Here is a 113,574-nt window from a genome sequence, read left to right on the forward strand (position 1 = left end):
AGAACGAGGCCGGTACGGTGTAGGTGCTGGTCAGCTGGCGGTTGGTTTGCTCGTCGGCGAAGAAGGTGAGCGAGGCACCGGCCTGCTCGAACGCGCCCCAGAAGAAGATTACGAAGAAGCTCAGGATGAGAATCACGTAGATTTTCTCCCGCTCCCGCGAGGTCAGCGAGTTGTCGGCCAGCACGGCCATGGGCATCACAATCATGGCCGAGAAGACTAGCGCGCCCACCCAGTCGTAGTTCATCAGCCAGGCAATGGCGGCGTACACCACCACGAACACGCCGATGAGCATGGGCAGCTTGCTGGCGAAGCTTTTGGCGGCCGGCTGGGCAATGGTTTCGCTGCGCACCGGCGAATCGGTGTTTACCGGCACCTGCGTGGCGTGCTCCACGGTGCGCTCGGGCTTGGCGCCCAGTGGGGCACCCGAGGCGGTTACCACGTACTTCTTTTTGAACAGCTCGAAGGTGAGCGAGCCGATGAGCATGCCGATGCCAGCGGCGAGGAAGCCCCACTTAAAGTCGGCGGGGTTGCCGGTGTCGCCTAGGGTACCGCAGACCAGCGGCGAGAAGAACGCGCCGAGGTTGATGCCCATGTAGAAGATGGTGTAGGCCGCGTCGATGCGCTTGTCGCCGGCCGGGTACAGCGTACCCACCATCGAGGAAATATTCGGTTTGAAGAAGCCGTTGCCGAAAATCAGGCAGCCCAGACCCAGGAAAAACAGCGCCAGCTGTGCGGCGGGCACGCTGGTTTGGCCGGCCTGGTAGAACGAAGCACTGAAAAACAGCGCGAACTGGCCCAAGGCCATAACCAGGCCGCCGACGAGGATAGAGCGGCGGTTGCCCCAGTAGCGGTCGGCCACGTAGCCCCCGAGCAGCGGCGTGAGGTAGACCAGCGAGGTGTAGTTGCCGTAGATAAGCGAGGACGTCTCCTTGTTGAGGAGCAGCGCCTTGATCATGTACAGCGACAACAGGGCGCGCATGCCGTAATAGCTGAAACGCTCCCACATTTCGGTGGCGAAGAGCACGTACAGGCCCTTCGGGTGCCCGGAGCTGGTGGGAGTCGGCGGCGGCGCCTGGGCGGTGGCTACTTGCATGAGTGCGGGGTAAGTGGGGTAAGAGTGAGAGAAAAAGGTAGCAAAAAAGCCCGACAGCGGCCGTGGCGGGGCTGGGGCTTACGGGTAAATCTAAGAAATCTTTCTAATTTCTGGTGTCGTAACTAACCTTACAAGTGTTAGCGCAAACGTTTGCAGTCCTAACGGTTTTTCGCCTACTTTTGCCTTACCAATCCCCTGTCCCCACCCATTTCCAATCCCACAGTCCGTGCTTATGATGGAAACTGCTGCTTCCACCAACGCCATGAACCGCCTCCAGCCGCTGGGCATCCGCCAGGCGAAAGAGGTTTGCCTGAACCTGACGCCCGCCGAACTGGTGGAAGAGGCGCTCAAAAACGGGGAAGGCACCCTGACCGATACCGGCGCGCTGATGGCCGACACCGGCAAGTTCACCGGCCGCTCGCCCAAGGACCGCTTCGTCGTGAAGGACGAAAACACCGCCAACTCGGTGTGGTGGGGCGACATTAATATTGCCTTCAGCCCCGAGAAGTTCGACCAGCTGCACGAGAAGATGGTGGCCTACCTGGCCGACAAGAAAATCTACGTGCGGGAAGCCTACGCCGGGGCCCACCCCGACTACCAGCTGAAGCTGCGCGTGGTGAACGAGCTGGCCTGGCACAACCTGTTCTGCAACAACATGTTCCTGCGCCCCGAAGCCGGCGCGGACACCAGCTGGACGCCGGATTTCTCGATCATCTGCGCCCCCGGTTTCGAAGCTGACCCGGCCGTGGACGGCACCCGACAGGCCAACTTCGCCATCCTGAACTTCTCGAAAAAGATGATTCTGATCGGGGGCACGGGCTACGCCGGCGAGATGAAGAAAGGCATCTTCGGGGTGCTGAACTACCTGCTGCCCCACGAGCACAACACGCTGGCCATGCACTGCTCGGCCAACGTGGGCAAGGACGGCGACACGGCCATCTTCTTCGGCCTCTCGGGCACGGGCAAGACCACGCTGTCGGCTGACCCCAACCGTGGCCTCGTAGGTGATGACGAGCACGGCTGGATGCCGGGCAACGACGGCATCTTCAACTTCGAGGGCGGCTGCTACGCCAAGGTTATTGACCTGAGCCGCGAGAAGGAGCCCGAAATCTGGGACGCCATCAAGTTCGGCAGCATCGTGGAGAATACCCGCTTCATTCCGGGCACCCACACGGTGGACTACGCCAACAAATCGGTGACGGAAAACACCCGCACGGCCTATCCCATCCACTTCATCCCGAACGCGGTGGAGCCCTCGGTGGCCGGCGTACCGAAGAACATCTTCTTCCTCACGGCCGACGCCTTCGGCGTGATTCCGCCGATTTCGCGCCTGGACAAGTCGCACGCCATGTACCACTTCATGTCGGGCTACACCGCCAAGGTGGCCGGCACCGAAATGGGCGTGACCGAGCCGCAGACGACTTTCTCGGCCTGCTTCGGCCAGGTGTTCCTGCCGCTGCACCCCACCAAGTACGCCGAAATGCTGGGCCAGAAAATGGACGAGCACCCGGACGTGAACGTGTGGCTGATCAACACCGGCTGGACCGGCGGCAGCTACGGCGTGGGCTCGCGCATGAAGCTGGGCTACACCCGCGCCATGATTACGGCCGCCCTGGAAGGCAAGCTCAACGACGTGGAATTCCACAAGCACCCGATTTTCGGGGTGGAAGTGCCCGCCTCGGTGCCCGGCGTACCCGCCGACATCCTGGAGCCGCGCAACACCTGGGCCGACAAGGAAGCTTACGACAAAACGGCTAATGAGCTGGCCCACAAATTCGTGGACAACTTCCAGCGCTTCGCCGACTTCGCCAACGAGGAAATCATGGCCGGTGCCCCCAAAGCCGCCGTGGAAGCCTAACACTGCCCAACAACACCCTACAACCACTCATTCACTCACCAAGGAAAACCCCGCTGGCAGCTGCCGGCGGGGCTTTTTGTTTGCGAGAATTTACTGCTCGTGGTGGGTTTCGATGGGGTGGCCCAGTGCCCCCAGTAGCTGCCGTAGCTGGTCGTATACCGATGCATCGGCTTCAATAAGCTGCCCGGATTCGCTCTGCAGGTAATGACACTGCAAGCAGATGTTCAATACCTCCACGATGTGGCCCGCGGAATCGTGAAACCCCAGGGCGTCGCGGAAAACCGGTCGGCAGCCTGCGGCCCAGTTACTGCTTACCGGAGTGGTTAGAATGCTGCGTAGCCGTTCGGTGTGCTCATCGGTTCGAGCGAATTGGGTAACGGGGCTGGCGGTAATGTCGAAACTGCCAGCGGCAGTAGTCAGGGGCACATCCTGCCGCTGGTCAAACTGCGCCAGCTCCTCCATACGCTGTCCTAGCAGACGCTGGCGCATGAAGCGGGCTGTCATCAGCTCTACCTGAGTGGCTTGTCGAAGCTCCGCGGCGGCCTGTTTCAGCCGCTGCAGCTTGGGGCCGCGGTTGAAGGAATAAGTGACAACGTAATCAAACGGGGGCAGGCGCTGCCAGTAGTCGTTGCTGGTCATGATGTCGTGGGGTCGGTCTACTTGCTCAGCGCTTTTCCGTCGGCCGGGCATAAGATACATTCGACGGCCCCCAAACCAACACACAGGAGTGGAGCCCGCGTCACATGCTTGTGCGATTGTCAGCGACGAATCCAGGGCCCACCTTCGCAGCGGCAGTTGGCTGGCACCCGCGCAGGTTGCGCGTCCGGCGCAGTCGGCGGCCCCTTCCGATGCTCCTTGCCGCTCCCCGCACGCCCGTTATCGAAGTCACGCGCCGCATCCGCCTGGCCGCGCCCCTGCCCGCCGTCTTTGCCCTGGCCGCCGACCTGCGCCACGACGCCCGCTGGCGCCGGGAAATTCACCAGACCCGGCTCGACGCGCCCGCGCCCGGCCCCGGCGTGGTAGCTACCGAAGACGCCTTCCTCTCGCCCCGCTGCCCCCACGCCCTGACGCGCCTGGTCTACGTGGCCTATGAGCCCGACCGCTACGTGCGCTGCACCGCCCTGCCCGGCGAGGCGGCCTGGCAGGACGTGGAGCGGCAGTTTCGGGCCCTGGGCCCAAGCCACACCGAGCTGACCTACACGCTGCGCTTCGAGCAAGCCGTGGTGCGGCGGGGGCTGCCCTTCGCGCCGCCCGTATGGTTTCTGCGCTGGTACACTGGCTGGATGATGACGCGCTACCTGCGCACCCTGCGTCAGCTGCTCGAAACCGGCACGGCGGCAACGCCTGCCCGCCCGGAGCTGGTAGCCAGCCACTAAGGAGTACGCAAGTCTGGTTTGCGCCGGAGCCGGCCTTCCCTTGGGGGTAGTCACCACGCGCTACCAAGGTGGCCGGCCATTAGCGTGCGGCTTGGGCGGTAGCGGCTTCCAGGGCCCGCACCCGCTGCTCCAACCGCTGGAGGCCGGCCTGCTGGGCTTGCAGGGTATCGACCTGCGTCTGCAGGGCCTGGTTCTGGGCCGCCAGCTCCCGGAGGGCTTCCAGGAGCACGGGCGTGAGCTGGGCGTAATTGACGGCTTTGTAGCCCGCGGCGTCGGTGCTGACCAGCTCGGGGTAAACCTGCTCCACCTCCTGCGCCAGCAAGCCCACCTGCTCGGCTCCGGCCACGCCGCCGCGCTGCACGCCCAGCGCATTCCAGCGGTAGCGCACCCCGCGCAGGGCCAGCGCCCCGGCCAGAGCCCCGCGCAGCGGCCGCACCTGCTGCTTGAAGCGCGCGTCGGAGGGTGAAACGTTGTTGCCGCGAATGGTGCCGGCCACGTCGAGCGTGTAAGCCGGGGCCGCGGTGCCGATGCCCACGTTGCCGCCGCTGGGGTTGAACAGCAGGCTGCCGGCCGTGTTTTCCACCACGCTGGCCGGCCCGCCCCCGCTGAGCGGGCGCACAATCAGGTTGGAGCCGCGGTGCTCCAGCTTGAGCGACGCCGCCGCCGTGGCCGAAGGCAGCTGCACCTCCAGTTGCGCCACGGGCGTGCCGATGCCCACCCGCACGGCCTCGGAGCCAGTGCCGCCCAGCGCCAGGGTGTTGCTCTGGCCGACCAGGGCCCGGTAGCCAATGGCCTCGGCGTTGGTCAGGTTGCCGGTGGTGGGGCCACTCTGGTACCCGAAGGCCCAGTTGCTGCTGCCGGTGGTGTTGTTGTAGCCGCTGCGGTAGCCGCTGAACTGGTTGAAGTTGCCCGTCGTGTTCGAATACCCGCTCAGCATGCCGTCGAACTGATTGTCGAGGCCGGTCGTGTTCGAGAAGCCGCTCTGGTTCCCGCTACACTGGTTGAAGTTGCCGGTCGTGTTTGAGAAGCCGCTCTGGAGGCCAATAAACCGATTGAAAAAACCGCTGGTGTTGGCGCGGCCGCTCTGGTAGCCGACGAACAGGTTGCCGGCCGTATTCTGGCCGAGGTTCAGGCCCCCGTCGGCGCGCACGCCCACGCCCACCACCCCGGCCGGCAGCTCGGCCCCGGTGCCCACCAAGGCGTTGCCCTGCAGGTTATGGCCCGGGTGGCCACGCCATTGCCCAGGTTGTCGCCGCCGCGGGCCTTGTCGGCCAGGAACAGCCAGCCCGCCGCGCCGCCGTAGTAGTAGAAGCCCGGGCGCGGCGCGGTCTGGAACACGAGCAGGCCCGTGGCCGGCGCGGTAATGGCCACGCGCGCGGCCGAGTCCAGGCGCGGGATGAGCAGGCCCTTGCCCGCCGCCGCCAGCTCCAGCACGGCAGAGGCATCCGGCGCCGTGGTGCCGATGCCCACGCTTTGCCCCTGGCCGACCAGCGGCAGCCCCAGCAACAATGAAACGGCCAGGATCAGTCGGGCGCGGCGGCCGCGTGACGCAGCGGCGGGTAGCAGTGTAGTCATGCCGGCAAAAATCCGGCTCGGGCGCATGCGCCCTCAGCCCCGGCGCGGGGTGCGGGCCAGCAGCTCGCCCTTGCTGTTGATGTGCAGCTTGGCGTACACGCTCTTGATGTGGCGGCGCACGGTGTTGAGCGTGATGCCCAGCTGATCGGCAATGAGCTTGTAGCTCAGCCCCTGCTCGATGGCGCGCACCACCTGCTGCTCCCGGGCCGACAGCACCTGCTCGGGGTCGGGCGTGGGCTGAAAGTACCGGACTACCTCCCGCGCTACGGCCGGGCTCATGCTGCTGCCGCCCTCGGCCACGGCCAGCAGGCCGGCTTTGAGCTCAGGCAGCGGGGTAGTTTTCAGAAAAAAGCCCACGGCGCCGGCGCACAGCGCCTGAAACACCCGGGCCGGGTCGCCGAGCGTGGCCGTGAGCAGCACCACTTCGGCCTGGGGCAGGCGCTGCCTGATCAGGCCCACGCCCTCGATACCCGAGCGCCCGGGCAGGCCAATGTCGCTGAGTACCAGCCGGGGTAGCGTGGCGGCGTGCTCGATTTGTTCCAGAAACTCCTCGACCGAGCCCACCACCAGCGCGCAGCTGAACTCGGGCTGGGCGCAGAGGTAAGTTTCGAGGCCCCGGCGCACGGCGGGCAGGTCTTCGATAATGGCCAGGGGCAGGGGCATGGTGGAGGTAAGCATCAGGGCTGGAAAATTACGAAGCTGAAGCCCCGGTCGGTGAGCGTGCCGCCGGTGTTGTAGGTGCGCACCAGCAGCTTGCCGGGGCCGCTGCCGCTCACGAAGCTGATGAAGCCCGGCCCGTTGTAGAGCGTCAAGGCCACGGCCCGGCTGCCCAGATCGGCCGTGGCCAGCGGGCCGGTAAAGGTCAGCACGTACTCGCCCGGGCCGGCGTGGGCCACGGTTACGTTGGCCGAGGCGCTGGAGAGCGTGCCCACGCCGAACACGTTGCCGTAGCCGGCGGCCACCATATTGGCCGTGCCGGTGGCGGGCGAAGTCACGGCACTGGTAGTCACTGTGGTGGCATTCACGGTAGTGGCATTGGCCGTGGTGGCGGTTAGCGTGGTGGTCGTCACGGCCGGCGCGGTGAGGGGACCCGCCAGCGCGGCCGTGCCGTCGGCGGCCAAGGTGAGGGCGTCTACCAGGCTGGTGCCGTTGGTGGTGCGCAGGGTGAGGCCGATGCGGGTGCTGGCGGAGGCATTGGGCACCCGGGCCTGCAGGTAAGCCATGCCACTGTTGCCACTAAACGGCGTCAGCCACAGGTGCCCGGGCAGGAACAGGCTCTGGGAGCTGCCATTGTTGGGGTCGGGCACGAGGTAACTGTCGCCGGTACCGGCCACGTCCAGCAGGCCACGCGGGGCGGTGGTGCCCACCCCCACCCGGCCGTTGGCCAGCACCGTCAGGTCGGGGCTGCTGGGGTCGCCGTCGCCGCTGAGCTGCACCGAGGAGGCGCCCCGCAGCTCCAGCGCCCCGCCCCGGGTGCCGCCGAAATCCGTGCCGATGTAGTCGATGTTGGCAAGCCCGGCGCCCGGCTTGCGCAGCTCCAGGTGGGGGCCGGCGTTGCTGCCTTCCAGCACCGCCGCCGGCACGGCGCCGGTGGCCACGTGCAGCGGCGCGGCCGGGCTGGCCGTGCCGATGCCTACCGAGCCGCCGCTGCTGATGCTCAGGCCCGCGGTGCCGCCGTTGCCCACGAGCTGAAAAGCGCCCAGGCTCAGGTTGCGGGTGGCCAGGTGGTTGCCCAGGTTGTCGCCCAGCGTGCTGGCCGCCGCGCTGCTCAGGTTGCCGTTGGCGTCGGTGGTGACGATGCCGGCCGTGGTCAGCCCCCGCAGGCGGGTGCTGCCGGCCACGTCGAGCCGGGCGCTGGGCCCCCCGGTGCCGATGCCCACGTTGCCGTCGGCCCGCACCCGCAGCAGCGTCGTGCCCGCCGTCGAGACGCCGGGGCCCTGGCTCACGTCCAGGGCGGTGGTGTTGCTGCCGCTGTCGGCCACTTTCACGGCCAGGCCGTTGCCGCCGTACCCGGCCAGCGTGTTGCCCACGGCGGCGGCGTAGCCCTGGTTGTCGTGCAGCCAGGTCAGCGACTTCTCATTGATGCCCAGCTGATCCGAGCCGATAATGTTCAGGTTGGTGTTGGCCAGCTGCGAGGCGGGCTCGGTGGTGCTAAGCCCGATGCGCCCATTGCTTTGCGCCGATAGCACCGTGGCAAACCCCGTCCCGAACACACTGCTGTACTGCAGCGCCAGGTCCAGGCGCGAGGCAGAGGCGTTGTCGGCCGAGAATGAGCCCAGGCGCCACTCGGCCACGCTGGCAACTTTGGCACCCTGGTACGGGCGCGTGAGGCGCACGATGGTTTCGACGCCCTGACTGGCGGACGAGCCAAAGATGCCCAGGCGCGGCGGGGCATAATCGAGGAATCGGCCGGTGCCAATGCCCACGTTGCCGTCTTTGTCGAGGGCGAGGCCCTGGCTGCCCCCACTCACCAGAAGTTTGCCGGCCAGGTTCAGGTTCCGGGTGGCGGTATGGTCGCCCAGGTTGTCCTTGAACAGCGCAGGGTCCACGCTACCGAGCGACCCGTCGCTGCCCACGGCCAGCACCCGCGGGGCGGCCAGCAGCACGGTCCGCAGGGTATTGCCGGCGTAGGTCAGGTAAGCGCGCGAGCCGTCCGGGCTCAGGGCCAGGCCGCCCCCGGTTATGCCCGGGGCAGCGGCCCGCGCCACGGGCAGGCCGCTGCCGTTTACGTCGTACACAAGCAACGTTCCATCGATAAAGTTTTGCACCGCCAGCACCGCCCCGTTGGCACTGTTGACCAGACCGTAGGAGTAATACGTGCCCGCTGCGACTGGGGTGCCCACGGCTACGGGCAGGCCGCTGCTGATGTCGTAGGAGCTCAGCATGCTGGGCGCGCTACTAAGTAGGTATAGGCGGGTTCCGCTGGGACTCACCGCCAGCTCATCCGAGTAGCCGCTCGTAGTTACCGAGCTGCCGACGGCTACGGGCAGGCCGCTGCTGATGTCGTAGGTTGTCAACTCCTGGCTGCCATCAACAGCGTACAGACGAGTACCGGCCAGGTTCACCGCCAGGTCCTGAATCCACGCGACGGGTAACGCGTTCAGCTGCACCGGGGTGCCCCCCTGGCTGAGGTCAAACGTCACGAGCTCCTGAGTGGAATCCCACACGAAGGCCCGCGTACCGGTGGGGTTCACCGCTATAGTCTGGGGCGAATACCCAACAGGCGCCTCCCCGCCCAGCGCCACCGGCTGCCCCTGGCTGAGGTCGAAGCCCTGGATGAAGCCGTTGGAACTGCCGGGCTCGTACCCCAGCACCCAGACCCGTGTACCGGCCTGGTTCAGCGCCATATCAATGCCGCCCGCCACCGTCAGCACCGGGCTGCCCACTGGCGCGGGCGTGGGGCCGCTCACGTCGAAGACTTGCAGGGAAGCCCGCTTTTGCCCGGCGGGATTGGTCAGGCTGACGCGCGTGAGCACGTAGGCGCGGGTGCCGGCGGGGTTGAGCAGCACCTTTACCGGCTCGCCATCGGTGGCGGCGGCGCTGCCCACCAGGGCGGGCGCCTGGGGGCTGGGCGTGGCCGCGGCCCCGAACAACGGGGGCTGCACTTTCAAGGTGCCGTCGGCCTCCACGCCCAGCAGGCGGCCGTCGCCGGTGCCCGCGGCGGCCCGCACCCGCACGTTGCCGTTCACGTCCAGCTTCTGGGTGGGCGCGGTCGTGCCGATGCCCACGTTCTGGGCCCAGCCGGCGCCCATCGATAGTAATACGAGACTCCAGATCAGGGCCGCCGAACGTAGCAGTGTTTTCATACCCGCAAAGCAAGCTCCCGGCCCCATGCGGCGTAAGTACATCTTGATGTACCCCGGGGTGGCTTAGCCGTGTGCGGGGGAGAGGTGTTTACGGTCTGAATTGCGCATTCTCTGACTCTGCTGCCCAGCCCCTATCCTGCAACCGTCCTAAACCCTTATCCTCATACCCGCCCCCCTCCTATCTTTTAATCTACACCGGCACGCGCACGCGCACGCCCCAGCCGGGCTGGCCGGGCACCGCGCCGTAGCCGGCCGCGCAAGTGCCGCCCACGGCCTCGGCGCGAGCCCGCATGTTGCGCAGGCCGTGGCCGCTGGCCCGGGGCAGCTGCGCGGGCGCGGGCCCGTCGTCAGCTACGGCCAGCTGCAGGGTATCGTCGGCCAGGGTCAGCGCCACGGTGACGTGCCGGGCCTGGCGGGCGTGCTTGGCCACGTTGTGCAGAGCTTCCTTGAAAATCAGGTACACGGCCCGGCGGGCTTCCATCGGCAGGGCGCGGGCGGGCAGGTGGGGGTCGGCGTCGAAGGCAATGGTCAGCTCGCCGCTGCCCAGCAGCTCGTAGGCGTAGTCGCGCATGCGGTCGAGCAGGCTGCGGGCCGAGTCGTTGTGGGCGTCGTAGCCCCACACCACGTCCTGGAGCTGGGCGGCGGCGGCGCGGCTGGCGGCGGCCATTTCCTGCAGCTGGGGCTGCTGCTCCTCGGGGGCGTAGAGGCCGGCGCCCAGTAGGTTGGCCTGCATGGAAATCTGGGTGAGCAGGCCGCCGACCTCGTCGTGCAGGTCGGCGGAAAGGCGCGTACGCAGGGCCAGCTCGCGGCGGAGCTGGCGGCGGCGGTAGGCCCCCAGCCCCAGACCCGCCCCGGCCAGCAGCACCACCGCGCCGAGCGCGGTGGCCAGGGTCTGCTGCTGACGGCGCAGACGCAGCACTTCCCGCTCGCGGGTGAGGGTCTGCACTTGGGCCAGAGCCTGGTCGGTTTCGTACTCGTTGCGCAGGGCCTCGGTCAGCTGGCGGTTGTCGAGGGCCCGTAGGGAGTCCTGCAAGGCCCGTTCGTGGGCCAGGGCGGCGTAAGCGGCCGGGTAGTTGCCCTGGTGCAGCGCCACTTCCCGTCGGATGCCCCAGGCCTGGGCCTGCCAGTTGAAATTGGTACCCGAGGCGGCCGGTACCTGCCGCGCCGTTTGCTCGGCCAACGCCCACTGGCCCTGCTGCCGGTAAAAATCGGCCAACGACACCAGCGCCACCGCCGCCGCGCCGGCCGCCCCGCGCTGACGCTGGGTGGCCACGGCCCGCAGCAGATAGGGCCGGGCGGAGTCGGGCTGCTGCAGGCGCTGGTAGGCCTGCCCCATCAACATCCAGGCCTGGGGGAGGTAGTTGGCCAAGTGGCTGCGCCGGGCCAGCCGCTCCGAGAGTCGCAGGCAGCGCAGGGCCGCCGCGAGACTGTCGCGCCCCATCAGCGCCCGCCCCAGGTATTGCCACGACGAGGCCAGCGCCATCGTATCGCCCTGGGCCGCTTCCAGGGCCTTGCCGGCCCGGAAATAGCGCGCCGCCTCGGCCCAGCGCTGCTGGCGCAGGTACACCAGCCCCAGGTTGCCCAGCGTCGAGGCTTCGATGCCGGTGCTGGCCAGGCCCGGCGTCAGGCGCAAGGCCCGGAAGTAATTGGCCACCGCCGAGTCGAGGCGGTTTTGCTTGTAGTACACCAGACCGCGCGAGTTGTAGACGTTGGCCCGAAGTTTCCGGTCGGCGGTGCCCAGCTGCAGGGCTTCGCGGTAGAGAGCCAGGGCGCGGCCGGGCTGTCCCAGGTCGCCGTAGGCCATGCCGAGGTGGTAGCGCTGCTGGGCCTGCAGCGCGGCCGGGGCGGCGGCCAGCAGCCGGCCGGCCCGCAGCAGCAGCGGCAGGGCCAGCGCGGGCCGGCCCGATTCGCGGTAATAGTCGCCGCGCACGTCCAGGGCCTGGCCGGCCAGCGCGGGCTGCTGGGTGCGGTAGGCGGTTTGCTCGGCCGCCCGCGCGTAGCCCACCACGCCCGCCGAGTCGAACGGCCCCAGGTAGGCGCGGGCAACCCGGAGCAAGGCTTCGGCCGCGGGCGGCTGGTGGGTCGTCACGGCCGCCCGCAGGCTGTCGGGCACGGGCGGCAGCGGCTGGGCCAGGGTGCGGCCCGCCAGTAGTACTACCAACAGCCCGGCCAGCCACCAGCTCCATCTTTGTCCACCACCGGGCGGCCGCCTTGCCATATTCTTCTGAAAATCAGCAGTAGTAAGTAATGCCCACGGCGGGCCTGGTCGGCGCGTAGCGCTGGCCTGCCGACGGCCGCAGGTGGCGCGGCGCACCGGGCAATAGCCAAAGCAGCGCTCCAAGATATGCCCACCGGGAGCCAACCCCCAAACGCAACTTCAAGGTCACCGCGCCCCGCAAAAGCACCACGGGCCGCTTCCGTGCGGAAGCGGCCCGTGGGTTTACGGCTGGCGGAGCCGGGCATTACGGCAGGTCCTCGTGCCGGGTCTGGGTGGAGTAGCGGTGGTCATGGCCCGCTAAAGTAGCCGAGTCGGGGTGGTTGAGGCTGGCCGCGTAGCTGGCGGGGCGGCCGTCGTCGGGGGTGCTGCGGGGGTGGTAGTGCCGCCCGTTACGCACCCCTGCGCCACCGCTGGGGCTGCGTGACTTGCTCAGCCAGGTGGCCAGGGCCAGGCCGGCGCCCACGGCCAGGGCGGTTTTCAGCACCGGGCTCTTGCTGGTCACGGCCTCGGTGTAGTAGCTGGTTTCGCGGGCGTGGCCGTCGTAGTTGCCGCGCTCCTCCAGGCTGCCCATGGCCCGGTCGAGGCCGTTCTGGCTGAGGGGGCGCGGGGCGTAGTCGGCCTTGGTTTGCTTGGCGAAGGACTTCTCCATGAACTTGTCGAGCAGGCCGGGCGTCCAGTGCTCCATGCCAATCATGGCGCGGCCGCCGCCGCCCACCACCACGCTGCGCTCGGGCGTAGCGCAGCTGTGCAGGATGGCGCGAGCCACCGTTTCGGGGGCGTAGGTGGGCGGGGCCTGAATGGCCTCGCGCTCCATGTAGTTTTTGGCGTGGATGGGGTACGGCGTGTCGATGGCGGCGGGCTGAATGAGCGTGACGGACACCGGGGCGCCGTCCATTTCCAGCTCCATGCGCAGCCCGTCGGTGAAGCCCTTCACGGCGTGCTTGCTGGCCGAGTAGGCCGTCTGCAGAATGGCCGTCACGTCGGAGAGGATGCTGCCCACGTTGATGAGCGCGCCGCCCTTGGTTTTGAGGTGCTTCACGGCTTCCAGCGAGCCTTGCACCAGGCCCCAGAAGTTCACTTCAAACAGCTGGCGCATGTCCTCGATGGGCACTTCCTCCACCTTGCCGTAAATGCTCACGCCGGCGTTGTTCACCCAGGTGTCGAAGCCGCCGAAGGCCTGCTGGGCTTTCTGGGCAATGGTGCGGGCGGCGGTGGGCTCGGCCACGTCGGCCACCACGTACACGGCTTGGCCGCCGTCCTGCCGGATTTCGCTGGTGAGCTGGCGCAGGGCTTCTTCGGAGCGGGCGGCCAGCACCAGCCGGGCGCCCTTTTTGGCGGCCATACGGGCCGTAACGAGGCCAATGCCGGAGCTGGCACCGGTGATGACGATAACCTGGTCGTTGAGCTTTTTGAGTTTCAGGGCCATTGGTTGGGAGCTTGGTTGTGGATTTAAGAATGAAGGCTTGTAAGCTTTCTTCTACGGCGGGGCGGCGGCTTCGGTGCGAACTTTTTTTGCCGGACCTTTGTGCAGCCTCCGGCGTGCCACGCGCGTCGTTGGGCTCTTTTTTCCCCTTTCCCGCATGCGTTCTTTGTCCCGTTTGCTCCGCCGCGCCGCCCGCACGGCGGCTTCGCTTACTGCCGCGGCCCTGCTGCTGCTTTCTTCCCTCGATGCGGCGGCCTGGGGCCGCGAAGGGCACCGCACCATTGCCCTGATTGCCCAAAAGCACCTCTCCAACAAGGCCGCGGCCCAGATCAAGGAGCTGCTGGGCGACAAGTCCATTGCCGACGTGGCCTCCTGGGCCGACGAGGTGCGCAACCAGCCCGAGTACAAGGGCACCGGCGCCTGGCACTTCGTCAACCTGCCGCTGGGCTACGGCTTCGGCGAGTTCAACCAGCAGCTCAAGGCCAAAACCGAGGCCAACGCCTACCAGGCTTTCAACGACAACCTCAAGCTGCTCGCCGACAAGACCCAGCCCCGCGAAAAGCGCCTTGACGCGCTCAAATTCGTGGTGCACCTGGTCGGCGACATCCACGAGCCCATGCACGTGAGCCGGGCCGAGGACAAGGGCGGCAACGACATTCAGCTGCAGTTTCAGGGCGAGGGCACCAACCTGCACCGCATGTGGGACAGCGGCCTGATTCACGCCCAGGGCCTCTCCGACGACAAAATGGCCGCCGACTACGACCACCCCGACAAGCAGCTGGCCGCCATCTGGGCCAAGTCGCCGGTGGAGCAGTGGCTGTTTGAGTCGTACCTGGTGAGCACCAAGCAGTACGCCGAGGCGCCCAACGGCACCACGCTCGACGCGGAATACTACAAAAAGCACATCGACGAGGTACGCGTGCGCCTACAGCAGGGCGGCATCCGCCTGGCCGAAGTGCTGAACGAGGCGCTGAAGTAAGCCATCGAACTTGGGACCAACTGCAACGCCCGCGCTGAAGCCTTCAGTCGCGGGCGTTGCGCGTTGTTATTGAGGCGGAGTGATGCGGACATCCGAGCCGTTTACCTCAATTAAGGCCATTTCCTCCGTGTTTTCGGGCGTCAGCCGCACGGGTTTCTGCAGGGCTTCCGACACCCGTTGCAGGTACAGCAGAAGCGCTTCATGGTCTTCGATTGACTGAAAGTCCTTGGGGTCGATGTCGTTTTCGATGTCGCCTTCCCAGAAGAATAGGCAGTTGATGGTAAAGTTGCGCAGCTGAATTCGTGCCGTGCTCCATTCTCTTTCTTCAGGCTTAGCCCACATACGCTCGACCACGGCAAAATCAATCCAGTCCTGGGTTTGGCCGCTGTCGAGGCCACTGAACGTCACAGAGTAATTGGCATTTACCAGTTCTACCCAGCGCCACCAGTCTTCCGCAGTGGTGTTCAGCACGTAGATGTCAAGCAGGGAGCCATCGACATAGTAGATTTCTTCTTTTAGCTGATTCCAATCCATAAGCCCGGTGGCGGTAGGGTGATGCCGCAAGGTAACCGGGCGCCGGCAACCCCTGCTCGTCCTACCTTTGCCCCTGCCATGCCCCACACCTTCTACGCCCCCGACCTCGCCGGCCTCACCTACACCCTGCCCGAAGACGAAAGCAAGCACGCCGTGCGGGTGCTGCGCCTGCAGCCCGGCAGCCCGGTGGAGCTCATCGACGGGCGCGGCGGGGTGTACCAGGCCGAAGTCAGCGACGACAACCCCAAGCGCTGCCAGCTGCGCATCACGCAGGAGCAGCAGGTGGCGCGCCGGCCCTACTTCGTGCACGTGGCCGTGGCGCCCACCAAGAACCTGGACCGCATGGAGTGGCTGGTGGAAAAAGCCACCGAAATCGGCATCGACCGGCTTTCGTTTCTGCGCTGCGCCCGCTCCGAGCGGCGCGAGCTGAAGCTCGACCGGCTGGAGCGCATAGCCGTCAGCGCCCTGAAGCAGTCGGGCCAGGCCTGGCTGCCGCAGCTGGAGGAGCTGACGGATTTCGCCGCTTTCGTGCGCGGGCTGGCGCCCGAAACCACCTTCATTGCCCATTTGGTCGATGACCACCGGATTTCGCTGGCCCAGGTGGCGGCGCAGGGCGCGGGCTGCTGCATCCTCATCGGCCCCGAAGGCGACTTTACCCCCGACGAACTGCAATTGGCGCTGGCGCGGGGCATCCGGCCGGTGGCGCTGGGCCTCACCCGCCTGCGCACCGAAACGGCCGCGCTGGCCGCCTGCCACACGGTGCACGTGGCGCGGGAATTAGTCTAGCCGCCGCGTTGTCCTTAGCTTGGGCGGGCCGTTGCACCGTGGGCCGCCTCGCTCCTTTCCGCCTTTTCCGGCTTTTTCGATGAATCTGCTTTCCCGTTTTCTGCTTTTGCTGGTGCTCCTGCTGCCGCTCACGGCCGCCGGCCCGGCCGCGCCCAGCTTCCAGATTGCCCGCCTGCAGTACGGCGGCGGGGGCGACTGGTACGGCAACAAAACCTCGCTGCCCAACCTGATCCGCTTCTGCAACCAGACGCTCAAGACCAACATCGCGCCCGAGGAAGCCGTGGTGGAGCCCGGCTCGCCCCTGCTGCTGCAGTACCCCTTCGTGCACCTGACCGGCCACGGCAACGTCACCTTCACCGACGCCGAAGCCCGTAACCTGCGGCGCTACCTGCTCGGCGGCGGCTTCCTGCACATCGACGACAACTACGGCCTCGACAAGTACATCCGGCCCGAGATGAAGAAGGTGCTGCCCGAGCTGGACTTCGTGGAGCTGCCCTTCACCCACCCCATCTACCACCAGAAATTCGCCTTTCCCAAGGGCCTGCCCAAAATCCACGAGCACGACGGCAAGCGGCCCCAGGGCTTTGGCCTGATTTACAAGGGCCGGATGGTGTGCTTCTACACCTACGAGTGCGACCTGGGCAACGGCTGGGAAGACCCCGAGGTGTACAAGGACCCGGTGGAAAAGCACGAAGAAGCCCTGCGCATGGGCGCCAACCTGCTGGCCTACGCCCTGACGCAGCAGTAATTGGGTGATGAGGTGACAGGTAACATGTGACAGGAAATCAGCTCGCGAAAGATGCCCAGGAGTATATTGTTCGGTATCGGCGCAGCCACGCTCCTTTTGAAGCTGTTTAGAAAGTTGCCGACAGTTACCAGAACGTCATGCTGAGCGAAGTCGAAGCATCTCTACCGCTTCGCCAGATAGAAAATTCACAATCCGTAGAGATGCTTGGCTACGCCGACCTTCGGTTTGACAAGCGGACAACAGCTAAAGTAGGACGTTCTGGACTTTCTAAACAGCTTCTTTGTGTACCGCCTGTCAGCCGACCAACGACCGGGACGTGCTGGCCTACCAGTTCATTGGACTGGTTGTGTGGACGCCACAGCTGCTGTGGGCGCTGCTGTGCTGGTGGAGCTACCGTTGGCAGAACATTTCCTTTACCACGGCCTCCTGCCTGATCTTTCTGCCCGCCATGCTGCTGGGACCTGCGCTGTTTGGAGCACTCAAGTTTTACTTCATGCTGGCCTGGCCCGCGTACGTGCTGACCTTGATGGTTTTGCTGCTGCGTTTCCTGGAGCAGAATCCCGAGTAGGTTTTTCCGGCCTGAAGAAAAATTAAGCCCGGCTTCAGCCCGGCTTCAGCCCGCCGCGCCAATTTTGGAGCACCCCAACGGAACAACCCGTTGGATCCACACTCCTAAAATCATGGTACGTCCCCTGTTCACGGCTACGCTGCTGCTGCTGCTGGCCGCCCCGCTGGCCGAGGCCCAGCAAACGCCCGCCAAAACCAAAGTCAAAACCAAGCGCACCGCCGCCAGCGCCACGGCCGCGCCGAGCAACTCGCCCGCCGCCCCCGCCGAAGCCACCCTGCCAGCCCCGCCGCCCGGTGGTCCGGCCGGCCCCGCGGGCCCGCGCCCGCCCCACCCCGGCCCGGGCGCCCCCCGCGCCAAGGGCGGCGCCCAGGCCCTGAGCAACTTCAGCGGCACGCTCACCGAGTACACGGCCGGTAACGACGAGCAGGTGTACGACGGCTTCACGCTGAAAACCAGCGCCGGCACCGAAACCGTGCGCTTCCCGCGCCACCTCGGTCGGGAGCTGATGGCCGCCGCCAAGGCCGGTAGCAACGTGAGCCTGACGGGCTTCCGCGACACCGACCCGGAGGGCCGCAGCGCCCTGCACCTGGTGAGCCTGACGGCCGGCGGCCAGACGGTGCAGGCCACCCTGCCGCCGCCCCCGCCGCCCACCACCCCGCGCACGCCCGAAGCGGCCAGCGCCCAGGGCACCATCAGCCGCCTCGACGCCGACCCGCAGGGCCGCACCCGCGCCGTGTTGCTCAATGACGGCACCATCCTGCACCTGCCGCCCGCGGCCGTCGAGCAGCTGGCCGAAAAGCTCAAGGTAGGCGCCCGCGTGGCCGCCACCGGCGACCTGCGCCCCCGCCCGGAGGGCGAAGTGGCCATCCGCCCGGTGCGCGTGCTGCGCACCCAGACCATCACCCTCGACGGCGTGCAGTTCCTGGTGCGCTAAGTTGGGGGTGACAAGTAACACGTGACAGGTGACACGTAACAGGTCTAGATACCGACCCGGTCCCGTATTATCTGTCACGTGCTACCCCCAACCTGTCACGTGTTACCCCAAACCCATGCGTATTCTGATTATTGAGGACGAGGCCCGGCTGGCCAGCTTCGTACGCCAGGGCTTGAGCCAGGCCGGCCACGTGGCCGACGTAGCCGACAACGGCGCCACCGGCCTGGAAATGGCCGCCGCCACGCCCTACGACGCCATCCTGCTTGATCTGATGCTGCCCGGCCAGAACGGCTTTGAGGTGCTGCGCAACCTGCGCGAGTTCGGCCTGCGCGCCCCGGTCATCATCTTGAGCGCCCTGAGCGGCACCGAGCACGTCATCCGGGGCCTCGACGCCGGGGCCGTGGACTACCTGCGCAAGCCCTTCGAGTTCGACGAGCTGCTGGCCCGGCTGCGGGCGGTGCAGCGCACGGCCGGCGCCGCCGCCGAAGCTCCCGTGCTGCGCCTGGCCGATCTGGAGCTGGACCTGGTTCACCGCCGCGTGAGCCGGGCCGGGCAGGTGCTCAGCCTCACCAACCGCGAATTTGCCCTGCTGGAGCTGCTGCGCCAGGCCGGGCGCGTCGTCACCAAAACCCGCATGGCCGAAAAGGTCTGGGACGTGGACTTCGACATGGGCTCCAACGTCATCGAAGTGCACCTCTCGCAGTTGCGCCGCAAAATCGACCGCGCCTTTCCCACCCTCCCGCCCCTGCTCGAAACCGTGGTCGGCCACGGCTACCGGCTCCGCGACCCGGCCCAGGTATGAACGTCTTCCGCAGCCTCCGCGGCCAGCTGCTGCTGGCCTTCGCCCTGGTATTCGGCACGGTGGCCCTGCTGGCCGGGGCCTACCAGTACCGCCAGGTGGGCCGCCTGCTGCACCGCGGCGACGACGCCCGCCTGCGCGCCCGCGCCGAGGGGCTGCTGGCGCAGGTGGAGCTGGGCCCGCTGCCCGTGCTGCCCCTGCCCGGCCAGGGCGAGCGGATGCGCGTGGTGGTCGAAACCGCCGGCCAGCCGTCCCGGGAGCTGTTTCATTCCCCCGGCTTCGCCGACCCGCCCCCGCCCGGCTGGCGCGGCGTGATGCTGACCCAGGAGCGCGCGACGGACGCCGGGCAGCGCCAGCGGCTGCGGCTCTGGCTCAGCCACTCCGCCGCCCCCCTGGCCGCCGACCTCGGCCGGGTGCGCCGCACGCTGGGCTGGGCGCTGGCCGGCAGCCTGGGACTGGCCGCCGCCCTGGCGGCCCTGCTGGGCCATTGGGCGCTGCGGCCGCTGCGGCGCATCAGCCGGCAGGCCCACCGCATCGGGGCCACGCCCGGCCCGGAGCGCCTGCCCGAGCCCACCACCGGCGACGAAGTGCAGGAGCTGGCCCGCACCCTCAACCAAATGCTCGGCCGCCTGCAGGCCGGCGCCGAGCAGCAGGACAACTTCCTGGCCGCCGCCGCCCACGAGCTGCGCACCCCGCTCACCGTGCTGCGCACCGGCCTGGAAGTGGCCCGCCAGCGCCCCGACCTGCCCCCGGACGTGCGCGCCCTGCTCAGCGGGCAGCTGCTCGAAACCGGCCGCCTGAGCCGGCTGGTCGAGGACTTTCTGCTAGTCAGCCGCCTGCGGGCCGGCGCCCTGCCCCTGGCTCGCCAGCCCCTCCTGCTCGATGAGCTGGTGCTGGCCGTGGTCGACCGGGAGCTGCCGCGCTTTCGGGAGGCCGGCCGCTCCCTGCACCTGGCCGTGGCCGAAGACGCCACCGGCTACCAGGTAATGGCCGATGCCGACAAGCTCACCTCGGTGCTGCTCAACCTGCTCGAAAACGCCCTGCGCCACGCCCCCGGCGGCGCGGCGGTACAGGTGCAGGTGGGCCAGGAGCCGGCCACGGGCTGGTGCTACGCGGAAGTCAGCAACCCCATCCATACCTCGCTGGGCGACCTGGCACGCCTGACCACGGCCTACTACCAGGCCAGCGTGCTTAGTCCCGGTGCGGGCCTCGGGCTGTGGCTGAGCAGCCGCCTGGCCGAGCTGCACGGCGGGCAGTTGGCCCTATCCGAAGCCAACGGCTGCTTCATGGCCCGGCTGCGGCTGCCTTTATCGGGTGACAAGTAACAGGTAACACGTGACAGGTCAGAACGAAACTTGTCACGTGTTACCTGTCAATTGTTACCTTTTCCAAAATGCGCCATTTCCCAGCCGATCAGCGCCTTTTTGGTGGCCGAGCCCCAGCGGTACTCGCCCAGCACCCCTTCTTTGCGGATGACGCGGTGGCAGGGAATCAGCACGGCCACGGGGTTGGCGCCCACGGCCGAGCCCACGGCCTGCAGGGCCTTGGGCTGCCCGATGGCCCGGGCTACGTGCTGGTAGCTGACCACTTGCCCGGCCGGCACGCGCAGCAGCGCCTCCCACACTTTCACCTGGAAGTTGGTGCCGCGCACCAGCAGGTGCAGCGGCTGCCCGGCCGTCGGCGCAAATGCCCGCGCCGCCAGCGGGGCCGTGCGCTCCGCAGCGGGCTCGAAAGTGGCGTTGGGCCAGTTCCTGCGCAGCTCCTGCAGCGCCGCGGCTTCGTCGGGCTGGGCGGCATCGAGCAGGTGCAGGCCGCAGATGCCACGCTCGGTGGCCGCCAGCAGCGCCGGGCCGAAGGGCGTCGGGTGCGTGCCGTAGGCCACGCGCAGGCCCGCACCACCCGTGCGGTACTCCTGGGGCGTCACGGCTTCCAGCGTCACGAACAGGTCGTGCAGGCGCGAGGGGGCCGACAGGCCGGCCTCGTCGGCGGCTTCGGCCAGGGAGCCCGCCTGAGCCAGCCGCTGCTTCAGGAAGTCGGCCGTGAGGTATTGCACGAAGCGCTTGGGGCTGATACCGGCCCACTCGCTGAACAGCCGCTGGAAGTGAAACGGACTCAGGCTGACGGCCTCGGCCACCTCGTCGAGGCTGGGCTGGCGGCGAAAGTTAGCCTCCAGAAACTGAATGGCCTGGGCAATGCGCTGGTAGTCGGGGCTGATGGTTTCGGCGGTAGTCATGGGGTAAAATTACCGGGCCTTTTGCGCCCCGCCGACCCGATTCTTGCGGAGTTGCGCGGTTCCGGTTTAGCCCGCAGAGGGCGCGGAGGGAAACGCAGAGGACGCAGAGCTCAGCGCCTGCTGCGCCAGTTTCTGCGTCCTCTGCGGGCTAAAAACGCCGGAACTACCGAATGCCCTTCTCCGGGAAGCGGCCTTTCTTGGTGCGGTAGAAGGCTTTGATTTTCTCCTCGTCCTGCTCGTAGTTGCCGGTGGGGTATATCACCGGGCCCACGCCGGCCTCCTTGCGGCCGTAATCGAGGAAGCCGAGCAGGATGGGCACGCCGGCGGCCAGGGCCACGTGGTAGTAGCCGCGGCGCCAGCGGGGCTGGTACTTGCGGGTGCCTTCCGGGGTGATAAGGATGATCAGGTCGGGGTACTGCTGAAACAGCTCGGTCATGGCTTCCACCATGCTGTTGTTCTTGCTGCGGTCGATGGGCAGCGCACCCAGGCTCAGCATCAGCTTGCCGAGCAGGGGAATGTCGGTCCACTCCTTCTTTACCGTGAAGCGCACGTTGCGGCGCATCAGGAAGAAGGCGGCGCGGGCGTACATGAAGTCCCAGTTGCTGGTGTGCGGGGCGGCAATCATCATGGCCTGCCGCACCTCGGGCGGAATGCTGGAGTGCAGGCGCCAGCCCGTAATCTTAAACCAGAACTTGGAAAAGGCCAGCCAGAAGCTGTTCATAGGGGCAACGGAAAAAGGGGCGTCAGGGGAAAAGCCAACAAAGCTAGCCAAAATCCCCGGCGGGGGCCAGCAGCAGGGCTTCCAGCGCGGCGGCGTGCTGCAGGGTGTAGCGGTAGCCGATATCGAACAGGGCGCCGGCGTGGCGCAGGTCGGCCACGCGGTAGTCGCGCAGCTCGGGCGGCTGCAGCACCAGCGCGCAGCGGGCCAGGCGCGGGGCTACGTTGGTACCGATGGCGAGCATAAACGTGCGCTCGGCCACGTGCCGAATGCTCTCGATGCGGCCCTCGGGGTTGAACACGTTGGTGTGCGCGCCCACCACCACCAGCCCGGGCCGGTCGAGCAGGGGCTCCACCGGCAGGTTGTTGAGCAGGCCGCCGTCCACCAGCACCCGCCCCCGGTAGTCGATGGGCTGGCAGAGCACCGGCACCGCGCAGGAAGCCAGCAGCGGCGGAATCAGCGGCCCTTCGTCGAAAAACGCGGTTTCGCCGGCCACCAGGTCGGCGGCCGAGAGCGTGACGGGCAGGCTCAGGTCGGCGAAGGTCTGGTTGCCGGGCAAGTGGGCCACGAACAGCTTTTCCAGCAGGGCCAGGCTCACCAGCCCGCGCCGGTAGGCCGGCCGGATCAGCCGCAGGAAGCGCGTATCGGTGAGCAGACGCAGCACTTCGCGCGGCGGGATGCCGGCCGCGTAGAACACCGCCGCCAGCCCGCCCGAACTCACGCCCGACATGGCCCCGATGGGCAATTCCAGCTCGCCCAGGGCCTCCAGCATGCCCAGGTGGGCAATGCCCCGGGCCGCGCCGCCCGAGAGGGCAATTCCTAGCTTGCGCGTAGCCACGGCTAAAGGTCGGTCAGGCGCAGGGTTTCGTGCAGGCGCACGCCGCGCTCGGTCAGCTGCACGGTGCAGGCCTCGGTGTGGGCGTCGTGCTCGAGCACCAGCACCCACTGCTCCTCGGCGGCGCGGCGCAGCACCTGCTCCTTCTCGGCCAGCGTCTGCAGGGGGCGCACGTCGTAGCTCATCACCCAGGGCATGGGCAGGTGGGCCGTCGAGGGCAGCAAATCAGCCATAAACGCCAGCTTACGGCCCCGGTAGTCGAGCAGCGGCACCATCATCTTCTCGGTGTGGCCGTCGGCAAACACGATGTCGCGCAGCATGGGCAGCTCCGCCGGCACGCCCGCGGCCGGGTCGATGAAGCGCAGGTGCCCGCTTTCCTGAATGGGCCGGATGTTTTCAGCCAGAAAGGAGGCCTTCTCGCGGGCGTTGGGCGTCGTGGCCCAGTCCCAGTGGCTTTGGTTCGACCAGTACGTGGCATTCGGAAAGGCCAATTCCAGCTGGCCCGCCGGCGTGCGGGTCACCGAGCCGCCGCAGTGGTCGAAGTGCAGGTGGGTCAGAAATACGTCCGTCACGTCGGCCGCCGCGAAGCCCAGCTTGCGCAGCGAGCCGTCGAGCGAGGCGTCGCCGTGCAGGTAGAAGTGCCCGCGGAATTTCTCGTCCTGCTTGTTGCCGATACCGTTGTCGACCAGCACCAGCCGCCCCGCGTCCTCGATGAGCAGGCAGCGCATGGCCCAGGTACACATGTTGTTGTCGTCGGCCGGGTACTGCCGCGACCATAAGGATTTGGGCACGACGCCGAACATGGCGCCGCCGTCAAGCTTGAACAGGCCGGTATCGAGGGTGTAAACGTTCATGCCCGCAAGATGCACAAAGCCGCCGGACCCCACACGCGGTGGATCCGGCGGCTTTCATGGATGCCTGAAGCGGGCGGCGCCTAGTGTACCCAGGCCAGCATGCCCCGGAAGGGGTTGCCGGCGCCCCGGTAATGCGTGTAGTTAGGACGATGCGTGTGCGGCTTGCCCTTCATCAGGGACTTTACGTAGCGCGGCCGGGGCCGGGCTTCCGCTTGGCCAGCGCAGCCAAGCACAATCAGAGCGAGCAGAAGTACCAGTTTGTTCATAACTCAGAAGGCTTAAGGGTCCGTTACTGATACTAATTTATAACATAACCAATCATATAAACCATATAACAAGAAAATAATATGATTATTTACACAATTACGCGTTTAAATCAAATTGCATTTTATATAATTTTATCAATAACATGCTTCACAAAACCAACGCCCTCTCCCGGGCAAACCGCGTTTGCAGCCAGCAGCGGCAGTTCAGGCGCCTGCCAGGGTCGGCCATCACATGATAATGTGATACCTCAAAGGCTGTCCTTTGCGTTATTCTCAGAAGTTGTACTCCCCGTTGTTTTTTACCCAGCCCTATGGACGATGCCTACTTTCTCGCACTTGGTTTTGAGCGGTGGCTGAGCCTGTTCCCGCTGCAGACCACCATGTACGTGCACCGCTGCCCTGCCCAAGACGGGGCCCGGCTTTACCTATCCGTTCCGCCAACGGCGGCGGAAAGTTCTGCGGGAGGGAGGGCTAATCTCGAAGCCCAGATTGAGCGGTTTTTCAGCAAGCACGGAGGCCGCACACCCGTCGCACGGGAAGCAGCGGCCTCCGTGGCCTGATATGCGGGTGGACCGCCAGCCCTTCTGCGCCCCACATACACGTGTGATGGCCTGCCCGGGCTGAGCACCTTCATTAGGAGACAAAAGGGTCAGCGGCACGCATGAACAATGAACGAGCCTTAACCTGCTGGTTGGGGCTTTCTTCGAGTGCCCAAGCCGGAGAGTAATGTTACCCGAAAAAGCAAAAGGCCCTCCAGCGTGCTGCTGAAGGGCCTTTGCGGTCCGGACGGGACTCGAACCCGCGACCTCCGCCGTGACAGGGCGGCATTCTAACCGACTGAACTACCGAACCAGGTAACCCGCTCTCGAAGCCGTGTGCTTTTCGTTAAGGTGCTGCAAAGGTAAGGCGGCTTTTGACATTTCAAAACCGCACCGGACACTTATTTCTCAAAAAAACCTTGATTCCAATGCATGGAGCTGGCTTTTAAGCAAATAGACGAGCAATTTTTTTTCGATACAGCGGCCACCCACGCACTTACCGGGCCGGGGCCTCTGCGGCGGGCTTGATATCCACCAATTCCACGTCGAAGCGCAGCACGGCATTGGGCGGGATGTCGGCGCCGGCGCCGCGTGCACCATAGGCCAGGCCGGACGGAATCAGCAAAGTGGCCTTGGCGCCTTTGTTGAGCAGCGAAATGCCCTCGTCCCAGCCGGGAATGACCTGACCCACGCCGATGGGGAAGTCTATCGGCTGGCCGCGCTTGAACGACGAGTCGAACTCCTGGCCGCCGAGCAGCGTGCCCCGGTAATGCACCGATACCGTCTGGCCCTTGGTGGGCTGGACACCGCTGCCGGGCTGAGTGATGATGTAGTAGAGGCCGGATGCCGTTTTCTGGGCCTGCAGGCTGTTTTTCTGCAGGTACGCCTGAATCAGCTGATCGTCGACGGGCTTTTGCCTTTCCTCGACCAGCTTCGCCTTGGCCTGCATGGCCTCCATCATCTGCTGCTGGGCCGCCATGGCCTCGGCCTGGCTCTGGATGGCGGCCACTTTCACGAGCAGGCGCATGGTGTTGCCGTGCTTCTTGATCTGGGGCGGAGCGGGCTGGCCGGAACTTTTAAGGGAGAGCGAGTCGGCGTTGAAGCGGAACGCGGCCGAGTCGCCGGGCTGCAGCAGCGAAATAGCTTCTTCCAGGCCGCCTTTGCGCACCAGCGCCTCCAGGGGCACGCGCACCGGGAAGCCCCCGGTTTGCTGGCGCGAGCGGAACAGCACCGAATCCTTGGCCGTGCGGTACTCCACGTGCAGGGCCATCACCTGCCCGACGCGCTTGGCGTAGGCCGCCGCGGCCGTGGCGGGCACCAGGGCGGGCTGGCGCGTATAATTGCCGTTCACGCGCTTGTAGATGCGGTACTCAATGCCCGATTTCAGGCGGTTGTAGGCCGGCGGGGTGGTCTGCGCCGCCTTGGCCGCCGTCGGTTTCTTCTGAGTCGGCTTGGTTTGGCTCGGTTTGGTCTGGGTCGGCTTGGTCTGAAAAGACAGCAGCGCGGCCAGGCCCAGGCCCGCCAGGGTGTAGCGCGCCGGTTTATTCCAACGGGTCGTCGTCGTCAGCATCGGATAAAAAAAGAATGGGGCTGGCAAGATAGGCGCCCGGGGTGGAAAAGCCCCGGGCTCGGCCAGACTGACCACGCGCCGGGGCCAGCGGGATGGGCCGGAAAAGCAAAAGGCCCTCCAGCGTGCTGCTGAAGGGCCTTTGCGGTCCGGACGGGACTCGAACCCGCGACCTCCGCCGTGACAGGGCGGCATTCTAACCGACTGAACTACCGAACCAGGCTGCAATGTAGCCGGGGCGTTTCCCCGATTGCGCTGCAAAGGTAGGAGGCAGTTTTGCCGCTTTGCAAGCCCTGGGCGAAAGTTTTTTACCAAATCGTTACCTGACGAGCTGTTGTGGCTGATAGCCAACCAGAAAAATTTCCGCGCCGGCGGCTAAACATTTCAGTGCCCGCCCTCAAAATAGCCGCACCATGCTTGGCGCGCGTCGCTTACCTTTGCCCTCCCCCATTTTCCACCGTAACCACGACAACTGCGCGGCGTCTTCGGCCGCCGCCCGTTTGGCCATGCTGCTCGACTTCGAACAACCGATTGCCGCCCTCGAAGGCAAGCTCCGCGAGATGCAAAAACTGGCGCAGGAAAGCCAGGTTGACGTCTCGGAAGCCGTTGAGGCCCTCGAAACCAAAATCAAGGCCCTCAAAAAGGAGACCTACGCCAACCTCACCCGCTGGCAGCGCGTGCAGCTCTCGCGCCACCCCGACCGCCCCTACACCCTCGATTACGTGGAGGGCATGACCCAGAAGTTCGTGGAGCTACACGGCGACCGGACCGTGGCCGACGACAAGGCCATGGTGGGCGGGTTTGCCGAGCTCGACGGGCGCACCGTCATGTTTATCGGGCAGCAGAAGGGCCGCAACACCAAGCAGCGGCAGCTGCGCAACTTCGGCATGCCCAACCCCGAGGGCTACCGCAAGGCCCTGCGCCTGATGAAGCTGGCCGAGAAATTCGGCAAGCCCATCGTGACGCTTATCGACACGCCGGGTGCCTTTCCGGGCCTGGAAGCCGAGGAGCGCGGGCAGGGCGAGGCCATTGCCCGCAACCTGAAGGAGATGTTCATGCTGAAGGTGCCGGTTATCTGCATCATCATCGGCGAAGGCGCTTCGGGCGGGGCCCTGGGTATTGCCATCGGCGACCGGGTGCTGATGCTGGAAAACACCTGGTATTCGGTGATTTCGCCCGAGTCGTGCTCCAGCATCCTGTGGCGCTCCTGGAACTACAAGGAGCAGGCCGCCGAGGCGCTCAAGCTCACCGCCACCGACATGCTCAAGGCGGGCCTGGTCGACGGTATCGTGAAGGAGCCGCTGGGCGGAGCCCACACCGACCCGGACAAGATGATTCAGACGCTGAAAAAGACCATCCTCAAGACTCTGGACGAGCTGGAAGCCCTGCCCGGCGACGAGCGGATTTCCCAGCGCATCGACAAGTTCAGCCGCATGGGCGTAGTCGTTGAGGCGTAGGTCAGTTGTCAGTAAGGCTACTGCCCAGGATTGAATCCTCTTGCAAATGCCAACGAAAAAGCCCGCTACTCAGCGGGCTTTTTCGTTGGTGCGTTGTCCTGACAACTATCCACCGACAACTGACAACTCATTCGCCATGCGGGCGGCCAGGTCTTCGATATCGGCGCGGCGGGCCAGCACCTGCAGCCACTCGGGCGGAATGGCCTGTTCGCCGTAGTAAAGGCCGGCCAGGCCGCCGGTGACGGCGCCGGTGGTATCGGTGTCGTCGCCGAGGTTGACGGCGGCCAGCACGGTTTCGGCGTAGCTCTCGTAGCGCAGCAGGCACCAGAGGGCGGATTCCAGGGTGTGTAGTACGTAGCCGCCGCTGCTGATGGCCGTGGCATGTACGTCGGGCAGCCGACCGCTCAGGATACGCTCGAAGTGCTCGGCTTCCTTGGCCGGGATATTCAGCTGCAGCAGCTGGGCGGGCGCGGCGGCGCATAGCTGGGCGTAGGCGGCGGCGGGCACGAGGCCGGCGCGCAGGTGGCGGGCCATTTCCAGGTACAGCCAGCAGGCCACGGCCGAGCGGATGTGGCCGTGGGTGATGGCCGATACCTCGTGAATCAACCGAAACCGGTCTTCTAAGGGCATATCGACTTGGTAGAAAGCCAGCGGCAGGACGCGCATGAGGGCTCCGTTGCCGTTACTGTACTCGTCGGTGCCACCGGCCAGAATCAGGTCCGGATCAGCCTTCAGGCGTTGCAGGGCTTCGCGGGTGGTAATGCCGATATCGAACACGTGGCCGTGGGGCGTCCAGAGGTTTTGGTAGTACCAGCGGCAGCTGTATTCGGCCACCATGCCCACAGTAAAGCCATCTGCAATGGCCTGGGCCAGGCAGAACGTGAGCGAAGCATCGTCGGACCAGGTACCGGCAGGCTGATTGTGCGTGCCGTACGCCCGCATGGTCACCACGGGGTCGGTTTTGCGGCGGGCGCGGCTTTCAAACTCGACGGGCACGCCGAGGGCGTCGCCGACGGCCAGGCCGAGCAGGGCGGCGCGGATTTGAGCTTCGGCGGAGGATGGAGTTACGGGCATTGGCGGAGGGAATAAGGTCCGAAAGTAACAACGCCGCTCATCCGACAGCGTCACACGGCAGCGCTGAACGCAGAGCAAGTCGCTTGCGCCGCAAAAAAAGCCCGCCGGAAACCGGCGGGCTTTAGGCAGACAGTCGGTCCCTCCTACGATCAAACCACTGTTTGCTTGCGCTTGATGAGTCCTTCCGGGCTCAATTGGTGGATGCGGGAGGGCATTTTTTTTCACAAACCAGGGTCAGATTTTTTTTCTGCGGCGGAGCGGCATCTGCGTTTTACTCAAAAACGAACTGCACAAAACTGCTTCGGGCTATTTTTCGAGCCGGCAGCGGAACTTTTTTTCATCAAATAACCAACTGATAAAAAGCTATTTAAAAGAACAGTCAGGTTGCTATTGACGGGCAGCGTTATCATTCTGGCGGCAGGAGTATAAAATCTGGCACACAATTTTCAAGTGACCTGGAGAGTTTAACAGACACGAACCGCCACTTCAACCTTCTCTCTCCGATGATCCGAATCCTGCTTCTCTGCTTTGCGCTGCTGGTGAGCAGTGTGGCCTCCACCACGCCGGCCGAAGCGGCCCGCATCAGTGCCTACGCCAAAGCCAAAATGAAGGGCCGCATCTACACGCACCGCCCCAGCTACAAAAACTACAAGGGCCGCAAGAAAGCCAAGCGCTTCAGCCTGCGCAAAACCGGCAAGGCCAGCAGCCGCTCGCTGTTCCGCTCGAACCACAGCACCACGCGCTTCTAACCGCGCCCGACAACCCCACCACCCGGCGGTTCGTCAGTTCCTGATTGCTCCCTTGCGGGGCCGCGCCTGCGGGCTGCGGCCCCGCTTTTTTATGCCCCGGCGTAGAAGCGCTGCCGCGTTTCGATGAGCACCTGCTCCACGGCCCGGCGGTCGGGCTCGGCGGGCAGCGCGGAGGCGGCAAACGCGGCGTCGACGCGCGCGACCAGCTCTTCGGCCTGCTGCACGAGGTCGGCGTACTCAAACTCGCCACGGCGGATCTGGAGCAGGAAGTCGCGGTTGGGGCGGCGCACGTAGAGGCGGCCTTCGCGGGCAATTTCCTCGGCCATCTGCAGCAGCCGGAACACGTGCAGCATGTTCTTGGCGTCGTAGTTTTTGCCGTGCTGCACGGTGTTCTGGTAGCGCTCCGCGTTGCGCTTCTGCACCCAGTCCCAGTACTCGCGGTACACGCGGCAGTAGGTGCTGTAGCCGTTGCGGTTGAACGACAGATACGCCGCCGGCTCCTCCCCTTTCGGCACGGCCGAGAGCTGCACGTCATTGCTGGCCTCGGCGTCGCGCACGAGGCCGCGGTAGCCCAGGCGGCCGTCGGGCGAGCGGTCCACGAACAGGGCGTAGAGGTCGGTGAGGTGGGGCACCTTGGCCAGGCCGCACTGCGCCGCCGCGAGGCCCTGGCGCTGCAGCCACTGCGCGGCGGGCTGGGCGCCGGCGCCACGGGTCACGTAGCAGAAATCGAGCACCGACTTACGGGCCGGCGGCTCGGGGTTGTTGATTTTCTTGTTGAGCCCCTTGGCCTTTTTGATCTGGGCCACGGCGTAGTCGGCGAAGGTCTGGCGGCAGAGCTGGGAGAGAAACAGCTCGGGGCGGAAGGCCGCGAACAGTGGGTGGCGCTGCACCACGCAGTCGGCCGGGGTAGCCAGCAGCTCCAGCACGTTGGGGTTGTTTTTCAGGGCCAGCTCCACGAAGCGGCGCAGCTCGTAGAACACCTCGTCGTTGGAGTCGTTGGCCACCTGCGCCACGTAGTCGAGGCCCAGAAACTGCCGCTCGGGCAGCACGAACACGCCCTTCAGGTCGGTATCGGAGTGGGCCAGGTTGGTGCCGTAGGCCCGGCTGCCGCTGATGGCTTCGAAGAGGATGAGGTGCTGAGCGCGAAGGTCCTGGATGAGCATGGGGTGTGGGTGGTGCGGGTGGTTTTTAGCCCGCAGAGGGCGCGGAAGATTAACGCTGAGGACGCGGAGGCAAGGCTAAAAAGCGGCGGCTAGCAGCTCCTGAAACAGCTGATTCAGGGCCGGCGTGGGGTCGGGGCGGCGCGGGGGTGGCGTGGCGCGGGCCAGCTGCCCGGCGGCGTATTCCGCTTCGATGAAGCGGGCCAACGCCTCGGGGCGGGGCACGGTGGTTTTTTCGGTGGCCTGGGCTTTCTGGCGCAGCAGCGCGTCGACTTCGGCCTGCAGCTCGGCGGGCAGCAGCTCGCGCAGCAACCGAAACTCCATCGGCGGCACCGTCTGCCGCTCCCGAATCCAGCGGGTGGCCAGGGCGGAGCGCAGGGCGTAGAACAGCCGCTTCAGCCGCAGCTCGGCGCCGGGCAGGTCTTCCTTCACGCCCCGGCCCACCAGGCCCAGATAGTGGTGCAGCCCGGCTAGCGGGTTGAAGCATTCGGCCAGCCGCGGCTGCACGGCGCGGCGGAAGTCCAGCGCCTCCAGGTACACCACCGGCGACTGTAGCCACTCCAGCAAGGCCGCGTTGGAGCCGCGCAGCAGCTTCAGGGCCTTGCGCAGGTCCCAGCCGGCCAGGTCCAGCTCGGCGTCGACGGGGAAGTTGAGCGTGTCCGGGCCGTCGTCGAGGGTGAGGTACCAGCGGGCGGGGCGGCCGTAGATAAAGCGCACGTCGTAGTCGGAATCGGGCGAGGGAAAGCCCCAGGCCCGGCTGCCGGCTTCGCAGGCGTAGAGGATGCGGACGTCGTGGGCGGCCTCCAGGCGGCGCAGCTCGGCTTCGATTCGCAGGTGCATACGGGCAAATTAGCGCCGTTTCGGCCGCCCGCAGCGGCAGTCATAAATCCGTGAGGTTTTGGCAGGCGGCGCGGCGGATCAAAGGCCGCGGCTGATGCTGGATCGGCAACAAACATTAATCTACTATTAATCAAGCCCTAGCAATATAATCACGCGAATTCAACTCCATCAGCCGCGGCCTGTTTTCCGACCGAATTCAGCAACGCACCTGCGCAAAGCCGCCCTACTCGTCCTCAATCCCGACGCACACCCACCAGGGCCGTGGCGCAGCCCAGCAGCAAGGGCACCTGCCGCACTTCGGCGAAACCGGCGGCCAGGAGTGCGCCCTCCGCCGCGTCGAGGTTGGCGAAGCTGTGGGCGTAGAAGGGCAGGTAGCGGTGCAGGGCGGCGCGTCCCCGGCTCAGCCAGGTCAGCAGCGGCAGCACGGTGCCGAGGTACTGCCGAAATGCCCAGCGCCGCCAGCCCTGCCGGGGCAGGGTGAATTCGAGCAGCACGCAGGCGCCGCCCGGGCGCAGCAGGCGCCGCACTTCGGCCGCGAGGTCCAGCAGCCGCTCGGTTTCCAGGGTTTTCAGCCCGTAGGCGCACACCACCGCATCGGCCGCGGCGGCGGGCAGCGGGGTGCGCAGCGCGTCGGCCAGGTGCAGGGCGGTGTTGGCGTGCACGGCGGCCGACTGCTGGCGGCGGGCGGCCTGCTCGAGCATAGCGGCGGCAAAATCCACGCCGTGCAGCTGCGCGGCGGGCCCGAGGCGGCGGCGCAGGGCGGGCCACAGCTCCCCGCCCCCGCACATCAAATCCACGACCACCCCGGCCGGGGGCAGCGCGGGCAGCTGCTGCACGGCCTGCCGGCGCCAGCAGGCTGTTAGGCCCAGGGCCATCCACTGGTGCCAGCCGTAGCTGGGGGCCATCTGGTTGAAGAGGTGGCGCACGAAGCCGGGGCCGAACAGGGTGGCATCGGGGGCGGTATCGGCGGAGGTGCGGCGGCGGGCGCGGGGCCGGCTCATGACGCGGCTACTCATCTTGGGCTTGGGTTTGGATGGCGGAAAGCACGCGCTGGTGCATGTCGTCGAGCAGGTAGTCGCTCCAGAGCTGCCAGTAGGCGCGCGGCGCGATGCTGTGGCGGTAGGTGGTCGTGGCTTCGAGCACGGTGCTGCCGTCGGGCTGGGGCAGTAAGCGGAAGGTGCCCTGCTCGACGCGGAAAAAGCCGTGCAAATGCGGGGCGTGGATGCGCGGGTACGGGCTCAGCTCTCGCATTGGCGCAGGCATGTGGGGCACCCGAAACGTCAGCTCCCGCCCCGGCTGCCAGGTGCTGATGGGCAGCCGCGCCTCGCCCTGCGAGTAGGTGCAGACAAGCTGCGGCGTGCCGCCGGGACCGGTGGCCAGGGCCGTGCGCGTGGGGTAGGCCACGCCAGCCCGAAACAGCCAGCCCACTTCGGCCGGGTACTGCACCGGCCGCGTGAGCACCTGCCACACCCGCTCGGGCGAGGCCTGCACCCGCCGCCGCGTGACGACGCTGTGCGGCGGCACCGGCGCGGGGTAGCGCGCTTCCAGCGCCTGCCCGGCCGGGTAGAGCAGCACCAGCACCGAAAACATGCGCAGCGAGGTCCGCTCCCCCAGCAGCCGGCCCAGGGAAGTGCCCACCACGGCGCCGGCCAGGGCCACTATCAGGGCCAGCGGGGCGGTCATCAGCACGCAGATCAGGCCCTCCAGGGCCGAGGCCACCAGCAGGGCCAGCGTGCTGAGCGCGGCCAGCACCACCGTCACCCACGAGGCCAGCAGGCCGGGCCGGGGCTCGGCGGGGTTGTTCAGCCAGGTGTATAGGACATTGGCAATGAGCCCGGCCAGAAAGGGCACGGCCACAAACACCATCCCGCCGTAGGTGTGGAAGATGTTGGTCGACAGGTAGGTAAGGCCGGCGCTGAGGGCGGCGGTGGGCAGCACGGCCAGCAGGGTGCAGCCCAGGGGCGTGCCGGTCAGCCACTGCTTCAGGGAGCGGGGCGCGGCGGGTTGGTCGTCTTCGGGGTAGAGGCGGGGCGGTTGGTTGGCGGGGTCCATAGCGCGCGGGTGTGGCGGGCAGACCGGAGCCGGCCGCCCTTAGGTGAACATTCGGAGGAGTTTGTCGATCAGCCAGGTTTTTTCGGCCTTCATCACGCCGGTCAGCACCGTGTCGGCGCTGTCGGCCAGCTGCTGGATGTCGCCGAGCACGCGGTGAAACTCGCGGTAGCCGGGCTCGGTGGGGTCGCCGGGCAGGGCAGCCAGCTGGTCGAGGCTGCGCTTCATGGCGTCCAGCTCGCGGCGCTTCCGCTCGCGGATGATGCAGCGCGTGACCTGCAGCATGTCCTTTTCGGCCACGAAGTACTCGCGCCGCTCGCCGGGCTTCAGGGCCTTGTACACCAGGCCCCAGTCGAGCAGCTCGCGCACGGTCATGCTGGCGTTGCCGCGCGAAATCTGCAGCTGCGTCATCAGGTCTTCGGTGCTCAGCGCCTCGGCCGACACCAGCAGCAAGGCGTGCATCTGGGCCATGGTGCGGTTGATGCCCCAGCTGGCGCTGGTGGCGCCCCAGAGGTGGATGAACTGCGCTTTGGCCTGCTCCAGCGTCAGGGCGGTGGCAGCGGAAGGGTCGGGCGTCGGGTTGGTCGGGTCGGGCATGAAGGAAAAGCGCAAAGGCCGCGGATCAGGCCTCTACGGTACGCACAATATCGGCAACGGCCGCTTTGCAGCCGGGAAACTGGAATTCGAAACCCCATTCGAGCAGGCGCTGGGGGTACACTTTGCGGCTTTTGAGCACCAGCTCGGTCTGGGTTTGCAGGGCCCAGGCGCCGGCTTCGAGCAGCCACTCGGGCTGGGGCAGGCGCAGCAGGGGCCGCAGTGTCCGGGCCAGCAGGGCGTTGAAGTCGCGGTTTTGGATGGGCTGGGGCGCGCAGAGGTTGAACACCCCGCTGGCGCCGGGCTGCTGGGCCAGAAACTCCACGGCCCGGGCAAAATCGGTGGCATGCAGCCAGCTGATCCACTGCCGGCCACTCCCCTGCGGGGTGCACAGGCCCCAGCGCGCCAGCCGGGCCAGCACCGGGAAGGCCCCGCCATCCGCCCCCAGCACAATGGCCGTGCGCAGGGCGACGCGGCGGGTATTGGGCGCCGGGCAGGCCCAGAAGGCCTCTTCCCAGGCCTGGGCCACTTCCACCGAAAAGCCCCGCCCGATAACGCCGTCGGCCTCGGTGTTGGCCGGCCGCTCGCCCTCGGTGTGCTCGTAGATGGTGGCCGTAGCGGCGTTCAGCCACACCCGCGGCGGGCGGCGGCAGGCCGCCACGGCCGCCCCCAGCACCCGCGTGCTATCCACCCGGCTGCTGAGGATGGCGCGGCGGTTGGCCTCGTGGTAGCGACAGTCGACGCTGCGGCCGGCCAGGTTCACCAGCACGTCGGCCCCGTCGAGCTCGGCGGCCCACTCGTCGAGGGTGCGGCCGTCCCAGCGGGCGTAGCGCACGTTGGCGTAGGCCGGCAGCTGCTCCCGCGACAGCACCACGATTTCCACCCCGGGACGGCGGAAGTGGCGGATCAGGCATTGGCCCAGAAAGCCGGTGCCACCGGCCAGAACGATGCGCGTGGGTGCCATAGCGAACAGCGAAGGGAGGCGTTGAGAATCCGTTTTGTCTTTGTTCGCTCCAAATGTATCACAAGTTTCAATAATTATTGAAACTTGTGATACATAATTAATAATTGATTAATTATCAGCGACTTTATTTTCGAGCAATTCGTGCTGACTGGCCGCTGGTAATCCGAAGCTCAGACCGCCAAGGTGGCGCATTGCCGCGGCCGCGGCGCATAAAATCGGCTTCTTCACGAAAAGATCAGCTAATACCGAAGAGTTTGCCGGCGCAGCCGGCAGGCCGTCCCGGTGGCGGCCACGAAACCCGCTGGGTGTAACCCCCGGGCCGGTTTTGCTGTCTAGCAATTAGGTTTTCCATTCCAAACAGCCGCCATGACGCAGCCAGCATCCCTCCCACTCCAACACCAGATTGCCCTCGTCACGGGGGCCAGCTCCGGCATCGGCTACGGCGTGGCCGAGGCCCTGGCGGCGGCCGGGGCCACCGTGGTCATCAACTACAACCGCGAAGCCGAGCCGGCGGAACAGCTGGCCCAGACCATCCGCGACAAGGGCGGCGAGGCCCTGGCCATTCAGGCCGACGTGAGCCAGGAGGAGGACGTGCAACGCATGTTCCGCGCAACCATCGAGAAGTACGGCACGCTGCACATCCTGGTGAGCAACAGCGGCATTCAGCAGGACGCGGCCTTTCTGGACATGACCGTGGACCAGTGGCACAAGGTTATCGGGGTGAACCTGACGGGGCAGTTCCTGTGCATGCGCGAGGCAGCCCGGGAGTTTGTGCGCCGCGGGCCCCAGCCCGACATTTCCCGGGCCACGGGCAAGATTATCTGCATGAGCTCGGTGCACGAGGTGATTCCCTGGGCCGGGCACGTAAACTACGCCGCCAGCAAGGGCGGGCTGATGCTGCTGATGAAGAGCGTGGCCCAGGAGCTGGCGCCCAAAGGCATTCGGGTGAACAGCATCGGGCCGGGCGCCATTGCCACGCCCATCAACCTGGAGGCCCGCGACACCCCGCAGGAGGAAAAGGACCTGCTCAAGTTGATTCCCTACGGCCGCATCGGCGAGCCCGCCGACATCGGCAAGGTGGCCGTGTGGCTGGCCTCCGATGAATCAGACTACGTGACGGGCCACACCCTGTTTGCCGACGGCGGCATGCTGCTCTACCCCGGCTTCGTGGGCAACGGCTGATTTGCAATTAATAATGAACAATTAATAATTAATAATTGAAGCTGCGGCAGCTAGCTCTATTTGCTTTTTCGCCAGCCGCGCCCTCTGGACTGCCTAACCATAAGCCTTTTGCACTAATGGCAAGCCAGCAAAGCATCCGCCTCAATTATTAATTGTTAATTATTAATTCTTAATTAATGACCACTCCCGAACACCAACGCTTGGCCGCGGCCAACGCCCCCAAGGGGGCCACGCCCTGGCGCCGCTTCGGCCCCTACCTCTCGGACCGGCAGTGGGGCACCGTGCGCGAGGACTACTCCGCCGGCGGCGACGCCTGGTACGCTACCACTCACGACATGGCCCGCAGCTACGCCTACCGCTGGGGCGAGGAAGGCATCGGCGGCCTCTCCGACGACAAGCTGCGCCTGTGCTTCGCGCCGGCCTTCTGGAACGGGCACGACCCAATTCTGAAGGAGCGGCTGTTTGGCCTCAGCGGGCCCGAGGGTAACCACGGCGAGGACGTGAAGGAGCTGTATTACTACCTCGACAACACGCCCACGCACAGCTACATGCAGATGCTCTACAAGTATCCGCAGCGGGCATTTCCCTACGACTGGCTGGTGCAGGAAAACGGCCGGCGCAACCGGCAAAAGCCCGAGTTTGAGCTGCTGGACACGGCCATCTTCCACGAAAACCACTACTTCGACATCTGCCTGGAGTATGCCAAAGCTGGCCCCACCGACATCCTGATCGAGCTGACCGTGTTCAACCGCGGGCCGGAGGACGCGCCGCTGCACGTGCTGCCGCAGCTGTGGTTTCGCAACACCTGGAGCTGGGGCTGCGACGCCTACCGCCCCGAGCTGCGCGCCGACGAGGGCGGCCACATCGGCGTGGAGCACCGCGAGCTGCCGGCCCTGCGCCTGTACTGCGAGCCGCTGGAGGAGCAGCCGGCGCCGGCGCTGCTCTTTTGCGACAACCACACCAACTCCCGGCGGCTGTACCAGACCGAGCCGCCCGCCGCGGAGCAGTTTTTCAAGGACGGCATCAACGACTACCTGCTGCACCAGCAGGCGGGTGCCGTGAACCCGGCCGGCGTGGGCACCAAGGCCGCCGCGCACTACCAGCTGCTGGTGCCGGCCGGGCAGCAGCAGCGGCTGCGCCTGCGCCTGGGTCCGCCCGAACTGGCCGAGCCCTTCGCTGACTTCGATGCGCTGATGCAGCAGCGCCGCGACGAGACGGACCAGTTTTACGCCGCGCTGCAGGCCGATTTGCCCAGCGACGACGCCCGCAACGTGCAGCGGCAGGCCCTGGCGGGCATGCTCTGGAGCAAGCAGTTCTACTACTACGACGTGCCCGAGTGGCTGCAGGGCGACCCGGCCATGCCCCCGCCCCCGCCCCAGCGCCAGCAGGGCCGCAACGCCCACTGGCGGCACCTGAACAACGCCGACATCATTTCGATGCCGGACAAGTGGGAGTATCCCTGGTATGCGGCCTGGGATTTGGCCTTTCACTGCCTGCCGCTGGCCATGATTGACGCCCACTTTGCCAAGCACCAGCTCACGCTGCTGCTGCAGGACTGGTACATGCACCCGAACGGGCAGCTGCCGGCCTACGAGTGGAATTTCTCCGACGTGAACCCGCCCGTGCACGCCTGGGCCACCTGGCGCGTGTATAAGATGGACCAGAAGCAGCGCGGCGGCGAGGGCGACGTGGCGTTTCTGGAAGGCGCCTTCCACCGCCTGCTGCTGAACTTCACCTGGTGGGTGAACCGCAAGGACGTGGAGAACCGCAACGTGTTCGAGGGCGGCTTCCTGGGCCTGGACAACATCGGCGTGTTCGACCGCTCGGCCAACATGGCCCCGGGCACCTTCATGGAGCAGGCCGACGGCACGGCCTGGATGGCCATGTACGCGCTGGACATGATGCGCATGGCCCTGGAGCTGACCAAGACCAACCCCATCTACCAGGACATGGCCAGCAAGTTCTTCGAGCACTTCCTCTACATCGCCGACGCCATGTTCAGCAGCCCCGACCGCAAGGACAGCCTGGACTTGTGGGAGGACGAGGACGGGTTCTATTACGATGTGCTGAACACGCCCGAGCACGGCCGGCTGCCGCTGAAAATCCGCTCCCTGGTGGGCCTGGTGCCGCTGTTTGCGGTGGAAGTGCTCGACGAGGACCTGATGCGCGAGATGCCCCGGTTCGTGGCCCGCATGAGCTGGTTTCTGGAGCACCGGCCGCTACTGGCCGAGCTGGTGTCGCGCTGGCAGGAGCCGGGCAAGGGCAGCCGCCACCTGCTGAGTCTGCTGCGCGGGCACCGCATGAAGCTGCTGCTCAAGCGCATGCTCGACCCCGAGGAGTTTCTTTCCGACTACGGCATCCGCTCCCTCTCGAAATACCACCAGGAGCACCCTTATGTGTATCACACGGCGGAAAAGGACTTCACGGTGCGCTACGAGCCGGCCGAGTCGGAAACGGATTTGTTCGGCGGCAACTCGAACTGGCGCGGGCCGGTGTGGCTGCCAATGAACTTCCTCATCATCGAGGCCTTGCAGCGCTTCCACCACTACTACGGCGACGATTTTCGGGTGGAATACCCCACCGGCTCCGGCGAGTATTCCACCCTGCTCGGCATTGCCGACGCGCTGACCGAGCGCCTGACGCGGCTGTTTCTGCGCGACGAGCAGGGCCGCCGCCCCGCCCTCGGCCCCGACGCCCACTTCCAGGATGACCCGCACTTCAAGGACTACCTGCTCTTCCACGAGTACTTCCACGCCGAAACCGGCCAGGGCCTCGGCGCCAGCCACCAGACCGGCTGGACCGGCCTCATTGCCAAGCTGCTGCACCCCCGCCGCCCCGATAACCACCTCTTTACCAGCGTGACCGACGAGGCCGAAGACCAGCGGCTGATGCAGGAGCAGGAAGTGCAGGAAGCACCGGGCAAGTAGCAAGTAGCCAGTTGCCAGTTGCCAGTTGCCAGTTGCCAGTTGCCAGTTGCCAGTTGCCAGTAAAAAAGAACGTCATCCTGAGCGCAGCGAAGGACCTTCCTCTGACCCTGCACCAACCGGAAAGCGCAGCCACCAACGCCTTTCCATTAGGACGTCCAAACTATGACTTAACCACTTGTGCGAGGTGCGAGGAAGTTCCTTCGCTGCGCTCAGGATGACAGACGATTAACCACCTCCTCATGCCCGACTCTCCCGCCGCCACGCCCTGGCTGGATTTGACCACGCCCATTACCGACCAGATGCTGCACTGGCCCGACAACGCCCCGGTGCACATTCGCCTGACGCGCAGCATGGCCTGGGGCGACGCGGCCAACGTGACCGAGCTGAGCCTGAGCGCCCACACCGCCACCCACGTGGATGCCCCGCGCCACTTCCTGGCCGATGGCGCCGACGTAACCCAGCTGGACCTGCAGACCCTCATGGGCCCGGCCCAGGTAGTGCGCATCGAGCACCCCGGGTTTGTCACCCGCGAGGAGCTGCAGCGGCAGCTGCCCGACCTGCCGCCCGGCGCCCGCCTGCTCTTCCGCACCCGCAACACCGAGCGCAACTGGGTCGCGCAGCCCTTCACCCAGGACTTCGTGAAAGTGCGCGCCGACGCGGCCGAGTGGCTGCGCGACAAGCAGGTGGTGTGCGTAGGCGTCGACTACCTTTCCGTGGGCCCGGCCGACACCCACCGGATTCTGCTCGGGGCGGGCATCACCGTCATTGAGGGCCTGAACCTGGCCCCCGCCGAGCCGGGCCACTACGAGCTGCTCTGCCTGCCCCTGCTCATCGAAGGCGCCGACGGTGCCCCCGCCCGCTGCCTTGCCCGACGGCTTTAAGTGAAATAGTGAGTTGGTGAAATGGTGAGTGTCGTGCTGCTTGCGCAAACTGCGCAGCTCGGCCTCCAGAACGTCAAACTCACTATTTCACCAACTCACTATTTCACCACTTCACTAAATCACCGCATGAGCAACACCCAAATCGGCATCGTCGGCCTCGGCAAGATGGGCGCCGCCCTGGCCCAGCAGGCGGCCGAAAAAGGCTACCCCGTGGTGGGCATGGACCTGCGCCCCCGGCCCGACCTCGAATCGGACCTGATTGACATCGTGCCGACGCTGCTGGAACTGGCCCAGCGGCTGCAGCGGCCCCGCAAGGTCTTTCTGTACATCCCGGCCGGCGCGGCCGTCGACGGCATCATCGAGCAGCTGCTGGCGGTGCTGGAGCCCGGCGACATCATCGTCGACGGCGGCAACTCCTACTGGGGCGACTCCATCCGGCGGGCCAAGCGCCTGCAGGAGCGCGGCATCCACTTCCTCGACTGCGGCACCAGCGGCGGCCCGGGCGGCGCCCGCACCGGCGCCTGCTACATGGTGGGCGGCGACGCCGACGCGGTGGCCCTGCTGCGCGACTTCTTTGTGGCCACGGCCGTGCCCGACGGCTTTCTGCACACCGGCCCGGCCGGCACCGGGCACTACGTGAAGCTGGTGCACAACGGCATCGAGTTCGGGATGCTGCAGGCCATTGCCGAGGGCATGGGTTTGCTCACCCACTTCCGCGAAAAGCTGGATATCAGCGCCATCCTGCAGCTCTGGAACAACGGCTCGGTGGTACGCTCGTGGCTGATCGAGCTGATGAAGAAAACCTACGACCAGGAAGGCGGCTTCACCGTGCCCAGCTACATCGAGGACACCGGCGAGGTGAACTGGCTGGTGGCCGACGCGCTGCACATGGAAGTGCCCATCCCGGTCATCACGCAGTCGGTGGTGCAACTCTTCACCTCCCGCGACAAGGACCCGACCTGGGCCAAGGCCATTGCCATGATGCGTCACGGCTTCGGCGGCCACCCCTACGGCGAGGACGCGGGCATCCGGCACGAGCGGCAGTTCGGCCGCGTGGGCGAGTACGAGCAGCCCGAAGAAACCGGCGAGCAACCGGAAAACAACCCGAAATGAATGGAGAATTCTGAATTATGAATGCTGAATTTTGCCCTGCCCAATTGAGCATTCATAATTCAGAATTCTCCATTCATAATTCATCCCCATGCATAAGGGCCGGCTCGAAGCCTTCAGCGACGGTGTACTCGCCATCATTATCACCATCATGGTGCTGGAAATCAAGGTGCCGCACGGCCACGGCACCCTGGCCGAGCTGCAGCCGCTGATTCCGGTGGCGCTGAGCTACCTGCTCAGCTTCATCTACATCGGCATTTACTGGAACAACCACCACCACATGCTCAGCAGCGCCTCGCGCATCAGCGGGGCGGTGCTCTGGGCCAACCTGCACCTGCTGTTCTGGTTGTCTTTGGTGCCCTTCGCCACCGGCTGGATGGGCGAAAACCACTTCGCCCCGGCCACGCTCACCATCTACGGGGTGGTGCTGCTGATGGCGGGCGTGGCCTACTGGGTGCTGCAGAACCTGATTATCCGCGAAGACGGCCCCGACTCCGTTCTGGCCCATGCCATCGGCCGGGACCTGAAGGGCAAGGCCTCGCCCCCACTCTACATCCTGGGCATCCTGGCCTCGTTCTGGCAGCCCTGGCTGTCGGGAGCCGTCTACGTGTCCGTGGCGCTGATGTGGCTGATTCCCGACCGCCGCATCGAACGCACCCTGGCCCGCAAAGCTGCCGGGCCGGTGGGGCATTGAGCGGTATCTGAAAAAGCAGTCATTGCTTTCTGAACGGTCATGCTGAGCCCCGCGAAGCATCTCTACTGATAGTAACCTATACTATCGGACGAAGCGGTAGAGATGCTTCGCGGGGCTCAGCATGACTTTCTGGTTGTTGTTGGTCAACGAAGCGCGCGAGATGCCTCGGCTTCGCTCGACATGACGGGCCCGGGTTGCTTGTCCGAGCGAAGTCAGCAGATGCGCTTTGTCTGGCGCGGGCGTTGTAAGTTGGCGGGCCGCGGCCTCCGTTGCGCCGGGGCCTTACTCTGCCCGCTTATGCCTGCTCCCGCCTGGTTTCGTTTGCTGCTGGCCGCGCCCCTGGGTCTGCTGGCGTTGCTTCCCATCTACCGCGCCCAACCGGCTACCTCCGCCGCTGCTCCGGCCCCGGTCCCGGCCGACCCCATTATCAGCGCCGCCACCATCGGGCGCTACCTGCGGGCCGTGTCTTCCGATGACATGCTGGGGCGCAAGCCCTTTACCGAGGGCGAGAAGCGTATTACCGGCTATCTGGCGGCCGAGTTCAAGCGCCTGGGGCTGCAGCCGGCACCGGGCGGCAGCTACTTTCAGCCGGTGCCGCTGGTGGAGATTACCGGCACGCCCGCGCCTACGTTGCAGATCAAAGGCAGCAAGGGAGCGGCGCTCAGCCTGGACTACAAAACCGACTTCGTGGCCTTCACCCAGCGCGAGCAGCCCGAGGTGGCCGTTACCAACTCCCCGCTGGTCTTCGCCGGCTACGGCGTGACGGCGCCCGAGTACGGCTGGGACGACTACCAGGGCCTTGACGTGAAGGGCAAGACGGTGGTGGTGCTCGTCAACGATCCGGGCAACGCGGGCACGGACACCACCCTGTTTCGGGGCAAGGCCATGACCTACTACGGCCGCTGGACCTACAAATACGAGGAAGCCGCCCGCCACGGCGCCGCCGCCGTGCTCATCGTGCACGACACCCAGCCGGCGGCCTACCCTTGGTCGGTGGTGCTGAGCGGGGCCATCAGCCCCAAGCTGCGCGCCCAGACCGACAACAAGGGCGCCGACAAGTGCGCCCTGGAAGGCTGGCTGACCCTGGACGCGGCCAAACGGCTGTTTCAGGCAGCCGGGCAGGACTACCAGGCGCTCTACCAAGCCGCCAACACCAAGGGCTTCCGCCCGCGCCTGCTCGGGGGGCTCACGCTCACGGGCAGCATCCGTAACCAGCTGCGTCGCCAGACCTCGCAGAACGTGCTGGGCGTGCTGCCCGGCACCCAGCGCCCCGACGAGTACATCATCTACTCCGCGCACTGGGACCATTTCGGCGTCGGCAAAGCCATCGAGGGCGACTCCATCTACAACGGCGCGGTGGACGATGGCACCGGGCTGGCCGCTTTGCTCAGCATTGCCGAAGCATTTCAGCAGGCCAAGGTGAAGCCCCAGCGCAGCATCGTGTTCCTTGCCGTGACGGCCGAGGAACAGGGTCTGCTCGGCTCGGCCTACTACGCCCAGCACCCGCCGTTTCCCCTGAATAAGACGGTGGCCGACCTGAACATGGACATGCTCTGGCCCTACGGCCCGATGAAGGATCTGACGGTCATCGGCTACGGCCAGTCGGAGCTGGAGGACTACGCCCGGGCGGCGGCCAAGGCCCAGGACCGCTACCTGCTGCCCGACCAGACGCCCGAAACCGGCATGTTCTACCGCTCCGACCACTTCAGCTTCGCCCACGTGGGCGTGCCCTCGCTCTACGCCGCCGGCGGCTTCGAGAGCCGCGCCTACGGCAAGGACTTCATTGCCCAGAAGCGCCGCGACTACACCACCAGCATGTACCACAAGCCCGCCGACCAGTTCGACGCCGGCTGGGACCTGTGGGGCATTGCCCAGGACGCGGAGCTGTACTACCAGGTGGGCCGGCGCCTGGCCGCCGAAACCACCTTCCCGCAGTGGCGCCCGGGCTCGGAATTTCGGGCGGCGCGGGAGAAGAGTATGGGGAAATGATCCGCCGCCGTTTGCCGACGCTTGCGCATACCTCGTTCTCGAAAGCTGTTTGCGAGGGTTTACTTATGACTATCGAACCCTCAGAAGTTCTTCGCTAATCCTCCGGAGGTCTTCGCTAATCCTCGGAAGGTCTTACCGAACCCTCCAAAACTCTTACCGAACCCTCCGAAACTCTTACCGAACCCTCGGAAGTCCTTACCGAACCCTCCGAAATCCTTGCCGAATCCTCCCAAGTCATTTCCGAATCCTCGGGAGAGACTTGGGAGGGTTTGTTTGAGACTTTTACCGCTAAAATTCAGTGCTGGCACTGATGTGGAACGCTTAAATGGTCAGCACTTTGGTGCACTTTTCTGCCCCGACGCAGTGAAGCTTGTTTTCCACCTCTTTTTCTTCACTATCATGGCGTACAAGCTGCGCGACTCCGAATCCATTACCAAGGCCAAGCAACGTCTGGCCGGACTCAACGCTATCGAGCCCTCGGGCAAACTCGATCTGGGCAACGGCTACGGCACCGAAAGCCTGGCGGCCAAAATTGGCGACGCGGAAGCCCGACTTAAAGTCTACAACGAAGCCCTCAAAACCCTGAGCAGTCTGAAAAACGAGGTCGATAAAGCAGAAAAAGAGCTGGATAAATTTTCTTCCGGCGTCCTGACGGCGGTGGGCCAGAAGTTCACCAAGGACAGCAACCAGTACGAGCAGGCCGGCGGCACCCGCGAAAGTAACCGGGTCAAGCGCACAACGAAGGCCCGCAGCAAGCCAGCCGTGGCGTAAGCCCGACTGCCTTGCTCACCAAACCGCCGCGCTTTCCCGGGAAAGCGCGGCGGTTTTAGTTGGGCCCGCTGCCATCGTTAGTTGCTTCCTTTACAGGCGCGGGTCCACGGCTTCGCTTTCCAGGGCCAGCACCCCGAACACGCACTGGTGCACCTGCCGTAGCGGCTGCCCGGCCACGAACCGCTCCAGGCCTTCCACGCCGAGGGCGAATTCGCGCAGGGCCAGGTTGCGCTTGCTCTTCACGTTCCGTTCGCGCAGGCGCTCCAGGTTGCCGGGCAGCAGGTAGTCGGGGCCGTAGATGATGCGCAGGTACTCCCGGCCGCGGCACTTCAGGGCGGGCTGCACCAGGTTTTTCTGGCCCGCGGGAATGAAGTCGTAGGGCTTCACCACCATGCCTTCGCCGCCGCTGGCGGTCAGGTCCAGCCACCACTGGGTAGCCGCTTCCACGTCGGGAATGTCGCGCAGCGTCACCACCCGGTAGGGCGTGGCGCGCAGCAGGCCTTCGTCGGCGCGGCAGAGGGTGCGCAGGGTTTCCATGTGCCAGGCGTGGTCCCGGTCGAAGTACGTGCGGCCCTCGGTGGCCAGCAGGTGGAAGGGCGCCAGGCGCAGGTCGGCCAGGCTTTCCACCGGCCAGCAGTAGCGCCGGTAGGCCTCTGCGTAGTGCTCGGCCGCGTTCTGCCGGGCCACGGTACGGGCCAGCAGCGCCTCGATGCCGTCGAGGCCGCGGGTGGCGGCCTGGCTGAGCACGGCGGCGGCTTCGGGCAGGGCGGCGGTAGCGGCCGACGCCACGGCGGCGTACTGGTTTTTGATCAGTTCCTGGGCCTTGGCCGACCAGGGCAGCAGCTCCGCGTCGAGGCAAACCCACTCCGTGTCGAACCGCTCCCAGAAGCCGCTGGTCGTCAGGGCCGCTTGCAGGCGGGCGAGGAAGGCGGCTTCCAGGTCGGCGTCGGTGAAGAAGTTGCGGCCGGTGCGGGTGTACACCTTGCCCGGCCCCTCGCCTACCACCCCGAAGCGGCGGCGGGCGGCGGCTTCGTCGCGGGCCAGCACCACCACCACGCGGCTGCCCATGTGCTTTTCCTCGCACACCACCCGCTCCACGCCCTGCCGGCGGAAGTAGTCGAAGGCTTCGGCCGGGTGCTCCAGCAGATCGGGCAGAGCCGAGGTTTCGGAGGGCGACATGGTGGGCGGCAGGTACAGCAGCCACTTCGGATTCAGGGCAAAGCGCGACATGACCTCCAGCGCCGCCGCCGCGTTTTCCTCCCGAATCGTGACTGAGGGCAGCAAGCGGGTCTTGATGATCTGCTTGCCCATCACGTCGCCGAGGTCGAGCACCTCGTCGTGCAGTTGTTGAGTTGTCAGTTGTGAGTTGTTAGTTGTCAGTTCGTTCTGACCTTCATCACTGGCAACTGACAACTGATTACTGACAACTCCCCGCAACGGCCGCACCGGCTCGCAGTAGACTTCGGCGGCGGGCACGGTGACCAGCTCCCGCTCGGGGTAGCGCAGGACGGTGAGGCGGCCGCCGAACACGCAGCCCGTGTCGATGTCGATGGTGTTGTTGAGCCATTCGGGCTCGGGCACGGGGGTATGGCCGTACACCACCGTGGCCCGGCCGCGGTACTCGGCGGCCCAGGGGTAGCGCACGGGCAGCCCGAACTCGTCGATTTCCCCGGTGGTTTCGCCGAACAGGGCAAAAGCCCGCACGGCACCCGAGCCGCGGCCCTGCATTTCTTCGCGCAGGCCGGCGTGGGCCACCACCAGGCGGCCGTTGTCGAGCACATAGTGGCTCACCAGCGAATCAAGAAACTGCCGCACCTGGTTCTTAAAGGTGTCCGACTCGCCGGCCAGCTGCTGCAGGGTGGCGGCAAATCCGTGCTGCTCGTTGACCTGCTTGCCATTGAGGTAGCGCAGCAGCTTGATGTCGTGGTTGCCGGGCACGCACAGGGCCAGCCCGTCCTGCACCATGCGCATCACCAGGCGCAGCACCGCCGGGGAGTCGGGGCCGCGGTCCACCAGGTCTCCGAGGAAGACGGCCTTGCGCGGAGCCTCTTCCCCCGGCCCCCGCTCCGAAAGAGCGGGGGAGTCAGCCGACTGGGTAGCGTCCGGGTCAGTGGCCGGGAGCCGGCCGGCGGCCGGGCCGTCGGGACGGCGGCTGACGCGCACGCCCAGGTCGCGCACGTCCTGCACCGGCTCGGTTTCCACGATGTAGCCCAGTTGGTCGAGCAGCTGCACCAGCTCGTGGTAGCAGCCGTGTACGTCGCCGATGATGTCGAAGGGGCCGGATTCGTGGCGCCGGTTGTTGTGCAGCGGGTCGCGCACCACGGCCTGCACCGCGTCGATTTCCTCGGGGCCGCGCAGGTGGTAGATGTGGCGAAACCCCTCGCCTTTCAGCAGCTTCAGGGAGCGGCGCAGCTGCTGGCGCTGCTGGGGCACCACGTGCCGGCCCAGGTGCTGCCGCTCGGCGCGGTGGCGGTTGCGGTCCTCGGCCAGGCGGTCGGGCACGTCGAGCACGATGGCGGCGGGCAGCACGTGGTAGTCGCGGGCCAGCTGCACCAGCGCCTTGCGCGCCTCCGGCTGCACGTTGGTGGCGTCGACCACGGTGAGCAGGCCGCGCTTCAGCCGCAGGCCCACCAGGTAGTGCAGCAGGGCAAAAGCGTCGGTGGTGGCGCCCTGGTCGTTTTCGTCGTCGGCCACCAGCGCCCGGCACTGGTCGGAGGACACGATTTCGGTGCTGCGGAACAGCCGGCGGGCAAAGGTGCTCTTGCCCGCGCCCGAGGTGCCGATGAGCAGCACCAGGGAAAGTTCGGGGAGCTTGAGGGAAGTCAGGGGCATGGGTAAGGGCGGATATTGAGCCGCTTCCGATATGGGGTTTGATACAGGGTAAGTCCGGTAAAATTGCGCAAACTCCACTAATAGCGGCTTTTTCGCGGAAGATATCCGTCGAGCGAATGTTTGAGGACGGCGACGCCATTGCCCACGTGTGGTTCAGTTCAAAAACCCGTCTTCGAGTACGGCGAAGGGCACGATGAGCAGCAAGGCAGCCATGCAAGCTTAGCAGCATCCGGTTTCGCCGGCGGTGTTCTACACGGCCCGGGCGTCGATCAGCCCCGGCAAGACATTGCGGCCACTATCGGGGAACCAGTTGGCAAAATGGGGGCTGGAGCTGCCGCCAATGCCGCAGCTGCCTTAGGAGCTGTATCATTTGGGGATAAGTATATTTGGCAAGCGCCGGTTTGCCGGTGGCCCTGGGAGTTACACTATGAAACGCCGTTACGTCTTACTTATCAGTGCCTTGCTTATGAGTGGCAGCCCGGCGGCAGCGCAGCGCCTGTCGCCGCAGGTGCGGCAGCTGGTGAGCCAGCTCCGGCACAAGAACCAGCTGCAGGCGGAGCGCGTCGGCTGGGCTGGCACCACGCCGGAGCAGTACAAGACCTTTGTTGCCCTGCGGGATACAGCTACCACCGATGAGCTGCTGCGCCTCACCCACCACGCCAACGCCGTGGTGCGGGGCTACGCCGGTTGGGCGCTGGCCGACCGGGCCTATCCGCAGCTACCGCGCGTGTTTCAGCGCTACCTACACCAGCTGCGCAAAGTCACCAACCAACACGGCTGCATTGTCGGCCGCAACCGACTGGGACCGGAATTGTATTACCGGGTGGCCCACGATTGTTTCGATCCGGCCGGCGCCGACTCGCTGACTTACGCCCGCCAGCTGGCCCGGCTCGACAGCATCATTCTCTACCAGTACCCCCGCCACCACCTGGTACGCAGCGCGTTGCGGGGCAACGCAGCCAATCCGCACCGCTACGCCGTGGTGCGCAACATCTGCCAGCGTAACCCCGATGGCGTGGCGCTGGAGGCCCTGGCCCAGTACCGCCGGCCCGAAGACATCGCGCTGATCCGGGCGCAGGGCAACGCGGCCTTGGGGGCCATTGCCCGCTTTCCCGACCCCACGTTCTGGCCCCTGCTGACGAGCTTCGACCTCACCGCGTATGCGGGCGAGGCCAACCGGTGGCGCGCCGAACATTACCTGCCGGAGTATTACCGCGCCCTGGCCAGCTACCGCACTACCGAGGCCATCGGGTTTATCCGCAGCCTGTACCACCAAGGGCGCATCGTACAGCCGGCCATCCTGGCCGTGGCCCTCGCCGACACCCAGGACCCGGTATACGATGCCCTGCTGCTAGACCTCTGGGCCACGGACAAGCTCATGCTGCTTCCCGTTGCCAAACGGCTGGCGACCACGCAGCCCGCCGCGGCGGCCCGGGCGTTTGCCCAGGGCCTGCTTGCCCCAGGCCCGTACGAACCGCAGGAGGCATATTCCTACTACCGCCTCGACGAGCAGGTTATCGACCTGATGCTGGGCCACTTGCAGCAGCATGACAGCGCGCTGGTTTCGGTAGTTTGCCGGCAAAACATCCAGACGGCCAGCTTTACCCCGCTGAAAATGTTTCTGGAATACGCCCGGCGCCACCAGCTGACTAGCTGCAAGGCCGCTATCATGGCGCGGCTGCAACAGCCCAATTCGCCCTTCGACACGTTTCACCTGGCGGAAACGGCCCTGTCTTTCCACGATCCAAGCCTGAAGCCTGAGCTAATCCGCGTACTGACACTGCACCGTTCGAGCTGGGACCGGTACAACTGGCCGGAGGCTTTCCGCAAGCTATTCGCGGCCAACGACATTCATCTTGCCGCCTCCCCACCAACGCCTGAAAGCAAGTAAGGCGCCACGCCCTACTTCCGCACAAACGCTACCTGCCCGTCCTTGTAGGTTTCCAGCAGGCGCGGCTGCAGCTTGCCCCAGTACGTGAGGGTACGGCCGGTCTTGGCGTCCTTGTGCAGACGAAAGAGCACGTCCCCGGACTTGAGCTGCTGGAACCTGGCGCCATCGAGGCCTTGCACGAAGAGGACCTGGGCGTCGGTGGGCGTGCCGGTGGCGCGGACTTTCAGCTTCATAAAGGTCTGCTGGCCTTCCACGCTCAGCTGCCCGCCGAGGGCGCCGTTCTGCGGTTGCAGGCCCAGCTTCCAGGTCATGGCCATGCTGTAGCCGGCCAGGGCTTTCACGGGTTCTTCCTCGTAGAGGTAGGTGCCGGCCCAGTTGGCGACGCCGGCCGCTTTGGGGCTGGCAAAAAAGAGCGTAGACCAGGCAGCGAGGGGCAACAGCAGCGTCGTCATGGCGGCTAAAGCGTTGGTGGAACCCTGCTTCTAACGAAAAGAATGCCACCACGGTCGAGCGTTGATTGCCCAACCCATACCAGTAGGTGTGGACCGCTACCTATCAGAACGTCATGCTGAGCTTGTCGAAGCATCTCTACCGCTTCGTTGAATCGGTGCGGATGAAGCGGTAAGGACGCTTCGGCAAGCGGAGGCCAGATGAAGCATGACGGCCGTTTTTCTTAACGATCCACAAAGCCTAACCCGGCCATCAGCCGTGGGCTACTTCGTCACGCTCGTCACTCGAAACTCCACCCGGCGGTTGAGCTTGCGCGTTTCCTCCCGCTCGTTGCTGGCCCGCGGCTCGGCCCCGCCCAGGCCCACCCCGCTGATGCGCTCGGCGGCCACGCCGTGGCTGACGAGGTAGGTCTTGACGGCCGCCACGCGCTGCTCGCTCAATTCCACATTTTTCTGCGGGTCGCCCACGTTGTCGGTGTGGCCGCGCAGCTCGATGCTCATGCCGGGGTTCTGGGCCAGCAGAGCGGCCAGCTGGTCGAGGGCGGCGAAGGACGAGGGCAGCAGCGCGGCCTGGCCCTGCTCGAACTGCACCTTGTCGAGGGCCGTGACGGTGCCCACGCCCAGGGGCCGCAGCAGGATGTCCTGCGCCGAAGCGCCGGGTGGCAGCAGGTAGAGGCTGTCGGCGGCGAGGTAGCCGGCCAGCTGGGCCTCGGCCGCGTAGGCGAAGCCAGGCTGGGCCGTAAAGCTGAAAGTGCCGTCGGCGGCGACGGGCACGGCCCGGCCGCGCAGGCGCAGCTGGGCCCGCGGCAGGGGTTGAAACGTGGCGGCATCGAGCACGCGCCCGCGCCAGGTAGCCGCGGCGGGCGCCGCCGGAGTGGCCGCCACCGGGGCCGGGTCGGCCGGCGGCGGGGTGCTGCGCCGAAACAGGTTGCAGCCGGCCAGGTCGGTATACACGCCGCGGCGCACGCGGCGGGCGTCGCGGAACGAGAGGTCGACTTCGTACACCGACTTGGGCCCGGCCAGGTACAGGCGGCGCTGCCCGCTGGCGTCCTTCTGCATAAGCAGGTCGCTGTAGCCGCCGCGCTCGGGCAGCCCGTCGATGGGCAGCAGGTCGGGGTCGGCCTTGAGGGTGCCCAGGTCGATGCGCAGCACGGCCCCGTCGGTGCTGTACACCTCGTAGAGCGTGCCCTTGTCATCGAGGCAGAAGTTGGCGTGGGTGCCGGCGCCGGCAAAGCCGATAGCCGGGTAGTAGGGCGCCTGCTGCACCGGGTCGTGGGTCCAGACCACCGTCACGCGGCCGTCGGCGGGGCTCACGCGCACGAGCTGGTTGGCGTCGGAGGTAATAAAGTAGAGGCGGCCCCACTCGTCGGTGGCGGCCGAAATCCAGACGCTTTCCCCGCCCTGGGCCGGCAATTGCCACTCGGTGTAGCCGCCCTGCCGGGTGGCCGGGTCGTAGCGGTACACGTACTCGGGGGCGTTGGTGGGCGCCTTCGTGACGGTGTAGAGGCAGTTGTCGAAGCCCTTGGCCAGGGCGTAGGACTGAAAAGGCAGCACCTGCCGGTGCACCTTGGGCGGCGCCGCCAGGTCATCGGTGATGAACTCGTGAATCGTGCGGCAGTCATCTTCCCAGATGCCGTCATGGGTGCGCAGGGCCGCAATGCCGTACATCTTGTCGTCGCAGCCTTGCTCAGCGGCGCGTTTGGCGGCCGGGCCGGCCGCGGCAGCGGCGGGCGCGTTGCCGACGAACGTAAACGACTCGACCAGCTGCCGGCCTTCGGCGAGGTAGCGCCGCTCGGCCACCGCCGCCCGGTATTCCACCTGAAACACCTGCCCGCCGCGCCACAGGCGGCGGCCCAGCACGCGGGTGCGGCCGGCGGCACCCGGGGCGGCGTAGGTGTAGTCGTAGCTGAGTTCCTGGTAGGCGCCGGCGTCGTGCTCGGTCAGGCGCAGTACCTGGCTGCGGGGCAGGGCCCGCAGGCGGCGCCACAGCGTGTCCGGCTGCCCCTGGGCCAGCGGGTTCGGCGGCGCCTGGGGCAGCACGCGGCTGGTCAGCTCGACGGCGGCCGGCGGGGCCTGGGGCGCGCCGCCGGCGTAGAACGTCACCGCGCCGGCGTCCTGACTTACCTGCCAGGTGGAAGGGTACGTGAGCCGGTAGCCCAGGCGGGCATCGGTGTAGGCCTGGCCCGCCGCCGGACCCTGGGCGCGCAGGACCGGCCCGCACAGCATCAGGACAAGCAGCGTCAGCAAAACCTTCATAGGCAACAAAACAAACTCGGCGCGTAACGGCCGAACTACGACGTTCGGCCGGCCTACTAACGCAAAGTTACGCCCGGTTTGCTCCCCGCCGCCGCAATTCGCCGGCACCCACTCGCCCGGCCAGGCGGCGGCAGGCGCAGTCTACGGCTGATTCTCAGGCAGAAGGCCGATCTGCAGCAATCGAATAACGAGTAAAAAGGCGCGTCCTGCTTCCTTTGACGTCCGCGCGGTCGATAGATCAAGCAGGACGTTCAAAAGGCGCTTTTCAGGCTCAACCCCACAGCTACTGACCCGGCCACGGCCGGCTTTGCTGCGCGGCGCCCGGCTCTACGCCGACAGCGCATCCGGCGCGGCCCACTCGGCGGCGGTGGCCTCCAGGGTTTCGGGGTGCATGATGTGGCGGCGGTGCTGCTGGCCCCAGGTGTGCAGCGACTCGATGACCGGGTAGAGCGTGCGGCCGTAGGCGGCCAGCGTGTACGTGACGGCCACCGGGGCCACGTCGGCCTGCACGTGGCGGGTAATGAGGCCGTTGATTTCCAACTCCTTCAGCTCCTTGCTGAGCATTTTGGCCGTGATGCCGACCACCTCGCGCTGCAGCTGCTTGAAGCGCCGCGGGCCGCTGGTGAGGCCCACGATGATGGGCAGCTTCCACTTGCCACCGAGCAGGTCGAGGGCGTCGCGCACGGAGCGCATGGCGGTGGAGCATTCGTGCGAGGAGAGGTCGGGGTGAGTCGGGTGCATGATGCAAAGGTCGTTAGAAATCAGGCCGCTATACCGGGGCACACCGGTATACTTCGGTAAACCGCTATCCGATTCACACCCCACTGCGGCCACCTTTGCCGGCAGCAGCGCCCCGCCGACCAGGGCCTGCGCGTCCCCTCACCTACCACCGTTACCCCCATGACTGTCAACAAGAAAACCCTCGTGACCGGGCTGGTCACCGCCGTGCCCGCCTTGATGATTACGGCCAGCGGCATCATGAAGCTGCTCGGCAGCGCCGAAATCCGCGACGCCATGAGCAAAGCCGGCGCGGCCGAGCTGCGCGTACCGCTGGGCCTGATGGAGCTGGCGTTTACGGCCCTGTTCATCTTCCCGCGCACCATGAAGCTGGGGCTGCTGCTGCTCACCAGCTACTTCGCCGGCGCCATTGCCACCGACCTCACCCACGGCAAAAGCCCCGGCCCGGCCGTTATGATCCTGACTCTGGTCTGGATTGCCGCCTTCGTGCGCGACCGGTCGGCTTTCCTGCCCGCTGCGCCGGCCCACAGCTGATAGCGCTGCTGCGCCTGCACCCGTTCCGATCAGGCTGCTACTTCGGGCAGCCTGTAACTTCCCGGCTCCTGTCAGGTCCGTTGCTCAGCTACCATTTGGGATTGTCGGAAAGTGCCATTAGAACGTCATGCTCCATTCGGCAAATGCCGGATGGAGCATGACCCACTATTGAGCGTACTCTCGACCAACGCCGCTAGCCCTCCCGCTCAAACACGGCCAGCTGCGAGGGCGCCCCGACTTCAGCGTCCTCCGGCCCCAATGGTTCGACCCGCAGGCGGTAGCCGTGCCGCCCGGCCACGCCCGCGGCCCAGGCTTCGAACTGCGCCCGCGTCCATTCGAAGCGGTGGTCGTGGTGGCGGAACTGCCCGGCCGAGAGGGTTTCGTAGCGCTGGTTGTAGTCGGCGTTGGGCGTGGTGACGAGCACGGCGCCGGGCCGGGCGCGGGCAAACACCACCTGCTCGAACGTGGCCAGCCGGCTCTCGTCGAGGTGCTCGATGACTTCCACCACGGCCGCCGCGTCGTAGCCGGCCAGGCGCGGGTCGTGGTAGAGCAGGGAGCCCTGCGTGAGCGTGAGCCGCTCGCGCTGCCGCGGGGGCATCTCGGCCACGTGCAGCCGCTCCTGCGCCCGCTGCAGCTCCTGCCACGACACGTCCAGGGCCAGGATGTGCTCCACCTGCGGCAGGCGCAGCAGGCGGCGCACCAGCTGGCCTTCGCCGCAGCCCAGATCGAGCACCCGCCGGGCCCCGAGGCGCTGAATTTCCTCGGCCACCCGGTCGAGGCGCAGCGCGTGCAGCTTCTGCGTCTTCTCCTCGGCGGCGGGCGCCGGTTCGCCCGCCGCTTCCGCCTCGCCGATGGCGGCGGTTTCCGTATCGTCCGAGGCCGGTTCGTCGGCGGCCAGCAGGCGCTCCAGGGTGGGGTTCACGTACTGGGCTAGGTTGCGCAGGTAGCGGCGGGTGATGAACTCCCGCTCGGGGTGCTCGGGCAGCCAGCCGGCGCCGCGCAGCAGCAGCTTCTCGGCTTCGGCCTGATTGATCCAGTAGTGCTTGTCGCCGCGGTCGAGTACGGGCAGCAGCACGTAGAGGTGGCTGAGCAGGTCGCGCAGGCGGCGGGCCGGGTGGCGCAGGCGCAGGGTGAAGTAGCGGCCCTCGCCCCAGGCCGGCACGGTGGGGTCGAGCGGGTGCGGTTCGGCTTCGACGGCATAGCCCAGCGGCCCGAACAGCCGGTGCAGCTGCTCGGCGCCGGCCGCCGGCACCACGGCCACCGTGGCTTCCAGCGGCAGCAGGGTATCGGGCAGCTCGGGGCGGTCCTTGCAGGTGCCGTTCATGGCCGTGTTGAAGGCCTTGGCCAGGGCCGTGCTCAGAAACGACGAGGCCACGTACGGCCGGTCGTTGACGTACTGCTCCAGCGCGAAGCCCTCCCCCGCCGGCCCGCGGTGGTTGCGCACCAGCCCGATGGGGTCGAGGTCGAGCAGCAGGGCGGCGGTGCAGCGCTCCGCGGTGGCTTCGGGGTAGAAAATATGGGCGTGGCCCGCCGCCACTTCCAGCGTCTGCAGGCGGGCGGGGTTCTTGTGCAGCAGGTAGCCCAGGTCGGTGGCGGGCTGGTGGGTAGTGGTAATGGTCAGCAGCATAGTGGATATCGATGCGAGCCGGCCCCAGCAGGGTCGGCAACGGCAAGATAGAGCCGTTTGCCGGTAGTGCGCCGCGGACTGCCGGCTGGGGTGGGCTCAATACGGGCCGCTTTCTTCCGTTAGGGTCCGAGCGGAGTCCAACGCACCCAGCCGGTTAGCTCCCGAACCCAGCAGGCAGCGCTTTTTCGGCGAAGTGGCGGCAATGCTGGCCGAAAGGGCGTGGCCGGACGCTGCTGGTTAGCTATTTTTGTCGGCTGAAAAGCTCCCATTGGTTTCCCTCCACCCCTCTATGAAGAAGTTCGTACCCCTGTTCGCGTTGCTGGCCCTCGGCACCGTCGCGGCGCACGCCCAGAACCTGCCCGGCGCCGAGCGCAAAAAATACATGCTGCCCAAAAAGGACACGGAGTGCCCCTACGTACAGAACGTGACCAAGAACACGGAGGACGACCAGGAAGTGGAAGGCACCTTCACCCGCCTGGCCTACCGCCCCTACAGCGAGCTGCTGAACGAAATCAACGAGCTGCGGAAGATGAACAGCTGGGCCGACTCGACCTACCAGCGCCGCTTCAACACCCTGCCCGCCGGCGGCACGCTCACCATCATCATGCACCGCAAAGGCCCCAAAAACGCCGACCCCAGCCTGCTCACCGTAGCGGCCCTGACCAAGGACGGCCAGCCGCTGATGAGCCAGCAGCTCACGCCCGGTACCGGCCGCTTCTGGAACCGCGACCTGTACCTAAGCACGCGCACCATACCATTTGTTAAAACCGAGCAACCCGGCCCCGTGTCGGTCGTCATCACCGACGCCAAACTTAAGCAACACTTTGACTACGTTGTCAATACGCAGCAATAGACAGTAACGCGGCCGTCGCCCAATAATACGGACCGCGGCGGGCAACACCAAGTAAAGTGTGCCCGCCGCGGTCCGTATTTTTCCAAATGGGTGCAGCTATTTTTTGTTGAGCCGCGCCCACTGCACGGCAATCAGCGTCTTGGCGTCGCGCCACTCGCGGGCTTCCATATCGGCCCGGCTCAGGCGCAGCAGAGTGATGTTCTCGTTTTCCCCTTCGACGCCGCCGCCCGCGCCGCTTTGCTTGCTGACTTCGGCGTAGTAGATGCCAATCGTTTCGGCGTTGCCGCCCGGCGAGGGAAAGATGGTGACGATGTGCTCCAGGTGGTCGACCTCCGCGTAGCCCAGCTCCTCCTCGATTTCGCGGCGCAGCGCCTCTTCCGGCGACTCATGGCTCTTATCGAGCATGCCGGCGGCAATTTCTTCCACCTCCTGCTCGGCCCCGATGCGGAACTGCCGCACGAAAACATATTCCTGCGTGTTGGTGTCATACACCAGCGCAGCCACGGCGCGGCCCGGCTCAAACCGCTCGCGCGTGAGCTGCTGGTCGCCGTCCTGCACGGTGAGTTTGCGCAGCTTATAGAAGCCGTCGTAAACCGTTTCTACCTTTGTAATCTTCATGGGGTGGATTGGCTAGGGTTCGAACCTCGTTCCTTACGCCAAATATGCGGGCCAATGTTCGGCCCGCAGCCCACTCCGCCGCATTTCTTTTCCCATCGATTTTGACATTTGACGACCTTCACCTGCTGCCCGAGATTCTGAAATCTCTGCACGCCGCGGGCTATGAGCGCCCCACGCCCATCCAGCAGCAGGCCATTCCGCACGTGCTCGACGCCCGCGACCTGCTGGGCGTGGCCCAGACTGGCACCGGCAAAACCGCCGCCTTCACGCTGCCGCTGCTCCAGCGCCTGCACCTGGCCCGGCCCGCGCATCAGCCCACCGGCCCCCGCGCCGTGCGCGCCCTCATCCTGACGCCCACCCGCGAGCTGGCCATTCAGATCGGGGAGAGCTTCGAGAGCTACGGCAGCCAGCTGCCGCTGCGCCACGCGGTTATTTTCGGCGGCGTGAGCCAGCACCCGCAGGTGCAGGCCCTCAAGCGCGGCGTCGACGTGCTGGTGGCCACCCCCGGCCGCCTGCTCGACCTCATCAACCAGGGCTTCATCGATCTGAAGCGCCTGGAAATCTTCGTGCTCGACGAAGCCGACCGCATGCTCGACATGGGCTTCATCAACGATATCCGGCGCATTCTGCCCCTGCTGCCCAAGCAGCGGCAGTCGCTGTTCTTCTCGGCCACCATGCCGCCCACCATCCGCGAGCTGGCCGATACCATCCTGCGCAACCCGGTGCAGGTGGCCGTCACGCCGGTATCGAGCACCGCCGAAACGGTGGAGCAGGTGGTGTACCTGGTGGACAAGACCGACAAGCCCTACCTGCTGCTGGAAGTGCTGGAAGACCCCGCGCTGCGCCGCGTGCTCGTTTTCAGCCGCACCAAGCACGGCGCCGACCGCGTGGCCAAGGGCCTGAACGCAAAAGGCATCGGAGCCGAGGCCATCCACGGCAACAAGTCGCAGAACGCCCGGCAGCGGGCCCTGCAGAATTTCAAGTCGGGCGAAACCCGCGTGCTGGTAGCTACCGACTTGGCCGCCCGCGGCATCGACGTGGACGAGCTGAGCCACGTGGTGAACTACGAGCTGCCCAACGAGCCCGAAACCTACGTGCACCGCATCGGCCGTACCGGCCGCGCCGGCGCCGAGGGCCGCGCCCTCTCCTTCTGCGACGCGGAGGAGCGCGCCTACCTGCAGGACATTCAGCGCCTGATCAACCAGCAGATTACGGTGGTCGACACCCACTCTTACGCCCAGAACGACGTGGAGCCGGTGCCGCTGAAGGGCCCGAACATCACCAAGCCCAAAGGCCCGGCCGGCCGCCCGCCGCGCTCCGGCCCCCGCCCCGAGCGCGGCGGCTCAGCCCCGAAAGCCCCCAAAGCCGCTACCGGCGGCGGACGCTCGGCGGCCTCGGCCCCGCGCCCCAAAGCGGAGCGCGGCGGCCAGCAACGCTCGGGCGCGGCCCCGGCGGGTGGCAGCGGAGGCAACGGCCGCTCCGGCCGACGCCGCAGCCGCAACTCCCGGCCCAACCGCCCGTCGTAGTTCGATTCCGCTTTAGCCGCCCGTCCTGCCAGGATGGGCGGCTTTTTTTTGAGCCTTTCATAAGCGTCTGGTGCGAACAAATTTCCGGGCCCGGCGCTTATAAAGAAGCCCGGCGGCTGTCGGGCTTTGCATGTGCCATTTCACTTCCGCGTTTTTATGGCTAGCTGTTCGCTTTCGGTTATTGAGGCGCTGCGCACCACGGCCCAGCGCCTGAGCGCCCAGGCACCATACCAATGGGGCCATATGGGTAGCTGCAACTGCGGCCACCTCGCCCAGACCATCACGTGCCTGAGCAAGGCCGAAATCCATGCCCGCGCCCTGCAGCGCCACGGCGACTGGGACCAGCAGTTGCGCGACTACTGCCCCACCAGCGGCCTGCCCATCGACGACATCATCGACGAGATGCTGGCCGCCGGCTTTACCCGCCCCGACCTGGCGCACCTCGAACGTCTGTCCGACCCGGTCATCCGCGCCGCCATTCCGGCTGCGCGGCGCGAGGCCCTGCGCCATAATCAGCGCGACGACGTGGTGCTGTACTTGCGCACCTGGGCACAGCTGCTGGAAGCCCAGTGGCTGGCCGGAATTGAGCTGCCCAGGTTGCAGTTGGCGTCTGCTGTGCAGGTCAGCGAATAATCCGGGTTAGACAACAGCCGTAGCCCGCAACGCAACGCGCCCCACCTGACGAGTCGTCAAGTGGGGCGCGTTGCGTTGCGGGGGCCGTGTTGGCCCAACCGGGTTACTTGATGGCGTTCGGGTTGCTGCTCTGGGCCTCGCGGTATCCTTCAGCCCGGTGGCTGCGCTTGTAGGCAGCATCGGCATTGGGGTCTTGTTCAGCATTCGGCGGGGGCGTGCACGACGTGGCCAGCACGGCCACCCAGGCAAATAAAGCGAGCAGGCAGGTCTTCTTCATGCCCCAAAGGTAAGCAGCGCCCACCGATTCCGGCAAGGGGTAAATGATATGTATGACAAGGATTCGTTCCGGCGACCTTAACCCGAGGCAGCGTGAGCAGATAGATGCCGGAGCAGAACATGCAAATCAAGCGTTTACATAGATACACTCAATGGCGACCGGGCAAAAAGCATGCAATACCCATGTTTACAAGTTCACAGAGCCTGGCACACTTTAAGCAGCAACACATCCCGGTTTTACATTTCAACATCCGCAGTCATCATTCGTGATAAAGCTAAGCAGGTTGGCCGTATACAGGTCTTAGACCAATATGATTTTAACTATAACAGTCTAAGACCTTATTTTTAGCAAAATACTGACTCAGCACATTGTAGATGAGTATTCAATATCAAGAAACAACTTTTTTAACTAACCCACTATTATCAAGGACATCAAAGCCCGGCATTTAAGCAAAACAATCTCTTCATATATTTCACTATAAATAACTGATAAACAGCAATTTTAAAATCAAAAAACAAACTTAAACCAACGAAAATAAGCCAACCTGACAACTTTCACTATACCAATTCTATACACATAAACCCGCAACCATATTCATTAAGCTGTTATGATATAACGTTATCAAACATCTTCTTCAATCAATAAAACAGGCTAAATAGCACTTATCCATCGTCTAGGTATTCGGCTAAAGGCTTCCAGATCAGAGTCCATCCGCAGATGGGCTAAAGTCTGCAAAAGTGCCGTCGCTGTAGAAGACCATCACACGACGAATCGTCCTGGGTGGTTTGGCCGGCGAAGCGGACTGAGCTAGAGCCATTACGATGGGGTCCATTGCAACGGAGCCAGCCTCTGCAGGCAGCGGCGGGGTAACTATGGGAGGCTGCGGAGCTTGTACTACATGCTCCACGGGGCTTTCCAGCTGAGCAGGGGCTGTCGACTCCGCTGTGGTGCCCGCCAGGGCTCTGGAGGCCTTGGCAACCCGCCGTGGCTGAACGACGGACTCAGGAGCCACCGGACTTGCCGTAGCCGCGTCTGACGACGTAGTGGCCTCCGTAGCCGGAGTCAGCATGGGGCCCTGGCCCGTCAGCAGCCACGGCATGGCTATATCGGGGAAGGCTGCAATGATTTTCTGCACCACCTCCAGGCTAGGCTTGTTACGCCCACCCAGTATGTGGCTCACAATCGGACGCGCTACCCCAATTGTATCGGCAAATTGCGTAGGGCTAAGCTGACGCGCTTGCAAAAGCTGACGGATTCGGTCGACCATGGTGCTGGAACTATGTTTACAAAACTATCAACATCTCGACAGACATTCATCACGGCCCCGGATTATGATTTCAGTAAGTTTTGTTTCAATAGTAAACAGTAAGATCTGTACAGCTTACATTAATAACACATGTAAACGAATTGATTACACAAGTAACAGATGTAAATAGTATACTTTGCTGCTCATTCCTGGCTGGTATAGCCAGTTTTACCTTATCAAGCTTAGCTGCCGGGGGTAACCGGGGCACTATCTGTTTCCAACTGCGAAGCATGTACACATGAGCTTGCTTTGTCAACGCGTGGGGGGAATACTCCACAAACGCCAAAGCCGCCGTTCCCCTCAATCGGGAAACGGCGGCTTTGGCTATACGGCTGCGTGCGGGCACACGCACCTAGTGCTAACGGTAGATCAGGTGCTAAAGTACTCCTGAGCCAGGGCCTTGTCGTGGCCGTAGATGTCGTCGCGGAAATGCAGATTGCCGGCGTCATCCACCCAGGCGGTGAAGTACACCAGGTACACCGGCAGCTTCTCGGGCAGGGTCACGTACTGCTCCTTCCCTTCCGCTACCGTCTGCTGGATCTTGCTCATGTCCCAGCCGGGCTTGTTGCGCAGCAGGTACTCGGCCAGCACCAGGGGTTTCTCGACGCGCACGCAGCCGTGGCTGAAGCCGCGCTTGGCCTGGCTGAACAGCTCGTCGTGCGGAGTATCGTGCAGGTAGATGTCCTGCGAGTTGGGGAACAGGAATTTCACGTCGCCCAAATCGTTCTTCGGGCCGGGCCGCCGGCGCAGCGTGTAGCGCCAGGTGCTCTGAGTAAGGTTGGCCCAGTCGATGCTGGTTGGGTCGACAGGCGTGGCTTTGGCCCCGGAGCCTTTCACCACTTCCATGTCGAGGCGGTTGAGCGTGCCGTTGGGGTCGGCCGCCAGCTTGTTACGCAGCTCCTTGTCGATGATGCTGTAGGGCACGTTCCAATAAGGCGCTACTACCACGTATTCCATCTTGTCGCTGAACACCGGCGTTGCGTTCAGGGTCTTGCCCACGATGACGCGCATGTCCAGGGCCGGCTTGCCATTCTCGTACACCCACATGTGGTAGTCGGGAATGTTTACGAGCAGGTAGTTCGGCTCGAAGCGCTTGGGTATCCAGCGCCAACGCTCCATGTTCACGATGATCTGGTCGATGCGGCGCTGCAGCGGCACGTTCAGCATGGTCACCGTTTCGGGCGTCAGGCGGCCGTCGGCTTTCAGCCCGGTCTGCTGCTGAAAGGCCTTAACGGCGGCCGCCAGTTCCGCGTCGTACTTGTGCGACTCGCGGGGCGCGGCAGCGGCCGGCTGGCCGGGCTTGTTCGACACCGGCATGGCCTGCATTGGGGCGTTGGCTACGGCCGGGTTGGGCGTACCGTCGGGGTTGAAGCCGAGCAGGCGGCGGCGCAGCGCGGGCACCACCGCCGACGAGTCGCCGGGGCGCAGGGCCTTCTTCACGGCGGGCACGGGCAGCCAGCCGCCGTTGCGTTGCATGGCGCGGTAGTTGGCCAGCGCCTTCCGCAGCCGGTCGTACTCGGGGTGCAAGGGCGCGAATTCGTAGTACGGATAGGTACTTTCGCGCTCCTGCAGTATGGTCATGAGGGCCTTGTGCAACTTGATTTTGTTGCGTTTGACCTTCCAATCGATGTTTTTTACTTCGCGCGGATCCACGATGCCGCGGTAGAAGTCGTCGGCCCAGTTGAAGTACGTGGCCGACAGCGCCACGTCGATTTCCTTTTCGAGGGCATTGCGCGCCGTGGTGTCCGGCGCCTTTTTGATCTGCGCGAAGAGCTGCGCGAAGTCAACGACCTTATACTTTTTGGGGTCGAGGCCATTCTCGCCGGCCTTGCTCAGTTCGGTGAGCATGCGCTCCGTCTGGGGCACCAGCTGGTGGTTTTTGAACCAGCCGAGGCGGCCGTCGCGCTCCTTGTAGAACTTCTTGCCCCACTCGATTTCGTTTTTGAACGCGGGCTTGGCGGCCATGTACTTCTCGACGTACACGGTATCGACGTGGGGCTGCGGGCCGCTGGTCAGCTGGCCCTGGCCGGGCAAAATGCCGGCGGCTGCGTCCTGCACCTTTGCTTTCTGCTCCTGGCTACACGCGCTGGTAACCAGCAGCAGGCAGAAGGCCAGCCACAGCATGAGGGTGGAAAGGAAAACGGATTGAACCGATGATTTCATTGGGGGAGGGTGGAAAAACAAGGCGGCAAGTGGTGCGCATCCGCGGTGGCATGGCCAAACGCTCGTTTGGCCGCGGCGGCGCTTGCTCCGTTGTACTCCGTCGGTGCGCGGCGGGTTGCCTTGCTCCTGCGGTTTCCAGCGTGCAAGATAGCCGAAAACCGCAGCGCCGAAAACATTTCTAAACAGATATATATCCATCGGTGCGCCCGCCATTCGGCTTATCGGCCGCCTGCTTAGCCCCATCTTTGTGGCGCCGATTTCCTTTCCGACGAGCCGGCATCCCCGCCAGACCCGGCCGGTCTTCGTAGGCAGTTTCAACGGATTCTTGCGGGCCGCGCAAACTCGTCCGCCGCCGGGGCGGTTATCTTTGCCTTCCCGTTCACCTCACCCACTCCTTATATATATGGCTGCCCCCTTGCTCGCCGCCGACCCGCACAGCTGCGCCCGCCCCGCCGAAGCGGCGGTGCGTCACCTCTCGCTCGACCTGACCGTGGACTTTGCCGCCCGCACCCTGCAGGGCCGGGCGACCTGGCAGCTGGAAGTGCAGCCCGGCGCGACGGATCTGTGGCTTGACACCCGGGACCTGGCCATCGAAGCCGTGACGCTGGCCGACGGGGTGACGCTCACCGAATTTGAGCTGAGCGACGACGACGACCCGGTACTGGGCCGCCCGCTGCGCATTCATCTGCCGACCAGCACCCGGCAAGTCAGCATCAGCTACCGCACCGCCCCCGACGCGGCCGCGCTGCAGTGGCTGAGCCCCGAGCAGACGGCCGGCAAGCAGCACCCTTTCCTCTTCACCCAGTCGCAAGCCATCCTGGCCCGCACCTGGATTCCCTGCCAGGATTCGCCCGGGGTGCGCTTCACCTACGAGGCCACCGTGCGCGGTCCGCGGGAGCTGCTGGCCCTGATGAGCGCCGAAAACCCGCAGGAGCTGTCGGCCACGGGCGAGTACCACTTCCGCATGCCCCAGCCCATTCCGGCCTACCTCATGGCCCTGGCCGTGGGCGACCTGCGCTTCGAGCCGTTGAGCCCGCGCACCGGCGTGTACGCCGAGCCGGCCACGCTGCCGGTAGCCACGGCCGAATTCGGCGACCTGGAAAACATGGTGGCCGCCGCCGAGGAGCTGTACGGCCCCTACCGCTGGGAGCGGTACGATTTGCTGGTGCTGCCGCCTTCCTTCCCCTTCGGCGGCATGGAAAACCCGCGCCTCACCTTCGTCACGCCCACTATCCTGGCCGGCGACCGAAGCCTGACCAGCCTGGTGGCCCACGAGCTGGCGCACTCCTGGTCGGGCAACCTGGTGACCAACGCCACCTGGAACGACTTCTGGCTGAACGAGGGCTTCACGGTGTACTTCGAGCGACGCATTATGGAGCGCCTCTACGGCCGCCCCTACGCCGACATGCTGCAGGTGCTCGGCCAGACGGCCCTGCACCACACCATTGACGAATTGGGCAAGGAGAGCATCGACACCCACCTGCACCTCGACCTGGCCGACCGCGACCCGGACGAAGGGCTCAACGAAATTGCCTACGAGAAGGGCAATTACCTGCTGCTGACCCTGGAAAGCATTGTCGGCCGCGAAAAGCTCGACGCATTCATCACCCAGTACTTCGCCGCGCACGCCTTCCAATCCATGGACACGGCGCACTTCCTGGCCTACCTGCGCCGGGAGCTGCTCGACCAGGTACCGGGCTCGGAGGAAAAGCTGCAGCTCGACAAATGGATAAACGCCCCGGGCATTCCGGCCGTGGCGCCGCCGGTGCAGTCGGAGCGCTTTGCCGGCGTGGAAGCGGCCCTGCAGAGCTGGCGCCACGGCGCCGCCCCCGCTGCCCTCGAAACTGCCGCGTGGAGTACGCACGAGTGGGTGCATTTCCTGCACGGCCTACCCGAGCACATCAGCGCCGAGCAGTTGCAGCAGTTGGACCAGGCCTTCGGCTTCACCCATTCCGGCAACGCCGAAATCCTGACGGCCTGGCTGCCGCTGACGGTGCGGGCCGGTTATTCGGCCGCCGACGAGGCGCTGGCGGCTTTCCTGACCCGCGTGGGCCGGCGCAAGTTTCTGGTGCCGCTCTACAAAGCCCTGCTGGCCACGCCCGCGGGCACGGAGCGCGCCCGGCAGATTTACCAGCAGGCCCGGCCCAACTACCATTCTGTATCCACCAGCACCTTGGATACGTTAGTAGGCAAACCCGCTACGGCGTAGCTTGCTTACGCCGTAGCGCAACGTCCGGCTTCCGGCCGGCGCTGTGCCGCTCCGGCCGGGGCCGCCTTTGGCGGCCGGCCGCTGTTTTTGGCCGCAGACTTGCATACGCGCCTGCGGTTTATTGTTCACCCCACGTCACCCTCCCCTAGCTAATTGGACGCTCCAAAACCCCTGGGTAAGCTGATTGCCGTTGGCGGCAACGAAGACAAAGGCACCTACGCCAACCCGCGCCGGCGCAAGAAATACTACCTGAATTTCTTCGAGCTCGGTATTCTGAAACGCGTCGTGCTGGAAAGCGGCAAGACCGATCCGCGCATCGAAGTGGTAACCACGGCCTCCATGATTCCGGAGGAAGTGGGCGCCATCTACGTGTCCTCGTTCGGCATGCTGAACTGCCTGAACGTGGGCGTGCTCGACATCCGCGTGCCCGCCGACACCGACCAGCCCGACTACCTGCAGCGCCTGGCCCAGGCCGACATCATCATGTTCTCGGGCGGCGACCAGTCGCGGCTCAAGGAAATGTTCGGCGGCACGCGTTTTCTGAAGCTACTGACGCAACGCTACCAGCAGGAGTCACACTTCGTCATTGCCGGCACCTCGGCCGGGGCCATGGCCATGTCGCAGATTATGATTCGCGGCGGCTCGGTGCCCGAAGCCCTGCTGAAGGGCGCCGTGAAGATGGGCACCGGCCTGGCGCTGATTCAGAACGTAGTCATCGATTCGCACTTCGTCAAGCGCGGGCGCTTCGGCCGGCTGATCGAAGCGGTGGGCCTGCACCCCAAGCTCATCGGCATCGGCCTGGGCGAAGATACCGGCGTGCTCATCCGCGACGGTAACCTGATCGAAACCATCGGCTCCAATCTGGTCATCATCGTCGACGGGCACAACATCCGGCACAACAACACGCCGGCCGCCGCCAAAGGCACGGCGCTGTCCATCGAGAACATGACCATGCACGTGCTGGCCAAGGGCAACGTGTACGACATCCGCGAGCGGAAATTCTTCGTCGACAAGCGCACCCACGACGAGGCCGTGGGCACCTCCGCCACGGTACTGCCCACGCCGGCCGTTTCGTAGCGGCTACTCCTTATTATATAGGGCGCGGGCCGGAGCGACGATTGTCGCTCCGGCCCGCGCTGTTTTCCGGTTGAGGTCCGGCGCTACTGCTCGTCCTTGTAGATGCCAACGAACAGTTCCGACGCGCTGCTGATGCTGGCGCGGTACATACCCTCGGAATTGAACGGCAGCGCGATATGGCCGCGGGCGTCGACGGCCACCAGCCCACCTTCGCCCCCGACGGGCGCCAGTTTGTCGTGCACCACCACGCGGCAGGCTTCGGCTAGGCTCAGGCCGCGGTACTCCATCAGGCAGGCAATGTCGTGGGCCACCACGGCGCGGATGAAAAACTCGCCGTGCCCGGTGCAGCTGATGGCGCAGGTCCGGTCGTCGGCCCAGGTGCCCGCCCCGATGAGCGGGGAGTCGCCGACGCGGGAGTAGCGCTTGTTGGTCATGCCGCCGGTGCTGGTGGCGGCGGCCAGGTGGCCGTGCTGGTCCAGCGCCACCGCGCCCACCGTGCCCATTTTCTTTTTCGGGTCCTCGTCGACGGCCTTCGGCTCTTCGAGCGGAGCGTCTTCGCTGTGGTCGAGGCGTACCTGCCCGCTGGCCAGGGCTTCCTGCAGCTGCTGGTAGCGGTGCTCGGTGAAAAAATACTCCGGCGGCTGCATGGGCAGGCCCTGCTGCCGGGCAAACTCTTCGGCACCGGGCCAGGCCAGCAGCACGTGCTCCGATTTTTCCATCACCAGGCGCGCGGCCCGGATGGGGTTCTGAATGGCGCGCACCCCGGTCACGGCTCCGGCCAGCCGCGTATGGCCCACCATCACCGAAGCATCCATTTCGTGGTGGCCTTCGTGGGTGAACACCGCGCCGCGGCCGGCATTGAACAACGGGCAGTTTTCGAGCTGCACCACGGTATGCTCCACCGCGTCGAGGGCCGACGCGCCTTGGCGGAGCAGGTCGTAGCCGGCGGTGAGGGCGTCGCGCAGGGCCTGGCGGTACTGAATTTCAGCATCGGCAGTGAGCAGGTGGCGGGCAATGGTGCCGGCGCCGCCGTGCAGGGCAAGGGCAATGGAAGACATGCAGCAAAGATGGTGGGTGCGCAGGCAAAACTACGGCAGCCCGGCCACCTGGTTCGGCTGCTTACTCCTTATTATATAGAGCAGCCCGGTTTTCGGCCCGATGAACGGAGCCCGGCAGCCTCGGGCAGAAGCACCGCCGCCGCTTGGCCATCAACCGTAGCCATTATTTTTAGCAAAACCCCATTCGCTCAACTATCTTTTTGAGCAAAATAACCTTCACCGGGCATCCGCTTCATTTCCTGACGCTTATATTAGCATCCGAAAATAGCCTTGGCGCCAACCCGGTTTCAGGCCTCTGCCAGGGAATTATTTTTCGTAGATTTGGCTTACTAATTTTCAAACCTCCCCCTCTTTTGACTATGGCTTACGAAGCTACCGGCCGCCTGCACGACATCATGGATGAGCAACAGGTGAGCGAGAAATTCCGCAAGCGCGAGTTCGTGCTGGAAGTCGTAGACGGCCAGTATCCCGAGCATATCAAGTTTCAGCTGGTTCAGGACAAAACCGCGCTGATCGACCAATACAAGGTTGGTGATGAAGTGCGCGTGCAGTTCAACCTGCGCGGCCGCGGCTTCAACAAGAATGGCCAGATGCTGTACTTCACCAACCTGGAAGCCTGGCGCATCGAGCCGGCTGGTGCGGCCCCCGCGGGCGGCAACCAGGGCGGTGGCTACGCTGCTCCGGCCGCCAACCAGAACCCCGGCCTGCGCCGCGACGCCCAGCCGCAGCGCCCCGCTCCCATTGCTTCGGACGACGACAACGACCTGCCGTTCTAAGCCTGGCTTGACGCTTAGGTAAAAAAATGCCGCTTCTGCCTGTCAGGAGCGGCATTTTTGCGTACGTATCGGCAGGTGCCCGCCCGGGTGCCGCTCCACCTTCGCATGAGAATTGATTTCGCTGCCGGCTCGTTGCGGGGCCGCATCGTATTGCTGACCGGCGCTTCGGCCGGCATTGGCTTGGCCGCCGCGCGGCAGCTGGCCCTGCTCGGCGCCCACCTGATCCTGGTGTGCCGCGACGCGGGCCGCGGCGAACAGGCCCGCGCGGCCGTGCGCCTCGCCGCCCCCGAGGCCCCTACTCCAGATCTGCTACTGGCCGATCTGGCCGTGCAGGCCGAAGTGCACCGCCTCAGCGACGAAATCCTGGCCCGGTACCCGCGCCTCGACGTGCTCATCAACAACGCCGGGGTGCTGCCCAACCAGCTCATCACTACCGCCGACGGCCACGAGCTGTGCTGGGCCACCAACCACCTGGCGCCGTTTATCCTCACCAACCGCCTGCTGCCGCTGCTGGAAGCCGCCGGCCCGGGCGCCCGTATCATCACGGTGGCTTCGGAGGCGCACTGGATTGGTGAAATCGAGGCCACGGCAGCGGCTCGCGCCAACGCCAACCGCAGCAGTGCCTTCACCGCCTACTGCGACTCCAAGCTGGCCAACATCCTCTTTACCAAAGCCCTGGCCGACCGCCTGGAGCTGACCGGCATCACCGCCCACTGCCTGCATCCGGGCATCGTGCGCTCCAATCTATGGTCGCACAGCTCCTGGCTGCTGCGCCTGCTGATGGCCGGGGCCCAGCCCTTCGCCCGCTCCTGCGAGCGGGCCGCCGAAACGATTACGCATCTGGCCACCTTGCCAGAAGCCGCGCAGGCCAACGGCCACTATTTCAAGAACAAACGCGTAGCCCGGGTTTCCAGTCGGGCCACCAACCGCGCCGAAATTCACCGGCTATGGCGAATTTCGGCTGAGGAAACCGGTATCAGTGAATAATCGACCGACGGAAAAATCCGGCGGTAAAACCCAATGCAGGGCCGGTTAATTCTGAATTAATCCGGGGCATTAATACCCATTTTATTGCCTCCTATTGACGGCCGCGCAAATTAATTACCGCGCAAAAAACGCCTTTTTCAGGCCATCTTAGGCCTTTCAATGATTATCACGCAAAAAACCTGGCGGCGCGGCGTTACTTTATTTTCTATTTCTCGTTCCTTTGCTCAGGTTTTGCACCCCTTTAACACACCCCTACCAATGGCCGAACTCAACCTGCAGCATCTACAAAAAGTATTGTCGGACGCGACGCGTAACGAAAACCTGGTTCGCGAAATTCGCCGCGCCCACGGCAAGGTTCAGTCGGCGCTGAACGAGCTGGCCGAACTGCTGGACCCGGCCTACGCGCCGACGGAGCGGAAAAAACCCGGTCGCAAAGCCACCGCCACGGAAGGCGGCGAGGCGGGCGAAGGCCGCCGTCGGGGCCCGGGCCGTCCGCCCAAAAACACGACCAACGCTTAACTTGGTCATTAGTACCGCCGCTCCGCGGCAGTGCCCAGCCCGTCGCCCGTTTGGTCGACGGGCTTTTTTATTGCCGGCATTGGTTACGGCTACCAACTGGCGCAGTATCGCACGTCCGACAATATTGTTTCGCCGAAGTACCCGGGGCAAATACCAATAATTCCCCAAAGGTTTACAGCAGCAAAATTATGCGACGCCGTGGTCAACCGGTAATCAACGGATGAAACCCAGGCCGCATCGGCGCAGTTATCCAATCAGAAAACCGCAGTACTGGGATTCAAGTACTGGCCCGACTCGTTTCCGTTATTGGTTGTCAACCGGATGAAGCTCACCTTACCGCAGCTGCGGGAATTGATTGCCCAGGGCGAAAGCGAAACCCTGGAATTTAAAAAGCGCACCACGCATCCCCGTCGGATTTCGCGCACCCTCGCCTCGTTGGCCAATGCCCGCGGCGGCTGGGTGCTGGTGGGCGTGGAAGACAACGGCCGCCTGGTAGGCGTGCGCGACGCGGAGGAGGAGCGCTACCTGCTACAGCAGGCGGCCGAGCAGTTCGTGGACCCGCCGCTGCCGCTGCGCATCGATGAGGTGGAGGACGAAGACGAGCGGGTGGTGCTGGTGGTGACCGTGGCCGAAAGCCCGCGCAAGCCCCACCGGGCCCTGGTGGGCGAGGACGACTGGCGCGGCTACGTGCGCGTGGGCGACCAGAGCGTGCAAACCAGTCAGCTCACCGAAAAGGTGCTGCGCAACGAGCCGCCGCCCGAGCAGCGCCTGGAGTGGCTCCCGCTCAGCCGCCATGAGCAGGCCGCCCTCGATTACGTGCGCCAGCAGCCCCGCCTCACGCTGCCCCAGTACGCGAAGCTGATCAACGTATCGAAACGCCGGGCGCACCGCATGCTCATCAAGCTGGTGCTGCACGGCTACCTGCGCTACCACGACAAGGAAAAGGAGCCTTATTATACCAAGGCCTGACCTGTGCAGAAACAGCACCGCCCGGCTGAATAGGCCAGGCGGTGCTGTTTCTACGAAAGTATTGTCAAGGACTTACGCCTCGGCGGTAATCAGCGGCAGGTAGCGCTCGGCCAGGATTTCGGCGTGGTGCGCCTCGTGGCCGGCCAGGATGTAGAGCAGGGCGCGCACGGTGGAGGGCCGGCCATTGGCCGTGCCGCCGCGCTGCAATTGCTCGGGCGTGAAGCTATGGAACAGGGCCAGCGTGGCCTGGCGCACGGCCGCGTACTCGGCCAGTAGGCTGGCCAGCGTCCGGTCGTCGGCGCCGGAGTGCTCGGCGTAGCTGTTTTCGGCGAAGCCGGGCAGCTCCTGCTCATCGGCGCGGGCGAAGCGCAGGGCGCGGTAGGCGAAGATGCGCTCGGCATCGGCCAGGTGCAACACCACCTGCTTGATGCTCCACTTGCCGGGGGCGTAGCGCAGGGTGGCCTGCTCCTCGGTCACGCCAGCCAGGAGCTGGTGCAGGGCGGTGGGCTGCACGCTGAGCATGTCGAGCGGGTCGATGTCGGTGGCCACGCGGCTGATGTAGATGTCGAAGTAGGGCGGGTAAGTACCCGGCTCCGGGCGCAGAAGTTCGGACATAAGGCAGTAATTGGGGATTGGGGGCGTAAGATAAGGGCCGCGCCGCGGCCGGCCGCGTTGGATTTAGCTCATCTTCATGATGTTTTGGTAACATTTAGGTAACATTGTAGCCCTCACTCAGAATTAACTTTGCCTTCCCACTTAACCCGACCTCATGTCGATGAAATCACCTTTACTACTTGGCTTGCTAAGCGCTGGTTTTCTGGGCTTAGCGAGCCAGGCAGCGCAAGCGCAAACTCCGGTTACGCTGGCTAGCACCCCTTACACCGAAAACTTCGACAACCTGGCTTCGGGTCTGCCGGCGGGCTTCGGGGTTTACACCGGTGCCTCGGCTACGGCCGTTGGCACGGCGGCCACCTTTGCCCCGGCCAAAGCGGCCTGGAACGGCACGGGCGGCGGCTTCAAGAACGTAGCCTCGGCGACGGGCCTGACGGCAACGGCTACCACGGCCGACCAGGATGCCTCGACCAACCGGGCGCTGGCTTTGCGCCAGACCGGTACCCTGGGTGACCCGGGCGGAGCCTTCGTGTTCCAGGCCGCCAGCACCACCGGCAAGACGGATTTCGCGGTCAGCTTCAAGCTCCAGTCGCTCGACAACTCGGTGGGCCGCACGGTGAACTGGACGGTGGATTACGCCACCGGCGCCACGCCGACGGCCTTTACCCCGCTGGCGGCAGGTACGGGCAGCACCTCGCCCACCTTCGGCAGCAACACCATCACGGCCAGCTTCGGCACAGCCCTGGACAACCAGACCGGCCCGGTGTGGATTCGCATCGTGGCCCTGGCGGCCAGCACGGGCTCGGGCAGCCGCCCCACCTCGGCCATCGATGATTTCTCGCTGAGCTGGCAGGGCAACCCCAACGCCCCGACGCTGACGACTTCGGCCTCGACGCTGACCTTTGGCAGCCAGAACATCGGCACGACCTCGGCCGCGCAGAACTACACCCTGACCGGCAGCAACCTGACCGCGGGCGTGACCGTGGCCGCCACCGGCCCCTTCACCGTGTCGAAGGACAACACCACCTTCGCTTCGTCGGTGACCCTGACCTCTGCGGAAGTGGCTACGGCCAAGACGCTGTACGTGAAGTTTGCCCCGACCGTGGCCGGCCCGGCCACCGGCACCCTCACCCACACCAGCACCGGCGCCAGCACTCGCACCGTGACGCTGACGGGCACGGCCATCGACCCCAGCCAGACCAGCTTCGACTTCCAGGCCTGCACCGGCACCACGGCCATTTCCGACGGCTGGACGCAGTTCAGCGTAAGCGGCCCGCAGACCTGGGCCTGCACCACCTTCGGCCGCGACCCGCAGAACCCGGCCGGCACCACGGCTTTCCCGAACGGTGTGCAGATCAACGGCTTCGCCGGCGGCACGAACGTGCTCAACGAGGACTGGCTGATTTCGCCGGTGCTGAACCTGAGCGCCACCACCTTCCCGCTGCTCTCCTACTGGAGCCGCGTGGCCTTCAACGGCGCCCCGCTGAAGCTGATGGTGTCGACCAACTACTCGGGCTCGGGCAGCCCGCTGGCTTCGGGCGTGACCTGGACCGACCTGAACGGCTCGTTCCCGGCTACCGGCACGGCTGAATGGACGCAGACCAGCAACGTGGACCTCTCGGCCTACAAGCAGGCCGCCGTGTACATCGCCTTCGTGTACAACTCGAGCAACGACGACGGGGCCCGCTGGACCCTGGACGACGTGGCCGTAACGAACTCGACCACCGCCCCGCCCGCCGCCATCCGCACCAACGTGCCGAGCCTGGCCTTCGGCTTCCGCGCCGTCAACAGCACCCCCACGCAGACCTTCACGGCGACCTTCAGCAACCTGACGGCCAACGCCACCATCACGTCGTCGGACCCGGCCTTCCAAGTATCGACCAACGGCACCACCTTCGGTAGCACGGCTACCGTGACGCAGGCCGCCGCCGCCGCCGGCTCCATCACCGTGACGGTGCGCTTCGCCCCGACTACGGCCTCGCGCAACTACACCGGCAACATCACGCTGGCGACGACCGGCGCCACCAGCGTAGTAGTGGCCGTGAGCGGCAACACCTACGACGTGGCCAACACGCTGGAAGTGGTGAACTGGAACGTGGAGTGGTTCGGTTCGGCCACCATGGGCCCGACCAACGACAACCAGCAGGCTACCAACGTGGCCACCATCATCAACTCGCTGAACGCCGACATCTACGCCCTGGCCGAAGTAGTGGACACCGTGCGCCTGCGCGCCATGGTGGCCGCCATGCCCGGCTACGCCTACCGCGTGTCGGACTTCGGCTCGTACGCCGACAACCGCACCGACCCGGACTACGCCGACGCCCAGAAGCTGGCCTTCATCTACCGCACCAGCGTGGTGTCGAACCCGCAGTTCACCTCCTTCTTCCGCTGCACCGAAGCTCAGGCCTGCCCCGAGCGCAACTACTGGTCGTCGGGCCGTTTCCCCTTCGTGATGACGGCCAACGTGACGCTGAACAGCGTGACCAAGCAGGTGACCTTCATCCTGATCCACGCCAAGGCCAACACCAGCCCCACGGCTACCTCCTACGCCCGGCGTAAGAGCGGCGCCGACGGCCTGAAAGCCAAGCTGGACGCCGACTACCCCACGCAGAACTTCGTCATCCTGGGCGACTTCAACGACGACCTGGACCAGACCATCACCACCGGCATCACGCCGAACGTGACCTCGTACGTGGCCTTCACCACCGACGCGGCCAACTACCCGGCCCCGACCCTGGCGCTGAGCCTGGCCGGCAAGAAGTCGACGGTGAGCTACAACGACGTGATTGACCACGTGGTAACGTCGAACGAGATGTACGCCTACTACATCCCCGCCTCGGCCGAAATTCAGTCGCAGGTAGCGGGCCTGGTGACCAGCTACGGCAGCACCACCACTGACCACTACCCGGTGCTGACGCGCTACTCCTTCTCGCCGACCACGGCTACGGCCGGTGCCCGCACCGCCAAGCTGGGCCTGTACCCGAACCCGGTGAGCAAGTCGGTGCGCGTGGAAGTGCCCGAGAAAGGCCAGAAGCTGCAGCTGGAGGTGCGCACCGCCGACGGCCGCCTGGTGCTGAGCACCACCGGCTCGGTGGAGCAGCTTAACCAGCAGCTGAACGCCAAAGTGGGCGGCCTGCACGCCGGTATGTACGTGGTACGTATCGTGGGCGAGCAGCAGACCTACGTGGAGCGCTTCGTGAAGCAGTAAGCTTCGGCTAGCCTCCCGGCTTACAAAAAAGCCCCGTTCCTACCCGGAATGGGGCTTTTTTGTGCGCATTCGGATGGCAAAGCGCCTACCGTGCCAACGGGCCCGACCCGTCTTCCAGCACGACGGGCTGACCGGCCTGCTCGCCCTCGATGCGCAGCCAGTGCCGCTCGGCCGGGCGGGCGGTGGGCAGCCAGCCCCGGCCGGTTTCGGTGAGGATGAGCAGGCCTTCGTCGTCGCCGAGGGCGGCAAAGTTGGGCAGGCGTGGGCCGCGGTGAAAGGGCGGAATGCCGTGGGCAGCCAGCAGCGCCTCGGCCGTGGGCAGCACAGCGGGCGTCACCACGCCGGCTTCGCTCAGGCCCAGCAGGCTGGCGGCGGAAAACGGCTCCGCGGCAGCGTTAGGCAGGTCCTGGCGGGCAATGCACTCCAGGATGTTGCCGGCCGGATCGTGAAAGTAGAAGGCGCGGGCGTGCCAGTTGGGAAAGTCGGCAATGGGCTGGCCGTCGGTGAAGGGCAGCAGCGCGGTGCGGGCCTTCAGCCAGGCGTAGGCGGCGTCGAGCTGGTTGTGGGGCACATGGAAGGCAAAGTGGTAGTAGGGCGCGGTACCGGGCGCGGCGGCCCGAAAAATCAGCTCGGAGTAGCCCACCTGGATGCGCCGCGCCGCGGCCGTAAGCTGCGCGGGCAAGGCCAGCACGGCGGCGTAGAAGTGGTGCAGGGCGGGCATATCGGGCGCCAGCAGGTGCAGGGCGAGGATGCGCATGGGCAGCGGGAACAGCGGTACGGAGCCGTAACGTAGGCAGCGGGCGGCACACTTGCTATTACCGCCGGGCACAACGGCGCGGCGGCGCCCCGCGTACACGGGGCCACCAACCTCCTTCCCCAAATCAATGGCAACCCTTACCGAACGCGGCCTGCAGATTTCCAAAAACGCGCTGTTCAACGTCTTCACCTCCCGGGCCGGCAAGCTGCTCGGCAAGCCCTTCAAAGCAGTCCTGGTGCTCAACGAAGTGGCCGACAAGCTGGCCAGCGAGGAAAGTAAGGACAACAAGTTCAAGCAACTCTTCGACGCGGCCCTGACCCTGGTGCGACTGGTGCGCGCCTACGTCAACGGCTCGTACCGCGAAGTGCAGACGGGCACCATCGTTTCGGGCCTGGGCGTGCTGCTCTACGTTCTCTCGCCCATCGACTTGGTGCCCGACTTCATTCCGGTGCTCGGCTTTCTGGACGATTTGAGTCTGGTCAGCTGGTTTATCGGCAAGTTTCAGGACGAAATCCGCCGCTTCCGCGAGTGGGAGGCCAGCGCCCACTCGGCCGAGGCTTCGGCTACGGCCCTGGCGCCTTCGGCCTCGGCCAGCTCAGCCGAAAACGCGGTGGCCGTGGCCGAACTGGGTCACTCGTAAAACGCTTCTTCGGGCTGCGGCACCGGCGCGGAAGCCGGCTCTTCGGGGCCGGCTTTTTTCGCTTTAAGCTGGTACCATAAGCTAAACCCAATCAGGCCCAGCCACAAAAACGAGCAGCTGGCCACGATGCTCTGCACGATAACCCAACGCACGGCCGCGTAGGAAGTCAGCGGCGGCAGCTGCCAGGCGTTGTAGGCAATACTCAACGCCACCGCGCCCAGCAGCAGGCCCGCCGTCCACACGAGCCGGTGGCGCAGCGCGGGAGCCGTACCCACTGGCTGCCGCCGCAGCCACTGCCAGGCCCACCAGGCCAGCAAGGCGCCGCCCACGGCCGTGCTCAGCAGCTGCAGCAGCTTGCAGATGGGCATGTGCTCGAAATATGGAAACGGCACCTCGCGCAGCAGCAGCGGCCAGTGCTCAACCACCCAACCGTCGGTGTGGGTGAAGGCGTCCCAGACGTTGTGCGTAATGGCGCCGATGAGAATGGCGGCCGCTAGCTGCCCCAGGCGCCGGCCGGGGCCGAAGGCAAACGGCGCGGCGGCCGCTGCCGCGGCCCGGCGGCCGGCCCAGGCGGGCAGCAGCGCGGCGGCGGGGCCTTTCACCACCGCGTGCCACAGCCAGAGCACCACCAGGCTCAGCGGCAGGCAGAAAAAAAACAGGCCCCAGAACGAGTGGCCGAACTCACCTTCGGCCTTCAGCTGCAGGAAATAAATGAAATCGGGGCTGAGGCTGCCCACCCACAGGGCCGACATGGGCAGCCGCAGCGGGCGGGCCAGCGGCACGGCCGCGGCAGGATGGCTGAAGGTAAAAGGCATTGAGTGAGCGGCAGTTTCGGCGCCGGCTCTGGCGCACGAACCACTAAAGTTAACGGCAGAATCTGACGACAAGGTGAAGCGAGTCGGGTTTGCGGCGTAATTTTACCGTAACCAATCCCCACACACATTCCCTTGCTGACCTCCCTGTTCACCCGCCGCGCCGCACGCACCTGGGCCCTGCTGCTGGCCCTGATGCTGCCCGCCGCCGCCCGCGCCGACGAAGGCATGTGGCTGCCCCTGCTGCTCAAGCAGCTCAACGAAGCCGACATGCAGCAAAAAGGCCTCAAGCTCTCGGCCGAAGACATTTACTCGGTCAACCGCGGCTCGCTCAAGGATGCCATCGTGCAGTTCGGCGGCGGCTGCACCGGCGAAATTATTTCGAATGAAGGCCTGCTGCTCACCAACCACCACTGCGGCTACGGGCAGATTCAGCAGCACTCGTCGGTGGAAAACGACTACCTCACGAAGGGCTACTGGGCCATGACGCGCGAGCAGGAGTTGCCCAACCCGGGCCTCACCGCCACCTTCATCGTGCGCATGGAAGACGTGACGGCGCCGGTGCTGCAGGGCATCCCGGCCGGCATTCCGGAAGCCGACCGCGAGAAAATCGTGCTGCAGCGCTCGGCCGAAGTGGCCCAGAAAGCCGTGGCCGGCACGCACTACAAGGCCTTCGTGCGGCCCATGTTCAACGGCGGCGAGTACTACCTTTTCGTGACGGAGGTGTTCGAGGACATCCGCCTCGTGGGCGCCCCGCCGAGCAGCATCGGCAAGTTCGGCGGCGACACCGACAACTGGATGTGGCCCCGCCACACCGGCGACTTTTCGATGTTCCGCATCTACGCCGGCCCCGACAACAAGCCCGCGCCCTACTCCAAGGCCAACAAGCCCTACGTGCCGCGCCACTCCCTGCCGATTTCGCTCGGCGGCGTGCGCCCCGGCGACTTCACCCTGGTGTTCGGCTTCCCCGGCCGCACCACCGAGTACCTGACCAGCTGGGGCGTGGAGGAAACCTACGCCGTATCGGACCCGGCCAAGGTGAAAATCCGCGACACCAAGCTGCGCATCCTCGACGCGGACATGAAGGCCTCGGACAAGGTGCGCATTCAGTATGCGGCCAAGTACGCCTCGCTGGCCAACTACTGGAAGAAGTGGATCGGCGAGATGCGCGGGCTCAAGCGCCTCGACGCGGTGCGCCGCAAGCAGCAGCAGGAGCAGCAGTTCCGCCAGTGGACCCAAGCCGGAGACGCCGCCCGCAAGGCCAGCTACGGGCAGATTCTGGACCAGCTGGAGCAGCAGTACCGCACCGTGCGCCCCTACGTGCAGGCCCGCGACTACGTGACCGAGGCCGCCCTGGGCATCGAGCTGCTCAGCTACGCCAACGCCCTGCAGCAGTACGTGGACCTGATCAAAGACAAAGCCCCGCAGGCAGAAATCAACGCGGCGCTGGAAAAAACGCGCAAGGGCACCACCGGCACCTTCCGCAACATCAACATCGCCACCGACCAGAAGGTGGCCGCCGCCCTGCTGCCCATTTACGCCGAAGGCACGCCCCCGGAGCTGCTGCCCGACTACATCAAGGCCCTGCGCAAGCAGAACGCCACGCCCGAAGCCTGGCAGCGCTTCGTGGCCGATGTGTATTCGCGCAGCCGCCTGACCTCGGAGGAAAGCGCCCAGAAAGTGCTCGACGAGGTGGCCAAGGGCAACGTCAGTGGCATCGTGAACGACCCGGCCTACCAGCTGGTGGCGCCCATTGTGGCTACCTACCGCCAGAAGGTGCTGCCGACCTACACCCAGGCCCAGGACCAGATTACGCTGCTGCAGCGCACCTACATTGCCGGCCTGCGCGAGCAGCAACCCCAGCGCAAGTTCTACCCTGACGCTAACTCCACCCTGCGCGTGGCCTACGGCCAAGTAGCTGGCTACCAGCCCGCCGACGGCGTGCAGTACGATTACTACACCACCCTCGACGGCATCATGCAGAAGGCCGACCCGACCAACGTGGACTTCGAAATTCCGGCCCGCCTCACGGAGCTGTACGAGAAGAAGGACTACGGCCCCTACGCCGTCAACGGCACGGTGCCGGTGGCTTTCACGGCCACCAACCACACCACCGGCGGCAACTCCGGCTCCCCGGTCATCAACGGCCGCGGCGAGCTGATCGGCACCAACTTCGACCGCAACTGGGAGGGCACCATGTCGGATCTGATGTACGACCCGGACCGCGTACGCAACATCACGCTGGACGTGCGCTACATGCTCTTCGTGGTCGACAAGTACGCCGGCGCCACGCACCTGGTGCGCGAAATGAAGCTGGTGAACGGCCCTGGCTCAGCGTCCACGGAAGCCGCCGGCTCCGACGACAAGAAGGCCAAGAAAACCAAGGTAAAAGTGAAGCGCGAGAAGGCCGCGGCGGTCAACTAAGCATCCTTTTGCTTATTCATCGAAACCCCGGACTTGCCTGCAGGTCCGGGGTTTTTGTTGGCGCTACGCCCGTCTGCCGCAGCTGTGGCATCTGCTCTCGCGCTGTCTTGTTGCCCGCGGCCGGCCTTGCGCCGCAGCGCAACGGCCACGTAATCGGGGCCGCGTGGCTGTGTGATAATTTTGCGGGCACCAGCGAAAAAATATAACAGCCCATGTGATATTTTTTCGCTGGTGCCCGCAAAATTATCACACGCTTCTGGCTGGCTTGCTCATTGGCAACCGTCAAGGACGGTTGCGCCCGAAGCCGTAGCTTGCGGCATGACCCGCTTGCTTCATTACCTGAGTTTGTGCCTGCTGAGCTGCTTTGCCTTGGCTGGCCCTGCTCACACCCAGGCCCAGTCTGCCGCCACCGCTTCCCCGCTCCTGCTCCAGCCCGCCGCCGTGTTCGACGGCCAGGCGCTGCACCCCGGCTGGGCCGTGCTCGTCGAGGGGGAGCGAATCAAGGCCGTGGGTCCGGCCGCGCAACTGGCCGCGCCGGCCGACGCCCGCGCCGTGCCGTTGCCGGGGCTGACCTTGCTGCCCGGCCTCATCGAAGGCCACGCGCACCTGCTGCTGCACCCCTACAACGAAACCAGCTGGGACGACCAGGTGCTGCGCGAGTCGCAGGCCCTGCGAGTGGCCCGGGCCACCGCCCACGCCCGGCGCACCCTGCTGGCCGGCTTCACCACCGCCCGCGACCTGGGCACCGAGGGCGCCGACTACGCCGACGTGGGCCTCAAGCAGGCCATTGACCAGGGCATCATCCCCGGCCCGCGCCTGCTCATTGCCACCCGCGCCCTGGTGGCTACCGGCTGCTACGGCCCCAGGCTGTCCGTCGACGTGGCGGTGCCGCAGGGCGCGCAAGAAGTCAGCGGCCCCGACGAAATCGTGCGGGCCGTGCGCGAGCAAGTCAGCCGCGGCGCCGACGTGGTGAAGGTATACGCCGACTACCGCCTGAGCGCGGGCGGCCCCGCGGTGCCCACCTTTTCGCAGGACGAGCTGAACGTGCTGGTGACCACCGCCCGCGGGCTCGGCCGGCCGGTGGTAGCCCACGCCTCCACGCCCGAGGGCATGCGCCGGGCCACGCTGGCCGGCGTCGAAACCATCGAGCACGGCGACCAGGGCACGGCGGACGTATTCCGGCTCATGAAGCAACGCGGCGTAGCCCTCTGCCCCACCGTGGCCGCCGGCGACGCCATTTTGCAGTACCGCGGCTGGCGCAAGGGCCAGGGCCCCGAGCCGGAGCGCATCAGCCAGAAAAAAGCCAGCGTGGCCGCCGCCCGCCGGGCCGGCGTGGCCCTGGTGCTCGGCGGCGACGTGGGCGTGTTTCCGCACGGCGATAACGCCCGCGAAGCCGAGTTGCTGGTCCGCGAGTACGGCTTCAGCCCCTTGGAAGTGCTGCGCCAGGCCACCAGCGGCAACGCCCAGCTACTGCACCTCCCCGACCGCGGCCAGATTCAGCCCGGCCTGCTCGCCGACCTCGTAGCCGTGCCCGGCGACCCGACGCAGGACGTGGCCCCGCTGCGGCAGGTGCAGTGGGTAATGAAAGGTGGAGTGGTCTATCTTACTCCGAAAAGCACTAATTGACGGATGGAACAGCAAAACTTCCTGCAGTCCATAGCTTACGCCTTACCACACTTTGCTCACCCCAATGCTACTGAGCAGAGCGTTTATGATGCACTAATCGCCTACGGCATCGATTCCTCGTTAGCAGAACGCATTATCATATTCACTCCTACTGCTTTTGGCAGGGTACTGATGCGGCATTTGGCACTAGCCTTCCCATCTACTTACCGCATTGAAAACGAGGCCGGCCAGCTCACAGATAGTCTGCTTTTAGCCGAGGAACCCGTGTTTTGCGCCGCGCTGCAACTGGCTGTTCACCTTGCTGATGCAGATGAATGGCAATCAGATATTCACGACGAAGTAGCTTATTGGAGCGCGGAAGCAGGTGTTGTCAGTCAAGCTTTGGTCGAAGGCTATAATCCGCAGGACCTTAAGCTCCAAGAGTTAATTGTGCACTGGCATGTTTAACTGTATCTGATGGCAGTAGCGCACTGTAGCTTGGCATTGTAGTTATAGTTAAACGCAGTGGTCCGACGACTTTGAGTCGTCGGACCACTGCGTTTAACCCGGCCGTTCCACCCCCAGCTCCTTCAACTGCGCGGCGTACTTGTCGTAAATCACCTGCAGGTCGGCGCCGTGCTTGGCCGCGTCCACGCCGATGCTCACGTTGGCGCGGTGGAAGCGGTGCAGGTGGCTCAGGTGCGGGCAGATAACGGGCAGGTGCCCGGCCAGCAGAAAGCGCACGTAGAGGTCCAGGTCTTCGGCCATGCGCAGTTGCTCGTCGTAACCGCCCACCTCATCGAAGAGGCGGCGGCTGTAGCACACGTTGCCCTGGATGAAGTGCTCAGCTTTGAAGATGGCCTCCAGCATCTTGACGGGCGTGTCGAAGCGCCAGGCGTAGTAATCCTCGCCGGGCAGGTAGCGGCGCTCCTCGTCCACGCGCAGGAAGTCGGCCACCAGCCACTGCCGCTCCGGATTTGCCTCGATCTGGGCGCCGTAATGGTAGAGGCAGCGCTGCAGCAGCAGGTCGTCGTCGTCGAGGGGCACCAGCCAGGCGGCGGGGTCGGTTTCTTTTATCAGCTGGTTGCGGGCCGGGCCGGGCAGCAGGCGCTCCGGGCCCCGGTGCTGCCAGGTGCGGATGGGCGGGCCCTGCCAACCGCTGGCTTCGGCCAGGAAGGCGGCCGTGCCGTCGGTGCAGGCGTTGTCGAGGATGAAGTGCTGATACTGAGCGTCGAGCGGGGCCAGCACGCTGGCGCGCACGCTCTGCACGGCCTCGGGCAGAAAGGCGGCCCGGTTGTGCGTGGGGGTGATGACGGCGAATTGCATACGGGCTGCTTGTTCGGGCGCGGAGGAAAAAAGTTGCCTTTCCGGGGCACTGGTCAACCTTCGGGCGGCGGCTGGCGTTAATCCGGGCAACCCTTCCCGCCGCCGCATTCCTATGGGCTTGTACGTCGTTACGCTCCGCTTACCCGATTCCTTCGACGAGGAATTCGTTGCCCTGATTCCGCGCCACCGGGCATTCATCAACAGCCTCATCGAGGAAAACGTTATCCTTTCCTACGCCATCAGCGCCGACCGCTCGCGCGGCTGGGTGACCATGCACGGGGCCACCCCCGAGGCCGTGCGCGGCGTGGTGGAGCAGTTTCCGCTGTACCGGTTTTTGCAGGGCATCGAGGTCGACGAGCTGTTCGTGTTCGACAGCACGGCCACGCGCCTGCCCAAAATCAGCCTGAACTAACTTCCGCCGGCCCGACGTTCCGCTAGTCCGAAGACCGGTTGCCGGCGGCCGACGCCGGCCGCGCCCCGGGCCCATTCGCTTTGCCTTTCATGCAGTCCCTTTTGTCGCTTCCCTATCTTTCCGTGTACCTGCACCCCGGTCCGGCGCCCGTGCTCGAAGCCCAATGGCGGGGCTTTGCCACCAGCGCCGAGTTTCGGGCGGCCATCGGGCAGCTGCTGCAGCTCGGGCTGGCGCACCGCGTCCGGGGCTGGCTGGCCGACGACCGGCAGCTCGGCGCCGTGCGCCCCCGCGACCTGGAATGGTCGCGCCAGGAGCTGCTGGGGGGCCTGAGCCGCGCCGGCCTGCGGCGCTTCGCCCTCATCGAGTCGACGGAGGCGCTGAACCGCCACACCATTGCCGCCATGTACGAACGGGCCACGGCCGCCGTCGGCTTCGACATCCGCCGTTTCGACGCCCTCGGGCCGGCCCGCGCCTGGGCGGCGGGCGGCGAATAGCCGGGTTGTTGCGGACTCTGCGTAGCTTACTCCCTGTATTCCTCCCCCGCTCCTTCCACTCTGAGCTTTTCTCCCCGCATGATGTCCCTGTTGCTCTGGCCGCTGAGCCTGCTGGCTCTGTTTCCTCCGGTCACCGCACCGCCACCTCCCCCCCCGGCGCCCGCCGAGGCCCCCACCACCGATGCCCTGCTCACGCGCTTGGGCACGGCCATCAGCAAGCTGCAAACCCTGCGCTGCAACGTGAAAGCCAGCGAGCGGCACCCCGACGGCTACCAGCAGGCCCGCACGCTGATGAAAATTGCCACCAGCCCCCTGCGCATCTACCTGCGCAATCAGAAGGGCATCGAGGTGCTCTACGTGCAGGGCCAGAACAACGGCGACGCCTGGGTGTACCCGGCCAAGTTTCCCTACGTCACCATCAGCCTCGACCCCAACGGCTCGCTGATGCACCGCAACCAGCACCACTCCGTGCTCGACGCGGGCTACGGCGTCATTGCCGATTTGATCCGCATTCCGCCGCAGCGCTCCGAGGCCTACCGCCGCTCGTTCCGCTACCAGGGCGACACCACCATTCAGGGCCGCCCCTGCTACCTGCTGCGCTCCGACTTCCCGCAGTTTCGCTACATCAGCTACAAAACCACCGGCGGCGAAACCGCCGCCAAGATTGCCGAACGCTTCGGCTGCGGCGAATACCGCATTGCCCAGCGCAACGACATCGGCTACGAGGACGTGCTGCCCGAGGGCAAAACCCTGCAGGTGCCCAACGCCTACGGCCGCCGCACCATCCTCTGCGTCGACCAGAAGCTGATGCTGCCCCTGGCCGTAGCCGTGTGGGACGACAAAGGCCTGTTCGAGTCCTTCGAGTTTTCGCAGGTAGTCCCCAATCAGCCCATCCCGCCGGCTGAGTTCAGCAAGGATTACAAGGACTACAAGTTCTGACGGCCGCACTGGCAGTCATTGCGAGGCGCAGCCGCAGCAATCTTTCCTCCACTAGCACTGCCGCCTCAACTGGCAGAAACCGAAAACAGCACCGCCAGAAACTGCAGCTACCAGTTTCGGGCGGTGCTCATTTTGGGGTTGGCACGTTGGCCAGGACCGATTGCTTCGCTTCGCTCGCAACGACTGCAGGATGAACCGACGTAATCGTCCACAAAATCCGTGTAATCCGACAAATCCGTCGAATCCGTGGTTACCGACGCATGGTTTTCTCGATCATGTCCCACATGTCCGAGGTCAGCAGCTCCAGCTTGTTGAACTCGCCGGCCCCGTTCAGCCACTCGCCGCCGTCGATGGTCACGACCTCCCCGTTGATGTAGCTGGCGAAATCCGAGACCAGGAAGGCGGCTAGGTTGGCCAGCTCCTGGTGCGAGCCCACGCGCTTGAGCGGCACCGAGGCGGCCGGGTCGAGCTTGGAGGCCAGCGGCTCGGGAAACAGCCGGCTCCAGGCGCCCTCCGTCGGGAACGGGCCGGGCGCAATGGCCACTGAGCGGATGCCGTACTTGGCCCACTCCACGGCCAGGGAGCGGGTGAGGGCCAGCACGCCGGCCTTGGCCGTGGCCGAGGGCACGACGAAGGCCGAGCCGACGGAAGCGTAGGTCGTGACGATGTTCAGAATGGTGCCGGGCTGCTGCTCCTTGATCCAGTGCTTGCCCACGGCCAGGGTGCAGTTATAGCTGCCCTTCAGCACGATGTCGACGATGACGTCGAAGGCCTTGTTCGACAGCCGCTCGGTGGGGCTGATGAAGTTGCCGGCGGCGTTGTTGACCAGCACGTCGATGCGGCCGAATTCCTCGATGGTGCGGGCCACCAGCTTCTCCACCTCGTCGTACTTGCGCACGTCGCACTGCACGGCCAGCACCTTGCCGCCCGTTTGGGTGCGCAGCTCGGCGGCGGTGGCTTCCAGCACGTCAAGCTTGCGGGAGCTGATGACCACGTTGGCCCCGAGCTGCAGGAAGTAGGTGGTCATGGCGCGGCCCAGGCCGGTGCCGCCGCCGGTGACGATGATGGTTTTACCGTCGAGGGCGCCGTCGCGCAGCATGGGTTGGGCGTAAGGGGCAGTTGCCATTGAGTTCGGGGGTTGAGGTGGGAGTTGCGGTGCCGCAAGAACGGCATTTGCCGGAAATTGTATGCATGCCGCGTACTTTTCCCGCCGTTGCAGCCGGCATATTACCGATTGTTTCGCGGCGGACACAGTTCTTTGCGCCATGAATGTCACATCCATTGCCGTGCTCGGCTGCGGCTGGCTGGGCCTGCCGCTGGCCCGGGCGCTGGCCGAAGCGGGCCACCATGTGGCCGGCAGCAGCACCACGCCCGACAAGCTGCCCCTGCTGGCCGCCGCCGGCATTTCGCCCCACCTGCTGCGCCTCGGTCCCGACACCACGGCGGCCGACGTAGCGCCGCTGCTGGCCGGGGCCGAGGTGCTGGTCGTCAGCGTGCCGCCTTCCCGCGCCGCCGCCGACCGCACTGCCTACGCCCGCGCCCTGCAGCCCGTGGCCGATGCCTTGGCTGCCGCCACGGTACAATCCGTGCTGTTCATCAGCTCCACCGGCGTGTACCCCGACGAACCGCGTCCGATGAGCGAAACCGACGCCGTGGCCGTTCCCGAATCCGAAAACCACCTCCTGCGGGCCGAAGCCCTGTTTCAGCAGCCCGGCCGGCCCTGGCAAACCACCGTGCTGCGCCTCGGTGGCCTGATGGGTCCCGGCCGGGCGCCGGGCCGCTTCCTGGTCGGGCGCATCGACCTGCCCCAGCCCATAGCCCCCGTCAACATGCTGCACCTCGACGACGCCGTGGGCGTCAGTCGGGCCATTATTGAGCAGGGCGTATGGAGCCGTACGCTCAACGTGTGTGCCGCCGGGCATCCGTCGCGCCAGCAGTTCTACGAGGCCGCGGCGGCACAGCTTGGGCTACCGGCGCCGCAGTTCCTGCCCGATGGGAAAGGTGGTAAGCAAATCAATACCGATGCCTTGCGAAGTGCCGTAGCGTACGATTTCCGCCACGACGTCCCGCTGGCGGCCCTGCCCTACTGCTAAACGCCAGCCGCTGTACCTTTGCCGTTGTGAAAGACCTGCTGACTGCCGACGTGGCCGTGCTGGGCGGCGGGGCCGCCGGCTTTTTCGGGGCCATTGCCTGCGCCGAAGCCAACCCCGAACTGACGGTACTCCTGCTCGAAAAAACCACCAAGCTGCTGAGCAAGGTGCGCGTGTCGGGCGGCGGGCGCTGCAACGTGACGCACCACTGCTTTCAGCCCGTGGAGCTGGCCCGGCACTACCCCCGCGGCGGCAAGCAGCTGCAGGAGCCCTTCCGGCAGTTCGGCGCCCAGGACACGGTGCGCTGGTTCGAAGCCCGCGGCGTGAAGCTCAAGGCCGAGTCCGACGGCCGCATGTTCCCCGTCACCGATTCCAGCGAAACCATTGCCCAGGCCCTCGAAGACGCCGCCCGCCGCGCCGACGTGCGCGTGCTCACCAGCACCGGCGCCGACCACATTGAGCCGCTGGCGGAAAGCGGCTTCCGGCTGACGTTGAGCGGCGCGCAGGCTCCAGCTAAGGTATTGCAGGTGCGCAAGCTGCTGATAGCCACCGGCGGCAACCCCAAGTCCAGCGGCTACGACTGGCTGCGGCAGCTGGGCCACTCGGTGCAGGAGCCGGTGCCGTCGCTGTTCACCTTCAACGTGCCCAACTCCCCGCTCAAGGAGCTGATGGGCGTAAGCGTGCCGCACGCCCGCGTGGTGCTGGCCGGCGAAAAGCTGGAGTACGAGGGCCCGCTGCTCATCACCCACTGGGGGGTGAGTGGCCCGGCCGTGCTCAAGCTTTCGGCCTGGGGCGCCCGCCGCCTGCACGAGCTGCAATACACCGGCACGGCCCTCATCAGCTGGCTGCCCGCGCAGCAGGAGGAGCCGCTGCGGCAGTGGCTGCACCAGTTCCGGGCCAATAATGGCAAGAAAACCGTGCTGGCCAACCCGCTCTTTGGACTGCCCCAGCGCCTGTGGCGCAGCCTGGTGGAGCAGGCCGACATCGGCACCGAAACGCGCTGGAGCGAGCTGGCCGGCAAGCTGCAAAACCGCCTGATCGAGCTGCTACTGCGCATGCCGCTACAGGTGCGCGGCAAGACCACCTTCAAGGAGGAATTCGTGACCTGCGGCGGCATTCCGCTGACCGAGTTAAACCTGAAGACCCTGGAAAGCCGCAAGGTGCCCGGCCTGCACTTCGCCGGCGAGGTACTCGACATCGACGGCATTACCGGCGGCTTCAACTTCCAGGCCGCCTGGACGACCGGCTATTTGGCCGGCCGGGCTATGGCGGGGCGCTAAGGCTCTCCCATGCGCAGCTGATGGTCGCTGGCTACGTTTCTTAGTCGCTCGATCAGGGCGGTGCCGCAGAAAAGCATATGGTCCGAGTGATTAATGAATAGTATCCATTGATAATGGCAGTCTACTATGCCCCACTCCTGGAGGCGGCGGGCTTGCGGGCCGAGCGTTTCCACTATTGTCCAGGCAGCCGGACTGCGGGCTTGATACCACCACATTTTAGGGTCCGAAATGCCTTCTTGAGCAAAAAAGAACACTGACTCATCAGGCTGCCATAACGCCCGCAGCAATTGTAGTTTCTCCTCGTCCACAGCTGCGTCCACATCCGGTAGACCTGTGCGTGGTAAGTCGGGGCGTAGCCGCGTCCAGAGCAGAACTGCCTGGCGGGATTTGTAATTCGGGTCGGCAAAAGTACCATTCACTCGCTTCTCCACCGCCGGCCACTCCGCCAAGCCCAGCGGCTGAAATTGCGCTGGGGTCAGCCCCAGCTCCTGCCGCGCCCGTTCTATTTCCTGCCGGATATCCGTCCACATATCAGCGTTAACATACCATTTCTACTGCAACCTTCTCCCCGGCTCCGCAGTAAAGTAGCTTATCCATCCGGACCCTTTCCAAACCAAAACTCCAAAACATCATGGCAGCTGAAAATAATAAGGCTCTGCACAGCGTACTCAACGAACTGGTAGAAACCCTGAAAGACGGTGAGCGGGGCTATTCTGAAGCCCTGACCGACGTAAAAGACCAAGACCTCAAGGACGTATTCAAGAAGTACGCCCTGCAGCGTGACGGCTTCCTCACGGAGTTGGAAGGCGCCATGCACAAGCTGAACCTGCACCCCGAAAGTGCCGACGAAAGCAAAACGGATTCCATCATTGGCACCGCCCACCGCGCCTGGATCAACATCAAGTCGGTGGTGACCGGCAACGACCGCCACGCCATCCTGGCCGAGTGCGAGCGGGGTGAAGACTACGCCAAGAAAGCCTACGAAAAAGCCTCCAAGGCCGAAGGCGTTCCGTCCGACATCAAAGCCATCATCGATAAGCAGTTCAGCGGCATCCGCGAAGCCCACGACACCATCCGCGGCCTGCGCGACTCGTCGAAGTAGACCACGGATTCAACGGATTTTTCGGATTACCCGGATTTCGTAGACGGATACGTTCCGTCGGCCGCGTAACCCGATAAGACAGAAAGGCCACCTCGTTGAGGTGGCCTTTCTGTCTTCTACTTGTTATCGATTCAATCAGCGGCGTGGTTCATGGAGCTGTAATCTGTCTGAACCATACGTTATACTGCTACTTGTAATTGGTATTCCAGCCTAAAACAAGCCCCACAGCGTTGAGCCGTGGCTCCATTTAATCGTCTACAAAATCCGCGGAATCCGAAAAATCCGTCGAATCCGTGGTCTTATTCGTCGAAGCCACCGCCTTCGTTACGGTCGCGGCGGGGCTTGTAGCCGCCTTCGCGGTTGCCGCCGTAGCTGCTGCCGCCGCGGTTGCCGTAGCTGCCGCCTTCACGGTTGCCGCCGCGGTAGCCGCCTTCACGGTTGCCACCACCGTAGCCGCCCGAGCGTTGACCGCCGCCGTAGCCACCGCGGTTGCCGCCGTAGCCACCCTCACGGTTGCCGCCGCCGTAGCCGCCTTCGCGACGCTGGTAGCCCCCTTCACGCGGGCCACCGAAGCTGCGGCGCGGCCGCTCTTCGCCACCTTCGCCACCCTCGGCGCCGGCTTCGCGCTGCGTAGCCAGGCTGAACGATACCGGACGACCGTACAGCGAGGTGCGACCCAGTTGCTCCACGATTTCGGTTACGTTCTCGTTCGGCACTTCCACGAAGCTGAACTTATCGTACAGCTCGATGTCGCCGACGCGGCCCGGGGCGATGCTCGAGGACGACACGATCAGGTCGACCAGGTCGCGCGGGTGCAGGCGGTCTTTCTTGCCCATGGTCACGAACAGGCGGGTGTAGCCCTCGCGCGGCGTGCCTTTCTGGCGGTCGGCTTCCAAGCCTTTGTCGGCCTGCTTGCTTTCCTTCATCACCATTTTGAGCAGGGCGGCGGCAATGTCCAGCGACGTTACCTCCTCTTCCTGGTCGATCAGGCGCTGGACGCGGCCGATGTGCTTCTCCAGGTTGCCCTTCTCGATGATTTCCTTGATCTGGCCGAGCAGCACGGTGGTTTTCACCTCCGACACGTCCTCGAAGGACGGAATACGCTCCTGCTTGATCTGCGCCTTGGTGAAGCGCATGATGTCGCGCAGCTTGTAAATGTCGCGGCCCGACACGAAGGTGAAGGCCTTGCCCGATTTACCCGCGCGGCCGGTGCGGCCGATGCGGTGCACGTAGTATTCCTCGTCGGCGGGCAGGTCGTAGTTGATAACGGCCTCCACGTTGTCCACGTCGATGCCGCGGGCGGCTACGTCGGTGGCCACCAGCACCTCCAGGGTGCTCTTGCGGAATTTATCGAGGGTGTTCTGACGAGCCTGCTGGCTCATGTCGCCGTGCAGGCCGTCGGCGAAGTAGCCCTTGGCCTGCAGGTCAGCCACGATTTCGTCGACCATGCGCTTGGTGTTGGCAAACACGATGACCGATTTCAGGCTGTACATGTCGATTACGCGCGACAGCACATCTTTTTTCTGCGGGCCGCGCACCTCGTAGTAGGCCTGCTCGATGTTCGAGACGGTCATCTCCTGGTGGTTGACCTTCACGATCTGCGGATCCTTCTGGTACTTCTTGGTCAGCTCCATGATGGGCCGGCTCATGGTAGCCGAGAAGAACACCGTCTGGCGCTCCTCCGGCATCTGCGACAGCACCGTTTCGATGTCGTCACGGAAGCCCATGTCCAGCATTTCATCCGCCTCGTCGAGGATGATCATTTTGCACTGGTCCAGCTTCAGCGTACCGCGCTGCAAGTGGTCCATCACGCGGCCGGGGGTACCGATTACCACCTGCACGCCGCGCTCCAGGGCCTTAAACTGCCGGTCGTACGACGAGCCGCCGTAGATGGGCACCACGGCCAGGCCGCGCTTGTACTTACCGAGTTTTTGGATTTCGCCGGACACCTGCACTGCCAGCTCGCGGGTGGGGCAGAGCACGAGCACCTGCACCTCGCGAGAGTCGGCGTCGACTTTCTCGATGGCGGGGATGCTGAACGCGGCGGTTTTGCCGGTACCCGTCTGGGCCTGACCGATGACGTCGTGGCCTTCGAGCAACACAGGAATGGCGGCCGTCTGGATGGGCGAGGCTTCCTCGTAGCCCATGTCCGTGATGGCGCGCTGCACCTCTTGCGAGAGGTTCAGCTCTTCAAATTTTACTTTCTCCATGATGTTGGTAGGGAGTGATTGAAACGGCAATCGGAAACCAGCGCGTTCCTTTCCCTACGCAACACGACAGGACAACGGACGACGACAGCAGACAGACTCTCTTTTTCTTGAGGCAAGCGGCAGACAACACTACCGCCTCGGCCGGGACGCGGACCGATTTGCAATTGCGGGTGCAAAGATACGGAAAATATAGCCGAATAGCGAGGTAGTATAGTAATCTACCGCCGCCGTGCCTCCAACCCGGCCCGGCCCGGCGCCCTTGCGAGCGGCCAGCCAGCGAATTGCAGCCCTACTCGCCGCATCGTTGCCCCTGCCGGACGTAATACCCCGGCCATTAGTTCCGCCCGCCGCCGACTGCCCCAAAACAAAGCGGCCCGCCTCAGCTGAGGCGGGCCGCTTGGGCGACGGTAGGTCCGTAGCAGGCAGCGCGAACTAGGCGCGGCGTACTTGCACGGCGTTCAGGCCCTTGCGGCCCTGCTCCACCTCGAATTGAACTTTGTCGTTTTCGCGGATTTCGTCGATGAGGCCGGTTACGTGTACGAAGATGTCTTCGCCGGTCGCGTCGTTTTTGATGAAACCAAAGCCTTTGGTTTCATTGAAGAATTTTACCGTTCCAGTCTGCATGGTAAGGAGGTGATGAAGGAAACTATTTAAGCCAAACCGCGCCAAAACTCTGCATCAGCCATTACAGCTGGGGCAACGAAACGGAAGCATTTTATCTTAAACGCCGGTAAATATAGAGGTATTTGTTTGCTAGGCAAGCGCCTTCGACCGACCGAAAGTCGCCCCGCTTGCTAAATTTATTGGCATAAACTACCTTGGCGACGCCAACCCACTTAGCCCCCCCCTCATGACGTTCGACGACCTTCTCGCCCAGCTGCGCGCCTTGGGCAGCGAGCAGACTCGCAAAACCTACCTGCGCCACGGCTTCGGCGACAACACGTTCGGGGTGAGCTTTGCCCACTTCGGGGCGCTAAAAAAGCAACTCGTCGGGCGTGGCAAGGATAAAAACCTGGCCCAGCAGCTGGCGCGGCAGCTCTGGCAATCCGGCTACTACGACGCCCGTACGCTGGCCACCATGATTGCCGATCCGCAGCAGTTCACGCCCGCCGAAGCCGATGCCTGGGCTGCCGACGTGACCAACCACAGCCTCGCCGATGCGCTGGCCGGCCTTCTCGCGGGCACCGACTTTGCCTGGGCCAAGGTCGCCGAATGGACCCAGGCCGCCGGCGAATACCCACAGCGCCTGGGCTACGCGCTGCTGAGCCGCCTGGCCCTGCAAGACAGCGGCGCCCCGGATGCCGCCTTTGTGCCTTACGTCACGCGCATCGAGCAGCAGCTGCAAACGGCCCCGAACCGGGCGAAGGAAGGCATGAACGGGGCGCTGATTGCCATCGGCAGCCGCAGTGAGGGCCTGCGTGAGCAGGTGGAAAGCGCCGCCGACCGCATCGGGCCCGTTGTTATCGACCACGGCGACACGGCCTGCCAGACGCCCGCCATCCGGCCGTACCTGGCCAAGATATGGGCAAGAAAAGCGGTAAAGGCTTAATCGTTCGGGCAATAAAAAGGCCCCGGAAGCGACGCTGCTTCCGGGGCCTTTTTGTCGCTTACGCAGAGTCCATTAGCGCCGCCGGTTGCGGCGGTCATTCTGCTCGTCATCGTAGTGGTAGCGGCCATCGTGGCCGTCGTGGGCCCGGTCGCGGCCGGGGTAGTCGTCGTAGCGGCGGTCATCCTCGCGGTAGCGGCCGCCCTGGCTGCTGCCGTCGTAGCCATCATGGCCGTACCGGTCGTTGATCGGGCGGACCTGCTCGCCGGGGCGGCCGTAGCCGGAGGGCCGCTCGCGGGCGGGGCCGCGGTCGTCGTAGGGGTCCTGGAAACGCCGGCGGCTTTCGGGGCGGTCTACTTCGTGGCCGCGGCGCCAGCGCGCGTCTTCGTCGGAGTAGTAGCCGCGGCCGCCGCGGTAGTCGCCCTCGTACTGGCCGGGACCTAGGCCGCCGTGGAAGGCGCTGGGATTCTGCCGCTCGCGGGAAGTGCTGAAGGAATCGGTGTCGTACGGGTCGTTGTACTCGGAGCGGCGGCCGTAGCTAAACGAGCCCGGGTCGCGGCCGTAGTCGCCGCGGGGCTGGCTGCGGTCGTAATCATCGTACCGGTCGCCGCGCTGCTGATTGTCGTGGGCGTAGCGGCTGCCGGGGCGCGGCTCGGGGCGGCGCCGGTCGTCGGACTGGCGGCGGTGGTCTTCGTCGTGGCGGCTGCGGGGCTGGCGGTAGCGCGGCTCGTCTTCGGGGCGCCGGTCGTTCATGGGTCGAAATTCGAAATCCTGTTCGTAGGGCATGGCTGTGGGTGCATTGGTTGGAACTAGGGTGTACTGCCGGGCCGCGGCGAAGGTTTTTGCGTAGCAGTTTCTTCCTTTGCGCCCTCACTCCTGCTCATGTCCGACACGCCCGCCTTCCGCTTCTCGCGCCCCGTCACCGTGGTAGCCAGCCACATCGACGAGCTGAACCACGTCAACAACGTGCAGTACGTGCAGTGGATTCAGGACATTGCCGGCGCGCACTGGCTCACGGCTTACCCGGTGGGCGAGCGGGAGCAGTACGTGTGGGTGGTGATGGAGCACCACGTGCGCTACCTGAAACCGGCCCTGCTCGGCGACGAGCTGCGCCTGACGACGTGGATCGGCGAGTTCAAGGGTGCTACCTCGCAGCGCTTCACCCGCATCGAGCGCGTGGCCGACGGGGCGTTGCTGTGCGAAGCCGAAACCAAGTGGGTGCTGCTCGACCCGCAGACCGGCCGGCCCAAGCGCGTGGAGCCGAATGTGGTGGAACGGCTGTGGGGGCCGGTACAGGCTTGAAGGAGCTATTTACGCTTCACCCTGAAGCCTTCACCGATCAGCAAAACGACCAGCCCAAAAAATTGCCAGCAGCTATACTCAGTATGGTCGAGCTATAATAGATTTGTCCAGCCGCCGGGTTTTGCTTTTCTACGAACACCCGACGCCATTAGCCCCCGATTGCTTTCCACTTACCACCGGCGTCGCACCTTCGCACGGTGGCCATCCTTGCCGATTCATCCTGTTACCCTACCGGCACGCCGGCGCCCCCGTCCTTTTCGACGGCACTAGCGGCGAATGCTGCCCGAACTGCCTGCCCTACTGGGGCTGAGCCCGGTTCCTCGTTTCTCTAGCCTTAGCCTAGCAGCGCGGCCGCGTGGAGGTCGTTGCCGGCGGGCTTTTTTATCCCGGACCCGGCCCGTCCTTGCGGGCTTGCGCTACGGCGGCTGGTGCTAGCTGGCCGCTATTCAATTCCTCCCATTTCAATTGTTCGCTGCCAATGAAAACAGTACCGTCTCTGCTTACCCGGCGCTTTTTTCAACCCAACATCATCTTCGTTTTTTACCCATGAAAAAGCTTTATAGTCTGGCCTTGCTTCTCTGCGCGGCCGTCACCGCGGCCTATGCTCAGAGCACCTGGAACCCAACGCTTACGGGAACAGCGGCCACCCAGTGGACCGCCAGTGCCAACTGGACGCCTAGCGGCGTTCCGTCCCCCACAACCGATGTCATCATACCCGCTGGCAAGAGCAGCTACCCTGCCATTACTTCTGCCACTGCCTCTTGTCGCACCCTGACCATCCAGAGCAACACCGCCGGCAGTGGCAGCGTTACCGTTGGCCCTGGCGCAACGCTGGCCGTCAACGTGGCTACGGGTACCAGCGCTACGGCCGTGAACAACGCGGGCACGCTGACGCTCAACGGCACCTTGCGGGTGAAGGCCAACATCGTCAATAACGGGACCATCAACAGCGGCGACGCGGCGCTGCTGCGGATAGAAAATACCTCGGGCACCGTCAACATCAGCGGCACGGGCACGACCATCCTCAACGACGTCACATTTGGCGCGGGGGCGGCCAGTTTCGCCAGCACCCTGGCGAGCCAGGCGCGGATAACCCGGCGGGCCCTGCTGGCCGGTGGCAACGTGACGACCAACGGCAAGCTCCGCTTCGCAGCGCCCGCCAGCAACCCCGCGGGCACCAGCGGCTACGTGTACTACGGCGGCAGTGGCCGGCTCAACGGCCCGATTACCGTCGAGCGCCCCATTTCGCCCCTTTACAACCAAGGCAACGGCTACCGCCACTACAGCACGCCGGTGGCCGATCCTGCGTTCAGCTCGCTGGCGACCAGCGGCTTCTCGCCCATCATCAACACCAGCTACGCTTACCCCACCAACAACGCCCTCACGCCCTACCCGAACGTGTTTTACTTCGACGAAGCGGCGGTGGTGAACAACAACGCCGACGCCTTCGAGTACGGCTGGCGCTGCCCGGCCGGCAGCACCCTGGAAACCACCCGCGGCTACACGGTAAACATCAATTCCTCGGCTATGGTCGCGCTGACCGGCACGCCGAATGAGGGTACGCTGCAAACGGCGCCGCTGGGCCGGGGCGCCTACGCCCAGTCGGGCTTTCACCTGGTGGGCAACCCCTACGCCACGCCGATTGACGTCTTCCAGGTGATGACCGACAACCTCTACGACGACGACCCCGCGCACGTGGACACGTACAACCCCGACGGCTTTGACGGGACGGTGTACTTCTACCGCTCCCTGACCCAGTACAGCGGCAGATACCAAGCCATCAACGTCACCGGCGCCGGCAGCAGCGACTCCCTGACCCAGCTGTTCCCGGTGATGCAGGGCTTCTTCGTGCGCAAAACCACCTCGGCCAACGCTAAGGAGTACACTTTCAACGACTCCCAGCGCGCCGACCCGCTCGACCCGGCGTACAGCACCACCGCGCTGACGCCCTTCTTCCGGAGCGCGGCCGGGACTGCGCCCGCAGCTACTGCTACGCCCACCGGCCTGTTTCGCCTGCAGGCTACGGACCTGAGCAGCGGCGCCGCCGACCAGACCAACGTGGGCTTCCGCCCCGACGCTACCGCCGGCCACGACCCGCGCTACGACGCGCTGCGCCCCGCCGACAACCGCAACGTGCCCACCCTGCTCACCGCTAACGCGGCCGGGCAGGCCTGCATGGTCAACTTTCTGCCCGCCCTGACGACGGCCACCCGCACCGTGCCGGTGGGCCTGCGCACCCTCGTACCGGGCCGCAGCTACGCGCTGAACGCGGGCGCGGTGGCCGCCCGCCAGGCCCTGCCGGCCGGCACCCGGGTGTGGCTGGAAGACCGGGAGCAGGGTCAGTCGTACGAGCTGACGGCCGGGGCCACGCTCACGTTTACGGCGGCGGCAGTGGCTTACGAGCACCGTTTCTTCCTGCGGTTTGAGTCGGGCGCCAAACCGCTTGGCACGCAGGCCGCAGCGGCCCAGCCGCTGCAACTGGACGTGTACCCCAACCCGGCCGCGGGTGGAACGGCCTTCCAGGTATCGGCTGCGCAGCTGAGCGGCGCGCAGGCCACGCTGACGCTGCTCAACGCCCTGGGCCAGACGGTGACGACCAAACAGCTGTCAGTCCGCGGCGGGCTGCTTAGCGGGGAAGTCACCACGGCCGGGCTGCCGGCCGGCGTGTACCTGCTGCGCCTGACTACGGCCGGCGGCACCAGCACCCAGCGCCTGCAGATTCGCTAAGCCAGCGCTTCACCGACGCACACCGTTCCCGGTAGGCCCGACCGGGAACGGTGTAGCTGTTTTTCCGGGCTTCGCGTGGTAAATTCCGGCATTGCTTACTCCTGGCTGATTCGCATTCCTGGTGCGGAAAGGCCTAATAACCATTTTTATGAAATCAGACTTACTACTTACTTATCGCCTGCTGCTGGGCCTGCTGCTCGGCTGGCTTAGCGTTGGGCACGCCAGCGGCCAGGCCGTGCGCTGGGAGCAGAGCTTCGGCGGTTTCGACGGCGGCGGCTTCAGCCGCGGAGTTTCTACCGCCGACGGGGGCTATGTGCTGGCCGGCAGCACGAACAGCGGGGCCAACGGGCCGGTCGGTGACACGACCCGGGCGGAAGGGGATTTGTGGGTGGCCAAGTTTACCGCGCAGGGCATCAAGGAGTGGGACCGTCGATACGCCGGGGTTTCGCAGGGCCTGCCTACGTCCGTGATTCAAACCAGCAACGGGAATTACGTGGTAGGCTGCATCACCACCTTGGGCAGCAGCCCGGACAAAGCCGGGCCGAACCGGGGCTATTACGATTACTGGATTATCTGCCTCGACGCGCAGGGCCGCCGCCTGTGGGAACGGACCTACGGCAGCCAGCAGTGGGATTTTCTGCAAAGCACCTGGCAAACCGCCGATGGCGGCTACTTGCTGGCCGGTACCAGCCAGGATTCCACCGCTTCAGCCGACAAGTCGCAGACCGGCTACGGCCGGCGTGACTTCTGGCTGGTGCGCCTGGACGCGCAGGGCAACAAGCTCTGGGACAAGGCATACGGGGGCGACGACGACGACGAGCTCGTGAGCGGTATTCCGACTAATGACGGGGGCTGTCTGCTGACGGGCTTTACCCGCTCCGGCCAGAATGGCAGCGTCTCGGAACCACCCATCGACCCAGCGTGGAGCGACTATTGGGTGGTCAAGCTCGATGCCAACGGCGTCCAGCAGTGGGACCACCGCTACGGCGGGACCGACCAGGACGTGGCCGGCCGGGCGCTGCAGAACGCCGACGGCACGTACTACGTGTGCGGCACCTCGCGCTCGGGCGCCGGGGGCACCCGCACCGAGCCCAGCCGGGGCGGCGACGATTACTGGCTGCTGAAACTCTCCGCGCAGGGCACCGTGCTCTGGGACCGGCGGTTCGGCTCGCCCGGCAATGACATTGGCTACTACGGTCTGCTGCCCCAGACCGGCGGCGGCTGCGTCCTCGGCGGCTTCTCCGAAACCGGCCCGCCCGGCGGCGACCAGAGTGGGCCCCGCCGCGGCCACTACGACGCGTGGCTGGTGGCCGTATCGGCCGCCGGGACGAAGCTGTGGGACCGGGCGTACGGCGGCAACGACCAGGAAACCTTCTCCGACCTCATTGCCCGCCCAGGCGGCCACATGCTGCTGCTTGCCTCCTCCGCCTCGAACCAGTCGGGCGACCAGTCCCAGGCCTTCCCGGTGGGCACCACCAGCGGCAGTTGGGTGGTGGAGCTGAACGCCAGCGGGGCCATCCTGCGGGCCCAGCTGGTCACCGCCGCCCCCGACGAAACCCAACGGACGCTGCTGCGCACCCGCGACGGCGGTCTGGTGCTGGCCGGGCACGGCATCAACGGCTTCGGCTTCAACCCGCCCGCCAACACCGGCGGCCAGGGCCTCACCCAATCCTGGCTGATCAAGCGCGACTCGCTCGGGGCGCCCGTTTGGGAACAGACGCTTTACGGCCCCGATGCGCGGGGCAACCGGAACCCGGTAGTGCGCGAACAACTTGACGGCACGCTGGTAGCCGGGGCCACGGATTACCGCACCTTGCTCGACTCGGCCACGGCCCGCACCGATGCCGAGTACCTGCTGGTAGAGCTGGAAGGGCCCTTGTTCCGCAAGCGCAAGTACGGCGGATTGGGCCACGACTGGCTGGCCGACATGCAGGTACTCACCGACCGCGGCCACCTGCTCGGCGGCACCTCGCGCTCGGGCGTGGGCGGCGACCGGAGCGAGGCCAGCCGCGGCGGGGCCGATTTCTGGGTGCTGCGCGTGAACGACCGGCTGGTGAAGCGCTGGGACCGGCGCTTTGGCGGCAGCGGGCTGGACTCGTTGCGCTCGGTGCTCCTCACCCCCGACGGCGGCTACCTGCTGGCCGGCTCCACCACCTCCCCCGCCGATGGCGACCTGACCGAGCCCAGCCCCGGCGGGGCCGATTTCTGGCTGGTCAAGCTCAGCAACACCGGCGCGCTGCAGTGGCAGCACCGCTACGGCGGCCCCGGCGACGACTGGCTGGCCCAGGCCCGCGTGGCCCCCGACGGCGGCTTCGTGCTGGCCGGCACCACCAACGCCGGCGCGGGCGGCGACGTAACCGAACCCAGCCGCGGCCGCCGCGACCTGTGGGTGGTGAAAGTCAGCAGCCAGGGCGCGCTGCAGTGGCAGCACCGCTACGGCGGCAGCGGCAACGAGTACGGCGCGGCCGTGGACGTAGACCCCGACGGCGGCTTTATCGTGGGCGCCTCCACCACCTCGCCGGTGAGCGGGGAGGTCAGCCAGCCCAGCCGTGGCAGCACCGATTACTGGCTGCTGCGCCTCTCGGCCCAGGGTACGGTGCTCTGGGACCGGCGCCTGGGCGGCAGCGGCGAAGATATGCTGACTTGCCTGACGACCACGCAGCACTACGGCTACGCCCTCGGCGGGCAGTCCAACTCGCCCACCAGCAGCGGCGAGCATCAGCAAGCCAACGTCGGCGGCTACGACATGTGGAGCCTGCTGCTGGGGGCGCGGCGGGTGCCGGCCCCGGTTATCAGCGCGTTTAGCCCGGGCCTGGGGCTGCCCGGCACCGGCGTCACCATCACGGGCAGCAATTTTACGGGCACCAGCAGCGTGACCTTCAACGGCGTAGCAGCACCGGGCTTCGTGGTCAACGGCGACGGCAGCCTCACGGCGACCGTGCCGGCGGGCGCCAGTACCGGCCCGATTACGGTGACGGCCAACGGCACGGGCACCTCGGCTACCGACTTCGTGGTGCCCGGCGACCTGGTCGTCAGCGCGACGCAGGCGGTGCAGGGGACTTACCGCAACGTCACCGTAACCGGCCCCGCGACGGGTGGCGCGGGGGTGGGCGCGCTCAGCGGGCCGCTCACCGTGCTCGGCACGCTCACGGTGCAGGCCGGCGGCACGCTGCGCACGGCCTGCCAGCCGCTGACCGGCGCGGGCAATTTCGTACTGGCAGATGGCGGCACGCTGGCCATCTGCGACGCGGCCGGTATTAGTGCCAGCGGGGCCAGCGGCGCGGTGCAGCTGACCGGCACGCGCAGCTTCAGCCCCGACGCCTACTACATTTACAACGGCATCCAGGCACAGCTGACGGGCTCGGGCCTGCCCGCGCAGGTGCGCGACCTGACCCTGAACAACGCCAACGGCCTGGCGCTCAGCCAGCCCGTAGCCGTGGCCCAGGTACTGCGCCTGACCAGCGGCAACCTCACCACGGCCGGCCAGCCGCTGACGCTGCGCTCCTCCGCCCAGGGCACGGCCCTTGTCGATAACACCGGCGGGGCGGTGCTGGGCCGGGCTACGGTGGAGCGTTACGTCGACCCGAGCCGCTACGCCGGGGCGGGCTACCGGCACTTTTCGGCGCCCGTGGCCACGGCGACGGTGGGTAGCCTGCGCACGGCCGGCTTCGGGCCGGTGGTCAATGCGGCCTACAACGCCTCGGCCACGCCCGGCCTGGTGGTGCCCTTCCCCACGGTGTACGGCTACGACCAGAGCCGGCTGCTGACTTCGCCGGCCTTGAGCTTCACCCCATTTGACCGCGGCTGGGTGTCGCCGGCCGACACCAGCGCGGCGCTGGCGGTGGGCCAGGGCTACACCGTGCACCTGCCGGCCGGGGGCCTGACCGTGCGCTTCCGGGGCCCGCTCAACAACGGCCCCATCAGCCAGCCGCTGGGCCGGGTGGCCGACCCGGCCGTCGCCGCCGCGGGCTTTCACCTGGTGGGCAACCCCTACCCCTCGCCGCTGGACTGGCGCCTGGTGAGCCGGCCGGCCGGGCTCGACGATGCCCTGTACGTGTTCGAGAGCGAGGGGCCTTACGCCGGACAGTACCGCGCTTACGTCAACGGCCTGGGGGCTTCGCCGCTGGTGGGCTCGGGGCAGGGCTTCATGGTGCACGTAAACACGCCGGGCGCCACGCCCACGCTGAGCTTCACCAACGCCGCCCGCGTGCGCACCTACGGCACCGAGCCGGCCCTGCGCCGCGGTCCGGCCACCACCGACCCGCGCCCGGTGCTGCTGCTGGCCCTGGCCCCCGCCACCGGCGCAGGCTCCACCGACACGACCATCGTGTACTTCGAGGCTGGCGCTACGCCCGCTTTCGACGCGCGCTTTGATGCCGACCAGCTGCCCCGCGCCGGGGCGGTGGCCGCGCTGGCCACGGCGGCGGGCGCGCGGGCCCTGAGCATCAACGGGCTGCCGCCGCTGGGCGCGCAGGCCGTGGTGCTGCCCGTGTCGGTGCAGGTGCCCGCGCCGGGCCCGTACGCCCTCACGGCGGCCCGGCTGGCCAATTTTGCGCCCGGCACCACCGTCTACCTGCACGACGCGCAGACCGGCACCCGGCAGCTGCTAACCACCGGCACCCGTTACGTGGCCACGCTGCCCGCTACCACGGTGCCCGGCCGCTTCACGCTGGAGTTTCAGCTGAATGGCGCCCTGGCCACTACCGCGGCGCGCCCGGCCGCTTCCCTGACGGCCTACCCCAACCCGGCGCGGGAGGCGCTGCACGTGGGCTGGACGGCCCTGCGCCGCCCCGGCACCCTGGTGCTGACCGACGCCCTGGGCCGGGAAGTGCTGCGGCAGCCTGCCAACGGCCAGCAGGCCACGCTGCGCACCGAGCGGCTGCCCGCCGGCGTGTACCTGCTGCGGCTGCTCAGCCCGGACCAATTGTTCCAACCGGTGAAGGTGGTCATCGAATAGCCCCCGGCCGGCCGGCAACGCCCCCGGATGCCGCCTGCGGGCGGCACCGGCTACCGAGTAAGATGGCCAGCTGGTTTTCAGCCGCCGAGGAATATTTACCAATCAAAAAAGCCGCACCGGAGAATCCGGCGCGGCTTTTTTGTGATTGGCGCAGTTATTCGGCCACGGCGTAGAGGTCGAAGTGCTTCCACTTTAGCATGTCCTCCTTCTGGCGGATGGGCACTACTTCGGCGTCGCTGGCGAAATCGGCGAAGTAGTAGAGCGAGTAACCCAGGTTGCGCAGCAGCTCGAACTGCTCGAAGCGTGCGGCGCTGTCGTTTTTGCCGAAGCACTCGGTGATAACGGCGGGCTTGTACTGGCGCAGCAGGCCCGAAATCGATTTGATGATTTCCTTGTCGTAGCCCTCGGTGTCGATTTTGACCAGCTTCAGGCGCGGCAGGCGGGCGGCGTAGTTTTGCTCCAGGAACTGCTGCAGGTTTACGCCCTTGATTTTGACGTTGAGCGAGTATTTGCCGTGGCGGTTGCTGGGCTCGGTGCTGATGCCGCCGTTGTTGAACGACGCCTCCGAGGAGTTGTAGTAAAACTCGCCGTCCTGCTCCGAAATGGCGAAGTTGTAGGCGTCGATGTTGGTCTTGTCGGGGTTGAGCTTGGTGTTTTCCTCCAGCACCTCAAACACGTAGGGGTTCGGGTCGAAGCCCAGGGTTAGGCCGGTTTTGCCGGTCACCAGGGCCAGCGGGATGGTCATGTTGCCGATGTTGGCGCCGATGTCAATGGCCACGTCGCCTTCGCCGAGGAACTGCTGGTAGAACTCCACGTTTTCGTTGGCAATGCTCTTGGGCGTCACCAGCGGGTTTTCCCAGTTGGCAAACTTCACCGTGCCGAACCGGCCCACGGTGAACGAGTCGACGCGGGTGGGGTATTTCTTGGTGACGCGGCGGGCGATTTTGCGCTTGATGGAGTTGACCAGGGCTTTAAACATCGGAGCGGGGCAGCAGTTGGAGCGTTAATAATGGGGCTGCAAGGTAGGTATTGTTCGGCGCAGAGTGGCCGCTTTGGCCTTACCAAGCAATGCCTTCATATTATGTTAGCTGGTCCAGTAGTCGAAGCGGTGAACCAGCGTCCACCGGCCCTGTCGGCGTTCTACGAAAATGAATTCTGCTCTGCCGGACCCGGTTCCTAAACGCTCAAACAGCAAGCATCCACGCGTATTTGTCTCGTCAACGACGGCCCGTGAAACGGCGAACTGATTAACCGGCGTACGGTTAGCATTGCTGCTTTGCCAGTCGTGGTTGGGCCAATAAAGACCCGTTTTTGCCTGAACACTTGAGGTTGGCGCAATCAGCGTATAAATACCCGTATTTCGCATTTCCGCTACTCGCAGACTTGTGCCTTCCATGTTGAGCAATAACCGCTTGTAAAGCACAGCATCAAAAAGTTCCTTTTCGGACGGCCGTGATGACTTATCCGTGACCACTCGTGCAGCAGTCAGAAATATGCTACGCGTCTCCCGCGAAAGGCTATTCGAACTCAGGCGGGGCCAAGCCACCAAAATCACGGGGCGCAGGAAGATTTTGCGGTTTCGTTGATAGCGCCGCAGAAATGCTTGCTGACCAGCAGAGTCGTCGGGTGCATACGTTCCTATGCGTCGTTGATAATCCCAGATATCTTCGTAAAAAGGGTCCGTGCCGACTAACTCAAACAGTGTGTGGTCAACGATTTCAGTAGTAGGGTCGCTGTAGGTGGTTTTGACAAAAGGACCTCTGACAGCCGGCTGCTCTTGACAGCCCTGGAAGAAAAGGCAGGCACAACAAGCAATGAGTAGAACATGGCAGCGGAATGAGTTAGGCATATCGATGGCAACATAGTGGAGTTGCGTGGCAATCCACTGCAACGAGTCCTTGTTACCTTTATTCCTGCTTATCCCGCCCCGCATGTCCGCCACCTTCCGCATCTATTCCGCCTCCGCCGGCTCCGGCAAAACCTATCAGCTGACCAAGGAATACCTGCGCCTGGCCCTGGGCGCCGACGAGCCGGGCTACTACAAGAGCATCCTCGCCATTACCTTCACCAACGCCGCCGCGGCCGAAATGAAGGAGCGCATCATCGGCGCGCTGCGCGGCTTCGTGCACCCCGGCACCGCTGCCAAGGCCGACGCGCTGCTGCGCGAGCTGGCCGCCGAAATGGCCGCCGACGGCCTGCTGCCGCCGGAAGCGCCCGCGCTGGCCGAGCAGGAACTGCGCCGCCGCGCTGGGCAGACGTTCCGGCTGGTGCTCTACCACTACGCCGACTTCGCCGTCAGCACTATCGACTCCTTTGTGCAGCGGGTGGTGCAGGCCTTCACGCGGGAGTTGGGGCTGCCGGCGGCCTTTGAGGTGGAGCTGGACGACGAATCGGTGCTGCACGCGGCGGTGGCCCTGCTGCTGGATAAGGTGAACCGCGGGCAGGAGCACGAGCTGCTCACACGCACCCTGCAGGACTACGCCCTGAGCAAGGCCGAGGAAGGCCGCAGCTGGAACATGCTGCCCGACGAAATCATGCGCTTCGGCAAGTTTCTGCTCAACGAATCGGTGCACGAGGCGGTGGCCCAGCTGCAGCAGATGGAGCTGAAGGAGTTTCGGCAGCTGCACAAGACGCTGAAGGAGCGGCGCGAGCAGATGCGCAATGACCTGCAGGCCGTGGGCGACCGGGCCGTGGCCGCGCTGGCCCAGCACGGCCTGCAGCCGGACCAATTGGCGGGCGGCAGCCGGGGCGTGCATTCGCACTTCACCAAGCCCCTGCGCTGGCTCGACGACCCGGCCGGCACGCCCACCAGTACCGCGCGCAAGGCCGCCGAAGCCGGCAAGTGGGGCAGCGGCGACGCCATGAAAGGCCCGCTGAAGCCGGCCCTGGAAGCCGTGGCCGGGGAGCTGACCGAGGCCTTCAACGAGCTGGAGCTGCTGCAGGAGCGGTATTTGAGCCAGTATTTGCTGATCGAGGGGCTGCTGCCGCAGCTGTTTCACGTGTCCTTGTTGAGCGAGCTGAGCAAGGCCGTGCAGCAGGTCAGCCAGGACCGCAACGTGGTGCTCATCGGGGAGTTCAACCGCCGCCTGGCCAGCATCGTGCTGCGCGAGCCGGTGCCGTTTCTCTACGAACGACTGGGCGAGCGGTACCAGCACCTGCTCATCGACGAGTTTCAGGACACTTCGGAGCTGCAGTGGAACAACCTGCTGCCGCTGGTGGAAAACGCCGTGGCCGGCGGCCACCTGAGCCTGGCCGTCGGCGACGCCAAGCAGGCCATCTACCGATGGCGCGGCGGCGAGATGGAGCAGATTCTGCGCCTCTACCAGGGCACGCCCCGCCCGCTGGTGGAGCGCGCCCAGGACCCGGAAATGCGTGCCATCCTGGCCGAGCGCTACATCGGCCTGGCCGGGGCCCTGGAGCCGATGTCGCTGCAAACCAACTACCGCTCCGGCCCGCAGATCATCCAGTTCAACAACGACTTCTTCGCTCACGTGGCGCAGGGGCACCCGGGGCTGGAGCTGGTGCAGCAGATTTACGACGCGGGATTCGTGCAGAAGGCGCCAGGGGCCTCACCCCCCGGCCCCCTCTCCCGTGGAGAGGGGGAGCCTGACGATTCCGGGCAACGACGCGGGGCTGCTCCGCTCACGCTGCGCAGCCCCGCCACGGACGAGCCTTCGCAACGACAGGGTACGGTGGGCGAATTTGTGCTGACGGCTGACGCCAAAACCTGGGATAAGACCAGCGAATTGTCGCGAGACATGCGCCAGCAGCCGACACCCGCAGAGGAAACGCTATGGGAAGAACTACGGGACAGAAAGCTCGGCGCGAAGTTTCGGCGCCAGCACGTCATTGGGTCATTTATCGTGGATTTCGTGTGCATCCCGGCTCTGCTAGTGGTAGAAGTAGACGGCGACGTACACAGTGACCCGCAGCAAGCCGCTTACGATGCCGGCCGCACGCACGAGTTGGAGGGTCTGGGCTATCGGGTGATTCGCTTCACCAATAACCAAGTGTTACATGATATGCGCCGAGTGCTTACCAGCATCCGGCATACCCTTGGACAGGAAAGCGTAGCAGAAGCCGCATTACACGGCGGGGCTGCGGAGCGCGAGCGAAGCAGCTCCGCCCACTTGCTGACGGCTGGCTCCCCCTCTCCACGGGAGAGGGGGCCGGGGGGTGAGGCCCACGTCGAAATCCTGCTGACGCAGGCCGACGCGCCGGCCCGGCTTTACCTTGCCGCCGAAGGACATTATTCGGATCAGCCCCTGCCCGGCCACCTCGCCACCGACGTGCTCGACTACGACGAAAGCACGCTCTATCTGACCCTGGCGCTGGTGGAGCAGGCCCTGGCCGACGGCTTCCGGCTGGAAGACGTGGCCGTGCTCTGCCGCCGCCGCGACCAGTCGCGGCGGGTGGCCAAGTTTCTGAAGGAGCGCGGCTACGACATCATTTCGGCCGATTCGCTGTCGTTGGAATTCGCCGAGGTGGTCAACCTGCTGGTGGCCATTCTGCGCGTCCTGCACCAGCCGGCCGACGCGCTGGCGCGGGTGGAAGCCCTGCTGCTGGTCGACAAAGTGGTGCGCGGGGTGCCGCCCACGCCCACCCGCGCCCGGCACATCGGCGACATTGCCAAGGAGCCGAGCAGCCGGCCGTTCTTCGACGAGCTGCGCCGCCTGGGCTACGACGTGCAGGAGCACCAGACCGGCAACCGCGACCTGTACGAGCTGTGCGAGACGCTCATGGGCCTCTTCGGGCTGCTGCACCGCCGTGAGGAAAGCGAGTACCTGTTCCGCTTCCTCGACCTGACGCTGGAATACTCCCTGCGCTTCGGTAATAACCTCGGCAACTTCCTCAGCTACTGGGACCAGCGCAAGGCCAACCTGAGCATCAACGCCCCGGCCGGGCGCGGCGGAGCCGTCACCATCACCACCGTGCACAAGGCCAAGGGCCTGGCCTACGGCGTGGTCATCGTGCCCTGGGCCGACTGGAGCCTGGAGCCGACTTCGGCCTTTGGCGGGGCATACCTCTGGGGCCGCCTGACCGAGGAAGACAAGCCCGTGCCCGGCATGCCGCCGGTGGCCGTGGTGAAGCAGCGCAAGGAGCTGACCCAGACCGTGCTGGCCGGGCAGTACGCCGAGGAGCGCGAAAAAACCTTCGTGGAGGCCCTGAACCTGCTCTACGTGGCCTTCACCCGCCCGCGCCACCGCCTCTACATCCTCACCCGCCGCCCCGACGCGGCCCGCGCCGCCAAGGACGACGCCAGCACGCCCGCCAGCAACGTGGCCCAGCTGCTCCACCGCTACCTCGTGGACTTGGGCCAGTGGAACGAGGAACAGCTGACCTACGTGCTCAGCGCCGGCGCCCCGGCGGCAATCAAAAGTGAGTCGCCAAGCCCTGACAACTCGCAACTAACAACTGGCAACTTATTTCCCCTCACCAACCTCGCCACCGCCGCCTGGGAGCAGCGCCTGCGGCTGCGGCGGCACGCCAGCACGGTGTTCGACTTCTCGGAGCAGCAGCAGCAGCGCGAGTGGAACCGCAAGCTGCACTTCGCTCTGCGCCGCGTCATTACGGCCCGCGACGTGGAGCGCGTGGCCGGGCAGCTGACGGCCGAGGGCCTGGTGAGCCGCCGCGAGCAGCCCGAGCTGCTGCAGCGGCTGCGGCAGGTGGTCACGAACGCCCAGCTGGCCCCCTACTTCCGCCCCGCCGTCATTGCCGAAACGGAGCGCGAAATCCTGGTCGGCGGTGCCCCGCGCGAGGACTACAAGCCCGACCGGGTGGTGTTCGAGCCCACCGAAGGCCCCGCGCCCGGCCGCGTGACGCTCATCGACTTCCGCGTGCCCCCGCCCGAAGACCGGCACCAGACCATGCTGCGCCAGTACGGGCAGCTGTTTCGCCGCCTGGGCTACCAGGACGTGCGCGGGCTGGTGTACTACTTCGATACGGAGGAAGTGGTGGCGTTTGGGTGCTGAACAGGACCATTACAGAAGCTTTTCTACCGTAAAATCCGCCGTATTTAGCTCGTAAACCCCTTGACGGACTTCATCCAATGGGTCGACCACGAAGCGGATGGCCGTTGCCGGCTCCGGCGAGTACACAGCTTCTATCCAATATATGTCGGTCGGCGTCCGGCCCCACTCCCGCCAGTTCGCACTGGTCTGGCCATACGCGTAATCGGCGAAAGGCGCCTGCAGAAAGTACAGCACCAGTCCGGAGCCGGCCACCACGCAGTAGCTTTCGTCGGGGGCGATGCAGGCGGTTTGCGGGTCGCCGCAAAAGCCGCCGATGACCACGTCGGCCCGCCTGCTGCCCTTGATGTACAGGTGTGCAGTTTCGTGGGTATGGTAGATCAGGTACCGGGGACTTTCAGCAAGACGGTGGCGCGGGTCAGTAACGGACACGGTATTGGGCTACAACAAGGGAGTCAAGACCGTAAGTTAGTCGGCGACGAGTAGCCCCGCTGCATCCTTTCCCTGCCCCCGGCAGTATCTTCTAGCCGAAACCCCGCCGCAAGCTCATGGAAGCCACCACCTTCACTCTCCACGTCAACGGCCGCCCGCACCAGGTGCAGGCCGACCCGGCCACGCCGCTGCTCTACGTGCTGCGCAACCAGCTGGGGTTGAACGGGCCCAAGTTCGGCTGCGGCATGCAGCAGTGCGGGGCCTGCATGGTGCTGGTCGATGGCTTTGCCCACCCCAGCTGCCAGCTGCAGGTGCACCGCGTGGGCGCGGCGCCCATCACCACCCTGGAGGGCCTCACCCGGCCCGACGGCTCGCTGCACCCGGTGCAGCAGGCGCTGGTGGAGCTGCAGGCCGCCCAGTGCGGCTACTGCCTCAACGGCGTGGCCATGTGCGCCGCCGGCCTGCTGCGCCAGTACGCCCGGCCCGACGAGCAGACCATTCGCAACGCCCTCTTCCGGGTGCTCTGCCGCTGCGGCACCCACGAGCGGTACATCCGCGCCGTGCAGCGCGCCGCCGAGTTGGGTGCCTCGGGGTAGTCGCAGTGCCCCGCTTGCCGGGCGCCGGGCAAAACGACCTATCGTGTTGAGTGAAACGATAGGACGTTTTGCCCGAAACGATAGGTCGTTTCAGCAGCAAGCTCCCAGCGTTTCAGCCACGCCCCGGCAACGCGCATCCGGTTCCGACCCGTTACTACAGATTCTTTCCTGCTCTATTTCACCCTGCTTATGCCCTCCCGCCGCGCCTTTTTGAAAGACACCGGCCGCCTGACCATCGCCTTCTGCCTGCTCGGGGCCTTGCCGGCCGCCGAAGCCCTGGCCGCCGACGACCCGCGCCCCGGTTCCCTGCAGGACAACCCGCGCCTGAATGCCTGGCTGGAAGTGTTGGCCGACGGCCGCGTGCGGGTGCTCACCGGCAAGATTGAAATCGGGCAGGGCATCGGCACGGCGGTGGCGCAGATGGCGGCCGAGGAGCTGAATCTGCCCCTGAACCGGGTGGAAGTGGTGCTGGCCGAAACCGGCCGCACCCCCGACGAGCGGTACACCGCCGGCAGCGCCTCCATCGAGCAAAGCGCTCTGTCGGTGCGCTGGGCCGCAGCGGCGGCCCGCCAGCAACTGCTGCAGCTGGCCGCCAAGCGCCTGCGCGTGCCCGCCGCCACCCTGCAGCTGGCCGACGGCGCCGTGCGCACCGCCGACGGCCGGCAGCACCTGACGTTTGCCGAGCTGCTGGCCGGGCGGCAGCTCACCGGCGAAGTGCCCGCCGACACGGTGCTCAAGCCCAAAAACCAGCACCAGGTAGTCGGCCAGCCGCTGCGCCGCGAGGAAATCGAGCGGATGGTGCGGGCCGCGCCGGTGTACGTGCAGGACATGCGCCTGCCCGGCACCGTGCACGCCCGCGTGCTGCACCCGCCCGGTCCCGGCGCCCGCCTGCGCGGCGTCGATGAGGCCGGGCTGCGCCAGGCCGTGCCGGGCCTGCTGCGCGTGGTGGTCGACGGCTCCTTCGTGGGCCTGCTGGCGGCCGATGAGTGGACGGCCATCAAAGCGCACGACTGGCTGAAGCCGCGCCTGCAGTGGACGGCCGGCCCGGCCCTGCCGGCCGGCCAGGCCCTGCCCGAGGTTATCCGCGCATTGCCCGCCAAGGTGGACGAAGTAGCCCGCCGGGGCGACGTGGCCAGCGCGCCCGCGACGGGTGAAAAATCCTTCCGGGCTACCTACTTCAAGCCCTACCTCATGCACGCCTCCATCGGCCCCTCGTGCGCGGTAGCTTTGTTCGACAAGGGTACGCTGCACCTCTGGACGCACAGCCAGGGCGTGTACCCGCTGCGGGCGGCGGTGGCCAAGCTGCTCGGCCTGCCCGAAGACCAGGTGCACGCCAAGGGCGTGCCCGGCGCGGGCTGCTACGGTCACAACGGCGCCGACGACGTAGCCGCCGAAGCCGCCCTGCTGGCCCGCGCCTACCCCGGCCACCCCGTGCGCCTGCAGTGGACGCGCGAAGACGAGCACCTGCACGAGCCCTACGGCTCGGCCATGCTCTTCGACTTGCAGGCCCGCCTCGACGCCCGCGGCCGCCTCACCCACTGGCACATGGAACTGTGGTCCGACACACACAGCGCCCGCCCCGCCGGGCAGCCCGACAAGCTGCTGCCGGCCCAGCTGCTGGCCAAACCCTTCGAATACAAACGGGCCGAGCTGAGCGGCGGCACTTCGCGCAACTCCGAGCCGCTGTACCAGATTCCGAACATGCTCATCAACGCGCACTCCTTCGCGGGGCCGCTGCGGGTGTCGGCCCTGCGCAGCCTGGGGGCTTTCGGCAACGTCTTCGCGCTGGAATCGGGCATGGACGAGCTGGCCCAGCTGGCCGGGCAGGACCCGTGGGCCTTCCGCCTCGCCCACCTCACCGACGAGCGGGCCCGGGCCGTCATCGAGGAGGCGCGGCGCCTGACGCAGAACGTGCAAGCGGGGCCAAACGAGGGCCTGGGCATGGCCTTCGCGCAGTACAAAAACCAGGCGGCCTACCTGGCCGTGGTGGCCCGGGTGTGGGTCAGCCCCGAAGACCACACGCCCTGGGTGCGCCAGCTCTGGGCCGCCATCGACGCGGGCGAGGTCATCAATCCCGACGGGCTGCGCAACCAGACCGAGGGCGGGCTCATCCAGGCCGCCAGCTGGACGGTGCTGGAGCAGGTGCAGTTTGATCAGCAGCAGGTGCGCAGCCACGACTGGGAGTCCTACCCCATCTACCGTTTCGACGAGGTACCGCGGGTCGAGGTCAGCATCGTCAGCCGCCCCGACCAGCCGCCGCTGGGGGCCGGCGAAGCCGCCCAGGGCCCCACCGCGGCGGCCATTGCCAACGCCGTGCACCGCGCCTGCGGCGTGCGGGTGCGCGAGCTGCCCATCCGCCCCTGGAAGCTGGCACCAAGCTCGGCGGAAAGCTAACAGCAGGCTCGTTCAACTTTCAGAGCTGGTAAGCTTGGTTTCGTTGTCGGGTTCTGCACCGGGCAGTCGGCCCCAAGCCGGCCGCCCGGAATAGGCCCGCTCGGTGCAGGCTCGCCAGGTCGTCGGCTGCCCGGTACAGGCCCGCCCGGTACCCGACAACCAGCCCGATGCGGGCTACCAGACCAGCACCTCATGCTTCGCGGGGCTCAACATGACCCGACGTTTGCGTATCCCACGAGCCGCCCTTACGGCTGCGGCGGCGCGGCGGCCTGGCTACGCAGGCCACCACTCACGGTGTCGGCGTAGAGGACCAGGCTGGCGCCCAGGCCGGCAGGCAGGCGGAAGCGGACTTCGGTGGGGCGCTGGGGCAGGCGGAAGTTGGGCAGGGCCGCGAGGCGCAGGCGGCGCAGGGCGGTGGGCCGCTCACGCGGGACGAGCACCAAGGTTTCGTCGTCGGGGCTGAAGAAGTAGTGGGTGCGCGTCTGCCGCAGGTACTGGTAGCTCAGCCCGCGGCCGTGCTGGTAGCCGGTGGCCGTGGCCCCAAGGTGCAGCCGCGTGAGCACCCGGCCGTCCACGAGGTCGAGCAGCAGGGCATTGGCGCGGGGCAGGGGCAGCGGCTGGTTTTGCTCGTCGAGGGCGGGGGCGTAGGCCACCAGGGCGGCGCGGGCATTGAGCAGGCGCGTGCCGGCCACCTGCAGCGCGGGCACCGTCAGCTCGACGGGCGCCCGGCCGGCGCTGAGCACGGCGTAACGGGTGAGCAGGGTGCGGCCGTCGGGCGTGAGCACGTTGGCGGCGGCTTGGTCTTCGGCCCGTTGATTCAGGCCCAGGTAGCGCACCTGCCCGGTGCTGGCGTCGAGCAGCAGCAGGGCCGAAGCGGCCCAGTCGGTGTCGTAGGCCTGAAACGCTACGGTGAAGGCCAGCGCCTGCAGGCGCGGCAGGTAGCCCACGAACACCGGCGCGGCTGGCAGGCTTTCCGTCACCAGCTCCTCGCCTACCGCCGCCATGAAGTCGGCCTTGCGCAGCTCGGTGCGAAACTGCTCCCGCCCCTCGGCCTCGCACAGGCGCAGGGTATACACGGCATCGAAGCCCGCGCCGGTGGCTTTCAGCTGGGTCAATTCCCTGGCGGCGAGCTGCCCGGCCAGGGAGTCGCGCAGCATCAGCGGGCGGCGCGCATCCACGCGGGCCCCGGTTTCGACGCGGCAGAGCTGCCCGGCCAGCTGCACGGTGCGGGCCACCGGCTCGGCGGGCAGCTGGGCAAACGGCAGCGCGGTATCGGCCGCCGCCACGGGGCCGGTGGCCGAGGCCGCGTCATCGGCTGAGGCGACGGGGTGCCGGCTGGGCCCGCAGCCCGCGCCGCACACCACCAGCAAAAAGCCCGCAAGCCAGCTATTCTTCACCATATATCGACGCCTAAACGGGCAAACGGGCCGCAAGATGCACCGGCGGCGCGAAACCTAGGCTACACCTGCGCCACGCTGTTGGGGCCGCTGTCGAGGGCGTTGCGGCCGGCGCGCAGCAGCTCGGGCACGGCCAGCGCCAGGGAGGCCACCGATACCACGCTGGCCGTCTGGCAGTAGAAGCACAGGGCCTTGTTGTCCTGCCACTCCTCGCGGGCCAGGGTGAGGTTGGTTACGATGTCGCCCACCAGCTTGGCGCCCATGGCCAGCGGCAGCCAGGGCGTCATCAGGGCGCGGTCTTTGCCGCCGGCCGCGGCCAGGGCGGTGGTCAGGCCGTAGGTGATGATCATGCCGGCCGCGTCGGGCAGATCGAGGCGCTTGTAGGCGTAGTCGGAGGCGTCGACCTTGTCGGAGTCGAAGGGGCCCACGGGCGGGTCGGGCAGGTGCCGGATAATGCCGGTCTGGTAGAGCGTCACGATCTGGCCCAGGGCCACGCCCAGCAGCGACAGGCCGATAATCCAGCGGCGGCGCTTGAGGTCGGGGGTGCGGGCCGTGCGCAGCTCGCGGCTGAGTTGGGTGGGGTTCATAGATGGATGAGCAGATGGTTGGATGAGCAGATGAGTAAATGGGCGGGGCATGCGCGGCGTGGCAGCCGGGGCGCAGCTCTGAAAACGTACGCGCCGCGGGCCGCCGGGTTCCCGTCTAGGTCGGGCGGGGTTGGCCCGTATTGCCGCCGCGCCGTAGCTTTAGCCCATGCCCCACGCCCTGCCCGAAACCGCCCGCCTGGCGCTGCGCCCCATCACCGCCGCCGACTTCGACCTGTACCTGCGCTTTCAGTCCGATCCGCAGATCATGCAGCACATCGGCGCGCCGCGCCCGGCCGAGGTGGTGCGGCAGTACCTCGACAACATGCCCGCCGACTACGCCCGCTGGCCCGGCATGGGCCGCTGGTTCACCGTCGAAAAAGCCAGCGGACGGGTGGTCGGCATTCACCTGCTCAAGCCGCTCGACACTTCCGCGCACATCGAATTGGGCTACCGCCTGCTGCCCGAGGCCTGGGGCCGGGGCTACGCCACCGAAATGGGCCGGGCGCTCATCGAATACGGCTTCGGGACGCTGGGCCTGGGCCAGATCGTGGGCATCACCGCGCCGGATAACGTGGCCTCGCAGCACGTGCTGGAAAAGTGCGGCCTGCGCTTCCAGGGCCTGGCCCACTACTACGGCGCCGAGCAGCGCTTCTACACCATCGACAACATTGCGGTATATCAGTGCGCGTGCCCATGATGAAAACGAGCAGCGCTTCTACACCATCGACAACCCAACGGCACCCGTACAGCCCTGATATGCCTGAACCGAAGGAAGGCGCCAGCCAAAGTCAGCTGCTGCTCGTCGTCGACTCCACCCTGCGCCTGCCCGGCCTGGGCACCCTGCTGCGCGCCCCGCGCTACGCAGCCGCCCTGCGCCGCTTTCCGCTGCACAGCAGCCTGGAAGTGGAGCTGCGCCTGCCCGCCGGCCCGCTGACGGTGCCCGCCACCGTGGAGGAGCTGCAGCGCCCCGCCGACGCGCCCGGAACCGCCGCCACCGCCGACTACGTGCTGCTGCTCGACGCCGACAGCGTGGGCGAGCTGCCCGCCGGTACCGAAGTGTGGCTGCCGGCCGTGTGGGCGGAGATATACGGGTTTTGAGCCGGGCAGTTAGCTGCTCGGCGCGACGGACGGCCGCAGCCCACGCGTGGCCACAAAACTCCGCGCTGTCTGCTCAGTCACCCGCAAATCCAACTCGACCAGGGCCGCATCGGATGCGCAGCCAATGATTTCCAACGCCGTGTAGGCGGGCAGCCCCCCCAGCTGCTCGCCGTAGGCTGTATCGACGATGAGGTAGACCCGGCGCTGGAAATCAGGCTGGCTCATGGGTTCAAAGGAAGCTCGGGCAGCAGCGTCAGCTTGATTTTGCCCAAGTCCTGATTCCAGCCCTCGATAACGTTGTCCGAAGCTTCTTCGGGATGAAAAAGCGGAAAAGCCCCGGCTTCCGCCAGGGGCTGCCAGGTCTGCGTAGCCGGGTCGGCCCAGCCCAGCACGGACGTTACGGCCGGCTCACCGGCCGCGGGTTCTACAACCTGCAACAGTAGGCCGCCGTGCCAGGGCTGGCAAAAGCCCGTGACCAGCCGGCCGTGCAAGCCGGGCAGGGGCGGGTAGGTCGTGGCCAGGCTCAGGGAGTTCGGGTCGCCACTGTCGGCCCAGTCGTCGCTCAGCTGCTCTTGCTCGGCGGAAAATGCCAGCGCGGCTTCATCGGTCAACTCGATTACCAACCGGGGCGTGTCGAGCACCCGCACGGGCGAAGGCGGGGCTGAAGGCGCCGGCTCTGCTGGCCGGGGCCCGCGCCACCAGCGGTGCAGGACGTAGCACAGGCTCGCAACTCCCAGCCCCAGAGCTACCACGGCCATTAGCAGCAGCAAGAGGGGGCTGATCAGCACCAGCCAAACAACGTCCATCCAATCGGTGCCGCCGTTTCCGGGCCGGAGCTCAACCACTTTGTTAACACGCCACTTCATCTCAGTGCAGGCAGCCCATGAACATGCGCGCCTGCACCCGAAACGCCGTGGGCACGGTGCGGCGCACCACGGCCAGCAGGCTGTCGGCGCGGGCGGGCTCCTGGTAGATGCCGCTGACCAGGGCCATGCTCTTGGCGTGGGCCGGGGTGTAGAGGTTGGTATACTCCACGCTCAGGGTGGCGTCGGACGTGCGGCGCGGAAAATAGTCGCCGGCGTAGACCTCGTCTGCGTCGTTATCGGGCAAGCGGATCAGGTTCTTTTTGGGGTCGTAGAAGCGGCCCATGGTATCAATGCGCTGGCGGGTAGCGGCCCGCAGGCGCAGCATTTGCCGGCGCAGCGGGCGG

98 protein-coding genes and 2 tRNA genes (2 of these 100 running past the window's edge) are annotated in these 113,574 nt (G+C 65.7%); 49 read left to right on the forward strand and 51 right to left on the reverse strand.

Annotation, left to right across the window (positions count from 1 at the left end):
• On the reverse strand, positions 1-1,093 hold the 5' portion of the coding sequence (locus FDY95_RS14765; protein WP_138078804.1) for a peptide MFS transporter. The gene continues 644 nt to the left of window position 1, outside the view; only the first 1,093 of its 1,737 coding nucleotides appear in the window; its start codon is at positions 1,091-1,093; its stop codon lies off the left edge, out of view.
• A gap of 235 nt (positions 1,094-1,328) precedes the next feature.
• Here FDY95_RS14765 and pckA point away from each other — a divergent pair, with 235 nt between their 5' ends.
• The gene (gene pckA, locus FDY95_RS14770) at positions 1,329-2,951 is read left to right on the forward strand and encodes a phosphoenolpyruvate carboxykinase (ATP) (RefSeq protein ID WP_394348396.1); all 1,623 of its coding nucleotides are present in this window, start codon (positions 1,329-1,331) and stop codon (positions 2,949-2,951) included.
• 90 nt (positions 2,952-3,041) lie between these two features.
• Here pckA and FDY95_RS14775 read toward each other — a convergent pair whose 3' ends face one another.
• Positions 3,042-3,590 carry a hypothetical protein gene (locus FDY95_RS14775; protein ID WP_138078808.1) on the reverse strand — a complete coding sequence of 183 codons (549 nt, stop codon included), beginning with the start codon at positions 3,588-3,590 and terminating at the stop codon, positions 3,042-3,044.
• A gap of 209 nt (positions 3,591-3,799) precedes the next feature.
• On the opposite strand from FDY95_RS14775, the gene FDY95_RS14780 reads away from it, so the two are divergent.
• Positions 3,800-4,327, forward strand: coding sequence for an SRPBCC family protein (locus tag FDY95_RS14780; protein ID WP_138078810.1), 528 nt, complete (start codon positions 3,800-3,802; stop codon positions 4,325-4,327).
• A gap of 79 nt (positions 4,328-4,406) precedes the next feature.
• Here the strand turns inward: FDY95_RS14780 and FDY95_RS14785 are convergent, their stop codons facing one another.
• From FDY95_RS14785 to FDY95_RS14810, 6 genes are all read right to left on the reverse strand, one after another.
• Positions 4,407-5,522: a tail fiber domain-containing protein gene (locus FDY95_RS14785; protein WP_138078812.1), complete on the reverse strand. Its 1,116-nt coding sequence runs from the start codon at positions 5,520-5,522 to the stop codon at positions 4,407-4,409.
• A complete protein-coding gene (locus FDY95_RS14790) occupies positions 5,456-5,902 on the reverse strand; it encodes a hypothetical protein (RefSeq protein ID WP_138078814.1) in 447 nt (148 codons plus the stop codon). Before FDY95_RS14790 ends, FDY95_RS14785 begins: the two co-directional genes overlap by 67 nt.
• Positions 5,903-5,935: 33 nt before the next feature.
• Positions 5,936-6,580, reverse strand: coding sequence for a response regulator (locus FDY95_RS14795; RefSeq protein ID WP_138078816.1), 645 nt, complete (start codon positions 6,578-6,580; stop codon positions 5,936-5,938).
• Complete coding sequence (locus tag FDY95_RS14800) at positions 6,580-9,708, reverse strand: YncE family protein (RefSeq protein WP_138078818.1); 3,129 nt, start codon at positions 9,706-9,708, stop codon at positions 6,580-6,582. Before FDY95_RS14800 ends, FDY95_RS14795 begins: the two co-directional genes overlap by 1 nt.
• 190 nt (positions 9,709-9,898) lie before the next feature.
• Positions 9,899-11,926 carry a tetratricopeptide repeat-containing sensor histidine kinase gene (locus FDY95_RS14805; protein WP_138078820.1) on the reverse strand — a complete coding sequence of 676 codons (2,028 nt, stop codon included), beginning with the start codon at positions 11,924-11,926 and terminating at the stop codon, positions 9,899-9,901.
• Positions 11,927-12,170: 244 nt separating this feature from the next.
• Positions 12,171-13,352: an SDR family oxidoreductase gene (locus FDY95_RS14810; RefSeq protein WP_138078822.1), complete on the reverse strand. Its 1,182-nt coding sequence runs from the start codon at positions 13,350-13,352 to the stop codon at positions 12,171-12,173.
• A 154-nt stretch (positions 13,353-13,506) separates the two neighbouring features.
• Between FDY95_RS14810 and FDY95_RS14815 the strand changes: the two genes are divergently transcribed.
• Positions 13,507-14,328, forward strand: a complete 822-nt coding sequence (locus FDY95_RS14815; protein ID WP_138078824.1) for a S1/P1 nuclease — start codon at positions 13,507-13,509, stop codon at positions 14,326-14,328.
• A 66-nt stretch (positions 14,329-14,394) separates the two neighbouring features.
• On the opposite strand, the gene FDY95_RS14820 is transcribed toward FDY95_RS14815, so the two are convergent.
• Positions 14,395-14,862 (reverse strand): hypothetical protein, encoded by a 468-nt coding sequence (locus FDY95_RS14820; RefSeq protein ID WP_138078826.1) that lies wholly within the window; start codon positions 14,860-14,862, stop codon positions 14,395-14,397.
• A 78-nt stretch (positions 14,863-14,940) separates the two neighbouring features.
• Between FDY95_RS14820 and FDY95_RS14825 the strand changes: the two genes are divergently transcribed.
• The 6 genes from FDY95_RS14825 (at position 14,941) to FDY95_RS14850 (ending at position 20,022) form a co-directional block, all read left to right on the forward strand.
• Complete coding sequence (locus FDY95_RS14825) at positions 14,941-15,648, forward strand: 16S rRNA (uracil(1498)-N(3))-methyltransferase (RefSeq protein WP_138078828.1); 708 nt, start codon at positions 14,941-14,943, stop codon at positions 15,646-15,648.
• Positions 15,649-15,727: 79 nt separating this feature from the next.
• The gene (locus tag FDY95_RS14830; RefSeq protein ID WP_138078831.1) at positions 15,728-16,396 is read left to right on the forward strand and encodes a DUF4159 domain-containing protein; all 669 of its coding nucleotides are present in this window, start codon (positions 15,728-15,730) and stop codon (positions 16,394-16,396) included.
• 280 nt (positions 16,397-16,676) lie between these two features.
• The gene (locus FDY95_RS14835) at positions 16,677-16,964 is read left to right on the forward strand and encodes a hypothetical protein (RefSeq protein ID WP_138078833.1); all 288 of its coding nucleotides are present in this window, start codon (positions 16,677-16,679) and stop codon (positions 16,962-16,964) included.
• 112 nt (positions 16,965-17,076) lie between these two features.
• Positions 17,077-17,898, forward strand: a complete 822-nt coding sequence (locus tag FDY95_RS14840; protein ID WP_138078835.1) for an OB-fold nucleic acid binding domain-containing protein — start codon at positions 17,077-17,079, stop codon at positions 17,896-17,898.
• Between the two features lie 115 nt (positions 17,899-18,013).
• Entirely contained in the window at positions 18,014-18,700 is a 687-nt protein-coding gene (locus FDY95_RS14845) for a response regulator transcription factor (RefSeq protein ID WP_138078837.1), read from the forward strand.
• Positions 18,697-20,022 carry a HAMP domain-containing sensor histidine kinase gene (locus FDY95_RS14850; RefSeq protein WP_138078839.1) on the forward strand — a complete coding sequence of 442 codons (1,326 nt, stop codon included), beginning with the start codon at positions 18,697-18,699 and terminating at the stop codon, positions 20,020-20,022. The genes FDY95_RS14845 and FDY95_RS14850 overlap by 4 nt, the downstream gene beginning before the upstream one ends.
• 47 nt (positions 20,023-20,069) lie before the next feature.
• On the opposite strand, the gene FDY95_RS14855 is transcribed toward FDY95_RS14850, so the two are convergent.
• The 8 genes from FDY95_RS14855 to FDY95_RS14890 all read right to left on the reverse strand — a co-directional run bounded on the left by FDY95_RS14855 (position 20,070) and on the right by FDY95_RS14890 (position 25,928).
• The gene (locus FDY95_RS14855; protein WP_138078841.1) at positions 20,070-20,930 is read right to left on the reverse strand and encodes a bifunctional transcriptional activator/DNA repair enzyme AdaA; all 861 of its coding nucleotides are present in this window, start codon (positions 20,928-20,930) and stop codon (positions 20,070-20,072) included.
• A 163-nt stretch (positions 20,931-21,093) separates the two neighbouring features.
• Positions 21,094-21,651 (reverse strand): 1-acyl-sn-glycerol-3-phosphate acyltransferase, encoded by a 558-nt coding sequence (locus tag FDY95_RS14860; RefSeq protein WP_138078843.1) that lies wholly within the window; start codon positions 21,649-21,651, stop codon positions 21,094-21,096.
• A gap of 43 nt (positions 21,652-21,694) precedes the next feature.
• Complete coding sequence (locus FDY95_RS14865) at positions 21,695-22,486, reverse strand: patatin-like phospholipase family protein (protein ID WP_246074041.1); 792 nt, start codon at positions 22,484-22,486, stop codon at positions 21,695-21,697.
• A gap of 2 nt (positions 22,487-22,488) precedes the next feature.
• On the reverse strand, positions 22,489-23,337 hold the full coding sequence (locus tag FDY95_RS14870; RefSeq protein ID WP_138078845.1) for an MBL fold metallo-hydrolase: 849 nt from the start codon (positions 23,335-23,337) through the stop codon (positions 22,489-22,491).
• Between the two features lie 80 nt (positions 23,338-23,417).
• Entirely contained in the window at positions 23,418-23,603 is a 186-nt protein-coding gene (locus FDY95_RS14875) for a hypothetical protein (protein WP_138078847.1), read from the reverse strand.
• Between the two features lie 778 nt (positions 23,604-24,381).
• Positions 24,382-24,455 (reverse strand) — tRNA-Asp (locus tag FDY95_RS14880).
• 183 nt (positions 24,456-24,638) lie between these two features.
• Positions 24,639-25,712, reverse strand: a complete 1,074-nt coding sequence (locus tag FDY95_RS14885; RefSeq protein ID WP_138078849.1) for an FKBP-type peptidyl-prolyl cis-trans isomerase — start codon at positions 25,710-25,712, stop codon at positions 24,639-24,641.
• 142 nt (positions 25,713-25,854) lie between these two features.
• Positions 25,855-25,928: transfer RNA gene (locus tag FDY95_RS14890), tRNA-Asp, on the reverse strand.
• A 287-nt stretch (positions 25,929-26,215) separates the two neighbouring features.
• On the opposite strand from FDY95_RS14890, the gene FDY95_RS14895 reads away from it, so the two are divergent.
• Entirely contained in the window at positions 26,216-27,166 is a 951-nt protein-coding gene (locus FDY95_RS14895; protein WP_171025699.1) for an acetyl-CoA carboxylase carboxyltransferase subunit alpha, read from the forward strand.
• A 105-nt stretch (positions 27,167-27,271) separates the two neighbouring features.
• Here FDY95_RS14895 and FDY95_RS14900 read toward each other — a convergent pair whose 3' ends face one another.
• The gene (locus FDY95_RS14900) at positions 27,272-28,240 is read right to left on the reverse strand and encodes an ADP-ribosylglycohydrolase family protein (RefSeq protein ID WP_138078851.1); all 969 of its coding nucleotides are present in this window, start codon (positions 28,238-28,240) and stop codon (positions 27,272-27,274) included.
• A gap of 503 nt (positions 28,241-28,743) precedes the next feature.
• On the opposite strand from FDY95_RS14900, the gene FDY95_RS14905 reads away from it, so the two are divergent.
• A complete protein-coding gene (locus FDY95_RS14905; protein ID WP_138078853.1) occupies positions 28,744-28,989 on the forward strand; it encodes a hypothetical protein in 246 nt (81 codons plus the stop codon).
• An 89-nt stretch (positions 28,990-29,078) separates the two neighbouring features.
• On the opposite strand, the gene FDY95_RS14910 is transcribed toward FDY95_RS14905, so the two are convergent.
• The 6 genes from FDY95_RS14910 to FDY95_RS14935 form a co-directional block, all read right to left on the reverse strand.
• On the reverse strand, positions 29,079-30,152 hold the full coding sequence (locus FDY95_RS14910) for a DNA polymerase beta superfamily protein (RefSeq protein ID WP_138078854.1): 1,074 nt from the start codon (positions 30,150-30,152) through the stop codon (positions 29,079-29,081).
• A gap of 75 nt (positions 30,153-30,227) precedes the next feature.
• On the reverse strand, positions 30,228-30,989 hold the full coding sequence (locus tag FDY95_RS14915; RefSeq protein ID WP_138078856.1) for a nucleotidyltransferase domain-containing protein: 762 nt from the start codon (positions 30,987-30,989) through the stop codon (positions 30,228-30,230).
• Between the two features lie 233 nt (positions 30,990-31,222).
• Complete coding sequence (locus FDY95_RS14920) at positions 31,223-32,005, reverse strand: class I SAM-dependent methyltransferase (protein ID WP_138078858.1); 783 nt, start codon at positions 32,003-32,005, stop codon at positions 31,223-31,225.
• The gene (locus FDY95_RS14925) at positions 31,998-33,041 is read right to left on the reverse strand and encodes an SRPBCC family protein (RefSeq protein ID WP_138078860.1); all 1,044 of its coding nucleotides are present in this window, start codon (positions 33,039-33,041) and stop codon (positions 31,998-32,000) included. Before FDY95_RS14925 ends, FDY95_RS14920 begins: the two co-directional genes overlap by 8 nt.
• Before the next feature lie 39 nt (positions 33,042-33,080).
• Positions 33,081-33,635, reverse strand: coding sequence for a GbsR/MarR family transcriptional regulator (locus FDY95_RS14930; protein ID WP_246074042.1), 555 nt, complete (start codon positions 33,633-33,635; stop codon positions 33,081-33,083).
• Positions 33,636-33,660: 25 nt separating this feature from the next.
• Positions 33,661-34,596, reverse strand: coding sequence for a TIGR01777 family oxidoreductase (locus FDY95_RS14935; protein ID WP_138078862.1), 936 nt, complete (start codon positions 34,594-34,596; stop codon positions 33,661-33,663).
• Between the two features lie 366 nt (positions 34,597-34,962).
• Between FDY95_RS14935 and FDY95_RS14940 the strand changes: the two genes are divergently transcribed.
• The 7 genes from FDY95_RS14940 to FDY95_RS14970 all read left to right on the forward strand — a co-directional run bounded on the left by FDY95_RS14940 (position 34,963) and on the right by FDY95_RS14970 (position 44,150).
• Entirely contained in the window at positions 34,963-35,778 is an 816-nt protein-coding gene (locus tag FDY95_RS14940) for an SDR family oxidoreductase (RefSeq protein WP_138078864.1), read from the forward strand.
• 176 nt (positions 35,779-35,954) lie between these two features.
• A complete protein-coding gene (locus FDY95_RS14945; RefSeq protein ID WP_138078866.1) occupies positions 35,955-38,705 on the forward strand; it encodes an MGH1-like glycoside hydrolase domain-containing protein in 2,751 nt (916 codons plus the stop codon).
• 239 nt (positions 38,706-38,944) lie between these two features.
• Positions 38,945-39,586: a cyclase family protein gene (locus FDY95_RS14950; protein ID WP_138078868.1), complete on the forward strand. Its 642-nt coding sequence runs from the start codon at positions 38,945-38,947 to the stop codon at positions 39,584-39,586.
• A 126-nt stretch (positions 39,587-39,712) separates the two neighbouring features.
• Positions 39,713-40,699 (forward strand): phosphogluconate dehydrogenase (NAD(+)-dependent, decarboxylating), encoded by a 987-nt coding sequence (gene gnd, locus FDY95_RS14955; protein WP_138078870.1) that lies wholly within the window; start codon positions 39,713-39,715, stop codon positions 40,697-40,699.
• 88 nt (positions 40,700-40,787) lie between these two features.
• Positions 40,788-41,390: a TMEM175 family protein gene (locus tag FDY95_RS14960; RefSeq protein ID WP_138078872.1), complete on the forward strand. Its 603-nt coding sequence runs from the start codon at positions 40,788-40,790 to the stop codon at positions 41,388-41,390.
• 297 nt (positions 41,391-41,687) lie between these two features.
• Entirely contained in the window at positions 41,688-43,379 is a 1,692-nt protein-coding gene (locus FDY95_RS14965) for a M28 family metallopeptidase (RefSeq protein ID WP_138078873.1), read from the forward strand.
• A 312-nt stretch (positions 43,380-43,691) separates the two neighbouring features.
• On the forward strand, positions 43,692-44,150 hold the full coding sequence (locus FDY95_RS14970) for a hypothetical protein (RefSeq protein WP_138078875.1): 459 nt from the start codon (positions 43,692-43,694) through the stop codon (positions 44,148-44,150).
• Positions 44,151-44,240: 90 nt separating this feature from the next.
• Here FDY95_RS14970 and FDY95_RS14975 read toward each other — a convergent pair whose 3' ends face one another.
• Complete coding sequence (locus FDY95_RS14975; protein WP_138078877.1) at positions 44,241-46,982, reverse strand: polynucleotide kinase-phosphatase; 2,742 nt, start codon at positions 46,980-46,982, stop codon at positions 44,241-44,243.
• A gap of 466 nt (positions 46,983-47,448) precedes the next feature.
• Between FDY95_RS14975 and FDY95_RS14980 the strand changes: the two genes are divergently transcribed.
• Positions 47,449-48,873 carry a hypothetical protein gene (locus FDY95_RS14980; protein ID WP_138078879.1) on the forward strand — a complete coding sequence of 475 codons (1,425 nt, stop codon included), beginning with the start codon at positions 47,449-47,451 and terminating at the stop codon, positions 48,871-48,873.
• Between the two features lie 11 nt (positions 48,874-48,884).
• Here FDY95_RS14980 and FDY95_RS14985 read toward each other — a convergent pair whose 3' ends face one another.
• From FDY95_RS14985 to FDY95_RS14995, 3 genes are all read right to left on the reverse strand, one after another.
• A complete protein-coding gene (locus tag FDY95_RS14985) occupies positions 48,885-49,325 on the reverse strand; it encodes a DUF5991 domain-containing protein (protein WP_138078881.1) in 441 nt (146 codons plus the stop codon).
• 261 nt (positions 49,326-49,586) lie between these two features.
• Complete coding sequence (locus FDY95_RS14990; RefSeq protein WP_212744904.1) at positions 49,587-51,578, reverse strand: OmpA family protein; 1,992 nt, start codon at positions 51,576-51,578, stop codon at positions 49,587-49,589.
• 327 nt (positions 51,579-51,905) lie between these two features.
• Entirely contained in the window at positions 51,906-52,319 is a 414-nt protein-coding gene (locus tag FDY95_RS14995; protein WP_138078883.1) for a winged helix-turn-helix transcriptional regulator, read from the reverse strand.
• Positions 52,320-52,478: 159 nt separating this feature from the next.
• On the opposite strand from FDY95_RS14995, the gene FDY95_RS15000 reads away from it, so the two are divergent.
• Positions 52,479-52,850 carry a DoxX family protein gene (locus FDY95_RS15000; protein WP_138078885.1) on the forward strand — a complete coding sequence of 124 codons (372 nt, stop codon included), beginning with the start codon at positions 52,479-52,481 and terminating at the stop codon, positions 52,848-52,850.
• Between the two features lie 193 nt (positions 52,851-53,043).
• On the opposite strand, the gene FDY95_RS15005 is transcribed toward FDY95_RS15000, so the two are convergent.
• Positions 53,044-54,477, reverse strand: coding sequence for a 3' terminal RNA ribose 2'-O-methyltransferase Hen1 (locus tag FDY95_RS15005; RefSeq protein WP_138078887.1), 1,434 nt, complete (start codon positions 54,475-54,477; stop codon positions 53,044-53,046).
• A 289-nt stretch (positions 54,478-54,766) separates the two neighbouring features.
• Here FDY95_RS15005 and FDY95_RS15010 point away from each other — a divergent pair, with 289 nt between their 5' ends.
• Positions 54,767-55,330, forward strand: a complete 564-nt coding sequence (locus FDY95_RS15010; RefSeq protein WP_138078889.1) for a hypothetical protein — start codon at positions 54,767-54,769, stop codon at positions 55,328-55,330.
• Between the two features lie 96 nt (positions 55,331-55,426).
• Here FDY95_RS15010 and FDY95_RS15015 read toward each other — a convergent pair whose 3' ends face one another.
• Positions 55,427-55,948 carry an NUDIX domain-containing protein gene (locus FDY95_RS15015; protein WP_138078891.1) on the reverse strand — a complete coding sequence of 174 codons (522 nt, stop codon included), beginning with the start codon at positions 55,946-55,948 and terminating at the stop codon, positions 55,427-55,429.
• Positions 55,949-56,049: 101 nt separating this feature from the next.
• Between FDY95_RS15015 and FDY95_RS15020 the strand changes: the two genes are divergently transcribed.
• On the forward strand, positions 56,050-57,474 hold the full coding sequence (locus FDY95_RS15020) for a DEAD/DEAH box helicase (protein ID WP_138078893.1): 1,425 nt from the start codon (positions 56,050-56,052) through the stop codon (positions 57,472-57,474).
• 156 nt (positions 57,475-57,630) lie between these two features.
• Positions 57,631-58,107 carry a hypothetical protein gene (locus FDY95_RS15025; RefSeq protein WP_138078895.1) on the forward strand — a complete coding sequence of 159 codons (477 nt, stop codon included), beginning with the start codon at positions 57,631-57,633 and terminating at the stop codon, positions 58,105-58,107.
• Between the two features lie 103 nt (positions 58,108-58,210).
• On the opposite strand, the gene FDY95_RS26350 is transcribed toward FDY95_RS15025, so the two are convergent.
• The 3 genes from FDY95_RS26350 to FDY95_RS15035 all read right to left on the reverse strand — a co-directional run bounded on the left by FDY95_RS26350 (position 58,211) and on the right by FDY95_RS15035 (position 61,853).
• Positions 58,211-58,384 carry a hypothetical protein gene (locus FDY95_RS26350; RefSeq protein WP_165822014.1) on the reverse strand — a complete coding sequence of 58 codons (174 nt, stop codon included), beginning with the start codon at positions 58,382-58,384 and terminating at the stop codon, positions 58,211-58,213.
• A 700-nt stretch (positions 58,385-59,084) separates the two neighbouring features.
• Positions 59,085-59,651, reverse strand: coding sequence for a helix-turn-helix domain-containing protein (locus tag FDY95_RS27135; RefSeq protein ID WP_138078897.1), 567 nt, complete (start codon positions 59,649-59,651; stop codon positions 59,085-59,087).
• A gap of 408 nt (positions 59,652-60,059) precedes the next feature.
• Entirely contained in the window at positions 60,060-61,853 is a 1,794-nt protein-coding gene (locus FDY95_RS15035; RefSeq protein WP_138078899.1) for a L,D-transpeptidase family protein, read from the reverse strand.
• A gap of 403 nt (positions 61,854-62,256) precedes the next feature.
• Here FDY95_RS15035 and FDY95_RS15040 point away from each other — a divergent pair, with 403 nt between their 5' ends.
• Positions 62,257-64,062: a M1 family metallopeptidase gene (locus FDY95_RS15040; RefSeq protein WP_138078901.1), complete on the forward strand. Its 1,806-nt coding sequence runs from the start codon at positions 62,257-62,259 to the stop codon at positions 64,060-64,062.
• 153 nt (positions 64,063-64,215) lie between these two features.
• Entirely contained in the window at positions 64,216-65,139 is a 924-nt protein-coding gene (locus tag FDY95_RS15045) for a cyanophycinase (RefSeq protein ID WP_138078903.1), read from the forward strand.
• 83 nt (positions 65,140-65,222) lie between these two features.
• Here FDY95_RS15045 and FDY95_RS15050 read toward each other — a convergent pair whose 3' ends face one another.
• Positions 65,223-66,197 (reverse strand): isoaspartyl peptidase/L-asparaginase family protein, encoded by a 975-nt coding sequence (locus tag FDY95_RS15050; RefSeq protein WP_138078905.1) that lies wholly within the window; start codon positions 66,195-66,197, stop codon positions 65,223-65,225.
• Between the two features lie 359 nt (positions 66,198-66,556).
• Here FDY95_RS15050 and FDY95_RS15055 point away from each other — a divergent pair, with 359 nt between their 5' ends.
• The 4 genes from FDY95_RS15055 (at position 66,557) to FDY95_RS15070 (ending at position 69,448) form a co-directional block, all read left to right on the forward strand.
• Positions 66,557-66,973: a DUF3127 domain-containing protein gene (locus FDY95_RS15055; RefSeq protein ID WP_138078907.1), complete on the forward strand. Its 417-nt coding sequence runs from the start codon at positions 66,557-66,559 to the stop codon at positions 66,971-66,973.
• A gap of 105 nt (positions 66,974-67,078) precedes the next feature.
• A complete protein-coding gene (locus tag FDY95_RS15060; RefSeq protein WP_138078909.1) occupies positions 67,079-67,960 on the forward strand; it encodes an SDR family NAD(P)-dependent oxidoreductase in 882 nt (293 codons plus the stop codon).
• A 258-nt stretch (positions 67,961-68,218) separates the two neighbouring features.
• Positions 68,219-68,479, forward strand: coding sequence for a hypothetical protein (locus tag FDY95_RS15065; RefSeq protein ID WP_138078911.1), 261 nt, complete (start codon positions 68,219-68,221; stop codon positions 68,477-68,479).
• A gap of 321 nt (positions 68,480-68,800) precedes the next feature.
• Positions 68,801-69,448: an AlbA family DNA-binding domain-containing protein gene (locus FDY95_RS15070; protein WP_138078913.1), complete on the forward strand. Its 648-nt coding sequence runs from the start codon at positions 68,801-68,803 to the stop codon at positions 69,446-69,448.
• A 72-nt stretch (positions 69,449-69,520) separates the two neighbouring features.
• Here FDY95_RS15070 and FDY95_RS15075 read toward each other — a convergent pair whose 3' ends face one another.
• Positions 69,521-70,063 (reverse strand): DinB family protein, encoded by a 543-nt coding sequence (locus tag FDY95_RS15075; RefSeq protein ID WP_138078914.1) that lies wholly within the window; start codon positions 70,061-70,063, stop codon positions 69,521-69,523.
• A gap of 160 nt (positions 70,064-70,223) precedes the next feature.
• Here FDY95_RS15075 and FDY95_RS15080 point away from each other — a divergent pair, with 160 nt between their 5' ends.
• Positions 70,224-73,268 carry a T9SS-dependent choice-of-anchor J family protein gene (locus tag FDY95_RS15080; protein ID WP_138078916.1) on the forward strand — a complete coding sequence of 1,015 codons (3,045 nt, stop codon included), beginning with the start codon at positions 70,224-70,226 and terminating at the stop codon, positions 73,266-73,268.
• 85 nt (positions 73,269-73,353) lie between these two features.
• Here FDY95_RS15080 and FDY95_RS15085 read toward each other — a convergent pair whose 3' ends face one another.
• Complete coding sequence (locus FDY95_RS15085; protein WP_138078918.1) at positions 73,354-74,025, reverse strand: VOC family protein; 672 nt, start codon at positions 74,023-74,025, stop codon at positions 73,354-73,356.
• A gap of 127 nt (positions 74,026-74,152) precedes the next feature.
• Here FDY95_RS15085 and FDY95_RS15090 point away from each other — a divergent pair, with 127 nt between their 5' ends.
• Positions 74,153-74,665 carry a YkvA family protein gene (locus FDY95_RS15090; RefSeq protein ID WP_138078920.1) on the forward strand — a complete coding sequence of 171 codons (513 nt, stop codon included), beginning with the start codon at positions 74,153-74,155 and terminating at the stop codon, positions 74,663-74,665.
• Here the strand turns inward: FDY95_RS15090 and FDY95_RS15095 are convergent.
• Positions 74,656-75,480: a DUF4184 family protein gene (locus tag FDY95_RS15095; RefSeq protein ID WP_138078922.1), complete on the reverse strand. Its 825-nt coding sequence runs from the start codon at positions 75,478-75,480 to the stop codon at positions 74,656-74,658. The two genes, FDY95_RS15090 and FDY95_RS15095, sit on opposite strands and share 10 nt — an antisense overlap.
• A 132-nt stretch (positions 75,481-75,612) precedes the next feature.
• On the opposite strand from FDY95_RS15095, the gene FDY95_RS15100 reads away from it, so the two are divergent.
• The 3 genes from FDY95_RS15100 to FDY95_RS15110 all read left to right on the forward strand — a co-directional run bounded on the left by FDY95_RS15100 (position 75,613) and on the right by FDY95_RS15110 (position 79,974).
• A complete protein-coding gene (locus FDY95_RS15100) occupies positions 75,613-77,901 on the forward strand; it encodes a S46 family peptidase (RefSeq protein WP_246074043.1) in 2,289 nt (762 codons plus the stop codon).
• A 318-nt stretch (positions 77,902-78,219) separates the two neighbouring features.
• Entirely contained in the window at positions 78,220-79,527 is a 1,308-nt protein-coding gene (locus tag FDY95_RS15105; RefSeq protein ID WP_138078924.1) for a metal-dependent hydrolase family protein, read from the forward strand.
• Between the two features lie 3 nt (positions 79,528-79,530).
• Positions 79,531-79,974: a hypothetical protein gene (locus FDY95_RS15110; RefSeq protein ID WP_138078926.1), complete on the forward strand. Its 444-nt coding sequence runs from the start codon at positions 79,531-79,533 to the stop codon at positions 79,972-79,974.
• Positions 79,975-80,067: 93 nt separating this feature from the next.
• Here the strand turns inward: FDY95_RS15110 and FDY95_RS15115 are convergent, their stop codons facing one another.
• Positions 80,068-80,832, reverse strand: a complete 765-nt coding sequence (locus FDY95_RS15115; protein ID WP_171025691.1) for a glycosyltransferase family 2 protein — start codon at positions 80,830-80,832, stop codon at positions 80,068-80,070.
• Between the two features lie 112 nt (positions 80,833-80,944).
• Here FDY95_RS15115 and FDY95_RS26355 point away from each other — a divergent pair, with 112 nt between their 5' ends.
• The 3 genes from FDY95_RS26355 to FDY95_RS15125 all read left to right on the forward strand — a co-directional run bounded on the left by FDY95_RS26355 (position 80,945) and on the right by FDY95_RS15125 (position 82,677).
• Complete coding sequence (locus FDY95_RS26355) at positions 80,945-81,244, forward strand: YciI family protein (protein WP_171025692.1); 300 nt, start codon at positions 80,945-80,947, stop codon at positions 81,242-81,244.
• A gap of 89 nt (positions 81,245-81,333) precedes the next feature.
• Positions 81,334-81,738, forward strand: coding sequence for a hypothetical protein (locus tag FDY95_RS15120; protein WP_171025693.1), 405 nt, complete (start codon positions 81,334-81,336; stop codon positions 81,736-81,738).
• Positions 81,739-81,816: 78 nt separating this feature from the next.
• Positions 81,817-82,677 carry a DUF1571 domain-containing protein gene (locus FDY95_RS15125; protein WP_138078932.1) on the forward strand — a complete coding sequence of 287 codons (861 nt, stop codon included), beginning with the start codon at positions 81,817-81,819 and terminating at the stop codon, positions 82,675-82,677.
• A 250-nt stretch (positions 82,678-82,927) separates the two neighbouring features.
• On the opposite strand, the gene FDY95_RS15130 is transcribed toward FDY95_RS15125, so the two are convergent.
• Positions 82,928-83,803: an SDR family oxidoreductase gene (locus FDY95_RS15130; RefSeq protein WP_138078934.1), complete on the reverse strand. Its 876-nt coding sequence runs from the start codon at positions 83,801-83,803 to the stop codon at positions 82,928-82,930.
• A gap of 139 nt (positions 83,804-83,942) precedes the next feature.
• Between FDY95_RS15130 and FDY95_RS15135 the strand changes: the two genes are divergently transcribed.
• Together FDY95_RS15135 and FDY95_RS15140 are read left to right on the forward strand one after the other, a co-directional pair.
• Complete coding sequence (locus FDY95_RS15135) at positions 83,943-84,770, forward strand: NAD(P)H-binding protein (RefSeq protein WP_138078936.1); 828 nt, start codon at positions 83,943-83,945, stop codon at positions 84,768-84,770.
• Positions 84,771-84,796: 26 nt separating this feature from the next.
• On the forward strand, positions 84,797-86,047 hold the full coding sequence (locus FDY95_RS15140) for a BaiN/RdsA family NAD(P)/FAD-dependent oxidoreductase (protein WP_317129492.1): 1,251 nt from the start codon (positions 84,797-84,799) through the stop codon (positions 86,045-86,047).
• Here the strand turns inward: FDY95_RS15140 and FDY95_RS15145 are convergent.
• Positions 86,044-86,577 (reverse strand): DUF6756 family protein, encoded by a 534-nt coding sequence (locus FDY95_RS15145; protein ID WP_138078938.1) that lies wholly within the window; start codon positions 86,575-86,577, stop codon positions 86,044-86,046. The two genes, FDY95_RS15140 and FDY95_RS15145, sit on opposite strands and share 4 nt — an antisense overlap.
• A gap of 101 nt (positions 86,578-86,678) precedes the next feature.
• Here FDY95_RS15145 and FDY95_RS15150 point away from each other — a divergent pair, with 101 nt between their 5' ends.
• Complete coding sequence (locus FDY95_RS15150) at positions 86,679-87,149, forward strand: PA2169 family four-helix-bundle protein (protein ID WP_138078939.1); 471 nt, start codon at positions 86,679-86,681, stop codon at positions 87,147-87,149.
• A gap of 299 nt (positions 87,150-87,448) precedes the next feature.
• Here the strand turns inward: FDY95_RS15150 and FDY95_RS15155 are convergent, their stop codons facing one another.
• Positions 87,449-89,359: a DEAD/DEAH box helicase gene (locus tag FDY95_RS15155; RefSeq protein WP_138078941.1), complete on the reverse strand. Its 1,911-nt coding sequence runs from the start codon at positions 89,357-89,359 to the stop codon at positions 87,449-87,451.
• A gap of 432 nt (positions 89,360-89,791) precedes the next feature.
• Entirely contained in the window at positions 89,792-89,983 is a 192-nt protein-coding gene (locus FDY95_RS15160; protein WP_111477033.1) for a cold-shock protein, read from the reverse strand.
• Positions 89,984-90,209: 226 nt separating this feature from the next.
• Here FDY95_RS15160 and FDY95_RS15165 point away from each other — a divergent pair, with 226 nt between their 5' ends.
• Positions 90,210-90,908 carry a DNA alkylation repair protein gene (locus tag FDY95_RS15165; protein WP_138078943.1) on the forward strand — a complete coding sequence of 233 codons (699 nt, stop codon included), beginning with the start codon at positions 90,210-90,212 and terminating at the stop codon, positions 90,906-90,908.
• 72 nt (positions 90,909-90,980) lie between these two features.
• On the opposite strand, the gene FDY95_RS15170 is transcribed toward FDY95_RS15165, so the two are convergent.
• Complete coding sequence (locus FDY95_RS15170; RefSeq protein WP_138078945.1) at positions 90,981-91,691, reverse strand: hypothetical protein; 711 nt, start codon at positions 91,689-91,691, stop codon at positions 90,981-90,983.
• 96 nt (positions 91,692-91,787) lie between these two features.
• Between FDY95_RS15170 and FDY95_RS15175 the strand changes: the two genes are divergently transcribed.
• The 3 genes from FDY95_RS15175 to FDY95_RS15185 all read left to right on the forward strand — a co-directional run bounded on the left by FDY95_RS15175 (position 91,788) and on the right by FDY95_RS15185 (position 99,891).
• Entirely contained in the window at positions 91,788-92,207 is a 420-nt protein-coding gene (locus tag FDY95_RS15175; protein ID WP_138078947.1) for an acyl-CoA thioesterase, read from the forward strand.
• Positions 92,208-92,753: 546 nt separating this feature from the next.
• Entirely contained in the window at positions 92,754-94,934 is a 2,181-nt protein-coding gene (locus FDY95_RS15180; RefSeq protein ID WP_138078949.1) for a T9SS type A sorting domain-containing protein, read from the forward strand.
• A gap of 148 nt (positions 94,935-95,082) precedes the next feature.
• A complete protein-coding gene (locus FDY95_RS15185) occupies positions 95,083-99,891 on the forward strand; it encodes a T9SS type A sorting domain-containing protein (protein WP_138078951.1) in 4,809 nt (1,602 codons plus the stop codon).
• A gap of 154 nt (positions 99,892-100,045) precedes the next feature.
• On the opposite strand, the gene FDY95_RS15190 is transcribed toward FDY95_RS15185, so the two are convergent.
• Both FDY95_RS15190 and FDY95_RS15195 read right to left on the reverse strand, forming a co-directional pair.
• Positions 100,046-100,870, reverse strand: coding sequence for an FkbM family methyltransferase (locus FDY95_RS15190; protein WP_138078953.1), 825 nt, complete (start codon positions 100,868-100,870; stop codon positions 100,046-100,048).
• Positions 100,871-100,975: 105 nt separating this feature from the next.
• Complete coding sequence (locus FDY95_RS15195) at positions 100,976-101,740, reverse strand: hypothetical protein (protein WP_138078955.1); 765 nt, start codon at positions 101,738-101,740, stop codon at positions 100,976-100,978.
• Between the two features lie 82 nt (positions 101,741-101,822).
• Here FDY95_RS15195 and FDY95_RS15200 point away from each other — a divergent pair, with 82 nt between their 5' ends.
• Positions 101,823-105,863: a UvrD-helicase domain-containing protein gene (locus FDY95_RS15200; protein ID WP_138078957.1), complete on the forward strand. Its 4,041-nt coding sequence runs from the start codon at positions 101,823-101,825 to the stop codon at positions 105,861-105,863.
• Between the two features lie 9 nt (positions 105,864-105,872).
• Here the strand turns inward: FDY95_RS15200 and FDY95_RS15205 are convergent, their stop codons facing one another.
• Positions 105,873-106,292 (reverse strand): hypothetical protein, encoded by a 420-nt coding sequence (locus tag FDY95_RS15205; protein WP_138078959.1) that lies wholly within the window; start codon positions 106,290-106,292, stop codon positions 105,873-105,875.
• A 116-nt stretch (positions 106,293-106,408) separates the two neighbouring features.
• On the opposite strand from FDY95_RS15205, the gene FDY95_RS15210 reads away from it, so the two are divergent.
• Both FDY95_RS15210 and FDY95_RS15215 read left to right on the forward strand, forming a co-directional pair.
• On the forward strand, positions 106,409-106,888 hold the full coding sequence (locus FDY95_RS15210; protein ID WP_138078961.1) for a (2Fe-2S)-binding protein: 480 nt from the start codon (positions 106,409-106,411) through the stop codon (positions 106,886-106,888).
• Between the two features lie 189 nt (positions 106,889-107,077).
• On the forward strand, positions 107,078-109,282 hold the full coding sequence (locus FDY95_RS15215; protein ID WP_138078963.1) for a xanthine dehydrogenase family protein molybdopterin-binding subunit: 2,205 nt from the start codon (positions 107,078-107,080) through the stop codon (positions 109,280-109,282).
• A 245-nt stretch (positions 109,283-109,527) separates the two neighbouring features.
• Here the strand turns inward: FDY95_RS15215 and FDY95_RS15220 are convergent, their stop codons facing one another.
• Positions 109,528-110,682, reverse strand: coding sequence for a hypothetical protein (locus tag FDY95_RS15220; RefSeq protein WP_138078965.1), 1,155 nt, complete (start codon positions 110,680-110,682; stop codon positions 109,528-109,530).
• 59 nt (positions 110,683-110,741) lie between these two features.
• Positions 110,742-111,266, reverse strand: a complete 525-nt coding sequence (locus FDY95_RS15225; protein ID WP_138078967.1) for a vitamin K epoxide reductase family protein — start codon at positions 111,264-111,266, stop codon at positions 110,742-110,744.
• Between the two features lie 166 nt (positions 111,267-111,432).
• Here FDY95_RS15225 and FDY95_RS15230 point away from each other — a divergent pair, with 166 nt between their 5' ends.
• Positions 111,433-111,963, forward strand: coding sequence for a GNAT family N-acetyltransferase (locus FDY95_RS15230; RefSeq protein WP_138078969.1), 531 nt, complete (start codon positions 111,433-111,435; stop codon positions 111,961-111,963).
• 59 nt (positions 111,964-112,022) lie between these two features.
• The gene (locus FDY95_RS15235) at positions 112,023-112,364 is read left to right on the forward strand and encodes a hypothetical protein (RefSeq protein WP_138078971.1); all 342 of its coding nucleotides are present in this window, start codon (positions 112,023-112,025) and stop codon (positions 112,362-112,364) included.
• Between the two features lie 9 nt (positions 112,365-112,373).
• Here the strand turns inward: FDY95_RS15235 and FDY95_RS15240 are convergent, their stop codons facing one another.
• The 3 genes from FDY95_RS15240 to FDY95_RS15250 form a co-directional block, all read right to left on the reverse strand.
• Positions 112,374-112,589, reverse strand: a complete 216-nt coding sequence (locus FDY95_RS15240) for a hypothetical protein (protein ID WP_138078973.1) — start codon at positions 112,587-112,589, stop codon at positions 112,374-112,376.
• The gene (locus FDY95_RS15245) at positions 112,586-113,170 is read right to left on the reverse strand and encodes a hypothetical protein (RefSeq protein ID WP_138078975.1); all 585 of its coding nucleotides are present in this window, start codon (positions 113,168-113,170) and stop codon (positions 112,586-112,588) included. The genes FDY95_RS15240 and FDY95_RS15245 overlap by 4 nt, the downstream gene beginning before the upstream one ends.
• A 61-nt stretch (positions 113,171-113,231) precedes the next feature.
• Positions 113,232-113,574, reverse strand: partial view of a hypothetical protein gene (locus FDY95_RS15250; protein ID WP_171025694.1) — the 3' portion only. The gene runs 248 nt beyond the window's last position; only the last 343 of its 591 coding nucleotides appear in the window; its start codon lies off the right edge, out of view — the gene reads right to left on this strand; it ends in the stop codon at positions 113,232-113,234.

The sequence above is a fragment of the Hymenobacter jeollabukensis genome, from assembly GCF_005771675.1.
Lineage (GTDB): Bacteria > Bacteroidota > Bacteroidia > Cytophagales > Hymenobacteraceae > Solirubrum > Solirubrum jeollabukense.

Bases quoted from the DNA above. Each gene is read 5' to 3' on its own strand.
- FDY95_RS15190 (WP_138078953.1), bottom strand. From the start codon at position 100,870: ATGTTTAAAGCCCTGGTCAACTCCATCAAGCGCAAAATCGCCCGCCGC.
- FDY95_RS26350 (WP_165822014.1), bottom strand. From the start codon at position 58,384: ATGAAGAAGACCTGCCTGCTCGCTTTATTTGCCTGGGTGGCCGTGCTG.
- FDY95_RS14985 (WP_138078881.1), bottom strand. From the start codon at position 49,325: ATGACGACGCTGCTGTTGCCCCTCGCTGCCTGGTCTACGCTCTTTTTT.
- FDY95_RS14825 (WP_138078828.1), top strand. From the start codon at position 14,941: ATGCCCCACACCTTCTACGCCCCCGACCTCGCCGGCCTCACCTACACC.
- FDY95_RS15040 (WP_138078901.1), top strand. From the start codon at position 62,257: ATGGCTGCCCCCTTGCTCGCCGCCGACCCGCACAGCTGCGCCCGCCCC.
- FDY95_RS15080 (WP_138078916.1), top strand. From the start codon at position 70,224: ATGAAATCACCTTTACTACTTGGCTTGCTAAGCGCTGGTTTTCTGGGC.
- FDY95_RS15160 (WP_111477033.1), bottom strand. From the start codon at position 89,983: ATGCAGACTGGAACGGTAAAATTCTTCAATGAAACCAAAGGCTTTGGT.
- FDY95_RS15240 (WP_138078973.1), bottom strand. From the start codon at position 112,589: ATGAGCCAGCCTGATTTCCAGCGCCGGGTCTACCTCATCGTCGATACA.
- FDY95_RS14775 (WP_138078808.1), bottom strand. From the start codon at position 3,590: ATGACCAGCAACGACTACTGGCAGCGCCTGCCCCCGTTTGATTACGTT.
- FDY95_RS14980 (WP_138078879.1), top strand. From the start codon at position 47,449: ATGAGTGGCAGCCCGGCGGCAGCGCAGCGCCTGTCGCCGCAGGTGCGG.
- FDY95_RS14820 (WP_138078826.1), bottom strand. From the start codon at position 14,862: ATGGATTGGAATCAGCTAAAAGAAGAAATCTACTATGTCGATGGCTCC.
- FDY95_RS15150 (WP_138078939.1), top strand. From the start codon at position 86,679: ATGGCAGCTGAAAATAATAAGGCTCTGCACAGCGTACTCAACGAACTG.
- FDY95_RS14935 (WP_138078862.1), bottom strand. From the start codon at position 34,596: ATGGCACCCACGCGCATCGTTCTGGCCGGTGGCACCGGCTTTCTGGGC.
- FDY95_RS15110 (WP_138078926.1), top strand. From the start codon at position 79,531: ATGGAACAGCAAAACTTCCTGCAGTCCATAGCTTACGCCTTACCACAC.
- FDY95_RS14975 (WP_138078877.1), bottom strand. From the start codon at position 46,982: ATGCCCCTGACTTCCCTCAAGCTCCCCGAACTTTCCCTGGTGCTGCTC.
- FDY95_RS15050 (WP_138078905.1), bottom strand. From the start codon at position 66,197: ATGTCTTCCATTGCCCTTGCCCTGCACGGCGGCGCCGGCACCATTGCC.
- FDY95_RS15165 (WP_138078943.1), top strand. From the start codon at position 90,210: ATGACGTTCGACGACCTTCTCGCCCAGCTGCGCGCCTTGGGCAGCGAG.
- FDY95_RS14920 (WP_138078858.1), bottom strand. From the start codon at position 32,005: ATGAGTAGCCGCGTCATGAGCCGGCCCCGCGCCCGCCGCCGCACCTCC.
- FDY95_RS15090 (WP_138078920.1), top strand. From the start codon at position 74,153: ATGGCAACCCTTACCGAACGCGGCCTGCAGATTTCCAAAAACGCGCTG.
- FDY95_RS14965 (WP_138078873.1), top strand. From the start codon at position 41,688: ATGCCTGCTCCCGCCTGGTTTCGTTTGCTGCTGGCCGCGCCCCTGGGT.
- FDY95_RS14805 (WP_138078820.1), bottom strand. From the start codon at position 11,926: ATGGCAAGGCGGCCGCCCGGTGGTGGACAAAGATGGAGCTGGTGGCTG.
- FDY95_RS14905 (WP_138078853.1), top strand. From the start codon at position 28,744: ATGATCCGAATCCTGCTTCTCTGCTTTGCGCTGCTGGTGAGCAGTGTG.
- pckA (WP_394348396.1), top strand. From the start codon at position 1,329: ATGGAAACTGCTGCTTCCACCAACGCCATGAACCGCCTCCAGCCGCTG.
- FDY95_RS14840 (WP_138078835.1), top strand. From the start codon at position 17,077: ATGGTACGTCCCCTGTTCACGGCTACGCTGCTGCTGCTGCTGGCCGCC.
- FDY95_RS14990 (WP_212744904.1), bottom strand. From the start codon at position 51,578: ATGAAGGTTTTGCTGACGCTGCTTGTCCTGATGCTGTGCGGGCCGGTC.
- FDY95_RS14850 (WP_138078839.1), top strand. From the start codon at position 18,697: ATGAACGTCTTCCGCAGCCTCCGCGGCCAGCTGCTGCTGGCCTTCGCC.
- FDY95_RS15035 (WP_138078899.1), bottom strand. From the start codon at position 61,853: ATGAAATCATCGGTTCAATCCGTTTTCCTTTCCACCCTCATGCTGTGG.
- FDY95_RS14815 (WP_138078824.1), top strand. From the start codon at position 13,507: ATGCGTTCTTTGTCCCGTTTGCTCCGCCGCGCCGCCCGCACGGCGGCT.
- FDY95_RS14910 (WP_138078854.1), bottom strand. From the start codon at position 30,152: ATGCTCATCCAGGACCTTCGCGCTCAGCACCTCATCCTCTTCGAAGCC.
- FDY95_RS15075 (WP_138078914.1), bottom strand. From the start codon at position 70,063: ATGTCCGAACTTCTGCGCCCGGAGCCGGGTACTTACCCGCCCTACTTC.
- FDY95_RS14930 (WP_246074042.1), bottom strand. From the start codon at position 33,635: ATGCCCGACCCGACCAACCCGACGCCCGACCCTTCCGCTGCCACCGCC.
- gnd (WP_138078870.1), top strand. From the start codon at position 39,713: ATGAGCAACACCCAAATCGGCATCGTCGGCCTCGGCAAGATGGGCGCC.
- FDY95_RS15095 (WP_138078922.1), bottom strand. From the start codon at position 75,480: ATGCCTTTTACCTTCAGCCATCCTGCCGCGGCCGTGCCGCTGGCCCGC.
- FDY95_RS14925 (WP_138078860.1), bottom strand. From the start codon at position 33,041: ATGGACCCCGCCAACCAACCGCCCCGCCTCTACCCCGAAGACGACCAA.
- FDY95_RS15185 (WP_138078951.1), top strand. From the start codon at position 95,083: ATGAAATCAGACTTACTACTTACTTATCGCCTGCTGCTGGGCCTGCTG.
- FDY95_RS15070 (WP_138078913.1), top strand. From the start codon at position 68,801: ATGAAGCTCACCTTACCGCAGCTGCGGGAATTGATTGCCCAGGGCGAA.
- FDY95_RS15060 (WP_138078909.1), top strand. From the start codon at position 67,079: ATGAGAATTGATTTCGCTGCCGGCTCGTTGCGGGGCCGCATCGTATTG.
- FDY95_RS14960 (WP_138078872.1), top strand. From the start codon at position 40,788: ATGCATAAGGGCCGGCTCGAAGCCTTCAGCGACGGTGTACTCGCCATC.
- FDY95_RS15065 (WP_138078911.1), top strand. From the start codon at position 68,219: ATGGCCGAACTCAACCTGCAGCATCTACAAAAAGTATTGTCGGACGCG.
- FDY95_RS15155 (WP_138078941.1), bottom strand. From the start codon at position 89,359: ATGGAGAAAGTAAAATTTGAAGAGCTGAACCTCTCGCAAGAGGTGCAG.
- FDY95_RS14830 (WP_138078831.1), top strand. From the start codon at position 15,728: ATGAATCTGCTTTCCCGTTTTCTGCTTTTGCTGGTGCTCCTGCTGCCG.
- FDY95_RS15200 (WP_138078957.1), top strand. From the start codon at position 101,823: ATGTCCGCCACCTTCCGCATCTATTCCGCCTCCGCCGGCTCCGGCAAA.
- FDY95_RS15010 (WP_138078889.1), top strand. From the start codon at position 54,767: ATGAAGAAGTTCGTACCCCTGTTCGCGTTGCTGGCCCTCGGCACCGTC.
- FDY95_RS15225 (WP_138078967.1), bottom strand. From the start codon at position 111,266: ATGAACCCCACCCAACTCAGCCGCGAGCTGCGCACGGCCCGCACCCCC.
- FDY95_RS15000 (WP_138078885.1), top strand. From the start codon at position 52,479: ATGACTGTCAACAAGAAAACCCTCGTGACCGGGCTGGTCACCGCCGTG.
- FDY95_RS15120 (WP_171025693.1), top strand. From the start codon at position 81,334: ATGCAGTCCCTTTTGTCGCTTCCCTATCTTTCCGTGTACCTGCACCCC.
- FDY95_RS15025 (WP_138078895.1), top strand. From the start codon at position 57,631: ATGGCTAGCTGTTCGCTTTCGGTTATTGAGGCGCTGCGCACCACGGCC.
- FDY95_RS15195 (WP_138078955.1), bottom strand. From the start codon at position 101,740: ATGCCTAACTCATTCCGCTGCCATGTTCTACTCATTGCTTGTTGTGCC.
- FDY95_RS14995 (WP_138078883.1), bottom strand. From the start codon at position 52,319: ATGCACCCGACTCACCCCGACCTCTCCTCGCACGAATGCTCCACCGCC.
- FDY95_RS14875 (WP_138078847.1), bottom strand. From the start codon at position 23,603: ATGAACAAACTGGTACTTCTGCTCGCTCTGATTGTGCTTGGCTGCGCT.
- FDY95_RS15220 (WP_138078965.1), bottom strand. From the start codon at position 110,682: ATGGTGAAGAATAGCTGGCTTGCGGGCTTTTTGCTGGTGGTGTGCGGC.
- FDY95_RS14950 (WP_138078868.1), top strand. From the start codon at position 38,945: ATGCCCGACTCTCCCGCCGCCACGCCCTGGCTGGATTTGACCACGCCC.
- FDY95_RS14790 (WP_138078814.1), bottom strand. From the start codon at position 5,902: ATGACTACACTGCTACCCGCCGCTGCGTCACGCGGCCGCCGCGCCCGA.
- FDY95_RS14895 (WP_171025699.1), top strand. From the start codon at position 26,216: ATGCTGCTCGACTTCGAACAACCGATTGCCGCCCTCGAAGGCAAGCTC.
- FDY95_RS15015 (WP_138078891.1), bottom strand. From the start codon at position 55,948: ATGAAGATTACAAAGGTAGAAACGGTTTACGACGGCTTCTATAAGCTG.
- FDY95_RS14855 (WP_138078841.1), bottom strand. From the start codon at position 20,930: ATGACTACCGCCGAAACCATCAGCCCCGACTACCAGCGCATTGCCCAG.
- FDY95_RS14940 (WP_138078864.1), top strand. From the start codon at position 34,963: ATGACGCAGCCAGCATCCCTCCCACTCCAACACCAGATTGCCCTCGTC.
- FDY95_RS15105 (WP_138078924.1), top strand. From the start codon at position 78,220: ATGACCCGCTTGCTTCATTACCTGAGTTTGTGCCTGCTGAGCTGCTTT.
- FDY95_RS14780 (WP_138078810.1), top strand. From the start codon at position 3,800: ATGCTCCTTGCCGCTCCCCGCACGCCCGTTATCGAAGTCACGCGCCGC.
- FDY95_RS14885 (WP_138078849.1), bottom strand. From the start codon at position 25,712: ATGCTGACGACGACGACCCGTTGGAATAAACCGGCGCGCTACACCCTG.
- FDY95_RS26355 (WP_171025692.1), top strand. From the start codon at position 80,945: ATGGGCTTGTACGTCGTTACGCTCCGCTTACCCGATTCCTTCGACGAG.
- FDY95_RS14900 (WP_138078851.1), bottom strand. From the start codon at position 28,240: ATGCCCGTAACTCCATCCTCCGCCGAAGCTCAAATCCGCGCCGCCCTG.
- FDY95_RS15170 (WP_138078945.1), bottom strand. From the start codon at position 91,691: ATGCCCTACGAACAGGATTTCGAATTTCGACCCATGAACGACCGGCGC.
- FDY95_RS15055 (WP_138078907.1), top strand. From the start codon at position 66,557: ATGGCTTACGAAGCTACCGGCCGCCTGCACGACATCATGGATGAGCAA.
- FDY95_RS15145 (WP_138078938.1), bottom strand. From the start codon at position 86,577: ATGTGGACGGATATCCGGCAGGAAATAGAACGGGCGCGGCAGGAGCTG.
- FDY95_RS15130 (WP_138078934.1), bottom strand. From the start codon at position 83,803: ATGGCAACTGCCCCTTACGCCCAACCCATGCTGCGCGACGGCGCCCTC.
- FDY95_RS15085 (WP_138078918.1), bottom strand. From the start codon at position 74,025: ATGCGCATCCTCGCCCTGCACCTGCTGGCGCCCGATATGCCCGCCCTG.
- FDY95_RS15180 (WP_138078949.1), top strand. From the start codon at position 92,754: ATGAAAAAGCTTTATAGTCTGGCCTTGCTTCTCTGCGCGGCCGTCACC.
- FDY95_RS15230 (WP_138078969.1), top strand. From the start codon at position 111,433: ATGCCCCACGCCCTGCCCGAAACCGCCCGCCTGGCGCTGCGCCCCATC.
- FDY95_RS14810 (WP_138078822.1), bottom strand. From the start codon at position 13,352: ATGGCCCTGAAACTCAAAAAGCTCAACGACCAGGTTATCGTCATCACC.
- FDY95_RS15125 (WP_138078932.1), top strand. From the start codon at position 81,817: ATGATGTCCCTGTTGCTCTGGCCGCTGAGCCTGCTGGCTCTGTTTCCT.
- FDY95_RS14945 (WP_138078866.1), top strand. From the start codon at position 35,955: ATGACCACTCCCGAACACCAACGCTTGGCCGCGGCCAACGCCCCCAAG.
- FDY95_RS15005 (WP_138078887.1), bottom strand. From the start codon at position 54,477: ATGCTGCTGACCATTACCACTACCCACCAGCCCGCCACCGACCTGGGC.
- FDY95_RS14870 (WP_138078845.1), bottom strand. From the start codon at position 23,337: ATGAACGTTTACACCCTCGATACCGGCCTGTTCAAGCTTGACGGCGGC.
- FDY95_RS14795 (WP_138078816.1), bottom strand. From the start codon at position 6,580: ATGCTTACCTCCACCATGCCCCTGCCCCTGGCCATTATCGAAGACCTG.
- FDY95_RS14915 (WP_138078856.1), bottom strand. From the start codon at position 30,989: ATGCACCTGCGAATCGAAGCCGAGCTGCGCCGCCTGGAGGCCGCCCAC.
- FDY95_RS14800 (WP_138078818.1), bottom strand. From the start codon at position 9,708: ATGAAAACACTGCTACGTTCGGCGGCCCTGATCTGGAGTCTCGTATTA.
- FDY95_RS15135 (WP_138078936.1), top strand. From the start codon at position 83,943: ATGAATGTCACATCCATTGCCGTGCTCGGCTGCGGCTGGCTGGGCCTG.
- FDY95_RS15175 (WP_138078947.1), top strand. From the start codon at position 91,788: ATGTCCGACACGCCCGCCTTCCGCTTCTCGCGCCCCGTCACCGTGGTA.
- FDY95_RS15115 (WP_171025691.1), bottom strand. From the start codon at position 80,832: ATGCAATTCGCCGTCATCACCCCCACGCACAACCGGGCCGCCTTTCTG.
- FDY95_RS15235 (WP_138078971.1), top strand. From the start codon at position 112,023: ATGCCTGAACCGAAGGAAGGCGCCAGCCAAAGTCAGCTGCTGCTCGTC.
- FDY95_RS14860 (WP_138078843.1), bottom strand. From the start codon at position 21,651: ATGAACAGCTTCTGGCTGGCCTTTTCCAAGTTCTGGTTTAAGATTACG.
- FDY95_RS15210 (WP_138078961.1), top strand. From the start codon at position 106,409: ATGGAAGCCACCACCTTCACTCTCCACGTCAACGGCCGCCCGCACCAG.
- FDY95_RS15245 (WP_138078975.1), bottom strand. From the start codon at position 113,170: ATGGACGTTGTTTGGCTGGTGCTGATCAGCCCCCTCTTGCTGCTGCTA.
- FDY95_RS14845 (WP_138078837.1), top strand. From the start codon at position 18,014: ATGCGTATTCTGATTATTGAGGACGAGGCCCGGCTGGCCAGCTTCGTA.
- FDY95_RS27135 (WP_138078897.1), bottom strand. From the start codon at position 59,651: ATGGTCGACCGAATCCGTCAGCTTTTGCAAGCGCGTCAGCTTAGCCCT.
- FDY95_RS15215 (WP_138078963.1), top strand. From the start codon at position 107,078: ATGCCCTCCCGCCGCGCCTTTTTGAAAGACACCGGCCGCCTGACCATC.